This is a genomic window from Cupriavidus plantarum (assembly GCF_905397285.1).
Lineage (GTDB): Bacteria > Pseudomonadota > Gammaproteobacteria > Burkholderiales > Burkholderiaceae > Cupriavidus > Cupriavidus plantarum.
In genome coordinates this window covers 1,144,778-1,260,120 of the sequence record NZ_CAJPUX010000002.1, presented here as the reverse complement: position 1 = coordinate 1,260,120, position 115,343 = coordinate 1,144,778, and the positions used below count along the sequence as shown (strand labels likewise).

Here is a 115,343-nt window from a genome sequence, read left to right as displayed (position 1 = left end):
CTGCTTGCGGCTGAACTCGGTGCGGTGCTCCAGCGCGACCAGGCGCGGGTATACCGTCACGCCCCCGGTGCGGATCGTGAAATCGTGGTAGCCGCCGCGGAACGACTGGCCGCGATACTTCGCGATCTTCAGCCGGCGACGCTCCGCGCCGTAGTTGGGCGACAGTTCTTCCAGCTTCACCACGCCATGCGCCACGCTATGCACCGTCTTGTCCTCGACCTCCGCGGTGCGGTCATCGAGCATCAGCACGGTGGCATTGTGTCGGGCGAAGTAATGCTTGAAGGCCAGGATCTGACGCCGGTACCGCAGCGAACTCTGGGCAAGCAGGCGAATCTCCGAAAGACTGTCGATCACGACCCGCTTAGGCTGGACCCGCGCGAATTCGCCGAGGATAGCGGTGGTCGTCTCACCGAGCTCCAGATCCGAAGAGTAGAGCAGGCTCTGCTGCTGATCGGCCTCCAGCAGCGCTTCGGGTGGCGTTACCTCGAAAATCGAGATCAGGTCGTGCATCTCCCACCCATGGGAGGCCATCCCGTCCCGCAACTCCTCTGCTGTTTCGGAGAGCGTGATATACAGCCCCCGCTCACCGTTCTCGGCCCCAGCCATCAGGAAGCTGATGGCAATCGTCGTCTTGCCGGTGCCAGGGGTACCCTCCAGCAGAAAAAGATTTCCCTCCTTGAACCCGCCGTTGAGGATATCGTCAAGCCCGGTAACGCCTGTGCTCGCGAAGGACGGTGTCCGTGGTGCCTCGCCCATATGTGTTCCTCCATTCCCGAGCACTAAGCGTAACACCGTCAGGTGCTACGGTCATGTGGTGGCTGCTGCGCCCGTACCCGCGGACATCGCGTGTTGGTAGACTCGCCACTCCCGCCTTGTCGATCGAGAAGCATTGGATGCCAGCCCAACCGTCGTCATACGCCGCAGTGACCCGCAGCGCCTCACAAGCGTTCTGGCGCGATTCCGCGCTGCCTTTTGTCGAGAGTCGGCGGGCGTGCCATAGCCGGGCTTGCTATAAGCCGCATCACCATCCGACGTATTCCATCGCGGCCGTCGATGCTGGGAGGAGTGTGTTCATCGGCACGGCAGATGGCCCGGTAGCGTTGGCGCCCGGCACGCTCGTGTTCGTGCCCGCCATGCGTGTGCACGCCTGCAATCCCGCGCCCGACACCGAATGGAGTTACCAGATGCTGCATCTGGATGCCGCGTGGCTGCAGGCTGTCCGAGGCGAATACGCGGACGCGGGGTCGATGGATGCGGAGCCGATTCACGTGGTGACGGATCCAACCCTCTATGCGCGTTTCTGCGCGCTCAATGCATTGCTGTTTTCCGGAACGGACCCGTACGACAGGGAAGCCATCGACAAAGAAGCGAACGAAAAGGCAGGGGCGTTGATCGAGTTCGTAGGCGACTGCGACACGCGTCACGGTTTGCGCATCGAAGCGCCTGACGTTCCGTCGGACCTCGCCCGGCAGATTCAGCCGGCAGTGGATTGCCTGGTCGCGTCGCCCGGTGCCAGCGTCTTGCTCGACGAACTGGCGCATCTCACGCGCATGAGCCGCTATCAGGTCATTCGTGCGTTCCGTGCCGTCACGGGCATGACGCCGCATGCGTGGCACCTGAATCAGCGGATCAACATCGCGCGCGAGCGGATCCGGGAGGGTGATCGCATCGCGGAGCTGGCGCTACATCTTGGCTTTGCCGATCAGGCGCATTTTCAGCGCGTGTTCAAGGCGCATGCGGGCGTCACGCCGGGACGCTTCCGCGCGTCATAGCGGGCACGCGCGTCTGCAATTTCCTTCAATACAGTCGGGGCCGCGGTCGGCACACTGCGCAAAACATCGCATGTGTGAATCCAATGCAGCAGTTCCTGATGATCGCCGCGGCGCATTTCCTGGCGTTGCTGTCTCCCGGCCCCGATTTCTTCCTCATCGCCAGAACCTCCCTGTCCGCCGGCCCGCGTATCGCGAGCGGTGCCTGCCTGGGCATCGCCCTGGCCAACGGTGTGTTCATCGTGGCCGCGTTCGCGGGGACGACGGCGCTGCGGCCCGACACGACGCCGTTCGTTATCCTGCAGCTGGCCGGCTGCGCGTACCTGCTGTATATCGGCGCGCTGTTCATCCGCCATGCCGGCAGTCAGGACCTCAACGCGGGGGCCGTGTCAGCGTCCCGCGGCGGGAGCGCGCACGCCACGGCGCCACCCGTCGCGTGGCGCCGCGCGGCCGCCATGGGCTTTCTGTCCGGCATTCTCAACCCGAAGAACGCGCTGTTCTACGCCAGCCTCGCGGCGATGCTGACGGGCCCGCATTCCAGCGCGGGATGGAAGACGCTCTATGGCACGTGGATGTTCGGCGCCGTACTGCTCTGGGACCTGGCGATCGCCGCCACGATCGGGCACAAGACCGTGCTGCACCGTTTCGCGCGTGCGCTGCCCTGGGTGGAACGCTTGTCGGGCCTCGCACTGATCCTGCTCGCGGCAGGCGTGATCGTCATGCTGGCGCTGTAAGTTCAATCGCCGTCGGGGCGTCGGCCAGGGGCATGGCGGCCGAATGGTCCCGCGCATAACGCCCCGGCGGCACGCCGACGTGGCGCGTGAAGGCCACGCCAAACGCGGAAACGGAGCCATAGCCCACACGCGCCGCGATCTCCGCGATGGCCAAGGCGCGCTCGCGCAGTAGTTGACTGGCAATGGCCATGCGCCAGGTCAGCAGGTATTCCATCGGCGCCACGCCGATGGCATCGCTGAACCGGTTGAAGAACGACGAGCGAGACATCGATGCTTCCCGCGCGAGTTGCGCAACGGTCCATGAGTCGGCAGGGCGCTCATGCATGCCGCGCAGCGCCCGCGCCAACTGCGGGTCGGCCAGCCCGCGCACGAGACCGGGCGACGCGGCCATGCTCGCCGTCGACCGCAGCGCTTCGATCAGCAGCACTTCCAGCAGACGCTCGAGGACGATGTCGCGTGCCGGGCGGTCCGCGCGGGCTTCGTCGCTGACGAGCTGGACCAGCGTCGACAACCGGCGCTCCCCGCGGACGTGCACCCACTGGGGCAACAACGAAACCAGCAAGGCCGAGTCGGCCGAGCCGAACACGCAATTGCCGACCAGCATGCGTGCGTCCACGGCGCCATCCGGATCGCCGACTCGCGCGCCACCGGGCATCGGCGTAATGACCGTCGTGACGGCTTCATCGGCGGTCGGCGGCTGCCGATCGAGGCTCGACGTGGCGAAATTGCGCGCGGTGGGAATGAGCACGAAATCGCCTTCCCGCAGCGTCAGCATATGGCTCGACGTCGGGCCATCGATCGCCAGATGGCAGCCGCCCTCGAGCACGACAAAGTAGAACGGTCGTCCCGTCTCGGTGCGCCGCACCGCCCACGGCGCGCTCGCGACGACGAGCTTCGAGAACGGCGTACTCGGCCGCAGTAACGCGACGATCTCCGCAAGCGGGTCCGCCATGGTGGACGATCTCTACAAAAGAAAGGACTCCCGAGTATAGCCAGTCCAGCGCGGGGATTCTATCTTTGGCGACACGTTCCCTCACATGCAAAGCAAAGGAGTTCACACCATGTCGTCGCAGACCGTCCTGATCACCGGTTGTTCATCGGGCTTCGGCCTCGAGACCGCCCAGTACTTCGTGAACCAGGGCTGGCATGTCATTGCGACCATGCGTACGCCCAGGCCCGATCTGCTGCCACGTTCCGAGCGCCGCCGCGTGCTGCCGCTCGACGTCACCGACCCCGCGAGCATTCAACGATGCCTCGACGAAGCTGGCCCGATCGATGCCCTCGTCAACAATGCGGGCGTCGGCCTGCTGGCCCCGGTGGAGGGCATCGCACCGGACAATCTCCGCACGCTGTTCGATACCAATACGCTGGGCACCATCGCCATGACGCAGGCCTTCCTGCCGCAATTCCGTGAACGGCGGGCAGGGGTCATCGTCAACGTGACCTCGTCCGTCACGCTGCGGCCGTTACCGTTGCTCGCGGTCTACACCGCAAGCAAGGCCGCGGTCAACGCCTTCACCGAGTGCCTCGCGCTGGAGCTTGCCCCGTTCGATGTCCGCGCGCGCATCGTCCTGCCGGGACGGTCGCCGGAAACCCGTTTCGGCGACAACGCGCGCGTGCTCATGGGCGACACGGTGCCCGAGCCCTATGTGGCATTCCGCGACCAGGTCTTCGCGGCGGTGCGCGATACGACCACGCCCGTCACGCATGCATCGGACGTCGCCGAAGCCGTATGGCGAGCAGTGACCGATCCGGGGGCGCCGATGCGGATCCCGGCCGGGGCCGACGCGGTGGCGATTGCCGGGGGCTGAAGCAGGCGCGCCACCCACCTTCGCACGCCGAGGCATCATGCGAGCGAGCCGACCGCCCGGAACTGCGCGCAAAGCCGGAACACGTCCTCGGACAAGGCCATCTGCTTTGCCCTGGCATAGCGCGTGGCAAGCTTCATGAGTTCCTTGATGTCGCGGCCGCTCGCCTTCGGATAAGCCGCCGTCAAGGCGTCGAGGAGCCGGTCGTCAAGCTCGGCGCCGCACTGTTCGGCCTGCAGGCGCCACAACCGCGCCGCATCTTCCCTGCGCGGCGTCTCGTAATGGATGGTGGCAATGCAGCGCGACAGGATGGCGTCATCGACGTCGCCGGTACGGTTCGTGGTCATGAACAGCAGACCGCTGAAATACTCGAGCGTGCGAAGGAACTCGGCGACGATCGCGTTGTGCTCCAGGTCGTTGCCGCGCCGGCGAATGTAGACGTCGGCCTCGTCGAGCAGCAGCACCGCGTTCCATCGCATGGCCCGCCGCAGTATCTCCATCAGGTTTGCGCCCACGGACGCGGCGGTCGTGCCCAGCTGCCCCGAATGCACACGATACAGAGGTTTGCCGACGACCTCCGCATACACCTCGGCGGTCAGCGTCTTGCCGAGCCCCGGCGCCCCCTGGCAGAGGATCGTCGTCCCGCCCGATTTGCCAGCCACGAAATCCTGCACGAGCACATCCATGTGCGACGTCAGAATGTCGATGAGATCGCGATGCTGATCCGGCAGCACGAGCTTCTCCCGGAGCTCCGGTCGATATCGGTATTCGGTCAGGTGCTGCACGTGTACCCAGATGTTCCGATGCCATTCGAGGTGGAACAGATGCACGTAGCCATGCAGCGGCATCTTCTCGAACGCGGTGGGAACGCCGGCCCTGCGCCAGAACTCGGCATCGCATGTCACTTCGAAACGGCGCTCGAGCCGCTCTTCGTCGTTGATGCAGCGGGCGGCCACCCCGTCGCCGAGACGCGCGAGCGCGACGGCGCCTTTCGCTTCGACGGTAAACGCGGAGCCGGTGGCGATGTACTGCGCGCCGAAGCCGCGTTGATACCGAACGAAGAGTTTCGCGTGCCGTTCGTACTCCTGCCTGAATTCCGCGCATTCCTTGAAGAAGCCGAACTCCGCGAGCAGCTGCGGGATGGTTTTGTCGACGATCTCGTCACGCGTGACGACGATCGACGTCGTCATGCCCGACCGGCGGCGCGTGGGATCGGTCAGCGACGAATTGGCTGACAGCATGGTGTTCGCCAGCAGATCGATGGCCACGTAGGGCATGCCCTGTTCGGGCTCGACGTGGCGGATGCGCTGGACCAGCCATGGCAGAAGGACGCCATCGCGGCTGCGCTGATAAAGCCAGCCGTCGATGACGTCGCGCGACAGATAGGCTACCAATCCGGCCACGAGCAGTTCCAGTCCGGGAATGGTCCGTGCCTGCGGGGCGTTGTAGATATTGTCGAGCGCGAGCATCTGGAACAGCAGCTCCCGTTCGTTTTGCGCCTTGCTCAGCGCGTACAGAGAATTGAGCGATTGCGCGTCGAACAGGCGCGCCGACACGGACATGCTGCCATGACAGATGCCATGTTCCTTGAGTTGCCGGGCCAGCGGCGACTCGGCATCGACCATGGCGAGCAGCGGGTGGATCAGGGACTGCGGGATCTCGAAATTCATGGGTTGCACTCCGTTGGCGGCAAGTCCGAGGGCCCACACGAGGGCGCGCTATGCGAGGAAAAAGCGGATGGCTTCGGTGACGATCGGCGGCTGGATCGCATGCCTGCCGTTGAACTCGACATACTCGACATCGTACCCGGCGGCCCGCAGCTTGGTGGCATTGGCGCGGCCGCTCGTCTGCACGGGCAACTGCTCGTCCACGAGCCCATGCGCGATGAAAACTTTCGGCGTGCCTTCCTGCATGAAGACGGACATGAACCCGCCCGAGAACGCGATGACGTGGCTGGCGATATCGCCGTTGGTGATCCCGATCGACAGCGCGTAGCTCGCGCCATCGGAAAAGCCCGCGAACGCGAGCCGATCGGGCCGTATCCGGTAACGCGCGGAGACGGCCGCCAGCGCCTGCTGCAAGCGCTGGAGGTCGGGGCCGTTGCCCCCGATGACGATGTCCCAGGTCGGAAACGTCGAATGCGGCGCGAGCACGAGAACGCCGTGCGCGTCGGCATGCGGCTCGATGAAGGGCAGTACCTTCTCCGGGAATCCCCCCGCGCCGTGGAACATGACCAGCAAGGGGACCGCTCCTTCCGCCAGCCCGTCGGGCACATAGAGGACAGCGTCGCGTTCATCGGCGATGCCAAGCCGGTGGCGACCCGGCGGGAGGCGGGGCAGCGACGGTTCGACAGGGGAGTAGGTCATCCGGCCAAGCAGAGAGGGATCAAGCATGGGGGAAACGATGCCTCGGCGACGTGGTGATATGTAATATATCACCAATATTGTGCAACGGGGGCGACGCGGGGACCGCGCGAAGGGCGCGAATTAGCTGACTCAAGGGTTAACAAGTGGTGCCGATACAAAAAAGCAGAGCAATCGGCTCTTCAACCTGACTCTTGCGCATGCAAACCCAGACTCGTATTACCGTATCACTCAGGTTACGGCCGCATCGTTGTTGCTGATCGGCCTGACAATCGGCGGCTGCGGCGGCGACAACAACGGCGGCCAGTCCGCTAGCGCGCCCGCGGCCAATACACCCACCGACACACCGGTTACGGTGCCTTCCGTGCCGGCAGCCAAGACCTACACGATCGGGCACGGTCACCGGCCTCGGGTCCAGCCAGTCCGTCGTGCTGCAGAACAACGGCGTCGACGCGCTGTCCATCGGCGTCAGCGGCAGCTTTACCTTCGCCACGGCGGTCGAGGGCGCGTACGCGGTCACCGTTTCGACGCAGCCGACGGGGCAGACCTGTACCGTGACGCATGGCTCGGGTACGGCAACGGCCAACGTGACCGATGTCGCGGTGTCGTGCGTGAACAATCCCGCGCCCGAAGCGCAGGTCACCGCCTTTGCCGGTTCGGCAACGGGCGGCTTTACCGACGGCCCGATCGCGACCGCGACGTTCCTGTCGCCGCAGGGCATCGTGTTCGACGCGAGCGGCAACATGTACGTTACCGACACGGGGAACAGCGCGATCCGCAGGATCACGCCCGGCGGCCTCGTGAGCACCGTGGCGGGCACCAATACGGTGGGCTTCGTGAATGGTCCGGCGGCATCGGCACGCTTCCGTTATCCGAGCGAGACGCTCTTCAATGCGAGCGGCGACATGTACATCCTCGACCAGGGCAACAACGCCATTCGCCTGTTCGACGGCACCACGGTGTCGACCCTGGCCGGATCGGCAGCCGGCACCGCGGGCTATACGGAGGGCACAGGTGCCGCCGCCAGGTTCAGTAGTCCCGTGAGCGCCGCAATGGATGCGGGCGGCAACCTGTATGTGACCGATTTCAGCAACCACGTCATTCGCCGCGTCACGCCGGCGGGCGTGGTCACGACGCTGGCCGGCAGCGGGGCGACGGGCTCGGTGGACGGTACAGGCACCGCAGCGACCTTTATTTCGCCGATCGCCATCAAGATGGACTCGCATGGGGACTTCTTCGTCGTGGACATTTCCGCCAACAAGATCCGCAAGGTCACGGCGGCGGGCGTCGTCACGACGTTCGCGGGCTCCGGTGTGGCGGCGGTCGTCGACGGCACAGGCACGGCGGCGCAGTTCAATGGCCCGAACGGTCTCGCCATCGACGCGGACGACAACCTCTACGTGGCGGACCGCAACGGCAACACCATCCGCAAGATCACGCCGGCCGGCGTCGTCACGACCATCGCCGGTTCGGGCACGGCGGGGTCCGCGAATGGCAACGGTTCGACGGCGCAGTTCGACGCGCCGCTGTCGGTCTCGATCGACAGCGCGCGTAACCTCTACGTGACCGAGCTGAACCGCAACACCATCCGCAAGATCACGCTGCCTTGATGCGGTAGGGGAAGGGGGAGGTATCGACGGGGCGCGATGCCGCCGCGGAGGTCCAACAGAGACGGTCCGATAGAGACGGTCCGATAGAGACCTCTTGCGGGTGAGCCACGAGGCACTGTATATTTATACAGTAGTCGCGGCGCCCCGCGCATCGCGTCAATCCTCCCTCCCGCAAGCTCGAAAGGCAATCATGTTCGTGGACCGCATCGAAATCATCAACGCCGCCAAGGCCCTGCGCGCCAGCCAGGAAGAATCGAAGTACAACAAGCTCGTCGCCCTCGCGAACAAGCAGCTCAAGGCGATGCAGGCGGCCATCCAGAAGGGCAAGGAGGAATTCGAGACCACGCTGGTCCTCGATATCAACGAAGAGCATCCACAGGCCGCGCTGGGACCCCGCGTGCAACGACTGGCGGACGACCTTCGGTCGCAGGGCTATACCGCGACGGTCAGCACGTTTGCCGACGTCAGCGCCGATCGCAAGAACTGGACGCCGAATATCACCGTGACGATCGGTCTGGGGGATCTGGTGGCGGATGCATCGCCATCGCCATCGCCGGCGTCGGGCGAAGCGAGCCGGCCCCCCGAAACCGCGCAACAAGACCGCGAAGCGCTGCGCTCCGCGGCCTGATGGGTCGATGGCTACGAAGGAAGCGGGCCGGGACCGTTTATTAATGCGCCCACATGCGCCACCGTACTCGAGGCGAGCGCTTCGAGGCTATAGCCCCCTTCCAGAATCGACACGATGCGGCCCTCGCACGTCCGGTCGGCAATCCGCATCAATTCCCGCGTGATCCAGTCGAAATCGCTGTCCTCGAGGTTCATGCCCGCGAGGGGATCGAGGCGGTGGGCGTCGAATCCGGCGGAGACGATGATGAGCTGCGGCGCGAAGGCCTCCACCGCGGGCAGCATCAGCGTGGAAATGGCGGCGCGGAACTGCGCGGAGTCGCACCCACGCGGCAGTGGCACGTTGACGATGTTGTGGTCTACGCCCGTCTCCGAACGCGCGCCCGTACCGGGATAGAAGGGCGACTGGTGGCTGGAGGCATAGAACAACTCGGGGCGGTTGTAGAACGCGTCCTGCGTGCCGTTGCCGTGGTGCACATCGAAGTCCACGACCGCGACGCGTTCTAGCTTGTGGACCGCGTTGGCGTACGCCGCGGCGATTGCCGCCTGGTTGAAGATGCAGAATCCCATGGCCTTGGCAGGTTCCGCATGATGGCCGCATGGGCGCGTCGCGCAGAACACGTTGCGCGCCTGCCCCGAGACGACCGCATCGACGCCCGCGCAGGCCGCTCCGACGCAGCGCATGACCGCTTCCCACGAACCCGGCGACATGATCGTATCGCCGGCGTCCAGCGGCACGTAACCCCGGCTGGGCGCATGCTCGGCAATGTCGTCGATGTAGTCCGCCTCGTGAATCAGCTGCACCTGCTCGACGGTCCCCATCGGGGCATCGCGCCACTCCAGGTCAGCGAACGCGGGCGTGCGCAGCGCATCGACAACTGCCTTGAGGCGCTCGGGCGACTCCGGATGATGCGGGCCGGGCCGGTGCTCGAGACAAGCGGCGTGGGTATAAACGATCGTCGTGGTCATGGCTGGCGGGCTCACGGTCCGGGGATGCGACCAAGATATGTGATATATCTGGAATTGTCCACCGTTCCCAGTGGTGACGGCTGTAGGACATGGGCCGATGGCGCCCGCCTGCCGCGTGCGTCCACACTGAGACATCGAATCTCGGGAGACGCGGCATGTCACAGCGCTCAACCTCACTGTCAGGCATGACGATCGCGGCCACAGCGGCCCTCACCGTCGTGGCCTCTATGGTGCCGAACCTGGTTCCCACGGCCATGGCCCAGACTCCCGGCAACCGCGCCGACCACGGCTCGCGCGACAGCCGCATCGTCGGACCCATGGCACCGGGCAGCGCACCCGCCGCCAAGGGCGCGAACAACCCCGGCGGCCTGGGCAAAGGACCCGCGGACATGCCGGAAGAACCGAGGAGCGGTGCCGGCCTGCCGGGCGCCGCGGGCGCCAACAAGCCTCCCTCCGAATCCGCCGGCAAGGGCCCGACCTCGGGTCTGAGCGGCAGCCCCCGCAAGGGCACGGGCGGCGCGTCCATCGATCAGGTGACGCCGCCCGACACCAAGGCGCGTTGATCGTCGCGGCCGTTGAAGCGGTAAAGCACGGCAGGGTTTGTGACGAGGATGGCGTCCCGCACCGGCGGCGGGAACCAGCGCGCGAGCAGGTCCGCGAGCGCCGCGTCGTCGGGCTTGACCGACTCCGTCGCGTGGGGCCAGTCCGTGCCCCACACGAGCCGTGAGGAAAATCTGTCGGCGAGGCTGGTCACGAAGTCATCGAGCTGTTGCAGCGCGGGGCCTCGCAGGTCGCCGCTGCCGTGCGGCACCGCCATATATGCGCCGGACAATTTCAGCCAGCCGTGGCCGCTGTCCAGCAGCTTGTTGACCGCTCGCGTCATCAGTGGCGCGAGGGCGGGCTCCGTGCACGCGCGGGCGAAATGATCGACAACGATATCGACGCCCAGTCCGACCAGCTGATCGACCGCCTGCAAGAAGTCAACCGGCAGCATATGGACCTCCAGATGCCAGCCAAGGTGGCGGAGCCGGGCGGCAAGCGGTTTCGCCATCGCGATATCGGTCGCGCCCCGTTGCACGAGGTTAAGGCGGGCACCCACCACGCCCGCCGCCGCAAGCTGGTCCAGTTCCTCATCGGCGGTTTCCGGCGTTATCACGGCGACGCCGCGCGCCGATGCACCGAAATGCTTCAATGCGGCCAGCAGCGCCCGATGGTCGCCGCCATACGACGAGGGCTGCACGATCACGTTGCGGCGCAGGCCGAGGCGCGCGCGAAGCTGGTCATACTGCGCGGGCGTCGCGGCACCATGCGTCAGCACCGCGTTGCGCGCGAAGGGCAGTGCCGGATCGAATATATGCATGTGGCAGTCACATGCGTCGCTGGGCAGGGGGAACGCCGGCGCGTCCGTGCCCGAGGAGTGAGGAACGCGGTCCGTCATGGCGCGACGCCTCCTGAGTCGTTGGGTGTTCAGCGTTTGGCCGCCACCGAGCGGTTCCAGAACCGATAGGTGCGTTCGAGTTCCGACTTCGCCTCGGGCATCGATGAGGACTCCACCAGGTCCAGCGACATATCGCTGACCTGCCGGCGAACATCCGCATCGGCAAGCGTCTTCCGGAGCGCCGCGTTGAACTTGTCCGCGATCGCCGGTGGCAGATTTTTTGGCGCGAAGAAGGCGTTGAAGCTATTGAGGTTCAGGTCCGGCACGCCGCTCTCCGCGAAGGTCGGCACATCAGGCAACAGGGGCGAGCGCCTGTCGCCCGTCACCGCGAGCAGGCGCACCTTCTTCGCGCGCGACATGGTCACGGCTTCCGGAGAACCGGTAACCCCGGAGGCGAGCTGGCCTCCGATGAGTTGCGGCATCATTAGCGCGGAACCGTTAAAGGGAATGGCTTCGATCGCGACGCCCGCCTTCTTACCCACGCTGCTGCCGATCAGGTCGGGCATTCCGCCCATCAGCGGGACACCGTAGTTGCGTTTGCCCGGGTCGGTTCTGGCAATCTCCATAAACTGTTGCAGGGTCGTGGCAGGGCTTGTGACAGGCACGGACAGCACCCACTGGAAGCGGGCCACGGTGCCAACGGGCGTGAAGTCGCGCAAGGCGTCATACCCCGCCGTTGGGGTGATCAACGGCACGATCACGACGGAATGATCGAGGGCGAGCAGGTATACCGAGCCGTCGGCCGGTGCGTTCTTCACGTAGGCGGTACCGATCTGGCCACTGGCGCCGGGGCGGTTTTCCACGACCACGGTGTGGCCCAGTTCCTTGGCCAGGCCGGGGGCGAGCAGGCGAGCCAGCGCGTCCGTGGCGCCTCCCGCCGCGAACGGTACGACGATGCGGACGGGGCCGTTGTACTCCGCGGCATGCGCGGCGGTCGATACGGTAGTGCTCAGGGCGAGCGCTACCAGCATGCGCGTGAGAATGTGCATGAATGTCTCCGGGTTTGGGAAAGGCGCTTCTGTGAGCGCTCCAGACATCAACGAGACGCGCGCCCTTTGGGGCGCAGCGACATCAACGCAGGCCGAAGCGCTCCAGCGTTTCGCCAAGCTTGAGCAGTTCCACCATCGTCTTGCCTTCCTTGAGCGCCATGCGCATCGCTTCTTCTTTCTCCTCGCGTTCGATGCTCTTGTCGATCACGCTCTCGACCTCGCTGGGGGATACCACGACCAGACCGTCACGGTCGCCGACGACGATGTCGCCCGCGTGAATCTGCACGCCGCCGAACTGCAACGGTACATTGACCTTGCCGGGCTGATTCTTGCCGGTGCCCTTGATGGACAGGCCGCGGCAAAACACCGGGAAACCCATCTCGATGATGGCATTCCCATCGCGCACCGAGCCGTTCACGACGAGTCCCGCCAGGCCGAGTTCCAGCGCGGCGAGCGTCAGGATGTCACCCCACGGGCCCGCTTCGAGGAAGCCCTTCGCATCGACGACGAGTACATCGCCGGGCTTCGTCTTGGTCAACGCGTAGTGGATCATCAGGTTATCGCCGGGACGGATATCCACGGTGACCGCTGGACCCGCCATGCGGAGCGTGGGGTCCAGAGGCTTGAGCCCCGCGTCGAGCGCGCCTTTCTGCCCCTGGGCTTCATGGATGGTGGCGGTGCCCAAGGCTTTGAGGCGTTCGAGGTGCTGTGCGGACATGTGGTCTCCGTGTTGAGTGATTGCCGTGCGGCCGATGAGCGAATAGTACAAAATAAAAACAATAGTGCTCAAGGGTAATGTGCGCGGATGCGGGTAAACGTCAATCTTCGACCGATGCATGGTCCAGAGTCGTACATTAAAAATACACACGACAGCTCTGCCTCAGCGGCTCCCCGCATTTGGTAGCATTGCGGCGGGAACCGCCCCATGCGGCCCGGTTGGGGAAGCGACCCCGCAACGCGCGTCAGGAAAACCAGAAAAGCGATGAAAAAGGGCAGCGAACAGACCTACGAAGTGCTGAAGAAGCGAATCGTGGCAGGGCACTACACGGCGGGCACCCAGCTCAAGGAGGAGCACATCGCCGAGGACATCGGCGTGAGCCGCACGCCCGTGCGCGCTGCCCTCAAGCGTTTGATCGACGATGGCCTCGCGGTGCAGGAGAGCGGACGCGGTGTGTTCGTCGCCGGTTTCACGCGCTGGGACATCGAAGACATGTTCCGTCTGCGCATTCGCCTGGAGCCGTTTGCCGCCCGGCTTGCGGCGGAGCGGGCCGACGCGGCCGTCATTGCGCGGCTCAAGCAATGCAATCAGGAAATGGCTGGCGCCATCGAAGGCGCGCGCGATTCGGAGAGCGGCATCGAGGCCGTGCAGGCCGCCAACAGCCGCTTTCATCGTCTGTTGCTGGATGCCGCGGGATCCCAACGCCTGAAGACGATCCTCGAGACCATGATCGACATGCCGATCATCACGCGTTCGTTCTTCCTTTACGAGTACGCCGATCTGCTGCGTAGCCTCCAACACCACCGCGACATCGCCATGGCGGTCGAACTGCATGACGGCGATCTTGCCGAGCAGCTCATGTCCGTCCATCTGCTGGTGTCCAATCAACGGTTTATGAGCCGGCGGCTGGACAACTTCGACACGCCTTCTAGCGTACAAAAATAGAACAAATCTCCGCGTCACCCACCGGCTGGCGCGGGAGACATTGGGTAAATCCCCCACGTTTACCCTGCAACTCTCGCTTTTTCGTTGTTCCGACTGTATTTATTTTGTACTCTTTGGCTTCATTAGCAAGGAGGCAGTCTTGAACATCGCAATCATCGGCCTGGGCGAAGTGGGCCGCTGCTACGTCAGCGCGCTCGCCACCATTCCGGGCACCACCTTTCAGTTCTGCGACACGCATTTGTCGCAGGCTGGCCGTGACCTCGCCGCGCAGTTCGACCTCACCGTTCACGATCGAATCGGACCCTGGCTCGCCGATGCAGACTGGGTGCTGTCCTGCGTATTCGGCGCCGTGGCGCTCGACGTGGCTGGGCAGTGCTTCGACCAGATGAAACTCGGCGCGCGCTATGCCGACCTGACGACAGCGAGCCCAGCCGACAAGCGTGTGGCGGGCGTGCGCGCGAAGGCGAGGGGCATCGGTTACGCGGACGTCGCCGTCATGGGGGCGATTTCGCTGGCGCGGGCGAAGACACCGCTTCTGTGCGCGGGCGATGGCGCTGACGATTTCGCGGCGCTGATCGCGCGTGCCGGCGGCAATGCGCGCGTGGTCGAAGGCGGTACCGCGGGCGATGCCATCTCGCTCAAGGTGCTGCGCAGCGTGTTCACCAAGGGCATGGAGGCGCTCGCGGTAGAACTGCTCATGGCGGCGGAGAAGCAGGGCGTGCGCGCGAAGCTGTATGGCGTCTTGAAGGACATCGACGACAGTCCGCTCGAGGACTTCATCAACATGCTCGTGCGCACCCACACGATCCACGCGCGACGCCGGACGCACGAGGTGGCGGAAGCCCAGAAGGAACTGCGCGGGGCGGGACTGACATCGCTCGTGCTGCCCGGTGTGGAAGCCCGCTTCGCCAGGACATCGGCGGCGATCGAAGCCAGTCCGGTCGGAGAGAACCCCTCGCTCGAGGACGCGCTGCAGTGGTTGCTCAGGCAGACGTCATAACGACACAAGACACACGCAAGCGACACGCGTGAGACGAGTGACACGAGCGAAACAAGGCTTACCTAGACAAAAAAATTCCGGAGACAGGACATGCGTACCCTCTATCTCGCTGCGGCAGCAGCGATCTTTGCCACGACGTTCGCGGTGCCGCCGGTGTCCGCCGCGGACAAGTACCCCAGCAAGCCCGTGCGCATGCTGGTGGGCTTTCCGCCCGGCGGTTCCGCGGACATCAACGCGCGGATCGTCGCGCAGGGACTGGCATCGCAGCTGTCCACATCGATCGTGCCGGACAACAAGCCCGGCGCCGGCGGCAACATCGCAGCCACCGAGGCCAAGCGCGCGGCGCCGGATGGCTACACCATTTTCTATAGCACGTCGGCCATCGTGCTGGCGCCGTCGCTGTACCAGAACGTCCAGTTCGATGCGTTCACGGATTTCGTGCCGATCAGCCTGACCGCCAACATTCCGCTGGTCCTGGTCACGACGCCGAACCTGCCCGTGAACAATGTCAGGGAACTGGTTGCTCACGCGAAGGCCAACCCCGGCAAGCTCAACTACGCTTCGTCGGGCTCCGGCGCGCTGCTGCACCTGGGCGGGGCGCTGTTCGCCAAGGAAATGGGCATTCAGGTCACGCACGTCGCCTACAAGGGCAGCGCCCCCGCCATCACGGACCTGATCGCCGGCGCCACCCAGTTCATGTTCCTGCCGCTCAACGAGGCGACGCCGCATATCAAGGCCGGCAAGCTGAAAGCACTTGCGCTCACGGGCAACAAGCGCACATCGATCCTTCCGGACGTTCCCACGATCAAGGAAGCAACCGGTCTGGACTCGCTCGTCATGGGCGCATGGCAGGGCATCCTGGTCCCGAAGGGCACCCCCGACGCGATCGTCGCGCAACTACGCGACGCCACGGCCCAGGCATTGCAAGACAAGGCGGTCCGCGCGAAGCTGCAGGACCAGGGCTCCGAAATCCTCGGCGGAACCCCGCAGCAATACACCGAATACATGAAAAGCGAGTCTACCCGCTGGGCCCGCGTCATTCGGGAGTCCGGGGCGAAGATCGAGTGAGTGCTACGTTTCCCGCCGCACCTCAGCCCTCCGCCGCCATCCGCAACAGCGCCCGCGTTGCCGCCGAATGGTCGTAGGTGCGGGTGGCGATGACAACTTCGCTGTAGGCGTTGGCCATCTCGAGCGGCTTGAATACCGCGCCTGCGACGGCATAGCGGGACAGGGTGCGCGGGACCACGCCGATACCGAGGCCCGCGGCGGCGAAGCTTGTGACGCCGACGGAGTCGGATGTGCGGATCGTGCGGGTCGGCTCGAAGCCGGCCTCGAGACATAACTCCTGGATGCGATGACCGAGGCCGACGCCGGGTGGGTCATCGACCACGATAAAGACGTCGTCGCCGATATCGCGCAAGGTCATGTGCTTTTTTTTAGCGCTGCGATGATCGCTCGCCAGCACGACGTCCAGTTGGGTTCGGGAGAATGGCGTCAAGCGTATCGCGCTGTCGAGCGGACCGGGAGGCGACCGGAGGAACGCCACGTCGATGCGTTCATCGGCGAGCGCGTGCATCTGGTCCTGGACAGGAATGCCGCGTAATTCCAGCTCGACGTCGGGGCGTGCCTGCGCGAACCGTCTCAGCAGGGCAGGCAGTTCGGGCTCGAGCGCCACGGAGCTGGCGTACGCGATGCTCAGCTTGCCGAGTTCGCCCCGGCTGGCCCGCCGGCCCGCGAGGACGGCGGTCTCGGCGTGCGCGAGGGCCTGGCGCGCATGCGTCAGGAACACCGCGCCGGCATCCGTCAGTTCGATACCGCGGCGCACGCGCTTGAACACCTTGAATTCGAGCCGCGCCTCCAGCGCCTTGATCTGCTGCGTGACGGCGGGCTGCGCGATGCCGAGTATCTCGGCCGTACGGCCGAAATGCAATTGCTCGGCCGCGATGACGAAGGTGCGGAAGTAACGCAGTTCCATGGCGGTTCCAATGAATCAATAAGTTTATCTTATCAAAATCGCGGTGGTTGATTGATTGATTGCATCGTTGCGCGGGCGTCCAATAGAGGCTTCCCTGACCCGAGGCAAGCCATGCAACGAAGCGAACGAAGCGACAACCATCACAACAACCACAGCGACAGCGACAGCGATGTGCGTCCCGCGCGTGCAGCCGACATCCCCGTGAACGATCTCCGCTCCGCGCTCGCCCGCCTTGCCACAGTGCCCGGACAACTGCTCGAAACGGATCGCGAGGTGGACCCCCATGCGGAACTCGCTGGCGTGTACAAGCGGATCGGCGCGGGCGGCACGGTGCAACGTCCTACCCGGCTGGGCCCGGCGATGATCTTCAATACGATCAAGGGCTACCCGGAGAGCCGCGTGCTAGTGGGGCTGATGGCGAGCCGCGAACGTGTGGCGCGGCTGCTCGATACCACGCCGACGGCGCTCACGCAGCGTATGGGCGACGCCGTGCGACACGCCATTGCCCCCGTGACCGTCGAGCGCGATCGCGCGCCTTGCCAGGAAGTCGTTTATCGCGCCACCGATGCGGATTTCGACCTGCGCAAGCTGATCCCCGCGCCGACGAATACCGAAAGCGATGCCGGCCCGTTCCTCTGTCTTGGCCTGGTGCTCGGCAGCGACACGGAGACCGGCCACGCGGACGTCACGATCCACCGGCTGTGCGTACAGGGCCGCGATGAGCTCTCGATCTTCTTTGCGCCGGGCCGCCATATCGACGCCTTCCGCCAGAAGGCCGAGGCGCGCGGGGAGGCCCTTCCTGTCTCGATCAACATGGGACTCGATCCCGCCATCCATATCGGCGCCTGCTTCGAAGCCCCGACCACACCGCTTGGTTTCGACGAGCTGTCGATTGCCGGCGGTCTGCGGGGAAAACCCGTCGAACTCGTCGACTGCGTGAGCATCGGCCAGAAGTCCATCGCGCGGGCCGAGATCGTGATCGAGGGGGAGATCCTGCCGAACGTACGCGTCGTCGAAGACCAGAACACGGGGACCGGCCACGCCATGCCGGAATTCCCCGGCTACAACGGTCCCGCCAATCCATCGTTGCCCGTCATCAAGGTGAAAGCGGTGACGATGCGCCGCGGCGCCATCATGCAGACGCTCGTCGGCCCCGGCGAGGAGCACACGAGCCTGGCCGGTATTCCGACCGAAGCCAGCATTTATAACGCGGTGGAAGCCGCGATGCCGGGATTTCTCAGGCAGGTGTACGCGCATACGGCGGGTGGCGGCAAGCTGCTCGCGGTGCTTCAGGTCAACAAGCGGTCCGCCTACGACGACGGCCGCGCGCGCCAGGCCGCGATCATCGCGCTGGGCGTGTATTCGGAGCTGAAGCACATTATCCTGGTCGACACCGATGTCGACCCCTTCGACACCGACGACGTCATGTGGGCCATGACCACGCGCTATCAGGGCGACACGTCGACGATGTTCCTCCCGAAGATCAACGGTCACGTGCTGGACCCTTCGCAGACGCCCGCCTTCAACCCGGCGCTGCCCGCCCGCGGTGTCACCTGCAAGACCGTCTTCGATTGCACGGCGCCTTTCCACATGCGCGAAGAGTTCGAACGCGCCCAGTTCAAGGAAGTCGATCCGCGCCCGTTCGCCCCGCACTTGTTCCCGGAGGAGGACGATCATGTCTAAGCGCGCACGTCATGGGCGTCGTCGCCTGATCGTCGGTGTCACCGGGGCGACGGGGTTCATCTACGCGGAACGCGCGCTGCGTTTGCTGCGGGAGATGGAGGTCGAGACCCATTTGGTGATGTCGCGCGCCGCGGAACTGACGCGGGAATACGAGTCGTCCCTGTCGCGCGACGCGGTGCATGCGCTCGCGGACCATGTGTATCCGATCGCCGACGTCGGCGCTTCGATTGCATCGGGGTCGTTTCGGACGCTCGGCATGCTCGTGGCGCCTTGCTCGATGCGCACGGTCGGCGAGATCGCATCGGGTGTCACCAGCACGCTCCTGACGCGCGCGGCAGATGTCGTTCTCAAGGAGCGCCTCCCGCTCGTGCTCATGGTGCGAGAGACGCCGCTGAACCTCATCCATCTGCGCAACCTGACGACGCTGACGGAGGCCGGCGCCACGGTGTTTCCGCCGGTCCCCGCGTTCTACGCGAAGCCGGCAAGCCTCGAAGAGATGGTCGACCACTCGGTAAGCCGCGCGCTGGACCAGTTCGGGCTCGATACGGGCCGGATAGAAGGGTGGCGCGAAGGGTGAAGCGAAAAAGCCAGCGCCTTCACCCGTCTACTGGACGCGGATATTGGCCGCCACGGAAGCTCTCAGCGCGCGTTCGACGGCCTGACGGAAAACCGTGGCCGGCCGGGGCAGACGGCGGGATGGGTTGCTGACGATCCCGATCGATCTCGACAGCGCGAAATCGGACAGCCTGACCGTAGCGATGGTCGAGGAACTGCGCGCGACCGCAAGGCTGGGGAGCAGCGCGAGGCCGAGTCCAGCGTCCACCATCGCCAGCAGCGACGAGATGTGCGCCGCCTCGTGCGCATGCGTCAGCTGGATGCCCCGGTCCGCCAACGCCCGGTTCAACAGCAGACGATTACCGCTGGTCCGGCTGAGCGCCAGCCATGTTTCCTCGACGAGCGACGCCAGCTTGACACGTCGTCGCGCGGCAAGCCGATGAGACTTCGGGGCGACCAGCACGAACGGGTCCTCGACGACAGGATCGAACACGAGACCCTGCGCCGGCTCGGCGAGAAACGCAATCCCGAAGTCGGCTTCCCCATCCCGTACCTTGGCAACCGTCACCGCGGCCGATTCGTCGAGGACATGAATCCTGACGTTGGGCAATTCCGGCGCGATGGCCTTCATGGCGGCCGGGACGATGCCCAGAGCGACCGACGGTATGCATGACACGGTAACGCGACCGGCGAATCGCGCGTTGAGGCGCGCGACATCGAACGCCGCCGCATCGAGATCGTCGAGCGCGGCCTGCGCGCGCTCGCGGAAGGATGCGCCAATGCTGGTCAGGCGCACGGTGCGCGACGTGCGTTCGAGCAGGCGGGCGCCAAGCCGCTCCTCCAGCAGTTCGACCCTTCGACTCAGCGCGGGCGCGGAGAGAAACAACGCTTCCGCCGCGCGACGAAAGCTCGCCTTGTCGGCGACCGCCAGAAAAGCCCGCAGCTGATCCAGATCGAGACCATTCTGTTTCATGAAACGATCCTTCCGAACATTGCAATTGTCAAACCATGTGGGTCGGGCGAGTATAGGGCGTTTTTTTGACTGCAAGTCCACGATGACATCCAACTCGATCCTCGCATTCTCCACTTTCCGCACCATGCCGAAGTGCCTCGGCGTCGCCGCGATCGCGCTTGGCCTGCTCGCGTCGAGCGCCGTGCACGCGCAAACCATCACGGCGGTATCGTCCGGCGGCTTCGCCGAAGCCTTCAAGACCCTCTCGGCGCGGTACAACGCGGGCAACACCGGCACGAAGGTGGAAACGTCGTTCGGACCCTCGATGGGGAAGACCGCCAACGCGATCCCCGCGCGCCTCGCACGAGGGGAGACCGTCGACGTCGTGATCATGGTGGGCGGCGCGCTCGACAAGCTGATGGAAAGCGGACAGCTGGAGCCGGGAAGCAAGGTGGTGCTGGCCAACTCCCGCATCGCCTGCGCGGTGCCTCAGGGCAAACCGAAGCCCGACTTGCGCACCGTTGCCTCGGTCCGGCAGGCCTTCCTCGATGCGCCTTCCATCGCATGGTCGGACAGCGCCAGCGGCGAATACATCCAGCACGAGATGCTCGCCCGGCTTGGCATCGAAGCGGAGGTCAAGAAGAAGGGCCGGCAGATTCCTGCCACGCCCGTCGGCGAGATCCTGGCCCGGGGTGAAGCCGCATTCGGCTGCCAGCAGCACAGCGAACTCCAGCCCGTCCATGGCATCGACATCGTGGGCGAGCTGCCGGACGAGCTGCAACGTGTCACGCCTTATGCGGCGGCCGTGGTCAAGCACAGCAAACATCCGGCAGCCTCGAAGGCCTTTATCAACTTCCTGGCGGCGCCCGCCAACGCGGCGACCATCGCGGAAACGGGCCTCGTGCCGGTGGCGAAAAAGTAAGGGGGCGGCGATACCTGCCGACGGCTAACTTTCGGCCCGCGAGCGAACGTTTCGTATCTGGCTGCGATGGCAGCCGATTCGACCCGCATCATTTTCCCGTCATAGAGACTTTTCTCTTTTAGCGGGGATGCCATGGGCAGGAATTCTGTCGATTCGACGACTCACGTACCGATGCAGGACCTGAATCGACCCGGTCCGTCTTCTGGCACGGCGCCGGCGATCGGTACGCATGAACGGCCGCGCACTAGCCGGACGCCAGCCAATGGCGCGCTCGCGGTCCTGCAGCCGCGGCCGGGTCCGGCCACGGCGCTCAGCGTGTACAGCCGGACGTCGGTCAGGCCGACCGAGGCGCATGCATGGGTGGACCCCACCGGCCGGCAACACGACGACACCGCGAGCGCCCCGCCCCTCACCGTGGGGCACCGCCGCAAAACGCTGGCAACGATCCCGGCGGGTCTCACCGAGAATCATCCCGCCGCGCACGCGGATGGACCGGGCACGGTGTTCGACGTCACCCCATTTTTCCCCGATGCGCCTGTCACGGCAAAGCCGGGGCGCCGCGCATCGCGAAGAGCGGCGAATGTGCCGACACCGACGCCATCCGCCATGTCCAATGCCGAGGCGCGAGGTCGTTTGCAAAGAGAACTCCAGACGCATCTGCATGGCCATGCCGGTGCGATTGCCGGCATGGCGCTGGCGGCCGCCTGCGAAGGCGACGCCAATCGCGCGCGGCAAGCCTTTACGGTGCTTCGCAGCGGCAGCGCCGCGAGCACAGACGAGCGTGCCCAGGCCGATGCTTTCGCCGCCGCCTGCCGCCTCAGCGCGACGGGCGTTGGCCTCGATATCCTGCAGAGCCTGCGCGCGAGTCAGCCATCGTCGTCGAAGGCGCCGGCGCTGTCCGAGGAACATGCGGCCATTCAGATGCAGGCCGACATGACCGCGCATCAGGCCGCCGAGCGCCTGCTTGCCGTCTGGCCGCATAACGTCTCGCGACCGAACTCGCTCGATGAGCTTGCGCATGTCTGCAACGCGCTGACCGGGCGGCTGTACACGGACGATCTCCACGGCGATTTGCGCGACGATTTCCAGCGCAGGGCGGAGATGGAAGAGACGTCCAGCCTCGTCGACAATACCGACGAAATCCGACTGGTCCGGGAACTCGTCAACAGCGGGCTGGCGGACGAACCGCTGGCCATGAAGGCCCTGCTGGCCGGCGTGATGCTACGCAAGAATCCGGGCATGGCGCTTCAGGGCGCCCATGCGGAGCTGGCCCTGCCGTATCTTGCCGCGCGCAACCAGATCTATGACGAACACACGCTCCAAGAAATCGGCGACCGGCTGTTCAAGATGCTCGAATACGCCGATCGCGCCGCCGCCGGTCCAACGGCGCAGGCCCGCGACGCCATCACGGGCAAGGGCAAGAACCCGCTGGCCGCGTTGAGCGGCGGGACGGGTGGGCAGCTTCTGCGCGAACCCGAGCCCGACTTCGACGGCGTCGCCGCCGCTGTCGGCAGGGTAACCGACGCCCTCGCGGCATCCATGGCGGGGCATCCGGCCGGCACGGACACCTCGCTAGCCGATTTCCGGAAGACCGTGCGCGTCGCCATCCTCGATCAATGGGTCAAGCAGATCGGCGAGAGTCACTGGCGCGACCGCACCAAGGTCTCGCTGAAAGCGGACTCTCCCGTCATGGCCCGGGTCGGCGAAATCCTGCACCTCGATGCGGATAGCGTGGCCGCGATGCGCCGGCGCGCCACGGCGGAGCTCGGTGCGAACATCGTGATGACGCCCGAACTGCTGCGCAATTGGGCGGCCGAGGCATTGCCGGAGGGGAGTGAGGAAGAGGCCAGGCTGATGGAAGCCGGGCTGGCTCACGTCGAACACATGCAAAACCGCGGCGACATTTTCCCTGCCCACGCCAGCGCCAACGATTACCTCATGGCCGTCCGCCGGTCTATCGCCCTGTCGCGCATGACGTACGGCGTGCGGAGCAACGAGCGGCGGGACCTCGGCATCAACTTCGCCATGAACTGGGTCGCCAACCGGAGCAAGACACCGGTGATACTCGCGGGACCCGCATTCCGCGCCACGCGCCGTGTCGGCGCCGACGTCTACGCCGGTTCCACCGCGTTGGCCGGCGCGCTGGAGATGACCACGCAACGGGGATTGACCGGCGCCTTAGGGGGTTCCGCTGTCTTCTCATGGTCCCCGACGAAGTGGTTTGGCGGGTCCGCCTCCGCGACGTTACTAGGGGTGACGGGCGAGCGCGCAAGCATCGAGGGGGCAGCCATACGCACCCGCTTACGGCCGCCGCCAGATACCGAGTCGTGGCGCACCACGCTGCTGGAAGCCTTCGATTCGATGTACGGCGTGAGGGTGCCGGCCGAGCCGGGTGGCGCGCCGGAGATCCGGCGGCCAGCAGACGCCCGGGCGTTGCTCGACAATCTGGCCTCGACGCACGCCAAGGCCCCCGATCTGTCGCTTGGGCGGGTGTCCGGCAGCAGCGTCAACATCGGCTCAGCGCTCACGGTCAGCGCCGCGGGACGCTTCAAGAGTCCGAAGACCAGTAACACGACACGGGGCGGCCCTGGTCTGAGCGTGACGCAGACCGTGAACTGGCTCACGCGGCGCACGGTGAATGACGACAACGGTGCGCTGCAAACGCGCGTGGTCAACCAGACGTCGAATACGAACACCAATGCGTCCGTCAACTTGAGCCTGAGTTTTCCTGGCGGCAGCAAACGGGGCAGCGCCGCGTTCACGCCTGTCAACCTGCTCAGCGCTTCCGCCATCACGTTCCCGATGTCGCGCGGCGGCACGCTGCGCTTCTCGATGGACAACGGCAAGGTGGCGTCGACCACGGCCTACGATACCGAGTTCGCGCGGCCAGACGACTTCAAGCGGTACGCAGACAGCCGGCGCGGCGAATGGTTGCGCTGGACACGTACCGAAGCCGACGACGCCGGCAAGGAGGCACTCACGCCCGAGGAACGCCTCGACGCGTACCTGCAGCGCGCAATGGACAACGCCGCGACCGGTCAACTGGTACTCGCCGAGCGGATCGTGATGCAGCCCGACGCCCGCGCGCGGATAGACGAGCTGCTGGCAGCGTTCGCCTATGCCGACGCCCTCCCACCGGATCAGCGCGACACACGCCGCGCCGAACTGCGCGGTGAGCTCGACACACTGGTCGGGAACGAGGAAAGCTGGGGTCCCCGGTTTCTCTACGTCAACGAGATCAACGGCGAGCGCACCGAGGCGGGTGTCAACTATCTGCTCAACGCGGCGGTGGCTCAGGAGGTCACCACGGCTCACCAGCTGAGCGCCTACCGGGCCGAACTCACCCTGCGCGAGAGGCCTGAGTGAGGACCGCGGTTGAGCGCCCACGCGCGCAGCCGCTCGGATACCCGTTTCTCGAGGATGGACGTCGATAGCGAAGCCACGACCAGCGCGATCGTCACGTAGATCGCCAGCAGGACGCCGCCTGGTAGTGCGCGCAGCATCTCGAAGCGCGGGGCGAATCGCGCGCAGAGGAAAAAGACGATCTTGTGGGACAGGTATAGCGAGAACGAAATCTCGCCAAGCCACAGCAGCCAACGCGCAATCCGCGGGCGCAGAGCCTTTTCGAACAGGGCCGCCGCGACGAACAGCGGCGCCAGTGTCATGCCCCAGCCCGTGAAGCCGTGGCCGAATTTAACGTGGCTGGCGAGTTGCCAGACCACGACCGCCGAGACGATCCCCATGACCATGGCGCTCAGTCTCCATGGCGGCGCAGGGTGCTCCCGGAGGTAGAGCCATCCGACCACGACGCCGAAGCCGAACTCCAGGATGATGGGGTTCGTGGCCATGTCGGCGAGGGCGCTGCCGAATATCGCGGCTCGGTAGGGGTTCAGGGCCGGTGCTACCCCGTTGGCCATGGGCACCAGAACCAGCAACACGGCGAAGGCGCCAGCCAGCATCCACCAGCGGGCCCTCCCAAACAGCATCGAGGCGGCGAACAGCAGATAGAACTGGATTTCGTAGTTCAGCGTCCATCCGACATTCAACGCCGCGTATCCATAAAAGGGCGGGGAAATAATCGAAAGCGGCAGGAAGAATATACTTTTTACAATATCGACCGCTGGTCCACCCGATATTCCACCATCCCGAATCATTAACCACACCAGCGTCCAAACCAGATATGCCGGCCAAATCCGACAAAACCGTTTGATCAGAAAATCGAGAACATCCCGGCCAGACCCCGCTCCCCATGTGGAGTAGATCATGATGAAACCGCTGATCATGAAAAAGAGGTCTACCCCAATCGCCCCGGATTCGAGGAAATTCCGTAGATAAAGGTGGGAATCCAGCGGTCCCAGGACGAAAGCGCCGTGGCTTGCCACAACGAGCAGAGCCGCGATACCCCGCAGCGCCTGAATGGTGCCGAGGGGCGTTTTGAGTGTGGCCGGGGGCGCCATATCACGCAGTTTCAATCAATCGAAACGACGATTATAACGACGCCGCCCGCAGCACGACCCTCCACGAACGGCATGCTCTGGTTTTAAATCCAATGCGATGGCCCGTATATGCTGACGGCGCCATCCGGACGATGTGCGGAATGCCCCCTATCAGGACCAGTGTCTGCCCGCACAGGTATCGGCCTCGGTGCATAGACTTCAGCAACATCAGGGTTCGCCATGCCAATCCCGGCTGGCGCAGGGGAGCCATCGTCTGTTGCGCTCCTCGCAACGGGAGACGTAATGCTAGCGTTGAACTACCGAGGACCGTATCGCGTTCGTGTGGCCCACAAGCAGGAGCCGCCGATCGAACATCCCCATGACGCGATCGTGCGTGTCACACGGGCGTGCATCTGCGGGTCCGACCTTCACCTTTACCATGGCCTCGTCCCCGACACCCGCGTGGGCACGACCTTCGGGCACGAGTTCACGGGGGTGGTGGAGGAGGTGGGCTCCGCGATCACCACGCTCAAGCCTGGCGACCATGTGCTCGTGCCGTTCAACATCTTCTGCGGCAGCTGCTACTTCTGCCAGAAGGAGTTGTACAGCAACTGCCACAACACGAACCCATGCGCCACCGCGGTGGGCGGCATCTACGGCTATTCCCATACCACCGGCGGATACGATGGCGGACAGGCCGAGTATGTCCGCGTCCCCATGGCGGATGTGGGCCCGATGGTCATCCCGCCCGACATCGATCCCGACGATGCCGTCCTGCTGACGGACGCTTGTCCCACGGGATATCAGGCCGCCGAGATGGGCGACATCCAGCAAGGCGAGACCGTCGTGGTGTTTGGCGCGGGGCCCGTCGGCATCTTCGCGGCCAAGTCGGCATGGCTGCTCGGTGCCGGCCGGGTCATCGTGGTCGACCATGTCGATTACCGCCTGGACTTCGTCCGCAAGTTCGCGCAATGCGAGGTCGTCAACTTCAGGTATGTGCGCGACATGGCCGTGCATATCAAGCGCATGACGGACTGGGTGGGTGCCGATGTCTGTATCGATGCCGTCGGCTGCGAGGCGGCCGGCAGCGCGGTGCAGCGGCTCACAGGCAGATTTCTGAAACTGCAGGCGGGGACTGCCACCGCGCTTCACTGGGCCATCAATTCGGTGCGCAAGGGCGGCAAGATATCGATCGTCGGTGTCTACGGCCCCACGTTCAATGCCGTGCCCATTGGCAATGCGCTGAACAAGGGCCTGACGCTCCGCATGAACCAGGCGAGCGTCAGGCGCTACGTGCCGCGATTGATCGAACACATCCGCGCGGGCCGGCTCAACCCGAAGGCGATCATCACGCATCGCATACCGCTGGAGGATGCATCCGACGCTTATCACATGTTTTCGTCGAAGCTTGACGAATGCATCAAGACGGTCCTCATTCCACCGCGCGCCCGGGCATGATCGCTCACCGCAACCCGCTACGGAGACAAGACAATGGCTGACGATCTGGTACCCACGGGCGCTGATGCGCGAGAGTCGACACCGCCGCAAGATGCCGGCAAGGTCTTTGTGTTACCGGCCAATCCCGTGCACAACGCGCGAGACCTGTCCGATGTGCTCGGATGGGGCGCGGATCTCGATCCGAAAGACCGCCCTGGCTATCCGCGCGAGCGCACGCCGCCTCGGGTGGAGGGCCCACCGCTCGACGAACTGGTGCCGCAGCCGCGACGCATCGTCGTGCACCATTCCGCCGAGCGCCCGGGAATCACCCCGATCTTCGGGACCTCGGCGCCGCCGACGGGCATCAGCGGCGCGCTACGCCATGCCGCCTTCCAGCTCAGCGAGAACGACGTCCGGCACTGGCTGCTCCTGATGTTCGCCGATCGCATCAACGTCGTGGAGGGAATCGCTGGCGATCTGAGCACCGGGCACATCCCGAACATCTTCGCGGAGATGGGATGGGCCGCGGAATGGAAATATAATCGCCCGCGTTTCCTGATGAAGATCGCGGTCGCGGGCGCCGTCGTGGGCGTGGCCTATCTGTTCCGCCGCAGAAGCCGGCACCGCTAGGGTGGCCCGGTCTGCTTTCTTGCCCCGTCGGCTTCATCTTTGTCGTTCGCCGCCGTTAACTTGAAGGTTGGCTATCCTCCCGCATGGCGAGTGCATGCGCCGGAGGTGTTTTTCCCGTGGGAGGATGGCTGTTTGGCGGGCATGTTACGAGCTGTCCTGACTCTTCATCGTGTTATCTCGCATTCACGCTAAGGCAGTTGCCCCTTGGGTCGGTCGCCATCCGGTGATCGTCGGTGTCCTCGGTACCTTGCTGACGCTCGTCGCGTTCGGCATCTCGGTGCTCACGCTCTGGTCCGCCCGCGACACCGCGCTGGTACATGCCCACGAGACGTCGAGAAACGTTGCGGCGGTGCTGGTCAACGACATTGCCCGGACCATGGACTCGTCGAATCAGTCGCTGCAGATGCTGATCGCGGCATTGGCCCGGGCGGGCATCCGGGCCATGGACCCGACGACCCGTCATGAAGTGCTGTTCAATGGGACGGCGGCGGCGAGGTACGTCACCGGCATGGGGGTGACGGACGATCGGGGGCAACTGATCGATGGCTGCTGCTCCAGCACGCACAAGTGGGACTTCAGCGATCGGGACTATTTCCGGATCCATCGAGCCGCGCGCGATGTGGGCCTATACGTGTCCGCCGCCTACCGCGCACGTTCGCGCGGCGGTGTCGAAGCGATCGCCCTGAGCCGGCGAATCGACCGCGACGACGGCGCCTTTGCAGGCGTGGCCGTCCTGGCGATCGACGTCGATTACTTCCGCCAGCTCCTTGCCCAGCTCGATGTCGGGCGCAGCGGCGTGACGGCGATCGTGCGTACCGACGGGAGCGTGATCGCCCGGAACCCTTCCTCGGCCGTCGTGCCGGCGTCCAACCTCAGGCAGTCGCCGACATTCCCGCGAATGGTCAACGAGCCATCCGGCTTCTACGAGGCCCGTTCGCCGATCGACGGCGTGGTGCGGCTCTACACGTATCGACGCGTGCCAGGGACGCCCTTCATCGCGGTGGTGGCGCCCGCCAAGGAGGAGGCACTGGCGTCCTGGGCGCGGCTTTGCTGGGGCGTCGGCAGCGCGTCATTCGCCATCAGCGTGGCCTTCTGCACCGTGGTCTGGTTGCTCTCGTTCGCGCTCAGAGACCGTGTTCGGGCGCAGGACCACCTGATGGAACTCACGCAGACGGATTCCCTCACGGGCCTCAGGAATCGCCGGGCACTGTCGACCGCGCTGGAAAGCGAATGGGCGCGACTGCAGCGTGACGACGGGTATCTGTCGGTGATTTTTGTCGATGCGGACAACTTCAAAGACTACAACGACCGGTTCGGCCACGCGACCGGGGACGACGCTCTCAGGCTGCTCGCGTCCCACCTCCTGCGCCATGCCAGACAACACAATGGCCTGGCCGCCCGCTATGGGGGAGAGGAGTTCGTGGTGGTCCTCCCGGACACCGGCGCATCCGACGGGTTGCGCATCGCGGAAGCCATCCGCCATGACGTGGAGCATCATCGCGCTTCGGCGCTCCCGCCGTTCACCGTCAGCATAGGGGGCGCCACCACGCGCGGGTCCTCGTCCGGCTCCATCGACAACCTGACCCGATCCGCGGACGACGCCCTCTATCAGGCCAAGAGAGAAGGCCGAAACCGCGTCATCTGGCGCAGCGTGCGCTGCGAAGACGCCTGCATCGCGGACATGAAATCGGCCGCCTAACGTGTATGGAGCAAGAAGTGAACGTAGAGAGCATCATGTCCCGGCGCCTCGCCACGGTCGGATTCGACGACACGCTGACGACCGTCAAGGAAATTTTCGATCAGGCGAACTTCCACCACCTGCTGGTGGTGGAGGACGGCAAGCTCCGCGGGGTGGTGTCGGACCGGGACCTGTTGCGCGCCATGAGCCCATTCATCGGCAGCAATGTCGAGAATGCCCGGGATCTCGCCACGCTGAACAAGCGCGTGCATCAGATCATGTCGCGTCAGCCATTGACGCTGCCGCCGGAAGCCACGATCTCGGATGCCATTGCGCTATTCCTCGCCAACAACATCTCGTGCATTCCCATCGTCGTGCCCACGTTCGAGCCCGTGGGGATCGTAAGCTGGCGCGATATCCTGCGCGCCATCGCCGATGACAAGACTGCCGATCCTGAACCGGCGGCGCTGGGAGGGCCCGTGGAACCGGAGGAGCCGGTCCAGCGATAAAGCGCGCGCTGGGAGAGTAGGGAGGCAATGCGCCCGGTGCCGCCCTCCCAGCGGAAGGGCGGGCCCAACCCTCGGCGGCTCAACCCTCCGTGGCTCAACCGTCGATACGGATCTGCACGCCGTTAGCAGAGTAGATCGGCGTCGCCTGGTAGCCATCCACCGCGACCGTGGTGAACTGGCCCTTGATGCTGCTGCCGGTCATCACGGCGATGGTGTCGCCGGCCCGAGGCTTGTAGCCGTCGGCAAACGCGATATGCAGCGTGCCGCCAACAATCGTGGTCAGGCCCGCGACCGTCATGCGCCCCTGACCGTTCGGCCCAATCCGCAGATCGAGCGTGGTGTTGGCCAGCATCGTGTACTTGCCCGCGATCGCGACGCTCTCCGGCGCGTTGATCACGACCGAGCCCGCACCGAGGTACACGTCGCCGGTACCGAAGGCCTTCGACGATGCGGCCTCGAGCACGCCGCCCGCCACCTTCGTGCCGCCCGAATAGGTGTTCGCGCCGCCGAGCTTCAGGGTACCCGTGCCGCTCAGCGTGAGATTGCCCGCGCCACCGATATCGTTGCGCCACGCGTCGCTGGCATGGAAGCCGCCCTTGCTGGCGTCCATCGCGACCACCACGTTGCCGTTAAAGGCGCCATAGCCATCGCCAGCGGCGAAAAGATTCAGGCGCCCCCAGCCTTCGGCGTCGTCCATGACCGGGTAGCCCGAAGCGATTTCCGTGGTCTTCAATACCACGCGGCGCTGGTCGGCGCTCAGGTACGGGAAGCGTGTCTCCAGCATGACCTCGGCCCCCTTGGGCACGACTGGCTCCGCCGTGGCCGAGGCGATCTTCGGCAGGCCGAACGTCATGCGGCGCAGGAAGTTGGCCTTGTTCGCCGCGTAGTCGGCAAACCGGTCGTTGGAGGCGTTGCCCGACTGCGCGAAGGCGCGGAACGTTGCCGCCGTCGTGCCTGTCGCCGCCATCAGCGCCGTATGCGCCTGGTTATAGGCCGATAGCTTGAGCGCCGCATTGGCGGGCGCGTTAAGGTTGGCGGCAGCGGAGGCAATGCCGAGCATCCGGCCGCCGATGACGTCCATCGGCGAATGCATGCCCGCCAGAATGCGGTTCTCGCCCAGCTCCATGCCGCGGCTCAGCATTTCCTGGAACCGCTCGGGCACGAGGTAGGCCATGACCACGGCATTGCGCAGCGCTTCGGCCGTATGGCCGCTGATAAAGCCGCCATCGGTCGTCGGATCCGGGCTGATGGCGGGCACGAGGGTCGGCGCCAGGATCACGCTGGTGCTCCAGCGATACGGCCGCGCGTATTTGTAGAACCGTTTGGCCGGCTCGGTCGAGGCATTGTCGCCGACCTTGTTCACCATCGTGATGACGTCACCGAACGTCGGGTTGCTGGCACCCGCCACACCGGTATTGTTGCCGCCGTCGTCGTACTTGACCGTGGTGGCATCGGCCGGAATGCTCGTGATCGTCGTGGTCTGCAGGGCCGCGGCTCGCCATGCGGCCGTCAGCGGACCCATGCCGTCCGTCACGCTGTAGTTCTTGCCTCGGCGGTCATCGTAGTAGGCGGCCTCCGCCTGCGCGGCCGTACGCCGGGTGGTGGCGTCGATGACGTACTGGATGTTCGCATTGTGCGCCACCGCGTTGGTCACCGAGCCGCCGGCGGTGCCGTCATTCGGCAGGCCGGTCCACGTGGATGCCACGACGGCAGGGAACGAGCCGTTCGCCGGCGCGGGCGCGCCGGCATCGACCAGACGCGTCAGCGGCTCCCAGACATCGAGGAAGCCCCGCACGACTCGCACGCCCGCGTTGGTATCCACGGTCGCATAACGCGCATCGCCACGCTGGTTGGTCGCGGCCGTGTCCACGAAGGGCACCGCGGACGCCCGCACGGGCGCGCTATCCACGAACCCGGCATCCGCCGGGGGTGCCGGCACGGCCAACGGCGTCGTCGCGGGCGCGCTCGCATTGCCATTGTCATCGCCGCCACCGCAGGCGCTCACCAGAAACATCGCGCAAGCGCCCGCGATGGCTCGTCTTTGGAAAGACATATCCGTTCCCCAGTCTCACAAGAACGCGGCACAAGGATCCGCGTATGGAAAAAGGGACGAATGTAGCGACGGAGTGTTTCGCGTTCGTGAATGTTCGCGGATGTGTGGAACGGTTGTGATGCCCCGTCCGTGGGAATGGCCCGGATTTGCTGCCTGCCATTGGTGACCCGGGCACGACGATGGTGCGTGCGACAGCTCGATTTGCCCGCATCGGGCTCGCGATAACCAAAGGTTTTCGCGATGAGAATTATCGATTTTGCACGGGTGTGGAATCCACGAATACTGTGCCCAAGGACGCAGCGGTACGCGCCTTGCTAGATGAAGTGGCCCGTCCGCTGGACGCGCGATGCGTTTCAGCGGTTCGCATCGGTGGATCGTATCAGTGGTTCATTTACCTGCTCTCGACAATTCTCATGAATGACGCAACCCTTGGCGCCCCGGCTACCCTCGCACGCGCACCGTCCCTCACGTCCAACCAGTCGCGCGTGATCGCCGCGTGTTCGGTCGGTAATGCGCTGGAAATGTACGACTTCACCGTCTACAGCTTCTTTGCCGTCATGATCGGCAAGTTGTTCTTTCCCGCCACCAGCCCCTATGCGTCGCTGCTGCTGGCCGTCGCGACGTTCGGCATCGGGTTCGTGATGCGCCCGCTCGGAAGTTTCGTGATCGGCAGCTACGCCGACCGCAGCGGCCGCAAGGCCGCCATGACCCTGACCATCGGCCTGATGGTCGTGGGAACGCTGTGCATCGCGTGTGCGCCGACCTATGCGATGGCGGGCGCCTGGGGGCCCGCCATCATCGTGGCGGGGCGGCTGCTGCAGGGCTTCTCGCTGGGTGGCGAAATCGGCGCGTCCACATCGATGCTGATGGAAGCAGGCGGCGTGCAGCGTCGCGGCTATCGCATCAGTTGGCAGGCCGCGAGCCAGGGCGCCGCGGCGCTGCTCGGGGCCGCCACCGGCACGGCGCTCTATGCCCTGATGCCCGCCGAATCGCTGGAGGCGTGGGGCTGGCGCCTGCCGTTCCTGCTCGGCCTGCTGATCGCGCCCGTGGGGCTGTATATCCGGGCCAACCTCGACGAGACGTTGCCCGAGCACGCCTATGAGGCGAGCCCGCTGCGGACGCTGTTCCGCGAGCACGGCCTGAGCGTGCTCCAGGGGGTGCTTTCCATCACGGCGGGTACCGTCGCCATGTACCTGGTGGTGTTCTACATGCCGACGTACATGATTCGCGTGCTGGGCATGCCGTCGTCGCTGTCGCTGTTGTCTGGTTGCGTGGCCGGCGCGACGATGATCGTCTCCTCGCTGCTGGCCGGGCGCATCGCCGACCGTCTGGTGCGCCGCAAGCCCATCGCGCTGGCGGCGCTGCTCGCCACGACGACGCTGATCTATCCGGCATTCTGGCTGATCAATACCTATCCGAGCGTACCGCTGGTGCTTGCGGTGACGGCCACCTTGACCGCGCTCGGCAATATCGGTTCGGCGCCCATGCTGCTGCTGATCATGGAAATGCTGCCCGCCGGGGTCCGTGCCAGCGGTCTGTCCGTGATCTACAGCATCGGCGTCACGATCTTCGGCGGCTCGTCGCAGGCTGTGGTGACCTGGCTGATCGGCGTCACGGGCAACCCGATGGCCCCTGCGCTCTACATGATGGCGTGCGGCGTGGTGACGTTGTTCGCGCTGTCGAGCATCCGGGAAACGGGGCGCTGAGATGAAATTGAACCAGTTGCGCGCGTTGATCACCATCGCCGAATGCCAGAGTATCCACGAAGCGGCCCGTCAGCTCCACGTGACGCAGCCCGCCCTGAGCAAGACCGTGCAGGAGCTGGAGTCGAGTGTCGGCGCCACGCTGCTGGAACGGTCGAGCACAGGAACGCGGCTCACGCCGGCGGGACACCGGCTACTCGCGCACGCACGACTGATCATGGAGAGCGTGCAGCACGCGAAGACGGACCTTGACGACATGCAGGACGGGGCGGGTGGCACGGTCACGATTGGCACCACGCCGCTGACCGCCATGCTGCAGCCGATGATCGACACGCTGGATGGCTTCCGCGCGGCCTATCCGGATGTTCGGCTGCGCGTCCTGGAAATGCGCCCCAACCAGTTGGTGGAGCAGTTGCGTCAGGGCGCTATCGACATGGCCGTCTCGTCGCACCTGCAATCGCCGGATCGATTCTTCCAATCGATCGAGGTGAGTCGGCTGTCGAGCGTCATCGTCGCCAGGCCCGAGCACCCGCTGCGCAATGCCCGTTCCTTGCGTGTCCTGCGCCAGGCCGACTGGATATCGCTCGATCCTCTGCCCGACCGGCAGTCGTCCTTCAGCCGGTTGTTCTCCGAAAACGGTCTGGAGCCGCCGCTGCGCGTGACGGAATGCGCGTCGATCCACCTCGCCATGGAACTCTGCTGGCGCGCCAATCTGCTGCTGGTCCTGTCGAGCGAGTCGATGCGCAGTGAATTCCTCAGCCAACGCGTGGCGTTCCTCGACATCGCCGAACCTCAGCCTGCCCAGCCAATCTGCCTGCTGCGGCACAACCACCATGTTCTGACGGGCCCCGCGGAACGGCTACACAACGCCTTGCTACAGGGCTTCGCCGCACAGTCGCGCCGCGCCGCCTGACGCGTATTTCCCCGGATGTTTGCATCAGGCACGCCGCCGGCGTGCCCGGGGGACCCGTTTTGCCTTTCGACATGCCCATTCACGCATCACGCATTCTTCAGAGCGCATCAATGTTCAGGAAATCTCTTGCAGGTGTCGCGGTACTCGTCAGCGCTATGGGGTCCGCCAACGCGGCGCCGACCCAGTACGAACAGCTGGTTTCCTATCTGGCAGTGGGCCTGGGCCCGCGATCCATCGGCGTGGCGCCGCAGCAATCGCTGCTGTCCCTGTACGGCACCCTGGATATCGGCTTCAACTACACACGCTCCGGCAGCAAGGGCGTGGCCCGCCTGGAGAGCGGAGGGGCGTACACGTCCAAGTTCGGCATCTACGGGCAAGAGGCGCTTGGCGCGGGGTGGACGGCGTTCTTCCGCATCGAGAACGGCTTCCTGTCGGACTCGGGGTCGTTGCAGGACAGCAGCACGCTGTTCAACCGTGCCTCGTATATCGGCCTGCATCACCGGCAATTCGGGCAGCTGATGCTGGGCCGCCAGTACACGTCACTGGGCGCGGCGGCGCTCTATGCCGATCCGTTCCTCGCGACCGCGCACGAATCGGTCTATTCATACCTCGGCGGCGTCGCCGACCTCGGCATGGGTGCAAGCGGCGATGCCCTCGCACGGTTGAACAAGACCATCCGCTACGCGTCACCGCGGTTCGGTCCGTTTGCAGGCGACGTCAGTTACTCGTTCAAGTCGGATCAAACCGTCGGCCCCGCGGTGTTGGCGCGGACCGCCATGGGGTCCTACTACGGCGACCGCTTTGCGGCAACGATGGCATTCGGCCAGAGCTGGTGCGATCCGAGTGTCAAGGGAAGCTGCAACGGTAACGCCATCGAAGCGGCGTCCCAGCGTACCGATACCTATCTGGCCAGCGCGATGTATGACTTCGGCCCGCTGATCGGCCAGGCGGCCTACATCCGCATTGTCCCGAAGCACGACGGCAGCGATATCTCGAACCTCTATCTGCTGGGACTGCAAAAGATCTGGCGCAACAACCTGCTGCGCATGTCGCTCGGCTATCGGCGCACGTCGCGTGACGGCAACTACAGCTACGGCAGCACCGTGGGCATCGACCATTTCCTGTCGAAGCGGACCGCCTTTTACGGTCGCGCCGGCCTGATGCGCAATGGGCCCGAAGCGAGCCTTACCTACAACTACGACAGCGGCGCGTTCATCGGCGCGCCGGGCCGCACGGTGACCAGCGTGACGGTCGGCATCACCCACCACTTCTGAAAGCATTCCCGCCTTTTCCCCTGCAACGACACAAGGAATTCACCCAATGCACGCAGCGAACATCGGCCCAAACATCGGCTCAAACATCGGCTCAAACATCGGCCCAAAAATCGGCAGCTTCGTCGACGAACACGGACAGCGTTACGCGAAACTGTCCGACGAGATCTGGCGGTATGCGGAACTCGGCTATCAGGAGCGCGATTCGGCGCGTCTGCATATCGATTACCTGAAAGAGGCAGGCTTCGCCGTGCGCGAGGGCGTGGCCGGCATCCCCACAGCGTTTGTCGCGGAAGCGGGCGAGGGCGGCCCTGTGATCGGGATTCTGGGCGAGTTCGACGCGCTGTCCGGCCTCAGTCAGGAAAGCCTGGCGCTGAGCTGCCAGCCGTCTTCGGAAATCGCCAATGGCAATGGACATGGCTGTGGCCACCATCTGCTGGGCACGAGCGCACACCTCGCGGCCGTCGCCGTCAAGCAGATGCTGGACGACGCCGGGCTGCAGGGGCGGGTGCGATTCTATGGGTGCCCAGCCGAGGAAGGCGGCTGGGGCAAGACGTATATGGCGCGGGCAGGCCTGTTCGACGATCTGGGCGCCGCGCTGACGTGGCACCCGGGCGTGTTCAACGGCATCATGAACCTCGAATCGCTCGCCGTCGTGCAGGCGTACTTCCGCTTCACGGGGATATCGGCGCATGCCGGCGCCTCACCGCACCTCGGGCGGAGCGCGCTCGATGCGCTAGAGCTGATGAACGTGGGCACCAATTTCCTGCGTGAACACATGATTCCGGACGCGCGCGTCCATTACGCGATCACGGACGCTGGCGGCGTCGCGCCGAATGTCGTGCAGCCCCGGGCGGAAGCGCTCTACATGATCCGCGCGCCGCGCAACGCCGACGCATCGGAGGTCTACGCCCGCGTGTGCGACATCGCGCGCGGCGCCGCGCTGATGACGGGATGCGAGTTGCAGATCCAGATGCATTCCGCGTGCTCCAACATCATGCTGAACGATGTGCTCAACCGCGCCATGCACGCGCAACTCGCGCATTTCGGGGCGCCGTCCTATGAGCAGGCCGAGCTCGGCTTCGCCGCATCGATGCACGGCACCACGCGTCCCGAAGAAATCGAGATGGCCGGCCGCATGCTGCAGAACGCGTGGAAGGACCCGAAGCCCTTGTACGACGGCGTGGAAGCCCTGGACAGCGCGCGGCCGATGCGCATGCACGCGTCCACGGACGTCGGCGACGTCAGCTGGGTCACACCGACCGCCCAGTGCATGACCGCGTGTTTCGCGTTCGGAACGTCGCCACACTCATGGCAGTGGGTGGCACAAGGCAAAAGCTCCATCGCGCACAAGGGCATGCTGCTCGCGGCCAAGACGATGGCGGGCACAGCCATGGAACTCTTCCAGAAGCCCGCCTTGCTCGCCGCCGCACGGCAGGAACTGGACCAGCGTCTGGGCGGCAAGCCTTACGTGTGTCCCATCCCGGCAGACGTCATGCCCCCGCTGGGGCAGGCCGCGGCCTGAGATCGCGCTGGACTGACTCCGCAGATTCCTTGCCCTTCGCTACTCCGTCGTATAGATTGCTACCAATCAGTAGCGAAGCACCCTCGAGGCGGGCTGGCTTCGCTGGTGAGTGACCGGTAATGCCGATACGGATACGGAGGTGACTATGCGAATCCTGTTGAGTCTTGTCCTGGCGATGGTTTCCGCGGTGGTGCTGAGCGCGTGCGGCGGTGACGACGATGGCCCGTCGAACGCGCGGCTGCGGGTGCTTCATGCATCCCCCGATGCGCCGAATGTCGATGTATTTGTCGATGGCAGCAAAGTGCTCGCCGATGTGCCGTATCCAGCCGTTTCCAATTACCTGAATGTCCCGGCCGGGTCTCACCGCATCACGGTGAATGCGGCCGGCACGAGCAAGACGGTCATCGATGTATCGCCGACGTTGAATGGCGGCGCAACCTACACGGCGATTGCGGCCAACTTCGTGGCCAGCATTCAACTGCTGCTGGCGACGGACCGGACGACCCCGCCACCGGCGGGTCAGGCGAGTGTTCGGGTGGTACATGCCGCGCCCGATGCCGGCGCCGTGGATGTTCTCGTCAACGGTCAGAAGGTGCTCGCGAACGTGCCGTTCGCCGCCATCAGCGACTACCTGAACCTGAGCGCGGGGAGCTATCTCGTTCAAGTGAATCTGGCTGGCACGTCCACCACCGCGATTCAAGCCAATCTGACGATCAATGCCGGCACCAATTACAGCGTCGTCGCCATCGGTTCGGTGAAGACGGCCGCCACGAATCCGCTTGCGTTGAAGGTGCTTTCGGACGGCTGAAGGCACCCTCACTTGAGTGGTCGAAAGGACCGCATTACGTACATACCGCTAGCTGCCCGCGCGCGCGTGCATGCTCATAAAATTGAGGTCCCTCATGTGCGCCAGCTTGGGGGAACAGCAGTACTCACTCGACGCTCGTCCCCCAGGGGCCGAGCGTCTTCTTTTGTGCCGTAGCGCCGTCGTCCTTACCGATGCAGGAGCGGATAGGCGATCAGGCCGATCAGTGCCGCGCCAGCCACGATCGTGGGCTCGGTCAGCTTCCTGAACTTCAGCAGCAACGCAACGGTGACGAGCGCGATCAACGCGGTTGGCAGGTCAACGATCGAACGCTTGGCCAACACGATCACCGCACCGCTGATGGCGCCGATGGCGGCCGCCGTGACGCCATCCACGAACGCCAGGATCGCTGGCAATCTGCCGTATTTCTTGAAGTACGGCGCCGGCACAATGGTGAACAAGTAGCACGGCAGGAAGGTGGCACCCGCCGCGACGCATGCGCCCGGCAGTCCCGCCACGAGGTAGCCGATAAAACCGACGGTAATGACAACGGGGCCCGGGGTGATCATCGCGACCGCCACGGCGTCCACGAACTGCTTGTCGTTCAGCCAGTGGTGCTCCGTCACCACCCCGCCATACAGGAACGGCACGATCGCCAGCCCCGATCCGAACACGAATGCGCCGGCCTTGGCGAAGAACACGCCCAACTGCGACAGAAGCGGCCAGTCGAGCGTACTCATCCAGCCGCCCGCCGCGGGCAGCGGGGCGCCGGCCAACGCATTCAGCTTGCCCTGTTGCAGCCATTTCGGCGGGGCGCGCCGAAACCAGACGAGCACGCCCGCCGCCAGAAACAGCCATGCCTCCTCCGATTCGGTGACGACTGTCACGGCCAGGAGCACCAGATAGATGAACCACAGCAGCTTGTCCTTGCCCACGCTCTTTTTGGTCAGCTTGTGGGCGCTGATGGCGATGATGCCGATCACCGCGGCGCCTACGCCGTAGAAGACCGACTGCATCCACGTCAGGCCACCAAATCGGACGTATGCCCAGCCGAGCGCCAGCACCATCAGGAAGGAAGGCAATACGAAAGCGATGCCAACAAGGGTCGCGCCGGCGATGCGGTAATGGACATATCCCAGATAAATCGCGAGCTGCGCGGCCAGCGGCCCCGGCGCGAGCTGCGCGAGGGCGAGGCCCTCCTTGTAGTCCGCATCGGTGATCCACTGTCGTGATTCGACCAGGTCCCGATGCATATAGCCGGCGAGGGCCACGGGGCCGCCGAAGCCGAACGTGCCGAGTCGCAGGAAATAGACGACCAGCTGGCGGAGTGTATAGGTGGGCTTCATACGGGTGGCTGGGTTGCGCGCTTGCGTGCGCCGGAGAAGTGCGTATAGAGCGAATCGAGGACGCGACTGGCTTCCTCGAGCAAGGCGTCATCGCTCGGTAGCCGCTCCCGCGCGCCCGCAAGCACCGCCTCGAAGCCGCTCGCTTCCGCGACGGGCGTCCCGCCGATATCCAGCACGTGGACCATCTGGCCGATACGCGCGAGCCCTTTGTCCTCTTCCAGCCCGAAGCTGGCGAGCAACACCTCGAACGACACGCGGTCGCCGACATGCGTGAACGTCGCGCCATCGAAGTCGAACCCGAGTGCGAAGTCGGGGCACTGACGGACATCGTCGAGCCACAGGAACGCGGCGTGAGGGTCGATGAAGCGGCGGATCAGCCAGGCGCAGGCCACCCGGTCCACCCATAAATGGCGGCGCGTTGCCCATTGACGCGCCTGATACTGGGTCGGATCCCGCCGTGGAATGTTGCCCGCCGCGGCGCGCGGCTCGCCCGGCGAAAGCAGGATGTCCACCGCCGCGTTGAAGTCGCGCCACTGCGTTTCGGCACGGGCGGACGCCTCGTCAGGAAAGAAATCGATCTTTCGAACCGCCTCGAAGGCGCGGCCGTGCCGGCGTGCGGCGCGCAGCAACGCAGCCTCGTCCAGCGTCGAGAGCGTCGCGCGGGTGGCGGAGACCTCGGCCATCCACGCCGCGTATTCGCTGCTCCGGGCAAACAACGCCCGATATTCCGCGTGTTGTAGCGCGCCGGTCGCGTGAACCGATAGCACCCACACGTTCCCGTACTTGCCGTCATTGTCGGTCGCGCCAGCCGCGTCGGCGGCCAATGCCTCCAGCGCGGCCCGCTGTCCGGGCAGATCGGGCAGGAGGTACGCCCCGTCCCGAAGCGCCGCCGCGCCAAGCGCCTTGATCCCGCGCCATAAGCGCATGCGGGCCGCGGAGGCCGAAGTCGGTAGGCTCACGACAAGCAGGAGCCAGGCGGTTTCGGGTGAGGGCGGGGACAGGTTCATCCCGCCAGATTAGCGGGGTGCATAGGCTTCTTCAATGGTGTAGAGATCTCTACATGCTCCCTATTGCCGCGGCTTCATCCTTGACACTACGTGCATATGCTCCTATTCTGCGTCCGAAGAGAGCATATGCTCTTATACGAAACCCAGGAGCTTGTCATGGACGTGAAAAACGCAACTGTCTTCATCACCGGCGCCAGCCGCGGCCTAGGCCTGGCGTTCGCACGCGAGGCTGTTCGTCGCGGTGCGGCGAAGGTGTACGCGGGCATGCGCAATACCGATGGATTCAAGGAACCGGGCATCGTGCCGGTGAAGATCGACGTCACCGATAAAGCCTCGATCGCGGCTGCCGCGAAAATTGCCGCGGACACGACGCTGCTGATCAACAACGCTGGTATCGCCGCCCTGATCGAAGGGCCGCTCGCGGGCGATGCCGAAGCCCAGTCGAAGCAGATGTTCGAGACCAACTACTACGGCGTGGTGCGCGTCTCGCAGGCCTTCGAAGCGGTACTGACAGACAAGCCGCAGGCGGCGATCATCAACGTCCTGTCGGACATCGTCTGGCTGCCGCGCCCCATTCTGACGCCCTATGCCGCGTCGAAGGCTGCGGCGTGGAGCTTCACGAATCAGCTTCGCTTCCATCTGAAAGCGCGTAACATCCACGTCCTCGGCCTGCACGTCGGCTTCGTCGACACCGACTTGACGAAGGGCATCGATGTACCGAAATCCAGTCCGGACGATGTCGTACGGCAGACCTATGACGCGCTCGCCGCTGGCAAGAACGAAGTCATGGCCGACAAGGGAACGGCCGTGCTGAAGAGCACCCTCGCGGCCGAAGTGCCGGGCTATATCGAGCCGCCAGAGGGCGTGTAGCAACCGAAAGAGGAGGGAAATCGAGATGTCGCCGTTGAACGAGCCGCTTGGCATCGACGCGTGCAATTGCTTTGCCGCGAGGAAGGCTAGCCGACAGATCTCGCGCCTCTACGACAGCCACCTCGAACCGGCGGGACTGCGCATTACCCAGTTCATGACGCTCGCGGTACTGAACGAGGTAGGCAGTGCGCCGATCAACGCGCTGGCCGAGCGGCTCGACATCGAACGCACGGCGATGGGAAAGATGGTCGGCTTCCTCGAACGCGATGGCTACGTGACGATCACGCCGTCGCCAACGGACGGCCGAAGCCGGCTGATCGCGCTCACGAAAGAAGGGCAGCGGCTGCATGACAAGGCCGCTCCGCTCTGGCGGAATGCGCAACGGGAGTTCGAGCAATTGAACGGCGCGGCCCAGGCGACGGCATTGCGTGACGGGCTGAAGGCTGTTGTCGTAGGCAATGTCGGGGAACAGGGGGCGGAGGACTGATCCGTCGCGCGTTCGCCTTCGTGTCGGACAAACCCGCAGCAATGGATTACGCTCTACGTTTTTCCGACAGCGTGCGTGAAGGTGCCGATGACAAGCGACCAGACAAGCGACGAGACAAGCGACCAGACAAGAGACCAGAAGCTGCAACGTATCGCGGCGGAGTTTGGATTCGATCCGAATGAAGAGATCAAGATCGGTGGAAAGTACACGCCGGTCCTGATCGATGGGAACCTCGCCTATATCGCCGGACAGATCCCGCGCGTCGGAGATGAAGTACGTTTCATCGGTGTCGTGGGCGAATCCATCTCGCTCGAAGAGGCGCGGCGCGCGGCAGGCATCTCGACGCTCCGGGCGCTTGCGCTCATCAAAAAAGCCCGCGGCACGCTAGATGCGATTCAGGCGGTGCCGCGCATCAACGTGTTCATTCGTAGCGCGCCAGACTTCACGATGCAAAGCGAAGTCGCGGACGGGGCATCCGACGTCTTGTATTCGGTGCTCGGCGACGTCGGCATCCACACGCGTTCGTCCATCGGCGTGCTGCAGTTGCCGAAGGGCGCTTCGGTAGAGGTGGACTTTATCTTCAAGGTGGCGTCGTAGGTGACTGGCACCGGTCGCCTCGGCGCGAGCGCAGCCACCATCTCGGAAGGCATTGCGATCCTGCATGTGAAGTAACGAGCCCAGGTCACCGCCGCGACGCATCACTGTTGCAGAATACAACTCTAAGGTTGTAGGATACAACTTTGGTGACGCTACGCCATGGAGGACGATGATGAGCCCGGACCCCGCATCGGTTGAACAATCCCGCGTCGAGCCAACGCTCGTTGAGCAATTACGCGACGTCTCGCGGCAAATGGTGCGTGAGCTCGGGTTCATGGGCGGCGATTTTGCCGGCACGGATCTTTCTCCCTCGGCCGTGCATGCACTCATCGAGATCGAGAAGGGCGGTGTCACGGCCCGAGATCTCGGTCCGCTGCTACGGCTCGAGAAATCGAGCGTCAGCCGGATGCTGCGGCGGCTGATCGAAGCCGGCGATGTGGCGGAGGAGAGCGATGGCCGGGTGAAGCGTCTTTCTCTCACCGATGCAGGCAGGCATCGTGTGGAGGGGATCCATGCCTTTGCACGATCGCAGGTCGCCGAAGCCCTCAAGCGCCTCGCGCCCGGCGAGACGCGTGCCGCCTTGCATGGGATGCGACTTTACGCGCGTGCGCTTGCTGGTGCTGAGACATCCCACGGCGGTTCGCCGATCCATGTCGTCCGAGGTTACTGCCCCGGCATCATGGGGCGCATCGCCGAAATGCACGCGCGCTACTACGCGCGCGAATCGGGCTTCGGTCAGCGTTTCGAGTCCGTCGTCGCGGGCGGTCTCGCGGAGTTCTGCAACCGCCTGGAGAATCCGCGCAACGCCATCTGGACCGCGAGACAGGACGGGCAGGTCGTCGGCTCGATAGCGATCGATGGCGAGGACATGGGAGACGACGTGGCGCACCTGCGCTGGTTCATCATCGATGACGGTGTGCGTGGCGCGGGCATCGGGAAGACGCTTCTGGATGCCGCGTTAGCGTTCGTTGACGAAAGAGGGTTCCAGGAAACGCATCTCTGGACATTCGCCGGATTGCGTGCGGCACGTCATCTCTACGAGACACGAGGCTTCGCTCTTGCGGAGGAGAAGCCAGGCACGCAGTGGGGCAAGGAGGTATGGGAGCAGCGCTTCGTCAGGCGTCGTCCTTGATAGCGCTTTTCACGCCCCCTTGCGCGGACAGCGCTTATGCCACGTGGTGCTCCAGACCCACGCACAGGGCATCGAATGGAACCTTGCAACGCGCGCTGTGACGCAGGTCTTCATGCATCGCGACCCACATCTCGAGCGGAAACATAAAATCGTCGCCCATGACCCGCACGAGGTCCGGATAGCGCCGGGCCAGTGCCACCTGGCAAACGCCGATGCCCGCCCCCGCGCGGATCAGTGCGAATTGCGCAAGGTCGCTGTCCGTGCGCATCGCAAAGGCGTCGCGACGCCAGCCGGGCAGCGACTTGCTCCCGGCTCGCAGGAAGGGCGTCTCCTCGTCGAAGCCGATCAATGCATGCTTTGCCAGGTCGGCGGTTTTTTCCGGTGTTCCGCGTTTGCGCAAATACTCCCGGTGGGCATACAGGCCCAGTTCGACGACGCCAATGCGCCGGGCCAGCAAGGCGTCCTGACTCGGTCGCACCATGCGAACGGCAATGTCGGCTTCGCGCAGCAACAGATCCTCGACGCGGTTCGTCAACGCAAGTTCGACCTTGAGGCCCCGGTGCGCAGCCTGCAGTTCCGCCACGATCGGTGGCAACACCTCCGCGCCGATCATCTCGCTCGCGCTGATGCGCACGGTCCCCCTGACGTCGCCCTGACTTTCGGCGGCGCGCATCAGGGCGGCTGCAGAACTGTGCATGGCCTCGGCGTAGGGCTTGAGTTCCAGAGCGGCCGGCGTGGGCAGCAGTCCTGTCTGGGAGCGCGTGAAAAGATTGAGCCCGAGGGACGTTTCCAGTGCTTCGACATGGCGGCCCACCGTCGGTTGCGCGAGCCCCAGCGCGCGCGCGGCACCCGAAAGCGAACCCTCCTGCAGCACGCTCAGATATGAGCGATAGAGTTCCCAGCTAGGTTCGGTAGCCATACAAAAATCTATAACGGATATACGAGATTAGCCAATTTTATTCGAACGCCGGCGCATTGAAAATGCTCGCATGTTCAAGGGAGTTCAGGGGAGATTCGACATGCAGACCAGCAAGGCAGCCTTGGTTCTTGGCGCGACAGGCGGTATCGGCGGCGAAGTCGCTCGACAGCTTCGGGACGCGGGATGGAGCGTGCGCGGGCTCGCGCGCGGCCAGCATCCCGCCGCCATGGAGGATGGCATCACGTGGATCGCGGGCGATGCCATGCGCCGGAACCATGTCATGGCGGCTGCCGAGGGTTGCTCGGTCATCGTGCATGCGGTAAATCCACCGGGCTATCGCCGCTGGGACGAACTGGTGCTGCCCATGCTCGATAACACGATCGCCGCGGCGACAGCGCAACGCGCCACCATCGTGCTGCCGGGCACCGTGTATAACTTCGGACCGGACGCCTTCCCGGAACTGCGGGAAGACTCGCCCCAGCATCCGCGAACACGCAAGGGAGGCATCCGGGTCGAGCTGGAAAGCCGTCTGCGCGCGGCCACTGCCAGCGGCGTGCGCGCGATCGTGGTCCGCGCGGGGGACTTCTTCGGCCCGAAGGCTGGCAATAACTGGTTCTCGCAAGGGTTGGTCAAGCCCGGCCGCCCTGTCGACGTCGTCAATCTTCCGGGCCGTATGGGCGTCGGCCATCAGTGGGCCTATCTGCCGGACGTGGCCCGCACGATGGTGGCATTGCTCGCGCGGCGAGCAACACTGGCGCCGTTTGCGGTGTTCCACATGGCGGGCCATTGGGACGCGGACGGCGGGCAGATGGCCGAAGCCATCCGCCGCGTCGTGGTGCGTCGCGGCGGCCGTGCGCCCAAACTGCGGTCCTTCCCATGGCGATGGCTCATGCTGGCCTCGCCCTTCGTCGCCACACTCCGCGAGATGCGGGAGATGCGTTATCTGTGGCAAGTGCCGGTTCGCCTCAGGAACGACAAGCTCAAATCTGTCCTCGGGGAGGAACCGCACACGCCGCTGGATGAGGCCATCGAAGCGACGCTGCGCGGCATCGGGTGCATCCACGCAGCGAGCGAGATACCACGGACGGAGGATGAAAGCAGGCGCTATCCGGGCAGGTTCGGGAAGCGGACGTTCTGAGGCTGGCGCCGACCGGCCCGCGCGGTCGCCTCAATTTTCTCCCAGGCGCCCGATCGTCTCCGGCACGATCGCCGCAGCGGCGAGGTAGATGGCAGTGACGACACCGGCAAAGATTCCCAGCACGCTCGGCAGGTCGGCGGGCGTGCTCGCGCACAGCGATGCAAACGTTGGCATCATGCCGCCGATCGCAAAGCCGATGTTCCACGAGAGGCCAGTTCCCGTGGCGCGAATGCTGGTGGGGAAGCGCTCGTTCAGGAAGATGAGGATCGGGGAAAAACCCATGCAGCCCAGCATCGCCAGCGCTGTGGCATACATGCCCAGCGTGAAGACATCCTGCGCGGCGGGCATCCGTTGGTAGATCAACGGCAGCAGCACGAGGTTCAGGGTGCCGATCAGCAGGAAGCATCGCTTGCGGCCAATGAGCGTGCTGAGGTGACCGGCAAAGATCGATGCCACGATCACGCCGGCACTGCTGGCCATCAGGATCGCGGCGGATGCGCCCGCCGGTGCTTTCACCACGATCTTGAGGAAGGATGGCAGATAGCCCGAGGTCAGGTAGTAAGCGCTGCCGCCGCCGAGCGTGAGCAGGATGTTGACGACCAGGACGCCGCGGTATTTGCCGGAGAACAGGACCCGGACCGGGTTCTCGACCGGCGTGGCATGTCCCTTGGCCGCCTGCAACTGTTTCCACAGCGGCGACTCCTCGAGCGAGTTGAAGATGATCAGGCCGAGCACCGCACTGATGATGCCGGCGAAGAACATACAGCGCCAACCCCAGACGTCGAACGCATCGCCGGGGAACAGCGCGGTCATTGCCATATAGGTGATGGAAGCCAGCAGCGCCCCGATACCCGCTCCACCGCCGCCGACCAGCCCCGAGACGGCGCCGCGCCAGGACGGCGGCACCGATTCCGTGCCGATGGTGTGGGTGGATGCCACCACGCCCCCGACAAAGATGCCCTGTATCAGCCGCAGCAGGATGAACAAGAGGGGCGCAAGCAGGCCCACCTGCGCCACCGTGGGTAGCAGCCCAAACGCCGCCGTCGACAAACCGACGCCGGTCACCGCCACCACCATCGCGCCCTTGCGACCGCGGCGATCGGCATACGATCCGAAAATCGCGGAGCCGAGCGGACGCATCAGCAGCGTGACCGCAAACGACGCATACACTGCCGCCAGCGACAGCATGGCGTGCTCGGACGGGAAAAACAGCCTGCCGATCACCGGCGCCACGAACAGCAGAATGAACAGGTCGAACAGGTCCAGCGCCCATCCCATGCATGACGCCGTGACGGCACCGAGCACCTGGCGATTGCTCGCCGCTGGCAGCGTATCGCCGATCGTGTCTGTATGTGTTTTCGCTACGGCTTCCATGATTGTCTGTCTCCTTGGATTTGGAACGCTGCGTGGATCGCCACGGCAGCGGGTGGCGCATGGCGGTTCGTTGCCGCCAGGCGCCCGCCAATTGCGTCAGCTGCCGACGAACGCCGGCTTGCGCTTGCCGTGGAACGCTTCCACGCCTTCGCGGAAATCGTCCGAGCTGCGGAGGCGGCTATAGCAATGTCCTTCGAGCTCGATGGCGATGGACAGCGGTGCGTCTTCGGTGTCGTTGAGCAGCTTCTTGGCGGTGCGCTGCGCCAGCGGGGAGAAGCCGCGCAGTTCTTCGACCAGCGCGTCGGTGGCGGCTTCCAGTTCTGCGTCGGCCACGCAGTCGACCGCGATGCCCCACTCATAGGCCTGCTTGCCGGAGATACGGCGCGAGCGCATCACAATGTCCTTGGTGCGGCCGATGCCCACCATCTTCTGCAGGCGCGCGGAGCCGCCCGAACCCGGAATCTGACCGAGCTTCTGCTCCGGCAGCGCGTACTGCGTGGTCTCGGTGGCGATGCGGAAATCGCAGGCCAGCGACAGTTCGAACCCCACGCCAAAGCAATAGCCACGGTTGGCCGCAATCACCGGCTTGCTGCAGCGCGCGGGCGCGGCGACGTTCCACGCCAGCTGCGCGACGTGCTCGGGCGATGCCTCCAGAAAACCCTTGATGTCGCCGCCGCTGGAGAAATGCTCGCCCTGCGAGCGCAGCACGATGACGCGCACGCGCTCGTCGGCATCGAGTGCTTCGATGACGGCACGCAACTGGTCGCGCGCCGCCATGGCAATCACGTTGTAGGGCGGACGGTGCAGGATGATGTCCGCGCGCTCACGCGCGGCATCGACTTCCACGAAGAAGCCGTCGAGCTGTTGCAGACGTTGCTGGTCGGGATGGATCAGCTCGGTTACCTGGGTCATGTCTTACTCCTTGATTGTGTCGACAGGCGTTGCGACCGCTGCCTGATTGAGGGTGGGGTTGAGGGTAGGGTTGCCAGAAGAGGGAGCGGGGGAGGCGGGCTCGTACTCGCCTGCGGAGAGCTTGCGGCGCAGAATCTTGCCGACCGGCGACTTGGGAATCTCCTTCACGAAGACGTAGTCGCGCGGACGCTTGAAGTTCACGAGGTCCGAGCCGCGGCAGTAGGTATCGAGGGCTTGCGCGTCGATGCTGGCGCGCGGCTTGACGAAGGCGACCACCTTCTGCCCCCAGCGCGGGTCCGGCACGCCGGCCACCGCCACCTCGTCCACCGCCGGATGCAGCGACAGCACCGATTCGATATCGACCGGTGACACATTCTCGCCGCCGCTGATGATCATGTCGTCCACCCGGCCGCTGACGAAGAGGTCGCCCTCGGCATCGAAGTAGCCGGTGTCGCCGGTGAAGTACCACCCGTCGCGCAGCGATCTGGCGTTGGCGTCGTCGCGGTTCCAGTAGCCTTCGAATGCCTCGTCGCCCCGCAGATCGGCGATGATCTGGCCTTCCTCGCCACGCGCGACGAGATCGTCGGGCGAACGGGCATCCAGGCGCACCACGCGCAGGCGCGTGTTGAGGCCGGCACGTCCGGCGCTACCCGGCTTGCGGGTCGCGCGCTGGTCCACGCTGAAGGTGTACACCTCCGACGAGCCGTAGTGGTTCACGAACAGTTCCGGCTCGAAGGCCATCGCGAGGCGGCGCAGCAGGTCGTCGCTCATCGAGGCGCCCGCAAAGCCGAGCTTGGTGGCGCTTCGCACAAGCGTGGCATCGAAGCCGGGATCGGCCAGCAGGTCGTGGTACAGCGTCGGCACCAGATACAAGCAGGTGATCCGGTGGGTGGCGATCTCCCTGAGCGCCAGCCCGGCGTTCCAGCGCCGCACGCAGACGAACAGGCCGTCCACCAGCGCCATGGCCAGCAGCGAACGCACGCCCATGGTGTGGTACAGCGGCATGACGCCGAGGGTGCGCTCCCCGCGCCGATACAGGTTCTGCGCGACGTGCGCCAGCGCCGCGGCGCGCTCCTGACGGTGGCGGCGGGGCACGCCTTTTGGCTTGCCGGTGGTGCCGGAGGTGTAGAGCATGAGCGAGAGGTCGCCCGCCTCGGCCACCGGTCCGCCATGCGACGCTGCGCTGTCCAGCAGCGCAGCGAAGGACATCGAGCCGCCCGCCGCGTCATCCAGCGCAACGCGGGGCACGGCCTGTGCGGCGGGGCTGCCCAGCACCGCATCGGCGCTGACCGGCTCGAATACCAGCGCCTTGACGCCGGCATCCTGCACGCAGTATTCGAGTTCCTCCGGCTTGGCGCGCCAGTTCAGGGGCACCATTACGATCGAGGCAAACTGGCAGGCCCAGTGCAGCGTGGCCATTTCCCAGCGGTTCTGCAGCACAGCCAGCAAGCGGTCGCCCGGCGCCAGGCCGATCTTGCGCAATCCGGACGCGACGCACCGGATGCGCTCGTACCATTGCGCATACGTCAGCATCAGATCGCCGTCGACGATGGCGGGCGTGTGCGGGCTGCGCTCCACGCTTTGCAGGAAGGTGCGGCCCAGATCAAGCATCGCGGGCCTCCTGGCGCGTAGCGCCGCCGATGGCATCCTCGCGCGCGCGCGTATCGGACCCCGCCCCCGACGCCGCCCTGGACGCCGCCACGTCGAGCACCGCCGCCACGATCGGCGTATAGCCGGTACAACGGCACAGGTGGCCGGACAGCATGTCCCGCACCTGCGCCTCGTTGGGTTCCGGCACGCGCGCCAGATAGTCCGCGCACGACATCAGGATGCCGGCAGTGCAGAAGCCGCATTGCAACGCGTGGTGGCGGCGGAAGGCTTCCTGCAGGTCGCCCAGTTCCCCGGCGGGCGCCAGTCCCTCGACGGTATCGATGTCCCGGTCCTCGGCCTGCACCGCCAGCATCAGGCACGAGCGCGCGGCAACGCCGTCGACGCGTACCGTGCATGCGCCGCAGACGCCGTGTTCGCAGCCTACATGCGTGCCCGTAGCACCGAGCTCGTGACGCAGGAAGTCCGACAGCAACTCGCGCGGCTCGCAATGGCCGCTGCGCTTGCGGCCGTTCAGGGTCAGGGTGATGCGGCGCTGCGCGTTGCGCTGCATCACCTCAACGGGCTTGCCGGATGCGGCGCCCTGGATGGTCTTGCTCATTTTGCCTCCTCGATCACACGCTTGCCCAGTTGCCGCACCAGATGCCTGCGGTACTGCGCGCTGATATGGGCGTCGTCTTGCGCGCCCAGTTTCCAACTGAAATCGTTGATGGCCGCCTCCAGATCCTTGCCCCGCAGACGTGGCCAGATCTCCAGCACCGGCCGGTCCGCCACGCCGCCAACGGCCAGCGCGATGGCGTCATCGGTCACGGTGGCCGCGCACGCCACGAGCGCAAAATCGCCGTGGCGCGCGGAGAATTCGGCAAAGCCGTAGCGGGCCCCGGGGCGCCGTAGCGGAAAGCGCACCGCCTCCACCAGCTCGTCGGGCTCGCGTGCCGTCATCAACATGCCCTGGAAGAAACTGGCCGCCGGCAATACGCGGCGCCGCCGCGCGGCGCGCAGCACCACCTCGCCGCCCAGTGCCGTCAGCACCAGCGGCAACTCCGCGCTCGGATCGGCATGCGCCACGGAGCCGCACACCGTGCCCCGGTTGCGAATCTGGAAATGCGAGATGTAAGGGAAGGCCATCGCCAGCAGAGGCACCTCGTCGGTTAGCGTGGCGCGCCATTCGACGCTGGCCTGGGTTGCCGCGGCACCTACCGTCAGGTGACCGCCTTCCACCCGCACCGTGTTCAGCTCGGCGGTGCGCGAGATATCGATGAGCAGTTCGGGCTGCGCGAGGCGCATGTTGAGAACCGCCATCAGCGACTGGCCACCGGCCAGCACGCGCGCGCCCTCGCCACCGCGGGCGAGCGCATCGAGCGCGTGCTGCGTGGATTCCGCGCGCAGGTAATCGAATGCGGATGGTTTCATCGGCGACCTCTCGAGCGGGCAAAAAAGCGGGCAAAAAGGCGGGCAAAAACGTGGGGAAAAAAGCGGGCAACCCCGGCTTGCGGGCGTGCAGGCTTGCCGGCGGCTTGCCGGCCGAGCGACTCGAATAACTGGCGAAGCACCACGTTGGCGGCGCCTTCCAGCATGCGGCCGCCCACGGCCGCGACCTTGCCGGTGACCTCGGCCTCGTAGTCGTAAATGAGGCGCGTGCCGCCGCCATGCGGCACCAGTTCCACGAGGCCCGCGCCGCGCGCGCTGCCCAGCGAAGACATGCCGGCGCCCGCCAGCCGTAATCGGCGCGGGGGATCGAGGTCCGAGAGGGCAATCTCCGCCTCGAAGCGCGCCTTGATCATCCCGACCCCGACGGTGACGTCGGCGCGATAATGGTTCTCGGCCGTACGCTCGAGCGCGTGGCAGCCGGGCACGACCTTGGCCAGTGCTTCCGGGTCCAGCAGCACGGCGAACACGGCTTCGGGCGTTGCGTCGAGCTCCACCGTACGGCGCGCGGTGAGCGCCTTGCCGCCGCCCTTGCCACCGTCCCTGCCACGGTCTTTATGGGAGGCGGGCACGGTGGCGTCGCGCATGGCATCGAGCAATTCGGGGCGCGACGGTGGCGGATCGTCGAAGCCCACCATGGCCATCACTCTGGCCGGGGTCAGCGGCAGCCGGATGTCCTGGACGCCGAGCGCATCCGCTACCGCATTGGCGATGCAGGGTGGCGTGCTCATGTTGTTGCCCTCGCCAAGGCCCTTGGCGCCGAGTGGCGTGAACGGGCTCGGCGTTTCCAGATGAACGATCACCGGATCGGGGACCTCGCAGGTGGTGGGCATCAGGTAGTCGGCCAGCGTGCCGGACTGAAAGCTGCCGTCGGCGCCGTAGCGGAACTCCTCCATCAACGCCGCGCCCAGCCCCTGCGCGAAGGCGCCGCGTATCTGGCCATCGGCCAGCGCCGGATTGAGCAGCGTGCCGGCGTCGTGCGCGGTGACGTAGCGATCGATGCGAACGCGACCCGTGGCGCGGTCGATCTCCACGCCGCACATGTCGAACGCAAAGCCATAGGCGGCCGAGGTGTTGATGCGGTCGTTCTCATCCGGCGCTTCCAGATTTGGCGGCGACCAGAACACCGTTTCTCGCAGGCCCGGCTCTTCTCCCGCCGGCAATTGCTGTGGCGACCAGTGAGGCGCGTTGCTGGCGACACGCGCAAAGGGCAGGGCGACTTCCGGTGCGCCGTGGCGGGCGATGCGGCCGTCGGCGAATTCGACCTCGGTCGGCGTGCAGCCGAACTGCGACGCCGCGATGCGCGCCAGCTTGTCGCGCACGCGCAGCGCGGCCAGATGCACGGTGCCGGCCACCGCGCCGGCGAAGCGGCTCGAGTAATTGCCGGCGGCCACCGACCACGCATCCTTGTGCGTATCGAACTCGACGTTCACCACCACGTCGGCGGGGTTCACGCCAAGCACATCGGCCACGACCTGCGCGCACACGGTCATGTGGCCCTGTCCGGCCGGCGTCGAGGCAATGGTGACCACCACGCCGCCGAGCAGATCGACACTCACCGTGGCGCTGGCGATGGCGCCATTCTTCGGCCCCGCCTTCTTCCGCGCCTCGGCCGGCATGGCGGTGGTGATGTAGCCCATGTTGGAGACGGATGGCTCGACGATGGCGGCAAAGCCGATGCCATACAGCCGCCCCTCGGCGCGCGCGGCGTCGCGGCGGCGTTTCAGCTCATCGTAGCCGCCGTCTGCGAGCGCGCGCGTGAGCGCGAGCTGGTAGTTGCCGGAATCCAGTAACGCCCCCGCCGCCGCGCGATAGGGGAAGGCATCGGCAGCAACGAAGTTGCGGCGATAGACGTCGAGCGGATCGAGGCCGAGCTGCGTTGCGATGCGCTGGACCAGCCGCTCCAGTGCGAAATACACCTGCGGACCGCCAAAGCCCCGCACCAGGCCGGTGGGGGTCTTGTTGGTCATCACCACCCGATTGCGCACCAGCAGGTTGGGGATGTCGTAGGCGCCGGTCAGGCAGCCGTGCATGCGATAGAAGGTCGCGGGCTCCGGCGCGCGCAGGTAGCCACCGCAGTCTTCGATCTGGTCATAGGAGAGCGCGAGGATGCGGCCCTCGGCGTTCACGGCGGCTTCCAGCGTGGACAGCCGCGCGGTGGCGGACGTCGCGGCGCTGAGATGTTCGAGCCGGTCTTCCACCCACTTCACCGGCGCGCCGGCCTTGCGGGACGCCAGGCACATCAGCACCGCGTAGGGAAACACCGCCTGCTTCACGCCGAAGCTCCCGCCGGAATCGCGCGGCGCTTTGTGGCGCAGCCGGTTGGCGGGCACCTTCAGCGCCATCGCCATCACCGCATGCAGCGAGAACGGCCCCATGAAATTGGAGGTGACGTCGTAGCCTTCGTCGCCGGGCAGGAACTCCGCAATGACCACGCCGCATTCGATCGGCGTGCAGGTGTTGCGTGGATAGTGGGCGGTCAGCGTGACCCGGTGGGGGGCCGCTGCGAAGGCGGCTTCGGGCTCGCCGTAGCGGAAGCGGCGATCGCTGACGACATTGGCGCCGACGCCGGGATGCAGGATGGCGGCATCCTCGTCGAGGGCCGATTCGATCGACACCACCGGTGGCAGCACGCGGTATGTCACGCGCACGAGGTCGAGCGCGTCTTCGGCCAGGGCGCGGCTTTCGGCTACGACCACGGCCACTGGCTCGCCCACATAGCGCACGCGGTCCATGGCCAGCGCCCATTGCTCCATGGGGGCTTTCACCGCGACCACGAAGGGACGCGACCACGCTACGAGATCCGCGCCGGTCAGCACGGCGTGGACGCCCGGCGCGTCGAGCGCGGCGGTGGCATCGATGCGGCCGAGTTCGGCGTGCGCATGCGGGGAACGCACGATGGCGGCGTGCAGGGTGCCGGGCTTCACGCCCAGATCGTCCCCGTATCGGCCACGGCCTGTGAGGATCGCGGCGTCCTCGAGCCGCTTCATCGGTTGGCCCACATACGGTTGGCCCCGATGCCGCTGGCGCGAGACCGCCGCCGTTGTCTCCTGTGCCTTGCTGGTCATGTCGCCAGCATCTTTGATTCTCATGCCTGTCTCCGGTCTGTCCGCAGGATCCGGCAGACGAATCCGCCGTTCCTGCAGCCGTGAACAGGAGCTTAGTGAGAATCTGATATTAGTTATAATATTGTTTTTTGATCAGGTCCATCATTGGAACTGATGGGATGGCCGGCATGGACCTCAAGCAGATTCAGTACTTCATCGCGCTGTTCGAAGACGGCTCGGTCACCCGCGCGGCCAAGCGGCTCAATATCGTGCAGCCGGCCCTGAGCATGCAGATCGCCAAGCTGGAGGAAGAGTTCGGCCAGAAACTGTTCGATCGCATTCCGCACGGGATGGTCCCCACCGCGGCCGGCCGCATGATGTACCGGCTGTTCCTGCCGATCACGCGGGACGTCGCCAATGCGCGGCAGCAACTGATGCAACGGGAAGAGCAGGCCGCCGGCACCATCTCCATTGGCATGGTGGCCTCGGAAACCGAAAGCGTGCTGGTGGGATCGCTGGCGCGCTTCAACGCGCGCTATCCAAACATGGAGGTATCCGTCGCGGACGGTTTCAGCGCCACGCTGATCGACCTGGTCTCCGCCGGCCAGCTCGATGCGGCGGTGGTACATAAACCCCGTGGCAAGCTCTCCCTCCACGTGCAAACGTTGCACGACGAGGAGATGGTGCTGGTCACCAGCGCCGAGCATGGCGTGGACCTGCCGCCTGCGGTCGAGCTCGCCAGGCTGCCTGGACTGGAACTCGTGTTGCCCACCAAACGGCATGGCCTGCGCGGCGTGCTGGACGCCGCAACGCAGATCGAAGATGTCACGCTGCAGCCAAAATTCGAGATCGACATCCTCGGCACCATCGTCCAGTTCGTCGAGGCCACGCGCTTCGCCACAGTGTTGCCGCGCATCGTCGTGCAGCGGGCGGTGGCTGAGGGCAGGTTGCGCATGTACCCGATTCTGGCACCGCGCATCGTGCGCCATCTGGTGTGCGTCAGCCATCCGCTGCGCCCGCTGAGCACGGCGGCAGAGGCGCTGATCGACATCGTGGCGGAGGAGATCCGGAGGGTGTCGGGGACGTCAGGATTTGCCGACAACTCCGGCACGTGAGATGCCGGTGGCCATGCGCACGGCTGCGGGGCGCGCGGCGGTCGATCGCCGGCAACAGGCAATCGACCGCGCCGGACCTGGCGGGCCGGCTTTCGGTAAGATCCGAATCAGGTCGTGGCCGGCCAAACGTTCGGCGTACGTCCGTTGTTCACTGCCGCGGCCTGCAGTGCCTTCAGATCCTCCTTCATCATGCCGTTTTCATAGGCGCTGCTCTTTACCTTGGCGTCGTTCAGCAACGCATCAAAGTTTTCCGACAGCACGTTGGGCAGGGCGGTGTCAAGGTGGTCGAACAGGCCCGTCTTCCGCTCGAAGTTGCCCTCGGCGTTCCTCTTCGCGCCCGAATACAGTTCGTGGGTGGCGCTAATCGAGTTCTCGTTGCGCGAGATTAGCGCATCGCTGCCCATGATGAAGCGCTTGGGGAACTCCCGGATCAGCGCCGCCATTTGCTGGATGCGCGCACTACGTGCTGCTTCATCGGCCGCCTTGAGCGTGGGGTCGGTCTCCGCCGAGTGCGGTGAGTAATTTTCCGCGACCACATCCCACGACATGTCGATGTTGTAATTCGGATACCGGGTCAGCAGTTCGCGCAGCTTTGCAACGTGATTTTCCCCAGGGCGAGCAAACTTGCCGATGCCGCCCATATGAGCATGCACGATCGTGGTATCTGGATGTCGCGCCACCAGATCCTCGATGCCTCGGAAGTATTCGCCCTGGCCCGCGGCCCCGCTCCGGATGGCCGCTTCGGCGTCGCTCGAGTCGCAGTGCAGGACCACCGGCATGCCTGAGCGCGCCGCAAACTTGAGGATGTCGTTGATCGGCGCGTTTTCGGAGAAGTCCGGCTGATAGTCGAGGTTCTGCTTATCCACGAACTCCTTATGCATGGTGATCTCCCCGATGATGTGGAACGTATCGGGATACTCTTTCTTGAGCCGCAACATTGAAGTCACGGCGTTGGCATCGCCAAGGTTGATGCCGGTGATCGCGGGGAAGATTCGGGGTGCGATCTGTTCATGCGCAGGCTTCCCCAGGTCCGAAAGACGAATCTCCTGGTACGCCTTGCCGACCTGCCAGTCCACGCTGGTGTTGTAGTGCTGGCGGCCGATCGCGGTAATCTGATCGAACGCTTCGCCGGTCATCGGTGCGCCGTTACGGTAGGCTTCAGGCATGTAGTAGGTCTGCCGCTCGGCGCTCGGCGCATTCGCGGGCAGGCTCGTGTGCCCGGGCGTGATCGGGTGTTCATCGTTGCCGCAGCAACCCGCCGCTACCGCGTTGCCTTGAATGATCACGGACGGGATCGGCGCCCATACGAATTTGTCGACGCCAGCCTTGTCGAACAACGCGATCTGCTCGCGTGCGTTCTCAGCGAGCGTCAGTGTCATGTCCACGATTTGCGTGGCGGCATAGCCGGGGCCGATCGAGTGGTTGTGGATGTCATGCATCATCGTCTGGGTGCCACGGTTCGGCAGGACGATCCCCTCCGGTCCGGGAGGCACGCTGGGAATGCGGTTGCGAATGCGACGCAGCGGGCGCTGTTCGCGCGGCGCGGGCTGGTTGGCGCTAGGTACGCCATCGAGAAATGCGTTGCTGGCACGCTGCGACGCGCGGCCGCCATTGGCGGTACCACCGGCATTCGGCGCGCCGTTCCCCTGGCTCGCGAAAGACAATTCAGTCTGGGCACTACGGTCGATTCTCATCATCGTGTTCTCATCAGGTGCGGCATGGTTGAGGCGGGAGTTTCATTGCGCGTGGCAGGCGACCCTCGAAAGCGGGTGTGGCACCGCGCTGGCTAAAAGCGTATGGCAGCGGGACATCGCGCGCGGACCGATACCGAACGCAATGCGCCAATACCGAATCTCGCAGCCATGGCTGCAAGCTTTCCCCGACCATGAGAGCATATCGGTCTCCATCATCAGACGAAGGACCACGAAATGACCACCCATCCGGAAAAAGCGATCCTCGCCGGCGGCTGCTTTTGGGGTATGCAGGACCTGATCCGCCGTTACCCGGGCGTGATCTCGACGCGCGTGGGCTATAGCGGTGGCGACGTTCCGAATGCCACCTACCGTAATCACGGCACGCATGCCGAGGCGATCGAGATTCTGTTCGACCCGGACAAGATCAGCTTCCGTCAGATCCTGGAGTTCTTTTTCCAGATCCACGATCCGAGCACGCTGAATCGCCAGGGCAACGATCGCGGCCTGAGCTATCGGTCGGCAATCTTCTATACGAGCGACGAGCAGAAGACGATCGCCGAACAGACCATCCGGGACGTCGATGCGTCAGGTCTGTGGCCGGGCAAGGTGGTGACCGAACTTGCGCCCGCTGGCCCGTTCTGGGAAGCCGAGCCGGAGCACCAGGATTATCTGGAACGGATTCCCAACGGCTACACCTGCCACTTTGTGCGCAAGGAATGGCGTTTGCCCACGGCCGTGAAGCCGGCAGCGTGACGCGGTTCCCGCGCTTCCGTCAGAGCAGGTCGACAGCGGCGAGCACCGACGCGGCCACGGCGAACATCAGGCCGGGCAATCCAAAGCGCTCATAGACGATGCCAAACTTCTCCTTGCGTTTGGCACCTGGGAACCTCGCGCTGAGACCGCTTTCCTCGATGATCGACAATGGCTCGGCCACATGGCGGAATGCCTTGGCCTTGAAACGCTTGTAGTACTGCAGCACGAAGTCGAGGTCACTATAGATGCGCCATTTTTCGTTGTAGCGCACGTCGCAGACGCGAAATGCCATGGCCTGGTGGCAAGCGTGGATCACCCCCGCGCGAAGACGGTGCAGCGGTGCAGCGGGTTCCAGTCCGCGTGGGCTGATGTTGTCGCCGTAGATGACCCAGGTGCCGCCCTGTTCGCCGGCGGTACGCGCAATGGTCGAGAGGGCTTCCGGGCCGGCGAAGCAGTCGCCGGAGTTCATGAAGACGACCCATTCGCCGGTCACGCGGTTCAGCCCCTTGTTCATCGCCGCATAGATGCCATCGTCGGGCTCGCTGACAAAGACGTCGATCTCTTTGGCGCGACCCAGGGCAAGCTCGACGGATCCGTCCGTCGATCCGCCATCGATCACGACATATTGCAGCGCGCACACGTCGGTGTGCTGCTGCACCACGCTGTCCATGGTCCGTTGCAGACCATCGCGATTGTTGTAGTTGATGGTGACAACTGAAATCATCAGGGTCATTACCGGCTCCCATGTCGGTGATGTAATCGACCCGGATGACGGCAATGATCGATGCAAAGCCGCTGCGTGTTGTTGTTGCCTTCGTGCACTGATCACGCGCATGTCAGCTTGACATCAATCACAGGCGGCTTATGTGGGGAACCGCACGTATCCAGCCCTCCCACACATCGCCGAGCCGCCTGCCGCGACCGCTCCGCATGGATCGCCGATAGCCCTCACATACGATAGCGCACTGTCCCCATCACGCTGCGCGGTGCACCGGGCAGGTTCAGGTTGGGACTCGACCCATGCCCGGAGACGATGTAGCCTTGGTTGAACAGGTTATACACGTTTAGCTGGGCCTCGAACTTGCCGCGCCGGTACCAGGCGACCATGTCGGCGGTGACATAGCCCGGCAGCGTCACGGTATTGGCCGGATCGGCCTGCCGAGCGCCCACCAGGTTCAGGCCCCCGCCCAGGCCGAACCCGTGGCCCAGGTCCTTCGTGATCCAGACATTGCCGGAATGGCGCGGCGTCAGCGTGGCCTGCTTGCCTTGCAGCGCGGGTGTCGACTGAGTGACCAAGGCATCCAGATAGGCATAGCCCGCCAGCATGCGCCAGCCGCCCCCGAGCTGCGCGGCGCCGCTCAGCTCAAGCCCGTCGGTGCGCTGCTCGCCGATGGGGATCAGCGCGGTGCCGGTGGCGTTGGCAACCTTGATGTTGGTGCGTTCGATACGGAACAGCGACACCGTGGTGCTGGCCTTGCCGTCGAGGAAGTCATACTTGGCGCCCACCTCGGTATTGCGGGTGGTCTCCGGCGCCAGCTGGGCGTTGTTCGCGGCCAGCGAGAAGGCTTCGCCAGATGGCTGAAACGATCGGCTCCACGACAGGTAATACGACTGTTGCTTCGACGGCTGCCAGACCAGGCCGGCGCGCGGGCTCCAGGCGTTGTCCGTGCGGGCCAGGTTTGGCTGGCCCGGCAGGCGCTGGATGGTCTCCTGCTCGAAGCGATCGTAGCGCACGCCCACCAGCGCCTTCCATTGCTCAGAGAACTGGATCATGTCCTGCGTGTAGAGCCCCAGCGTCTTGAAGACGCCCAGGTTGCTTGTGGCGGGGGTGCCGCCGACGAGGCGCGGCAGCGTGGGAAGTACAGGATTGAACAGGTCAACCGACGCCACGTTGGCGCGCGAATAATTGACCAGATCCTTATTCTGCTGGCCCACTTCCACGCCGTACAGCAGTTCATGCTTCATGCCGAGGAATTGCGCCTTCTGGGTCAGGTCGGTCTGGTTGAACCAGCCGCGTTCCTCGCGGTAGACGTTGCCGTGCGTCAGCGATGCCCGCAGCGTGGACTCGTTGACCGAGCCCACCAGCGTGTTGTTCCGCTCCAGCGAGTAGTGGTAGTAGCGGGTGGCATTGCGGATCGACCAGTTTTCGTCGAAGCGATGGTTCACGGTTGCCGTACCCGAGTACACGCGACTCTGGCTGTAATCCGAATCGCGGGCGTTGGCGGCGCCGTAGTACGTGGACGGGTCCACCGCCACCGGCCGACCCTTGTAAGCCGGAATGCCGAAGTCCGTCACACGCCGGTCTTGCAGATAGTCGGCCTGCAGCAATACCGTCGTCTGCGGCGCCAGGCGCAGCTCCAGCGACGGCGCCACGGCCGTGCGGTTCAAGAACTGCTGCGAGCGATAGCTGTTGGCTTCCTCGTGTGCAGCGGTAATGCGGAAGGCCGCGGCGCCGTCGGCAAACACGCGTCCGACATCGCCTTCGACGCGGCGGTCGGCCCACATGCCATAGCTCAGCGCGAAGTCCGTCACGTCGAGTCCGGGCTTCTTGGTCACGCGGTTGATCAGTCCTCCCGAGGAACCCCGGCCATACAGCACGGCGGCCGGACCCTTAATGACCTCGACGCGATCGACGTTGGACAAATCGCGGAAGTACAGCGCGTCGTCGCGGATGCCATCGACGAATTGATCGGCAATCGCCGAAAAGCCACGAATCGATACCTGGTCGCGCTGGCCGTCGCCCGAGGAGAAGCTCACGCCCGGCACATTCTTCAGCACGTCCTGCATCGAGGTGGCGTGCTGGTCCTGCATCACCTCGGCTGTCACAACGTTGACGGTCTGCGGAATATCGCGCAGCGGGGCCTCGGTTTTGGTGGCGCTGATCGCGTTGGGCGGGTTATACCCCGCGCCCAGTTCCTTGCTGACATCTGCCTTGACGGTGACCGGTGGCAGGCTTTGGGGCGCCGGCGGCTCCTGGGCTTGCACCAGGCCGACAAGAAGGACAGGACAAGCTGCCAGCGACCGGGCAACATGGTGAGTGTGAAGATAACGGCTCATTTCCCTGGTGTAATGCGTTGTAATAATTGAAATTGAGAGCGATTATCATTTGCAACGATCCTAACGGTCAATGTGATTAGTCCGCAGTAATGCCACGCGTCGCGCCTGCGCAACTTGCGTCGGGATGGGAAAGCTAAGGAGTGGGTAGTGATGGGCGGGACGGTGAACGCGATTCACGGCTTAGCGCGACGCCCCCCAGGGGGTACGTCGCGCCGGCCAAAGCCGGTAGCTTGATCGCGTCGTCAATCCGACGACGCGCACTACGCACGCCTGGCCTTGGACGTCCCGAGCAGGTGCTGCTGGATGGCGGCGGACTGGGACTCGGGCGCCGCCATCGAATCCAGTAGCGGACTGAACTGCGACTGTCCGCCGGCGCGGCGCAGATAAACGATCAGGTACTTCGCGACCTCCAGCGCACGCGTGCGGCCGTGACGCCAATAGGCTCGTGCGGCTCAAAGCAGTGAGAGGGACGCGCCGAATACGATGAGGACGACTCCCGCAGCAAGGTGAGATTGCAGAATGCTGCGCCGTCCTGGGTAACCATAAGGGACTGGTGGGGAGAATCGCGAGCTGACCGGTAGGCGCAACAGCCAAGTGCGCCATGTGTCTGTGACCGAGAAAAGTCCGATGGTAAGGGAGCCAAGCTGGAACAGCCGAATCGGACTGATGTTGATCGAGATCTCGAACACGTGAGCCAGGACGAGGACAAATACGCCAAGTATCAAGAGTGCACACAGGATACGGTGGAGTAGGGTTAGGCCCTTCTTGAGCCACGATGGCGCACCGCTGTCGCCTTTGGGAGGAGTGTCCATTTCATTCTTGCAAGGCTGTTCGGCAGCTCCGGAACTCTGCCAGGCCCCTGTGGCGTGCGTTGACAACAAGGTCAAATATCGCAGCGACATTTCTAGGCCCGCGCTTCGACTCCTAGCTTCCGGTCAGAAACGCGCCTAGTGCGCGCGCTGCGGAGAGAGGCTAACAGAAGGGTTTTCTGAAAAGAAGCGCTATGAAGAGGGGTGTTGGTCGCCGCATACGGATTCGTTGGGCACCCTTCAACGCTCTGCTGGGCGTAGTGCAATCCCCCCAACGTCGGGAACCCAACCGCCCCCAAGCAATGCTAAGTTGAATCCCTTCACCGGAGCCCCAATGCGGAAGCTATTCCTTCTCGCCGCCATGCTGCTGGCAGCTGGATCTGTTCATGCCGCGACGAAGTGCCGCAACAGCAAGCTGATCCTGTACACGCAGGAAGCGGTTTGCCCAGCGGGCTATACGCTCGTCAGTGGGGATGTGTTGGGTAACGTTTCTATTATCGGAAAGAGCCCGGAGATTCTGGTGCAGGAGAGTGCCGCGCGAGACAGGCGACGGGCTGAGCAGGAGCAAAAGCGGTTTGAAGAGTCGAACGTCGTGACGACCGAGACCGTTACGGTGTGGAACCGCCCCGCGAGCGATGGCAAGAGCGCACTGTGTAGCGGGCTAGCGGATGAAGCGACTCGGTTGGAGGCGCAGATGCGACAAAACTCGACTGACTGGCTGAGAGAGCGGCATCGCGAAGTCCGCAACCAGCAATACCGAAATCGCTGCTAGTTTCGTGGCGGAACAAGTTCCGGCGGCACAAAGGTTGATTACATCGCCAGCACCGGCTGTTGGCTGTGTCGCTTGTTGAACTCTGACAACCAGACCGTTCGTTCAACGCGTACGCAGCCAGCTGAGGTTCGCAAACGCTGTTACTTCGCGCTTGCTACGCAAGCACGCTTTCGCACCGGAGAACCTGTTGAAGATGTCTTCGTGCGCCGAGTATGAACTCGAACCACTACGCGTTCTATAGGTTCCTGCCCAGCTCAATAGCGCGTCGAACGACTGCTGGCTTCCACCGCGCCGCACTCCGCGGCTCTTGATATTGGCAACGCATTCGGCTTCATCGATGCATAGCCAGACGAGCGCCGTTGCGTTCGACACAACCTCACCCACAAGCCATCCGTAGATGCCCTCGATAACCCAGCTATCTGAGGCCGCCGCGCGTCTGGCGAGTGCGATGGCATCGTCTCGGTTACGCGCGACGTCGTACCCGCCTGGCTCCCAGTGAATCGCGTCGAGATCGACCCATTGGGCGTTGAGTTGACTGGCAAGGCGCTCGGCCAGCCAGCTCTTTCCCGAGCCCGAATTTCCGATGACGATCGTCTTTGTCAGATTCATGTCCTGGGTATGGGAACTTCATAAATATCTGAGGCGCGTGCGCAGGCTGCGTCGGTCTTGGTGCCGGTCACCGGGTAGCTCTGCGGACTATGAAAACGCAAAGTCGCCGGTAGCGCTCATGCACGTCCTTGACGATCAGATTGCCGAAGTCGTTTTCAGCTATCAGTTCCACCGGTTGGATGCCGGTCCATCCCCAAGCACTCTGGATCTCGGTAAGGAATTACATGACCATATCCCTTGCTGAAGGGCAGCTCTATTCCTGTCAGTTTTTTATCAGAGCCCTAAGAGCCGGCTCCACTTTCGCAAATCGAAACTCGAAGCCCTCTTGCAGCAGCCGAGCCGGGAATACTCGCTGGCCCGCGAGCAGCAGTTCGCTCATTTCACCAAGAGCCCAGCGCAAGGGTTCCGCAGGCAGGTGAAGCCAGACGGGACGGTGCAGCACTCTTCCCAATATGTGGGCGAACTCAGCTTGCGTCAGAGAGGCGGGGGCGGTCGCGTTGTAGACACCTTGCATGTCCGATCTGAATATCGCGCGCGCAATGATGCGTAATACATCTTCGCGATGAATCCAGCTCATCACCTGTTTGCCATTTCCCAGGCGGCCACCCATGCCTAGATGGTAGGGGAGCAGCATAGGGGGAAGGGCGCCGCCAGGACCGAACACCACGCCTAGGCGCAGCACCACGGTTCGGACGCCTAGGCCGTCCAGCGGCCGGACGGAAGCCTCCCACTTCTGGCACAGTTCGGACATGAAGCCGCCGCCCTCGGCACTGCTCTCGGTCAGTTGTTCGTCAGCGGGCCGGCTGCCGTAATAGCCGATGGCCGATGCCTGAATCCATGTTGTGGGCCGGTCTGCGGTGGACTCTGCCCATCGCAGCAGTGCTTCGCTCACGCCGACGCGGCTCGCCAGAAGCTGCGCCTGTCGTCGTGCGCTCCAGCGTGGGCCCAGAACAGGCGCACCAGCGAGATTGATCACGGTGTCGAAGCGTTCCTCGCGATGTAGTTGATCGACCGCGGTCACGCAGCGCACGCGTGCGTTGAACTGATAGGCCGCGCGCAGCGGCTCACGCGTCAGGATGGTGACTGCATGGCCGGCGTCAAGCAGATGCGTGACAAGCGCCTCACCAATGAATCCGGTGCCGCCGGTTACCAGGACGTTGAGATGGGGCTGTCTCGCAAACGGGTTCTCGGCGTGTGTGCGCCGGCCTATCTGGTACGCTGCCAGTCCATCGCGAATCCCGGAGGCTGTCACGCCGACGGCAAACAGGCTCAGCAGCCAGCCGCGCCACCCCAGATCAGTCGCGGCGAGTGCGGTGGGTGCCTGGGACCAGGCCGCGAGTTGCAGCGCATACAGCCCGAATAGCGCTCCGCCGTTGATCGCCAGCAGGGTGTGCAGAACACGCTCGGTGGCCGGCAGCTTTCGGCTCCGATCCTCCTCAACGAAATCCCATAAGGTCAGTGCCACCTCCACGAGTACCAGCGCGGCGATGGCAAGCGTCCATGCGCCGAGGAATTTGAGATTGGCCATTGCGGCAAAAACGAGACCGTACAGCACGGCACGAATCGCGTGAATGGACAACTCTCGCCGGGCTCGCGGACTGCAGGGCAGCTTTTGAGTCAGCTCGTGGTGGTAGAGGGTGTCGAACGCTCCCATCATTCCCTGTATGACCAGCAGGTTGATCGCCCAGTCGAAGGCGGGCAGGGAGGTCATGCGTCTTCCCTCCACAACCAGAGCAGTGGGGGAATCATCATCAGTAGGGCCGCGCCGTCGATTATCGCGTGCAGCCACACACCGGCCTGCAATGAAACCAGCACGTCCTGCGGCGCCCATACCAGCAGGCCGACCAGCAGCCCACCCCAGGCCGCGCGATGACGGGTCTGGTTGCCCAGATGGACGAGCGCCAGCATCCAGATCGCCGAACATTGCAGGGTGGCGCCGAACAGGGCCATCCACCATGTCTGCTGGGCTCTGGCTGCGACCGGCGCCAGTCCAGCCCAGAAATGCCGCTCGATGCCCCGGTGGTAACCGTCCAGGACCGAAGTGTCCGTCACCCAGAGCAGTGCTGCGCCGGCAAGCAGATGTGCAATGGCTGCTGCGTACATCCATCCAACGACCCATCGGCGCTGGCTGAAACTCGAAGATTGGTTCATGGTGAGGAGGTATCAGTGCGAATCGTGAGGGCGTTCGTCCGTGAGGAAGGGGTTGCCCACGTGGCAGGTGCCGCCGCCACACGCCGGCGGGGCGCGATAGCCGAGCCAGCGCGAGAACGCATAGCGGTTGCGTGCGAAAGCACGGTACATCGCAGCCAGCACCCGACGGAGGCCCGGTACCCGCAGGGGCCAGACCAGCCCGCCTCGACCGACCAGAGTGTACGCAGCGAGCATGCAATCGATGCCCACCAACATGCGGCCATCCGATGCGCGACCATGCAACGCGCGATTCAACGCTGCCATGTCAACGCCAAGGGGCGCGCAGTCAAATCCCGGTTGGGCAATGTCCACGAAGGACAGTCGGCGCTCGGTGTCCCATTCGCTCAGGCGACGCATTTCCGTCGCGCAAAACCCGCACTTGCCGTCAAAGTAGAGCTCCAGTAATGCGGAATTCATGACCTGGCATCCTTTTTCTTGTCAGGACCGAGAAACTGGGCGATGCGTCCTCCGGTCTTTAGAAGCTTCTTGATGGTCGGCGTTGGCAGATGCTGGAAGTCGTCGTAGGCGCGCATGAAGATCTCCATGAATTCCAGCATGTCGTTCATCTTGGCCTTGGTGGAACCATCCAGCACCGGGTCGTCCTCGGCCTCGGCTACGCATTCGCGCAGCACCGAGAGGGTCGGGTCCAGTTCGCGCTTCTTGCGTTCGTCCATGACCACGCGAAAGATCTCCCAGATATCCTGGTGCGCGGCGAAGTGATCGCGCCGGTCACCGGCGATGTGCGTCACCCGAACAAGGTTCCAGGACTGAAGTTCTTTGAGGCTGTTGCTGACATTGGATCGGGCTACGCCCAGCGTGGCGGCGATGTATTCCGCATGGATCGGATGGGGGCTGCAGAAGATCAATGCATGGATCTGTGCCACCGTACGATTGACGCCCCAGCGGCTACCCATTTCTCCCCAGTGCAGGATTAGCTTTTGCGTGCTTGGGCTCAGTGACATAGTTCTCTTATTTCTGTCGTTACAGAAATTAAAGAATTTAACTGAGACTTTGTCAAGTCGGCGAGCGGATGTCTCTCGGGAGGATGGGAGAAGAGGGAAGCAGACCTGAGGCGGAAAATCTGCGCGCCGGCTAGATCGTTCTAGGTAACCGAGCATCTGCAGTTTTCCGAACTGAGACAGCGTCCATCGGCTGCCGGGGAGCTGGCGGGGCCCTTGCCCGACAGACAGTTGTCGGCCAACTACCGTCATTCCTGATGTGCTGATCCAATGACCGAACATGCTGCAGCAAGAGCCGTTGGCCGGCTTGCTGGCCTACCACCTCCTTACAAAAGTAAAACAGCAGTGGACCCTACCAAAGACCCCGTCATTGTCAAACTCTTTTACAGCAGTCACACCCGGTATGGCTGTTTCTCCCACAACTGGGGGGCCAGCAAGGGGATTGACCACTTTCGTGACGTCTGCGGGAGCGGGAAATTCTAAAAAACGCAACCAACCGACGAAAAAGCGCCGCGAACTTCATGCATGAAAGGAGCGATCCACCGGAGCGCCGCCGCGTTATGTGGTCCATGCCTGCCATGGTGCTTGCTGGCGCGGCAAGAGGCCTCCAGAGCGTCAGAAAGCTCAATTTCGCTGGAGGCTTCAGTTTGCTCAGTAGCTACCGCTCAATATGAACGGAGGCAAGCCGCGCCGATTAAAGGTTCTGCTGTGGGCGGCGATGCAACACGGAGCCCGATCGTGGCATTCCGGCGGTATTCGTTTCCGAGCGCTATCGCACAGAAGCCCCTCATTCCAATGTCTATTCTTCGTCGCAAGCGGAATCCCAGCAAGGCTGGATGCTGCAGACACCTGGTGCCGTGTTTTCGGCGATTAACCAGTTCCATGCGCGAGGATACGGATGTTGCATTCTCACTTTTTCGAAACCGCTGCAAGCTGCATCGACAGTCCAGCGCTGTGGGTCAAAGATCGTCTATACAGCTACGGCGATATTCAAACACGCGCACGTCGCATTTCTGCGGGTCTGACAGCAATCGGGCAGCGTAACGACATTAGACGATGTTTGCTATTTGCATATCGTAGCGTCGAGGCCTATGCCGGCGTGCTGGGCATTCTCGATGCGGGCATGGCCTATGTGCCTCTGAGCCCGAAGGCCCCGCCTTCACGTATGGCGACGATCATCGCGCAGTCCGGTGCGCCATTGATGCTGGTCGATCGTCGTTGCGCGAGTGGGCTCGAGGATGTACTGGCATTGCTCGACGCTCCCCCGCAGATTTTTCTCATCGACGACGACGCGTCCGGTACGCCTCTGCCTTCCTTTGCGTCCACCCTGACCACGCTGCCTTCCGTGCCCTATGTGCGACGGCCAGGCACTGAGCACGACGTAGCTTACATACTCTTCACCTCTGGATCGACGGGTACGCCGAAGGGCGTCCCGATTACACATGCTAATGCCAACGCATATGTGAAAGGGCAACTGCAACTGCATGAGCGGACGGACGATGCACGTCATATCCAGCTCTGTGAATTGAGCTTTGATCCATCCGTGCACGACATGTTCGTATGTTGGGCCACTGGCGGGTGCCTGTACGTGCCCGAGACTGTCGATCCTGTGTACAACGCCGATTTCATTAGGCGTTATGGCATTACGCATTGGAGTAGCGTACCGTCCGTGGTCGGCTTCATGCAGCAAATGAGAAAGCTGACACCCGGTGCCTTCCCGAGTCTTAGGGTCTCGATGTTTGGCGGTGAGCAGTTGCCTCGCTCACTGGCGCTGGCGTGGATGCGCGCCGCACCGCATAGCAAGCTGTTCAACATGTACGGGCCGACGGAAGCGACCATCGCTTCGACTTGCTTCGAAGTGAGCGCCGATTTCATCGATACTCCGCAGCACACGGTCATCCCACTCGGGAGGGCGCTTCCGGGGGTAGAGCTCATGATCGTTGACGCTGACCTCCGACCTGTCGCAGCCGAGCAGACGGGCGAGTTGCTAATCGCGGGTCCACAGATCACGGAGGGCTATTTGTCGGCGGACTCCCGACTTGGCAATGACAGGTTTGTCTCGAAGAGTTTTCCAGGCCGACTTGCGCAGCGCTGGTATCGGACCGGCGATATCGTTCGTACGACTGGAGAATTTGGCATTGTGTTTCACGGGCGCGTGGATACGCAGGTCAAAGTTCGCGGCAACCGTGTCGAACTGGAGGAAGTCGAGCATATCGTCCACGCGAGCAGCGGTGCCGCGCTCTGCGCGGTGATTGCATGGCCCCTCGATGAGGTGGGACGGGCGGCTGGGCTCGTAGCCTTCGTGACAAATCCTCGAGTAGACACCGAGGCGGTCTTACATGCGTGTCGGCAGCGCTTGCCCGACTACGCGGCACCCCAGCGGATTGTGTCACTCGACGCGATGCCGCTTAACGCGAATGGAAAAATTGACAGGAAAGCTCTGGTTGAGCAGTGCGCACGCACGATGATTCCTGCATGACGTAGACACCATCCCCAAGCAATATAAATGAGCCACGCCACGGGCGCGTGGATGGCTATTCTAGACGGGAGAGAGTGATTGAAAGCCGCTCTGCGCAGTATTCTTTCGGAGAATGGATGCCTTCATGTCCCGGTCGAAACATTGACCGATAGCGATAGCTTGTATGACGCTGGCCTGTCCTCGCTCGGTACGGTCCGCGTGATGCTAGCAGTCGAAGACGCCTTCGGTATAGAAATACCTGGAGACCTTATTTCATTCGATTTGTTTCTCTGTATCGATTCGCTGGCAAGCTCTCTCGCCCCTCTCATGCCAAGCGATTGATAGCGACTCGCCGTATTTCACAGTAAGGGGCCCACCATGAATACCAACCCTACAACGAGGCCGGTCACCTTCAATGGCTGTTTCGGGTGGCTGCATTTGCCTGCGGTAGACCGAGCCGCTACCGGCGTGGTGCTGTGCAACCCGTTCGGCAATGAGGCGCTATGTGTGCACCGCGGCTGGCGCGACTTCGCGGAATCGGTGACGGTGGCCTGTGGCATGGCCGTCCTGCGCTTCGATTATCCGGGGACTGGCGACTCCGAGGGCGTCGAGGAAGACCCCGCGCGCTTTTGCGCATGGGTCGACAGCATCAAAGCTGCCACGGAGTACCTGCGGACCGTCACTGGTGTGACACGGATTGTGCTCTGCGGCTTGCGCTTGGGCGCGACGTTAGCCGTCTTGGCCGCCGAAGAGCTTGCCGACGTGGAGGGCGTGGTCTTGATGGCGCCGGTCATCGTTGGCAAGCGCTATATCCGGGAACTGCGCATGCAGCATCAGAGCTGCATCAAGGCCTTGGCAGACCAAGAAGCAGCGCAGTCGCGCGAGGCGGTGCAAGGAGTAGGCGCGCTAGGGTTCGATCTGTATGCCGACGCGCTCGAGAAACTTGCGTCAATCGACCTCACAAAGCGACTGAGGTCTCCGGCGCCACGCGTGCTACTGCACGATATCTCGGTCAGCGAGTCTCTGAACAAGCTTGTTGAGTGCTTCCGTGGTCACGGTGCGAGTGCAGACGTACGGATTTTCCCAGAGTACGACAGTTTTTTGCTCCCCGATCCGACGTTCTGCGTGCCGCCGCGAGGTGCCTTCGATAGCGTGCTTGAGTGGCTCGGCTCTAGGGGCGGCACTTCGGAACTGGCTGCCGCTGAGATTCTGCAACCGTCCGCGCATGCGCGGATAGACTTCGCAGGTGGTCATGAAACCCCCGTAGTGTTTGGGAGCGGGCGCTATGTTGGCGTAATGTGCAAGCCTCGCAACGCAAACGAACACGCCCCGGCTGTATTGATCATGAACACCGCAGGGGTTCATCGCGTTGGCTGCGCAAGGCACTCCGTGTTGATGGCTCGACGGCTTGCGGCACAGGGAATTACATCGTTACGCATGGATTTGGGCGGCGTTGGAGATAGTTCATATCACGACGATAAGCCAAACATCGAGGGCGTGTACGCGCGACACTCGATTGCAGATGCGACAGCAGGGGTGGAGCGACTGATCGCGGCTGGACATTCCGGGGTTGTGATGTTCGGCGTGTGCGCGGGTGCATACGTCAGCGTCCACACAACGCTAAAGCATCCTGCTGTGGTTGGCTGCATATCCGTCAACCTGCCCTTTTTCTTCTGGGGTGCGCCGAGGAGGAACTCACGCGCTCCCAGTCAGGTGTACATGCGCTCCGTCCGTGATCCCCGTAAATGGCTTTTACTGCTGACTGGCCGGTCGGATCTGCGCAGAATCGCAGTGAGTTTGGTGCGTCGCTGGTGCGAGCGTTCCTCCGTCCGCCGACTGCTCATGGCGCTAGAGAAAAGGCACGTGCCAACATCATTGGTGTACGGACCGCTTGATGCTGGGCTCGATGAAGTCCCGAAGGCGAGTTACTTTGAAGAGCTCGAGTACGTTACGGCGACAGTTCTGGAGCAGTTGGACCACTCGTTATATTCGAGGACTGCACGCAACGTTGTATCGAGCTATGTCGAGGCCTTTTTGCTCGAGAGAGCTTTTGAGGCCGGACGACCCAACGTCGTAGATTGCCAAAGCCGGCATGCGTCCGCCGGACATACCCGTCCCCGGGGCATATTGTCACCTGATACGTAATGCTGCCGAGCGTGCCAGGCTAGCGGCTCTCATTGATTCCGGACCGGGTGCAACGAGAAAGCACCCACTGCGGTGCCATGACACGCAGCGGTCACGGTTCGACTGGGCCCAAATGAAAACTCTGGCGGCCAGTGGCCAAGGTTCAGGAGCGGCAGACCGTGGCCGATTGCAGACGTCGATCTTCGAGCGCAGCCATTTTTAGAAAACCTAGGCGACCACGTAGTGTCCGTGGAGTATAGGCAGCACGCTCTTTTGTTCTGATGCGGATTATCCGGCTCGCTTCGGCAACCTCTTTGCAATCCCCATGATGGCCGCGACGCCGTCGTCACCGATGAGCGCGGTAGCCATCGCCTGTGCTTCCGCCCACGCCGGGCCAGCGTCGTTCAGCACCTTTTTCCCGGCGCGGGTCACTGAGAGCGGGCGCGACCGGCCATCCGCGGCGTCTGCCACGCCCTCGGCAATCCATCCTTCCGTCAGCAGGGGCTGCAGGTTGCGCGTCAGTGTGGATCGATCGTGATGATTTCGCCGTCCCAGATCGGCGCGGCTGATCGGACCCAGTTCATGAACGAGCACCAGCAGCGTGAACTGCGTGGCGTTGATGCCGAATGGCCGCAACGCCTGTTCATAGGGGGCGGTCAGCACGCGCGAGATTTGCCGGGCGCGTGTCATCACGCAGTGCTGGAAGATATCGGAGCCTGTGGTGCCAGACAGTGAACGTTTTCCGGGAGTCATGCCATGTGTGACGCAGGGATGTACCGCCAGCGTACAGTATTCAGTGCCGATGTGCTGGCTGTGCCGCGCTAGTGTTCGGCGACCGTGTATTGGGAACGGTCACGGCAACCGTTTCCGTTGCCAGAATCTTGTGTGTCGGGTCGGCCAGCTCCAGGCGCACTTGATGCGGTCCCGGTGGCAATCCCACCACGATGATGGGGTCCTCGCTGGTGTGCGCCCATGTGGCCGGACCATCGTCAACGGTCACATGCAGATGGCCAACGCGCGGCGAGACCTGCGTAGCCCCCTTGCCGAACACCGGCATCACACGAAAATTCTCGGTCCGGAACTGCAAGATCACGACACCCCTTGCGAGTGGTTCCGGCAACGCTGAGTACGCCACGATCCGTGGCGCCGGCTCGGCATCCAGTGGCAAGACCGCCGGTGGACGAAGCGCGTCGTCAGCAGCATTTTGCGCGATGGTATGGATTGGCACGGCCGCGAGGAAAACGGCAGCAAATAAGGGGGCGAGCGCTCTCATGGCTGACTCCTGAAACGGTTAAAACTCCAACAGGCGAACTCCAACGGGCGCCGATGATGCCTGAAGCCACAGTAGACGCGCGGGCTTTTTGTACAGGTATGTATCCACCTGAGTCGTGCACACATAACGATACGTTTGGCGGGTTCACCCTCACAAGAGAGATACATCGCCTCGCTCTAATGCTGCATATGCAACACATACTGCGCCAGCTCACTGGTGCCAAGGGGAATGGAAATGGATACGAGATCAGCAATGGGTCGGTCAGCCTGCGTGATTGCGACTATTGCCAGCGTGTCGGGAGGGCTGATGAGCAGCACCTCCACCGCCATGACTGCGTCACATGACGTTGCCGACGTGGTATTCGAAGTCGGCAATGTGGAAGTTGGCGCCGATCTGCATTTGCGACACATGGTGGTCAGGCCGTCAGCACCCAAGGGCACCGTGCTTTTCCTGCACGGCTTTCCCGAGACCATGTTCGCCTGGAAAGAGATTGCCAGGACGCTCGGCCGGGATTTCGAAGTTCATGCTTTCGACTGGCCCGGATTCGGCGAATCCTCGCGTCCGCCTGTGGAGAGTTTCGGCTACTCGCCTCGCGACTACGCCACGGTCCTCACGCGTTATATCGACACGACAGGCATCGGAGGTGGCCGACTGTTGATCTACGCGACCGATATCGGCGCCTTGCCAGCGCTGCTCGCTGCAATCGATCAGCCGGATATCGCCCGCACGGTCGTTGTCGGAGATTTCGCACCTTTCGACCGGCCGCAATACATGCAAGAGCGCCTGCAGGCGCTGAAGGAGCCTGCGTCTGCTGAAGCAGTGCGAAAGGCCTTCAATGCCTCGCGCGACGAGATACTGAAGAACGCATTCACGCGCGGATTGCCGGAAGCGCAACGCTATGCGCTCGATGCTGAGTATCAGGCTGACATGGCACGCGGCTGGGAGAACGGACACCTTTCGTCCGCCGATGCGTTTGCGTACTACTACGCGCAGTTCACGCGAGACCAGCATGTACTGGAGGCGCTGCTGCCGAAGCTGAGCACGCCTGTGCGGGTTGTCTGGGGTGAACAGGACATCTATATCAACAAGGAGATGGGTGTCGAGTTCTCGCGCAGGACCGCCGCGCCATTGCGGCTGTTGCCTGCCACGGGCCATTACCCGCACCTCCAGCGTCCAAGCGAAACCATCGACGAAGTCCGCGGCGCCTTCGGTTCTTGAGGTACCTCGCGCGGCCCGTGTCGCCACCATGGCCCGTCGCATTCCACACGTGGCGAACACTTCTGAAATCCCGGAAACTCATGACGCAAGCTATTGATACCGTGATCTACACCGGCAAGACCCGCACCACGGGAGGTCGGAACGGCCATTCCCGCAGTTCTGATGACCGCCTGGCGGTCGAGCTCTCCGGACCGGGCAGCAACGGTCCCGGCACGAATCCAGAGCAACTGCTGGGTGCCGGCTGGTCTGCCTGTTTCCTCGGCGCGATCGGCAAGGCCGCGCAGGCTGCCGATATCGCCCTGCCTGCGGATGCGGCGGTCGAAGCGGAAATCGATCTGTGCCGTGCCGGCGACGCGTTCCTGCTGGCGGCTCGCCTCAACGTGTCCCTGCCCGGTATCGATGCCGGTCTTGCACGCTCCCTAGCGGCGCGCGCGCATCAGATCTGCCCGTACTCGAAAGCCTTGCGCGGCAACATCAATGTGGAGATACGGGTCATCTGACCAGTGGTGCCGCATCGCATATCCCCTCCACTGAAGAAGATCATGGACAAGACTCTTTCACTTGCAGCGCTTGCTGTCACTGGAGCGATGGCGTTCTCGACCGCTCAGGCGCAGGCGCCTGGGATCCATCGCACGGATCTGATCAAGAACGATTTGAGCACGCCCCATCTCGAAGGGGTACAGGTCCGCGTGGACTTTGAACCTGGCGCATTTGCACCCAAACACGCCCATCCGGGCGAAGAAATCGCCTACGTGCTGGAGGGCACGCTGGAGTACCAGCTTGGCGATAGTCCGCCCGTGACGCTCAAGACCGGTCAGGCGCTGTTCATTCCGGCAGGCATGGCACATTCCGCTCGCAACGTGGGGAGCGGCAAATCATCGGAGCTGGCGACGTACATCGTGAAGAAGGGCGCGCCGCTGGCAGCGCCGTCAAAGTAAGGCTTCGCGCCGTTGCTCCGACGCCCGTCGCAATGCGGCGGGCGTCGGCATTTCGTCGTTACGCGGCATGCGCTGGCGCACGCCGTAAGCTGATGGCGAGTCGATTGAACGCGTTCATCAGGCCGATCGCGATTGTCAGGTCTGCCAGCTCTTTCTCTTCGAAGATCGCGGCTGCCGCTGCAAATGTTTCGTCGGGCACGTGGGTATCGGCGACGCGTGTCACGGTTTCGGCCCAAGCCAGAGCGGTTTTCTCGCGCTCGGTGAATAGACCCGGCTTCATGCCAGACCTGCACCCTCGGCAGGCTCTGAATTTGCGTCGCGGTGCTGCCTGTCGAAATTCTGCCTCGCTTGTCGGAAGCGGTCCGCATTCTCGACGATCCAGGTCCACAGCGGGACCATGTCCACGTTTCCTGCCGCAGAACGCGTTGGCCGCGCAGATCGAAGCCTAACCGTTGGGTGCGTTCGCGCACCGCTGGGTTCCCGGCCGCCGAAAGCATGAGCAAAGAGCGCGGTTCTTTCTCCGTGAACGCCTACCGCGCGGAAGATCGCACTCACGTACACCGTATCGTGATTGACGCCGACGCGGCTTCTCCTCAAGTCCCGCAACGTTGATGCCGTTAGTTCAAGCAACGTAGGCCCAGCTGCCGTTCAATGGAGCGAAAATGATGGCACGCGACAAGAAGTTCGTCTGCAATTCAGCCCTCGTCGGCTACTCCAGAGCCTTTTCCGCGGCCTTCTTCCGTCGCTCGGTCCTCTCAGCCGCCGCGATGACCCTCGTCTGGACCATTGTCTGTTCAAGGCCGGCCAGTGCGCAACTGGTGACAGGCACCGGCGAATTGATTCCGGCACCGGTCCAGACCCCGAACTGGAATGTCGGTAGCGAGCTGATTGTCGGAGACTCGGCGAGCGGCGCACTATCCATTACAGGAGGCGCCACGGTCGGCAATACCGACAGTTATGTGGGCGTGGCGAGCACAGGGCAGGGCAGCATCACGGTTTCTGGGCGTGACAGCGGCGGGCAGGCCTCCACGTGGACAAGTTCGGGCCAAGTGAATATCGGGTATGACGGCCTTGGGACGGTGCTGGTGGACGGCGGCGGTGTCGTCAACAGCGGAATCACTGTCATCGGGCTCAACAGCGGAGCGATAGGCGCCGTCGCTACCGGAGCGGTCACCATAACGGGCCATGATGGCAATGGTCATGCCTCCACCTGGAACAGCGCCGCCCAAATTTATGTCGGCTTTGGCGGCACCGGCTCGTTGCAGATCCGGGATGGCGGAGTCATGCATAGTGGGCAAGGCATCATAGCTTCTGAAAGCGGAAGCGTTGGGCATGTCACGGTCTCGGATCCTAATTCGCTGTGGGATCCGGTGGGTAACATCTATGTAGGTTTCGCGGGGACCGGCGAGCTGAACGTCCAGAATGGCGCGACGGTAAGCACTGCAGGACCTGCGGGACCGACGTCGGCGGCGAGTATTTATATCGGCTATGGGGCGGGAAGCGATGGCACGGTAACCATTTCGGGTACTGGCGCCGCCGCGTCAAGACTGTCGGCTACGGATCGGATCAGCGTAGGGGTCGATGGAGCCGGTACGTTAAACGTCGCGAAGGGTGGGGTGGTCAGTGCCGGCTCCGACGTTCATATCGCTGGCAGCAGCACGTCGAGCGGCACGCTGAACCTCACGGGCGACGCTAGCGGGCGTGGCATCGTGGAAACCGGTTCAGTCATCCGAGACGCCGGACTGGCCACGCTGAATCTTGACGGCGGCATTCTCCGCGCCAACCGTAACGAGCCGAATTTCCTCAACGGCTTTACGACGCTGACTGTAGGGGGCGAGGGCGCATGGTTCGATACGAATGCACACGACGTTGGCGTCAGTACGGCTTTCTCTGGCACGTCGACTCTCAACAAGTTGGGCCTCGGCACGCTGTCACTGACTGGCAATAGCGCTGGCTTCACCGGAAATACGGAAGTCTTGGCGGGGACGTTGCGGGTAGACGGTGTCCTGGGCGGTCCGACCAACGTCTCTTTAAGCGGGAGATTGACAGGTACCGGTGTGGTGGGCACAACCACTAACCGCGGCGTCATCGCGCCTGGCGGCGCGGCCCCTTTTGGAACGCTCACGGTAGCGGGCAACTACGCTTCTTCAGGTGGCAGCCTCGAGGTCAGGACACAGCTTGGAGACGACAGTTCTCCGACGGACCGCCTTGTCATCAAGGGCGACACTTCCGGCCAGACGCCGATAAAGATCATTAATGTGGGAGGCGTCGGCGCCCAGACCCAGAAGGGCATCCAGGTAGTACAGGTAAATGGTGCGTCCGCGGGAGCGTTCACGCTGGCGAATGGGGATTACGTGATAGCTGGTCAGCCTGCGATTGTTGCGGGGGCTTACGGATATGTACTGCGCAAGGGGCAGACCGATGGCAACTGGTACCTGAGCTCCTCCTTGCGAGACGCCGTTGCCGCGCCACCGGCTGAACCGCCGGGAGACAGCCCGCCGGTCGCCGGAGACGACGGCGGTCGCTTGTATCAGCCGGGTGCACCGGTCTACGAGGCCTACGCAAATACGCTGCAGTCACTGAGTCAGGTGCCAACCCTGCGCCAACGGGTCGGCAATCGTCAGTACGACACGGCAGATGTCCGAGCCGATGGCATATGGGCGCGCGTCGAAGGTGCCCGCCGACGTCTTGAACCATCGACTTCGACTACCGGCGTGCAGCAGAGCATCAATAGCTGGAAAGCACAGTTCGGCGTTGATCGCATCTTGTCCGGGGACGAGCGAGCGTCGCGGCTCGTTGGCGGACTGACTGCCCAATACGGCACGGCCAATACCCATCTGCAGTCAGTGTTTGGCGGCGGCAATATCGACACCACGGCCCTTGGTCTCGGGCCCACTCTGACGTGGTACAGCGCTGACGGCGCGTACCTCGATGTGCAAGGGTACGCTACATGGTTCGACAGCGACCTGAACTCAAGCCTGGCCGGGCGTCTGGCAAAAGGCCAGAACGCGCATAGCTATTCTGTGAGCGTCGAAGCCGGCAAGTCGGTGCCTGTGAGCGCAGGGTTGGCCGTCGTCCCACAGGTCCAGTTCAGCTACGTTGCCGCGAGCTTCAATGCCATCCATGACAGGTTCGGCGCGGAAATCGACAGTGATAGAGATAAAAGCATCCTCGGACGCATCGGTGTAGCACTTGACTACAAGCAGAAGTGGACCAGCGCCGCGGGCAAGACGCAGCAGGCCAGCTTCTACGGAGTGCTCAACGTCAAGCATGAATTCCTCGACGGAACACAAGTCCGGATATCGGGCGTGCCGGTGGGCAGCCGCCTCGGTAGCACCTGGGGTGGCGCGGGCATTGGCTGGAACTACGCCTGGAGTGAGCGCTATGCCGTGTATGGGGAGGTCGGAGCGGACACTGATTTCTCTGGCAGCTACGCTGCGAGCGGCACGGCGGGATTCCGGATGGTATTTTAGGTATCGGGATATCTGACCAGGCCCTACCCGTCGTCGAATTAATGCATCAGCTCGCGCCGACGTGCGGCTCGCACTGATGATGGGCTTAGCCCTTAACGTGGCGTGAGGTCGTGGCCGAACGTGCGCTCCCGAATCTGACCATTCAGTGTGGTGGTCCTCTTCTTTGCTGTGCTTCTGGGGCTTTTGCGTCGGGCGGTGGTGCTGGCCGGTAGCGGCTGGCTTTCCGTGCAGGGTAGCGCGCGCGCCGATTGCCCCCGCGGCGGCGTGTTAGAGGGGAAGCTGCCCACTATCGAGTCTTGGCGGAGCAACAGGTGCCGGTCTTGCCCCGCAGTCGCGACGGTCGCAAAACGACCCTACTCGGCCCCTCAGATTCTCCGCCAGCGGTCATTCCGCCGCAGGCGCCGAGATATAGCTGAGCGCGTCGGCACGAGGACAGGCATCCGATCCATACAAGACCATTGGCATCACCATGAGCAGCGGTTCAGGCATGCCAATCATTACTCCACTTTGGTTTCTTTGGTAGCGATCCTTTCCGTCTCGTCAAAAGCTAGGTCTGATGCAGACAATCTCGCTGGCGGACTTATCAACAACTTCAAGTTGAGCGACATCGGTGATGTCGGTACGAGCAATTCCGTCCTTGCTCTGCGCTAGCTGAAAAATCCTGGTGGTGCAAGATCCTGGGTTGACGGCATACGTAATCTCATACTGTTCGCCAGCTTTAGGAACCAATACTGGAGCACGGCACTTCCCCGGCTGTTTGTCGAGGATTTGATTGCCCATCGCAGGATTCAAGGCAAACAATACTTCCGCGAAGTTCAGTTTCGCGACATGGATGATCTGGCGTGCCGCCATTGGCTTACCAGCCGGTATTACAAACTCAACTGCGCCCTCCTGCCCAAGCGGGAGCGGGGCCAGCATCTCAACACGTTTCTCGTAAAAATCTTCCCTGCCGCCAGCGATCCAGGCAAGGATGGCCGCTTGCTGGCACCTCTCCACGTCCACAGACGCTACAAGAAGATTTGAAACCACCGGGGGCTCCAGCTTGATGCGAAGCTTCGCGGTATCCGAACCTGATGCGTCCTGATACAAGCCCGACGCACACCCGGTCATCGCTAGCGCCGAAGCCAGCACCCCCGTTCGCTTGAGGATGCGCGCTTCAGTCTTTCTGATTTTCATTCGTCGCCCGTATGAGAAACTCGAAGTAATAATCTGGCAGCGGATTTTGCGACAGAGCTTCTGCAGGGTGGCACCCCTCACCAGAAGGGGTGGACATTCGCATTCGGTCATCGATCGGCCGACACGTTGGCCGTCATCGACGAGAGTCAACCGATAGGAGCGCTGATGCGCAGCTCCAAAGCGAACACTCCCGGCTCCGATCGAAATGATCGGGCACGGACGAGTAGCCGCTCTGGAGCCTAACTTTCGCGGTTATTGCACACAATCGAGGTCCGGGTTCTCAAAGGCAGCTTCTGGCCGATTGCTGCCGGCGGGTTAGCGGCGGCGTACCGTGAGCATACCCCGTCCGTGGATGTCCCAGATCGGCCAAGAGGAGTCATTTCATTGTGGCACCCAAGCAGCCGGTGTGTGCTTAGGATCGGCCATCAGGTAGCCGATCGGAGCCTTTGAGCGGCAGCTAGACGTCGCCGCTTACGGACGCGCCGGCAAGGCCCCAGCCCACGGGTCGTGAGTTATTGCGGCAGTTGGAGCAGCCGACTATCTGAGCTCACGTGTATCGTTTAATCGGACTAGGCGGTCCAGCTACGCGGCGGGCTGCAGGGCACGCATTAACGCGGTGACCTGCGCCTCGGCCTGTTCGGCGGAGGTGATATTGGTGTATCCAAGCAGCAGCGCGCGCCGGCCGGCCTTTCCTTTGCGCCAGGCCGTGAGCGAGAATACCTCAATGCCTGCTTTCCGAGCCCGATGGGCGAGTTCTACGTCGTCCTCGCCTTCCGGGACATCCAGCAGCAGATTCATGCCGCCGCTTTCCAGCGTGACCGAGTAGCCCTTGTCCGAATGGCGCCGCAGCGCCTGGACCAGCAGCGTGCGCCGCCGTGCGTATAGCGCCCGCATGCGCTTGATGTGGCGCGAGAAGTGACCCTGTTCGATAAACTCAGCAAGCGCGGCTTGCATCAGTTCGGGGCAACCGCCGTATACCGCGCGCTGGCTGGCCTGCGCGAACGCCGTGACGAGCGCCTTGGGTGCCACGATATAGGCAATACGCATCCCCGGAAACATGACTTTCGACATGGTCCCGGCGTAGATCACGCGATCCGCATTGTCCAGCGCCTTGAGCGCGGGAAGCGGGTGTCCGCGGAAGCGATACTCGCCATCGTAATCGTCTTCGAAAATCCACGCCCTGTTGGTCCTTGCCCAATTGAGCAATGCCACCCTGCGCGGCAGCGCCAGCGACACGCCGGTGGGACTCTGATGCGAGGGGGTCACGATCGCGACCCTTGCACTTCGGAACGACTGGGCGGCCATGCCGACGTTGATGCCTTGCTGATCGACCGGCACATGGCAGGGCCGAGCGTTCAGGCGCTCCACCATTACTGCGGTGGTAGGGAACCCGGGGCACTCGACCCACACGTCCGAAGGGCTCTCACGGCCTATTTCCCCGGCCAGTTTCAGCGCCGTGAACGCCAGCTCGAGTCCAGACGCATAGCAAGGCACCACGAACACCTGTGATGGCTCGACATCGAGGCCGCGCGCACGATTCAGGTGTCCAGCCAGGGCGTCTCGCAGTGGCGCATAGCCGTGCAATGCTGGCTTGAGCAGCGTGGTGATACGTCGGGCCTGACGCCCTATCAGTCTGGCCCAAACCTTATGCGGGAACTCATCCAGGGCGGGGTATCCCGGCTGCAGGATGGTCGGCGGTACGCCGGTGGCGCCGAGCGCCAGACTCTCGTCGTGCTCCATCGCTCGGAAGCATGCCATGGTCGCGGTGTTGCCGGCCGCGCCATCCGCGCCATCGCGGCTAGGCCGCTGGCGGAGGAGCGGCGTAGAGTCGGACACGAACGTGCCGGCGGGCCCTCGGGCCACCAAATATCCCTCACCCACAAGCCGGTCGTAGGCGACCTGAACGGTGCCACGCGCGACGCCGAGCTCCATGGCCATCGCCCTCAGTGAGGCAACGCGCTGACCGGGCCGGAGACGGCCCTGCTCGATTTGCGATCGAAACCGTTCATAGATTTGATCGTGAAGCGTTGTGACCGGATAAGACAGTTCGTAATCCTTGCGATCCAAATCAAATTGCTTGTTTAACAGCATATCAATTACTAAAAGCACCGAACAGAAGAAAAACAAACAATTTTAATATTTCATCCGCAATCCACCATTCTTCTGGCAGATTCTTATGTGTGATTGTTTTCGTTCTTTCGCCAGTAAGCTGAGCACGACGCCCTGGTTTGTTCCTCGTGCAGCAACGATGGTATCCATCCGCAGTGCCGCCGTTCGCAGTGTCGTATAGGTTGACCAACGTTTGCTAGGCGCACTGACAGCATAACTGAGTGGACCATCTGTGCCATAACTACGCTGGATTCCGTTGGTCCCGGTAGTGGATTCTTGTCGCGGTCGGCCAACATGGTGACGCAACGCGGTTACCGGCAACGCACCAAAATGGAACGAATCTTCATCGACCATGGACCAGTCCAAGCTGCTGAATATGGCAAGATTTGGTCTTATTAAACAGACCATCCGCTGATAGGCTCGCTTGAACTGCGTCATCGAAGTCACATAACATCGATGGGTCGAGAATGAAATCAATCGCCTCAACGGAATCTGCGCACCTATCGGCAGTCGCAGGAAGGATTACCCATGCACAGCTCACTCGAGCCGATAGAAACGGTCTTGATCGTCGACGATGATGTGGGCGCCCGTCTGGCTCTCTCGAACCTGCTCCGCTCGGTCGATTTGCGTGTGCTTCTGTTCGCGTCAGCAGAGGAACTGCTCGCGATAACGCCGCCCGAGGGGCCAACGTGCCTCGTGCTGGACGTTCGGCTCAAGGGGCTCAGTGGCCTGGCATTGCAGTCGATTCTTGTGCAGGGACGGCGCGCGCTGCCGATCATTTTCATCTCCGGATATGCGGATGTTCCGATGGCCGTCGGGGCAATGAAGGCGGGTGCCGTGGACTTTATCGAGAAGCCTTTTCGCGATCAAGAGATGCTGGAGGCAGTCCGTGAAGCTCTGAAGATCGACATCGCGCGTTACAAGCGCCTGCGGGCGGCGGACGACCTGCGGCAGAAGTACGTGTCATTGACGCCCCGCGAAAGGGACGTCATGGCGCTGGTCACCTGCGGACTGCTGAACAAGCAGGTGGCGGATCGCCTAGGACTGAGCGTCGTCACGGTGAAGATTCACCGTCGTCAGGTCATGCGAAAGATGACCGCCGGTTCGTTCGCGGAACTGGTGAGAATGAAGGAACTCGTGGAAATCGCCGTCTTGCCGCGCCACATGCCGGACGGCATCCCGGCCGTGACATATGTCGACAATGCTTCGCCACGGCTGGAGCTGCAATCCGAAAATGAAGTGTGTGGCGTTCACTTCAAGATGCCATCGTCTGGTGGGGGCGTGAACCTCGAATAACGTCCCTATGGCTGAGCATCTCAATATTGTCGTCACGCTGGAGCGAGGTGTGTCAGACTCGGAACGAGTGAGTATCGTATCGGATCTATCGAGACTTTACGCATCGTACTTCGGGAACATTCAAGACGTTTGTCGCATCAGTTGCCGGACGGGAGAAGCCCGTTGCAAGTCCTGGCCTACGGCAAGAGGCATGCTGGAATTCCCTCTGACTGTCGACGAACTTTTGTTCATTTATGGTGAAAAACTGGATCCATCCGGTATTAGAGGTAGCGTCCACTGGAGCGGCCCCACGTATCTGAGGACACGAGGACTCCCTTAAAATAAGGGATAGTCTTGTGCCTATCAGTAAGCCTAGTCATTACGTGGAACCCATCGAAATTCTGACCGAGCCGGAACGTCGTCGTCGGCGCACGGCCCCGGAAAAAATCGCCATCGTGCAGGAAACGCTGGCACCAGGCGCATCGGTGTCGGCCGTAGCGCGGCGGCACGGCGTGAACCCGAACCAGGTGTTCGGCTGGCGCAAGCAATACCAGGAAGGCAGTCTGGCAGCGGTGCAAGCTGGCGAAACTGTAGTCCCGGCATCGGAGCTGGCCGCCGCCATCAAGGAAATCAAGGAACTGCAGCGCCTGCTTGGGAAAAAGACGATGGAAGTCGAAATCCTGAAGGAGGCTGTCGAGTGGGGCCGCTCAAAAAACCTGATTGCGCGCTCGCCCTTGCTGCCGGGGGACGACCGTTGAAAACGGTCTGCGAAGTTCTCGGTGTGGCGCGCTCCGGTGTGGCGGTGAAGCGGACTCGCTCGTCAGATTGGCAAGACGGCCGCGGCGCTAGAGCGACTGACGACACGGAACTGGTCAAGGAAATCCAGGCCCACGTAGCGCACCTACCAACCTACGGTTATCGGCGCATCTGGGCGCTGCTGCGTCGCAGTAGCGAGATGGTCGGCGCGCCGTGCATCAACCACAAACGCGTGCATCGCGTCTTGCGCGAGCACCAGTTGCTACTGCGCCGTCCCGGCGTGCGGCGAGACAAGCGGCGGCACGATGGCCGTGTGGCCGTGGACCGAAGTAATACGCGCTGGTGCTCCGATGGCTTCGAATTCCGATGCGATGACGGCACGCCGCTGCGTGTGACATTTGCGCTGGACTGCTGCGACCGGGAAGCAATTAGCTGGGCAGCAACGACCGGCGGGCATAGCGGCGAAGTGGTGCGCGACGTGATGTTGGCCGCCGTCGAGCAGCGCTTCGGTACCACGCAAACGGCACAGCCCATCGAATGGCTGACGGATAACGGCTCGACCTATATCGACCATCGCACGCGCGCGCGAGCTGGGCCTGGAGCCGCTGACCACGCCTGTGCGTTCGCCGCAGAGCAATGGCATGGCCGAGTCGTTCGTGAAGACCATGAAACACAATTACGTCGCATATATGGACAAGCCCGACGCGCCCACGGCGCTCTCGCGTCTGGCTGTTGCATTTGAGCATTACAACGAGCGTCACCCGCACAAAGCCCTGAAATACCGCTCGCCCCGCGAGTTCAGGCGGGCTGCGGCATCATCAACCTAACGGTGTCCGCGTGTCCTGAGTTACAGGGGCAACTCCATCCACATTGTCGCAATCGCAGGAGCACAGGATCAATTAATACTACTGGCACGTGCCCCGCTACGGCCATCGGCCTGATTCAAAGGTATGCATCACCATACCAAGTTGCAATTCCGGTTGCGCCTGATAATCAAGAATTGGATCTAAAATGCAATAGGCATACGCCATTGTTGCCGTGCATTCGGCACGTATCAAACATTAACGAGGATCTATCTTTGATGACCGATATCGATAACGCCATGCAGGTTAATTCCGCACGGCGGGACCTGCTCGCACTCGGCTTAGGGACGTTGTCCTTCGCGATGCTTCCGGCCATGCCGGCAATTGCCCAATCCACAACTCGAGTTCCAACCTCTCAGGGAAGTACGACGATGAGCTCTGTTACTACGCGCGACGGCGTTGAGATTTTCTATAAGGACTGGGGGCCCAAGACAGCTCAGCCCATCGTGTTCCACCACGGTTGGCCGCTGTCGGCCGATGACTGGGATAACCAGATGCTGTTCTTTCTGCAAAACGGCTATCGCGTGGTGGCACACGATCGGCGCGGGCATGGTCGTTCCACTCAGGTCAGCGAAGGGCATGACATGGACCATTATGCAGCGGACGTCGCCGCTGTGGTCGAGCATCTCAACCTCAAGAATGCCGTGCACATTGGTCATTCGACGGGTGGAGGGGAGGCGCTGCACTATGTGGTTCGTCACGGCCAACCGCAGAAGCGGGTGGCAAAGCTGGTGTTGATCGGGGCGGTTCCGCCGTTGATGGTCAAGACCGCGAGCAATCCTGGCGGCCTGCCCATCGAGGCGTTCGACGGACTGCGCAAGTCTTTGGCGGACAATCGCTCGAAGTTCTACGTCGATCTGCCGACGGGACCCTTCTACGGCTTCAACCGGCCGGGCGTGACACCGATACAGCCGGTGATTCAAAACTGGTGGCGACAGGGCATGATGGGCGGTGCCAAGGCTCATTATGACGGTATCAAGGCCTTCTCCGAAACCGACTTCACCGAAGATCTCAAAGCGGTGGAAGTACCGACACTGGTCATGCACGGTGACGACGATCAGATCGTACCGATTGCGGACTCGGCGCTGCTGTCGGTCAAGCTGCTGAGGAACGGCATGCTCAAGGTGTATGAGAAATTCCCGCACGGCATGTGCACCACGCATGCGGGCGTCATCAATCCGGATCTGCTGGCCTTTGTGAAGAAGTAGTATCGGGGATAAAGCGTGGAGGGATGGTCGATGCCAACGTCGATAGCTCCCGCCACGCCCGAGCACATGATTGCTTCAATGACTTTTCTCGGGCTCCCATCTGGAGATGCGCTGAGACCTTCGTACCGGTGCAGCCCAGATGGTTGACAAGCACCCCATACTGAGACTTTTCGGCGTACGCGTGATGTCCATACGACGGCGCGCGCACGTGGGCAATGCCGGAGAGTGTCCGTCGGAAGCACCGGCCTCGATCCATACCTTGAACCCTCAAGTAGCAATAGAAATGATTAGCCCGATCTACCTCCAAAGATCCGGCTCTCATTCGGATGATCGGCTGATTGGGAACGGAAAATGGCGGCCTGCTCTTCGAGCACTCCTCGGTCGACAAAGGAGTGTTGAAGGATCAGTGTTCAATTGTCTGGGCTAACCGGCTGAATGCATGCGGGTGGATTGCGTGCCTGGATTACGCCTTTGCCGCAACTGGAAGCCGAAACGGGGCGCCGAGACGATTGAATGCGTTCATGGCGGCAATCGTTATCGTGAGATCAACGAGGTCCTTGGGCGAAAATGCTGCCGATGCGGCCGCATAGGCTTCGTCTGAGGCATGCGTCTCACTGACGCGCGTCACTTCCTCCGCCCAGGCCAATGCGGCCCGCTCTTGCTCGGCGAATAGGTGCGGAACTTCATCCCACACCGGAACCAGCGTGATCTTGTCGACCGACATGGTCTTTCTGAGATCGCGACTATGCATGTCAATGCAATGCGCGCATCCGTTGATCTGGGAGACGCGGAGGAACACGAGGTGGACAAGCTCCTCGGGGAGATCCGTCTTCTTCGTGACGTAGTGGTGGATACCAAAAAGCGCCTTCGCGCCGTCAGGCGCTATCTCTTGCCAGTTCAAGCGGGTCATCTCGGTCCTTTCCTGTTGGTGATTCGGTCCAGCGTCGCGGTCAGCGCGCCCGAGCCGCCTATCGACTTGGGCCGCGATTCGTGTCATAACGCAAAGTTACTCCGCCAGGCATTGAAGATACAGGCCCAAAAAGTGGAGAAACGACTGGCCCAAAATGACTCACCCGAACTCGCCCGCTGCGCTGTCCATCCTGGTGGACCGTGCCACTGCCATGCCGATCGGCGATCAGATCCATGCGAGCTTGCGACAGGCAATCGTCGAGGGTCGGCTTGCACCTGGACAGCGTCTTCCTTCCGGTCGAGACCTCGCTGCGCAGCTTGGTGTCGCCCGCGGCACCATTCGCGTGGTCTACGACCGTCTGGTCGCCGAGAATCTGGTGTTCGGCGCAGGCTCTTCGGGCACACACGTATGCTCGCGGCTGGACGTCGGGAGAGCAGGCCGCGAAGCTTCGCTCGACGGGCCTCTGGCGGATTTCAACCGCCCATTTTCGAGCGCGCCGCTTCCGTTTCAAATGGGCGTACCTGCCCAGGACGCGTTTCCCGCCAAGCTCTGGGCTCGCATGCGGACGCGCGCCGTACGTGCCGATGCTATCGCTTACACGGCCTATGGCGATCCACGCGGCGAACCTGCCCTGCGGGCTCAGATAGCGAGCCACCTAGCCGTAAGCCGACAGATGCAGTGTCATCCCGACCAGATCCTCGTCACCAGCGGATACCGGCAGGGCCTGATGCTTGCACTCACCGCACTGCGCGCGCATGGACGCAAGGCGTGGCTCGAGGAGCCAGGGTATCCGCTGGGAAGACGCGCGCTGGAGGTGATTGGAGCCGAGGTCGTACCCGTACCCGTTGATGCCGAGGGCTTGCGCGTGGAAGCTGGCGTCGCCAGCGCGCCAGACGCCTTGCTGGCGCTGGTCACGCCGGGCCAGCATGCACCGCTGGGCGTGACCATGTCGCCTGAACGAAGGCGCGCGCTGCTTGACTGGGCGGCGGCACGGGGTGCCTGGATCATCGAGGACGACTATCTCGGAGAAATACAGCTCGACGGACGAGCCGCACCGGCCCTTGCGGCTGGCGAAGGTGCCGAACACGTAGTTCACATCGGAGCGTTCAGCAAGACGATCAGCCCGGCGCTGGGCCTCGGGTTCGTCGTCGCCCCACGTTCAGCGACGGAGCGCCTGGTGGAGGTCTCCGCCGTGCTGGCCCCAGCTCCGAACCGGACAACCCAATTGGCGGTGACAGAGTTTCTGCGGGATGGGCACTACCTGCGGCACCTGCGCCAGATGAAGGCTCTCTACGCCGAGCGCCGCCGCCTCACATTAACGCATGTAAGGGAATTTTTGCCAGGCACGCTGATGGCGGGCCTTGGAGTAATCGCACCGCTCCCACAATCCGCCGACGACCGCGTCATCGTCGGCATCGCCCGCGCACACGGCCTCGCGCCTTCGGCCCTCTCTGCCTGGTACCTTCGCCGCAGTCACGCGCAAGGTGGCTTGATACTCAGCGCGACGAACGTGCACCCCGACAACATCGGTGCCGTTTGCGCGAAGCTTGCGAGTATCGTTGCTTCATCGAGTTCTGGCACACATTAGTCCAACGATCACGAACGCGGCCTCGGAACGTGGTCCCGGAAGCGGCCCTGACTGTCCGAATCAAGAAGACTTTCGATACTCTCGTCCTTCTTGGACTCTCGAAGCGATGCCAGCGGACCCCAATTGACATCACCGGATCGACACTGGCGCCGCGCGTTGCGCTATGGCCGATCTGCCCCCAAGAACGGACAGAATAAGGGGAACGCTGACAGGCCGGAAAGGGTCGGAAGCCGCCGGTCATTCGACATGCGGTACGACCTGATTCGGGTCATCGTCCGACACCGTGGCCAAAGGACTTTGCCGGATCGCGCGCTCCAGATCGAGGCGGTTGATTTGTCGCTGGCGTCGCGCGCCCGGTGTGACAGGCTGAGGGCCTGGCGGCACGCCTGACATGGTGCGCGACGGCCCCGCGTAGTGCCGATTGTCGCGTAGCACCTGCACCTTCTGCGCAATTCCCAGTACATGGCCCAGCCGCTTGTTCTCGACGATCGCGGCCTGGTCGACGTCTGGATAGCGATAGTGAGTGGTGTAGGGCAGGGAGGTGTCGTCGGCCCATAGCTCGATTGCGCCGTCGGGATATTCGGCCACCTCGATGTAGCGATGGATCAGTTGCCGGTGCTCCGGAAGGTCCTCGAGCAGATACAACGTCTTGTCGTACTGGAGGCTCAGACTGTGGGTGACCTTGCGCCATTCGCGCCAGCAAAAGATGCGCCGTAAGTCCTCATGGTCGTGTATCGGCAGATGAGCGTTGAAATCGCTGCGTGGAACCTTAGCGAACCGGGCGTTGAAGTCGGCGATGAAGGCGGGCGCATACGCGTTGGCGTCGGCCATCGAAGCTGATGCCGCGCAGGCGCAGCTCCTTCACCAGCCGATCCTGCAGCGTGCCATTCATCCGTTCGACACGGCCCTTGGCCTGGCTTGAATTGGCGCACAGGATGTCGATGTTGAGCTCGAAGAGAGCACGGCCGAACTGCGTATAGCCGCGGCCCTCGGGCGTCTGCTGGCGGTTTGCGCGGAAGATGCCAGCCTTGTCGCTGTAGAACGCCAGCGGCTTGCCGTGTCGCTCGATATGGGCACGCGTGGCGGTGAAATATGCGAGCGTCGATTCGGTTGGCGCAAATAGCAGCTGCATCAGCTGGCCAGTTGCGTCATCGACATAGACCAGCAGCGTGCACGCCGGCGCACGCTCCTCGAACCAGGCATGGTCGCTGCCGTCGATCTGCACGAGCTCGCCGAGGCAGGCGCGGCGGTTGCGCGGGCTGATGGACCGTGGGTGGACAACTTAACGCCAATACCCACTGTCTAGGGCGATCTCAGATGTCGCGGTGCCCGCTAGATTCAAATGTCGGCACGGGCGTGCGGTTTGTGCGCGGTTGGATGCTTCGTTGGGCCTTTGATCGGGCGGTGTCGCTGGCCGGCAGTGGCTGAGTCCACGAGCAGGGTGGGGCGCCGGCCAAGCGCTCAACGGCTGCGCGAATCGCAAGCCACTACAGAGCTGATGTACTCGCGGCGATCTCGCGGCCGCGGTCGCCTTTTGTCGCTAGAAGTCGGGGCGATTCCCAGCCTTCGAATCCAAGCTCATGGAGATGAACGTCGGTCTGTAGGGCTCCAGTGCGCTCGGCAGACCGGAACCAGGGTTTCGATGCACGCCCCGCAGTCGCAAGGCGCAAGACAGACCTCAGCCGCGACGAAGCGCTTTCAATGCCTCAGCAGCGAGCGCGGCCCTCCGGGACTTAAGCACGTAGACAGCTTGACGCAGTCGGATTGCTTCCGCCATTGCAGCGGCATCATGGGGCAAAGCCGCCTCCTCCTCTGCCTGTATCCGCGACTCAATTGCATGCAAAACGGCCTCCTGTCTTAGGATAGCCATTTCAAGAGCAGCAAGGTCCTCACCACAGTTCCGCGACGCCATAGTTTTCGCTCCGATCCCGTGGGCGATGCGAATATGACAGTTCCGCTTTCCCATCTTCGTCTCGGAATATAGCAAGACTGTATGACTGGCCGGCAGACAAAGCCCGGTAGCGTTTGTAACAAGATCAACTTCCTTCGCCGGAGACCACGTATGACTTTCAACATCCATGTAATAGCGCATGGCGACGGCTGGGCTGTCGTTGCAACGGGAACAGGCAACCGCACGTATTTCCGGACGGAGGAACAGGCGGTCGCCGCCGGTACCGATCGCGCCAAGAACGAAGGTGTCCCACTGTGGATTCATGGCCCTGACGGTCAGGTTCAAGAACGCAAGTCGTTCGGCCATGAACCGCGGGATGTTAGCGGTAAGGGAGTCCGGTCGCAAGAATAGAGACCTTGTAGCGGGGCAACGGTAGCATCGGTAACGTTGACGCCCCACGTGAGGATGGGGTGTACCTGCACCTGCTGTGTTATGACGTCACCAACGAACAGCACTGTCTCGTCGCGCGAGCGGATCTCGATCGCCATGTCCCCGGGCAGGTGTCCCGCAAAATTCCAGCTCGAGGGGCCTCATACGGGAATTGGCGGACGTCAGAGACCGGCCATTTGCTGACATTAGGCATCCGTTGCGGCTATGTCGCCTTTCGAGTTGCCTTCTGCCCTACACGGATCCCGTCCTGGGCGAAGCGATTCATTGGCCATGGCATCGGGTCGCATGCAAATCGTCCGCCCCATTGGGAGCCGGGATAGCCGCAGTCCCCAACACCCGCTGACGGGGGTCCGCAAAACCTAATTCGCAGAATGTTGGCACCCCGAATCCCCACCGAGGTGGGAACTGTATCCTATACGTTGCGGCACAGAGTGGTTCACAACACGCCGCTAACCGGCACGGCAAAGTGAAGCACGGACTAGGCCTCCAAGGTGATTTGCAACCGCTCCGCCCGCACCATAAGGTAGGTCCCTTCGGCGCTCTCCGTTGGCATTCCGCGGGACAACAAACTCGCCAACTGTTCGATATACGACTGCTCACGCGAATCTTCGCCGTAGATCCGCCAGATAAAGGAACTATGACGGAACAGTCTGAGCAAGTTCTCCACGTCGGACCTTTCGTAGAAGTGCCGCCAAAGTCCGTCATGGCATCGGTGAAACAGTGTGCCAATGCGCTCGTTGTAAAGATAGTGATACGCTTCGATAAGGCCAGAAAGCTCGTCCGGAGTCAGGCCTTCAGCGCCGTTCTTGACCAGCCCAGCGATCTCCACAATGGCTTGTGCTGCACTATATGGATCGTTATTCCGCTTAGCGCTTGCGGCAATGGTAAGTAACTTGGCGCGTCGTTCGCCGACGGGGCCGTTGCTGTTGTTCGCGAGAAAGAAAGCGATCGTGTTCGCTGTTGTAACAGCCTTTTTGCCTCGAGCACGCGCTTCAAGATCTCTGAGCTTCTGGAAACGGTTTGGGTCCTCCGAACTCAATTGAAGTATCAGAGATTCGGCCTGCATGGCCGAAAACGTTGCTTTGCCCAGAGAGACGACTTTCCCCGCAATCTCCTTCGCCTTGGCTTGGTTGGTATGCTGCAATGCCAAGGCCCAGTTCAGGAGCAGCCGTTGCTTGGTTCGTCGCTCGAGTTTGACATTTTCAAGTTCTTCATACAGATTGATGGCCAAGTCCCTCTGGCCAAGCATGCGCTGACAACGCGAGAGATTGTATTTAAGCCAATTGCGATCGTCCGCATAAGTGCCCGTATCGGGAATGAGCTTCAGGAAATCCAGGCAAGCGGTCACGCTACTCCGATAGTTGTCGCCGCTGCTAAGATTGGCAATGAACAATCTAGCAAGTAGGACCGCGCGGCTCAAGCGCGTCGAATCATCCACTTCCACCGCCCGCTGCAGAAGGGCGTTGATGACCGCGTGCGGATTGCCGAGTCCGCCATCGCCGCCTAACGCCTTCTTTAGATCTTCCGATCGGATGCTCCGCGGTTCGCCCACATTCCATTTGTCGCCAAAATAAATGGCAGCAGCGCGGCCATTGCGCAGATCAATTTCCACCGGCGACAGGATAGACTCGACCGTCTGTCTGACGACCTGCTTCGCCACCAGCTTCCGACCGACGTTCGCGCCAGGATACTTACCCTCCAGCGCCAGCGCGCTGACAACGGGTTCTATCAAGCCCCGATCCGCCAATATGGCGGCCTGCAATGGATAGAACGGGAACTGCGGATCAAAGCGTTTGACTCTGGCAAGCGTCTCTCCGTATGGAAAAGCGGAGAGGGCCACCAGTAGGCCGAATGCTCGCGCGACGTCGGGGTTCGGCGAATTTCTCAGGCTCTCAATGACAGGTAACAGCCCGTCATGGCCGACGATTGCACCTGCAGCGGGCCGAGGGCTGGTCAGCCTCAGCTCCACTAGTTCAGGTAACGAAATAAACTCCAACTCCCGAAGGATCGAATCAATCTCGACCGGCAGACCGCCCGTCAAGCGCAGAATTTCGCTGACTTCGTTCGGGCCAGCTAAACTGGCTCCGCCCTGTGGGTGATTGAGCAGATAGGCCTGGACATCGGCCTCGTCCAACGGCTTTATCTCAACGGTAGCGAAGCCTACAGAATTCGGAAGTTGTCGCGAGACAAGGATGACCACGCTGTTGGTACAGTACTCCAGCGTCGCATTTACAATGCCGCTGATTTCTTCTTCCCAAGCGGCGCTTTCGGGCGCCGTCGAACGTGAAACAGGGACGTCCTCCAACAGCAGCAAGACTCGATCGACGCCAGAGATAGACTTGCAGAACTCTTGGAAACTGTACCCTGTTTGCAGTGCGAACTTGGCAAAGAACGATTCCCGATCCGTGTAGTCCTGCAGGTCGAGACGGTAGGTCGCGGTCATCGGCGAGGGCAGCGTCGCAAGGACCGACGAGATGAAATCATCGGCAGCATACCCCCAGTCTGCCGAGAGCCAAGCCACGCGACGCGCCTCAATGGCGGCTTTGAGCTTGCGTTGTTCGATTCTGCGAACGGCCGCATGCTGGATGGCGGATCTAAGCGGATGGCTCCTCATTTCCGGCGCCGCTCCTTGGGCTGCCATCGCGGCTTCCTGCTGTGGATTGCCAAAGCTCCTTGTCGGCGGTACGACCCCCAGCCCTGCACTCCCCTGCAGACCGGCAAGGTTGCCAAGGCCCAGTTCGAAGTTGTTCTGTTCGCTGAGGTCAAAACTGATGTCGGGCGCGAAGCGACGGGCTCCGGAACCGACCACGGTATCGATGCGCGGCCAGACCCGGATCCGCCCCGCATCGAGTTCTAGCCTTGCGCCAGTGTAGCCATGAACTCTATCGATTTTCCCGGCGCCGTACTTGCGCAGGCCGTACAACGAAGCAGCCTGGAATGAATTTCGTTCCGCACTCCCCCCGTCTCTTCTACTTTGAATTGACGGCTCATGCATGTGCCCGTAGAGATGGGCGGTGAATCGACCGGGCGGATAAATCTCACCATGAAGGTGTCGCAAGGCAGGCTCCGCAAGCCAGCTCTCCGGGTGATGCGTGATCAAGAGATTGATATGGTTTGCACGACACCAAGCGTCTGGATCCCCTCCCGTTACCGCAAGGAGCTGCCGAACGTCAAGATCCAGCTTGGGCCCGTCAGCATCGAACAGTTGCAAATACGTGGAATTCAGTCCGACCAGCCCAAGGCGCAACTCGTCCTTAACGAGGACACACGAAGTGTCCCCGGGAAGGGCACCTTCGGTCCCAGTGCATAGCGGAAATCCGCTGTCGATGAGACGGCGGCGAAAACACGTGTAGTTCGAAAAGGCGTTATTGATGAAGGTGCGATAGGAATTTTCCTGCGACTTCCAGAAGGCCTCCTTGACGTTCCCGTTCTCCCACCATGAGCGCAGCGCAGCCGTAATTGGATCGTATGGATCGGGCCGGACTAGGTCATGGTTTCCGGGGACCATGAACAGCGAAGGTTTGCAGCCATATTTGTCGAACTGCTCCCACAGGCGACCAAGCAATCGCTCTAACGTGTCAAAGTTGACGGATGTCCCACGCTGAGTAAGATCACCCGAGAAAATGACTAGATCCACGCCGCCCATCGACGGAATGATACGATCCAGATCATCGAAAAAATTGGTCTGCAACGTCGGCCACAGCCAGTCCTGCGTATCCTGACCCGCATGCAAATCGCTAATATGTAGCCACCGAAGGTGCTTGTTACTGTTATCCATCTGTGCTCTTATTGAATTGTTGTTTGCTCACAGCAAAAATCAGCAGTTGCGAGCTCAATTCGCACCGGGCGGTCCTGTTGCCAGTCTTATTGTCTCAAGGCGCAGATGTTCGGACTTAGCGATCCGGCATCGTGCGAGGGCTTGCTTAGCTAGGCGACTTCGACCGATATGATCATTTTGAAGTCGTACCTTACAAGCCTCTGATTTTAAGCTTGCGGCGCGACGCTCTATCTTACACGTTGCATACGTCGCATTTCGAGGGGAATGACGGCTCATCGGTGTAATAGGGCCGTCCACCTCGCAACAGTTGGATGTCTCAGAGGGGTCGGAAGCCGCCGGTCATTCGACATGCGGTACGCCCTGAGTCGGGTCATCGTCCGACACTGCGGCCAGCGGACTTTGCCGCATCGCGCGCTCCAGATCGAGGCGGTTGATTTGTCGCTGGCGTCGCGCGCCCGGTGTGACAGGCTGAGGGCCTGGCGGCACGCCTGACATGGTGCGCGACGGCCCCTCGTAGTGCCGATTGTCGCGTAGCGCCTGCACCTTCTGCGCAATCCCCAGTACATGGCCCAGCCGCTTGTTCTCGACGATCGCGGCCTGGTCGACCTCTGGATAGCGATAGTGGGTGGTGTAGGGCAGGGAGGTGTCGTCGGCCCATAGCTCGATTGCGCCGTAGGGATATTCGGCCACCTCGATGTAGCGATGGATCAGCTGCCGGTGCCCCGAAAGGTCCTCGAGCAGGTACAACGTCTTGTCGTACTGGAGGCTCAGGCTATGGGTGACCTTGCGCCATTCGCGCCAACAGATGCGCCGTAAGTCCTCATGGTTGTGTAGCGGCCGATGGGCGTTGAAATCGCTGCGTGGCACCTTAGCGAACCGGGCGTTGAAGTCGGCGATGAAGGCGGGCGCATACGCGTTGGCGTTGGCCATCGAGCTGATGCCGCGCAGGCGCAGCTCCTTCACCAACCGGTTGTCCAGCGTGCCATTCATCCGTTCGACTCGGCCCTTGGCCTGGCTCGTATTGGCGCACAGGATGTCGATATCGAGTTCGAACAGCGCTCGGCCGAGCTGCGTATAGCCGCGGCCCTCGGGCGTTTGCTGGCGGTTTGCGCGGAAGATGCCAGCTTTGTCGCTGTAGAACGCCAGCGGCTTGCCGTGTCGCTCGATATAGGCACGCGTGGCGGTGAAATACGCGAGCGTCGATTCGGTCGGCGCGAACAGCAGCTGCATCAGCTGGCCAGTCGCATCATCGACGAAAACCAGCAGCGTGCACGCCGGCGAACGGTCCTCGAACCATGCATGGTCGCTGCCGTCGATCTGAACGAGCTCGCCGAGGCAGGCGCGCGGTTGCGCGGCTAACGGACCGTGGGTGGACAACTTAACGCCAACACCCACCACTCGTATAATCCATCTTATGTTAAATACGTGAAGCACCACGTAAGGCCCCATCCTTCCGCCCGTCACGCCCGTTTCACATCGCTCATATAACGTCCCCACCCGACACCGGGAAGAACGAGAACGATATGAGCCTACAAAAGAAGAACGCTTTCATCTGGCTTGCAGGTACAGCGGCCATCGCCGCAATGGTTGCGCTGCATGGCTGTGGGAGTGATGACAATAACAGTGGCGGCGGCAATGTGCCGCCTGCTTCGGCGCCGGCGGCTCCCGCGCCGGATGCGGCTACAGCCAGTGCGAATATTCAGGCCGCGTGGGTGGAGATTGGGGATGGGAACCGGGCGATCGCGCGGGTGGTGACGCGTTATGTGGCCGAGGCTGGCGCGGGGGCCAATGCGGCGTGTCCGTTGTTGACGGTCGATGGCGCCGCGGCGCGTATGACGTTGCGCGTGGGGCCCGCGACGGTGCCGCTGCGTACCACCGCCAGCGCGGCGGCCGATTCGAAGGCTTCGGAGTTTCCGGTTTCGGTTTGCGAAGCCACGCTGCCGGCCACTGCCTCCAGCGCCGCGGTCGGCGCGCAGCCTTTGCCGCTGCCCAAAGCCACGCCGCAGCGCATCGTCGTGCTCGCCGATACCGGTTGCCGGCTGAAGAAGGCTGACAATGCATGGCAGGCCTGCTCCGATACCGAGGCCTGGCCGCTGGCTGCGCTGGCTACGACGGCAGCCGGCTTCAATCCCGATCTCGTGCTCCATATCGGTGACTACCACTATCGCGAGAACGCCTGTCCTCCCGATATCGCCGGTTGCCAGGGCAGCCCGTGGGGCTATGGCTGGGATACCTGGCAGGCCGATCTGTTCAAGCCGGCCGCACCGCTGCTCGCCAAGGCGCCGTGGATCGTCGTGCGGGGCAATCACGAGGAGTGCGCGCGTGCCGGTCAGGGTTGGGCGCGGTTCCTCGATACGCGTCCGTATGACGCCACGCGTTCGTGCGACGACCCCGCCAACGATGCCGTCGCCAACTATGCGGATCCCTATGCGGTGTCGCTCGGCGGCGGTTCGCAGGTGATCGTGTTCGACTCCGCCAAGGCCGGCAAGACCGCCCTCGCCACCAACGATCCGCAGTTTATCGCCTATCAGAAGCAGTTCCAGACCGTTGCAACGCTGGCGGCGAAGACCGGCATGACCACGACGATCTTCACGAATCACCATCCGATTCTCGGCTTCGCGCCGGTCGCCGGCGCCAACCCCGCGCCCGGTAACCTCGCGCTGCAATCGGTGATGTCCAGCCTCAACGCGCAGGCCTACTATCCGACCGGCATCCAGCTCGCGCTGCATGGCCACGTGCACGACTTCCAGGCCATCAACTTTGCCTCGGCGCATCCCGCCACGATCGTTTCCGGCAACGGTGGCGACAACCTCGATGTCGCCCTGCCCGATCCGCTGCCCGCCGGCAGCGTTCCGGCAACCGGCACGACCATCGATCGCATCACGCATCATGCGAGCTTCGGCTTCCTCGTGATGGACCGTCATGCATCGCCGGCCACCGGCTGGCAGTTCAAGGCCTACACCAAGGCCGGCGAGCTGCTGGCCACCTGCGACCAGACCGGCAGCACGCTCACCTGCGACAAGACCGGTTTCCTGACGCCTTGATGCGGTTGGCTTCTCCCTGGCTTGCTTTCGGCGCCGCCCTGCTCTCCTGGGCGGCCGCCCTGCCCGCTGTCGCTGCAACGGCCAAGCAAGCGGTGCTGCTCCCCGGCGCGCCGCCGGCTACGGTGATCGCGACGATCGGCAACGGCACACCGAAGGTCACCGCCAAGGTGGACGCCACCGCCGCGGTGTTCCGCCCGGACCCAACGCTGGTGGCCCTTGGCAGGCGCGCGTTCTTCGATGTCCGCCTGTCGATGCCACGCGGGCAATCGTGCGCCAGCTGCCACGATCCCGCCCGGGCGTTCTCGGCCACGCTGCCTCACGATACGCCGGGCGTGACGCAGGGCAGCCGCCCCGGGCACTTCAGCCTGCGAAATCCTCCATCGCTGCTATACGTGCGCTATGTCCCGCGCAGGCATTTCTATCAGGACGACGATGCCCCGGCTGCCTCGCCTTTCGGCGGGCTCTTCGCCGATGGCCGTGCCGACACGCTGGCCGAGCAGGTTCGCGGCCCGCTGCTCGACCCGAACGAGATGAACAACGGCTCGCCTGACCGGCTGCTACGCAATGTCAACGCCACCGAGCTTGCCCCTGCCCTCGCCGCGCAGTTCGGCCCCGCGGTACGCAAGGATCCCGAAGCGATGCTGCGCGCGCTGGGTGCCGCCCTGCAGGCGTACATGCAGAGCGACGAGATGGCGCCGTTCACCTCTCGGTTCGACGACTACCTCCGCCATCGCACGCCGCTGACGCCACAGGAAACCCGCGGTCTTGCGCTGTTCAAGAACCCGGACAAGGGCAACTGCATGAGTTGCCATACGTTGTCCGATACGGCGAGCCGACCGGAGCGCTCCCTGTTCACCGACTTCGGCTACGATGCCATCGCCGTGCCGCGTAACCGTGCGCTGCCCGCGAACCGCGACCCCCAACACTTCGATAACGGCCTGTGCGATACCGCGCGGCGGTTGCGATGGCCGGAACCCGAGCAATGGTGTGGGTACCTTCGCACGCCCGGTCTCCGCAATGTCGCGGTACGCCAGCGATTCATGCATAACGGCGTGTTCACCACGCTGCGTGACGCCGTCGCGTTCTACAACACGCGGACGATCGATCCCGGCAAGTGGTACGCGGGTGGAAAGGTTTTCGACGACGTCCCGGCCGCGTATCGCGACAACATCAACGTCAACTCTCCGCCGATGAACCGCAAGCCCGGTATGCCGGCCGCGCTCACGGAAGATGAAATCGATGACATCGTGGCGTTCCTGCGCACGTTGACCGATGCGGCATATGTCGGCGCAATGGTCGATGCTGTGCCGAAGCCTCAGGGAAAGCGATGAAAGCGGCAATGCTCAACGACGCACCAGCCGGTCCAGCCGCAGCCGATGCCGGTCGTCGGTCAACCGCCGCATCGCCAGCAGCGCCGCCACCGTGACGCCGATCATGCTGCCGCCGGCCAGCAGGAACATCAGCAGGATCTGATACTGGGCCGCGGCGATGGGGTCCATGCCCGCCAGGATCTGGCCTGTCATGATGCCCGGCATCGTGATGATGCCGGCCGCCGCCATCGTGTTGAGCGTCGGCATCAATCCCGTCCTGACGCCCTGCTTCACCACACCGCGCAGCGCCGTGAACCGATCGTCGCCGAGTGCCAGTCGCGCTTCGATGGCCGCGCGCTGATGCCATACCGCGTTGAAGGTGGCGCCGAGCGTCAGGCTCGCGGCGTTCATGACGTTGCCGAGCACGATGCCCGCGAGCGGTATCGCGTGGCGCGGGTCGTACCAGGGGGTCGGCTGCAAGGCAGTAGTCAGCGCGAGAACGGTGACGAGCACCGTGGGGATGAAGACGGACGCCGCGCCAATCGCCACGTGCACAGGCCCGGCGAGCCGTCGCTCCTGCCGGGCGCCGACTTCGCGCGCGGCGGCCGCGATCATCACGGCCACCGTGAGCGCGGTGATCCATGGGGATGCCAGCCCAAACACGATTCTCAGCAGGAAGCCCACGACGAGCAGCTGCGCGACCATGCGCACCGCCGCCCATAACAAGGCGCGATGCACGCCAAGCGACAGCATGAACGACGCCGCGGCGCTGGCCACAACGAAGCCGCTGGCGAGAACCAGGTCCGTGACGGAAAGCGGATCGGGCGCGATGGTGCTGGTCATCGAACCGTCTCCAGTCCATGAGGGCTCATTCGATAGTGCGCGTTGCCCATCCGGGCCGCCTGCTCGTCGTGATGCGACACCATCAGGACGCCGGCGCCGGCTTCCAGCCGCTGCCGCAATACCGCCTCGACCGCGCGCGTGGAAGCCTGATCGAGCCCCGAGGTCGGCTCATCGAGCAGCAGCATGTCGGGCTTGCGGACCAGGGCGCGGATCAGCGCGAGCCGCTGCTTCTCCCCGGTCGAGACGCGGCTCACCGGAGAAGACAAGATCGCTGGAGGCAGGCACATCGGCCCGAGCAAGGCGCGCGCCGCCTCGACGTCCGCCATATGCGCCCCGACTTCGTCTTCCCACCAGCCGGATTCGGCGGGGACATAGACGACCCGCCGCCGCCATTCCGGGGCGCTGACGTCCTGTCGAGACAAACCGTCGAGCAAGACATCGCCTTCATTGGGATCGAGATCGGCAATCATTCTCAGCAGCAGACTCTTGCCCGACCCGGACGGCCCGCTGAGCAGCACGCACTGCCCGCGCGGCACGCTGAGCGAAAACGGACCGCGCCCGACGCCCACGACTCCCGACACCTGCAACCCCATATCTCCTCCAACATTCACCAACGCCCTCATCACCATGCGGCGCGCATGCCGCTGGCGATGGCATCATCCACTGGCCCGACTCCTGCTTACATGCAGGGAGCCCTGATCAGTCATCTGTCCCCTATGTCCGCCATTTCCTCCCGCCTGCCTCCCATCCACTGCCTTCTGGCGTTCGAAGCCCGCGCAAGGCTCGAGAGCGGCGTGCTCGTCGCGAAGGAGCTCAACATTACGCCGAGCGCCGTCAGCCATCGCATCCGGCAACTGGAAGACTTCACGAACCTGACCCTGTTCACCAAGGTCAACGGGAACATCGTGCTGACGCCCGACGGGCAATCGTATCTGGAAACCGTTCGCGGCGCCCTCTACGCGCTCAGCTATTTTCCCTCGCGCGGCCGCGCCGCCCGGCCCAAGCAGAAGCTGCGCCTCAGCTCGCCGCCCACGTTCGCGGCCCGAATCCTGGTTCCCAGACTTGCGGATATCCGGGAGCAGTTCCCCGCCATCGAGGTGGATATACAGCTGTCTGTGCCGCTGATCGGAGCGAAGGCCGAGCCCGCGGATATCGATTTCCGGTTTGGGGATGGCAACTACCCAGGACGCACGGTCGTGAAGGTGCTGGACGAGAAAGTCGTCGCGGTATGCCATCCCGAGTTCACGCGGCGGCACGGCCCGTTCAAGAAGGTGGCCGACCTGCGTCCGGACCATCTGCTCCGCTGCTCCATCGACCCCTGGCGGCCATGGTTTCAGGCAGCGGGCCTCGATTGGTCCGAGCCCGAAAGCCATTTCTCGTTTTCAGACGTGGGGTTGTTCGCGGACGCCGCCGCGCATGAGGCTGGCATTGCGCTGGTGCGGCCCAGCATGGTGGAGGAGCACATCGAAAGCGGAAGGCTGGCCGTGCTGTTTCCCAGCATCATGGCCGCGCCCTACTACGCCTACTACGCCACGTGCACGCCGGAGTCGTACCAGCGCCCTGAAGTGGAAGCGTTCATTCGCTGGCTCGAGGACCACCTGTACGATCCGGCCAGCCGTTACAAGCTGCCCCGGAAGCCGGTCCGGCGTGCCTCGGTCGCATGATGCGCGCCGGAACTCAGCGGAGGCGGCGCGCATAGCGCCGCGCGAGCACGGCGCAGACCATGAGCTGGATCTGATGGAACAGCATTACCGGAAGCAGGATCACACCCACCGTACTGCCCGCGAAGAGAATGCTGGCCATCGGCGCGCCACTGGCCAGGCTCTTCTTCGACCCACAGAACATGATCGTGATCTCGTCCTCCTTGCTGAAGCCGAGACGGCGTGCGGTCCACACGGTGAGGGATAGCGCCACGGCCAGCAACCCGGCGTCGATCGCCATCAAACCGCCCAGTTCGCTCCAGCTGACCTGCCGCCAGAGTCCTTCGGCAACGGCGGCGCTGAACGCGGCATAGACGACGAGCAACACGGAACCCTGATCCACGGCTTTGAGCAGGCGCGCGTTGCCGGTAACGAAGGACCCGATCCATGGGCGCAGCAAGTGTCCGGCGGCGAAGGGAACGAACAACTGCAGCGTGATGCGGCCGATTGCGTCGAAGCTGCCGGTGGCCGTGGTCGCGTCCGGCCGCGCCATCAACAGGCCGACCAGCAGGGGCGTGACCACGATGCCCAGCAGCGTCGACGCCGATGCGCTGCACACGGCGGCGGGAATGTTGCCTCGCGCCATCGACACCATCGCGATGGAAGACTGTACCGTCGATGGCAGCATGCACATGTAGAGCACGCCAAGATAGAGCGCGGGGCCGATCCATCTGGCGAGCAGGGGCTCGAACAGGACGCCCAGTAACGGGAACAACAGGAACGTGCTGCCCAGCACCATGCCGTGCAGACGCCAGTGACCGATGCCGGCCAGAATGGCTTCACGCGAGAGGCGTGCGCCATGGAGGAAGAACATCGCGGCCACGCCAGCCGCGGTGAGCTGCCGGACGACGGTTTCCGCCGCGCCGGTGGCGGGAAACAGACGGGCAAGGACAAGCGCCCCGACCAGCATGAGCGTGAAGCGATCGGGGAGATAGAGCGAACCAGGAGTGGACTTGGCGGACATGGAAGACAGATTGCGGGAAGTCAGGAAAAAGACGCGGTCAGCGGAGGTACTGTTGCAACCGGTCCTCCCGCCACGCCACGCCACTGCCCGGCAGATCGCGGACGCGGGCGCGACCATCGCGCACCTCCAACGGATGCTCGAGAATCGGGTCCGCCATGCGAAAGACCTCGAGCAAATGGGCGCCCGGTGTCACCAGCATCAGATGCGCGCTTGTCTCCTGATAGAAGTGATTCGACACCGCAACATGCCGCGCGGCGCAGATGGCGCTGGCCTGCTGCCAGCCCGTCACGCCACCGACCTTCCCGAGGTCGGGCATCATCAGGTCGGACGCGCCCGCCTCGAGACTGGCGGCGACCTGTGTGGGTCCCCACAGGTTCTCGCCCGCCTGAATGGGCGTGGTGACATGGCGCGCGATCTCCGCGTGCCCCGCAAAGTCGTCGAAGCGCGTCGGTTCCTCGATCCACGTCAGCCCGTAAGCATCGAGGGCCTTGCAGCGGACCAGCGCCTCCGCCACTGTCAGACTCTGGTTGTAATCGATCAGCAGCGACGCCCGATCCTCCATCGCCGCGAGCGCCGCCTCGACGACCGTGAGGTCCGCGCCCAGCGTCGGATGCCCGATCTTGATCTTGATGTGCCGATGTCCCTCGCCAAGCGCCTGTTCGACGTTGCGGCGCGTCTGGTCAGCATCCTCCATGCCGAAGCTCGCGTACACGGGGATGTCCCGGGGCCGCGACAGGTCGGCACCGAGCAATGCGGCGAGCGGCTGCCCGAGGAACTGGCTCCAGGCATCCCAGAGGGCCATGTCGATGGCCGACAGCACCATGTCGAGCAGCCCCGCCGTGCCCAGCAGCCTGAACTGGCTGCGGAGCTGCTGCATGGCCCCATACGGTGCCAGCGGTTGCCCCTCCAGCGCCCTGGCCACATCTTGCGTCAGGCGCGCGGCGGCCTCCAGCACCGTCGGCGTGTAGCAGAACAGATAGGCATGCCCGGTGATCCCGGCGCTGGTGCGGATGTCGAGAATCACAAGCGGCGCGGCGTGCATCATGCCGCTCGCCGTGCGCAGCGGCTGCTCGAACGGGACGATGGCCCGGCGCACCTGCGAGGTGCCGATCGACGGCACGCTGGCATGGGCCGTCATGGCTGGTCTCCCAATGCCGCGCGGATGTAGCGGCGCGATACGATGGCGTCGTACGCCGGCATGGTCTTGAGATTGCCGAGCTCGACCTGCGTGGCCATCGAGTTCCTGAACGCCTCCGGCGAGACATCGACGGATGTGGAATAGATGCGCTCGCCGATCATCCGCTTGACGGCGGCGTCGACCACGGCCGGATCCAGCGTCGGGAACTGGCGCCGCGCAATCGCCGCGGTACCGGCGACATCCCGCTGCATATAGACCAGCGCGGCCTGAAGGCCTTTGACGAAGCGTGCGGCGGTATCGGGGTCGACGTCGCGGCGCGCGCTGATCGCCGCGACGGTATAGGCATCGGCCATGCTCGTGAAACTGTAGACGACCTTCATGCCCTGCGCGACGGCCTGGTCGAGCCCCGGCTGGTACAGCACCGCGAACTTGGTCTGCCCCGCCAGCAAAGGCCCCGGCTCGGAGCCGATCTGCACCTGCGTCACCTTGACGTCTCCACCCGCCTTCAGCCCATTCTGCTTCAGCAGCTTCATGAACATCGAGGTGCTGGTGGTAGGCATCATCCCCGTGGCCACCGTCTGGCCCCGGAGGTCGCCGACCGACTCGAACTTTGCATCGGGCGCGGCGGCGATCCAGAACGATGGGCGGCTGACCACGCTCGCGATGACCTGGACCGATGCGCCCTTCTCCACCGCGATCGCACTCCACTCGGGCCCGTGCAGCGAGAAATCGGCAGTCCCGGACAGGAGCGCGGACAGCGCCGCATTGGCCGATCCGGCGGTCTGCTTGGTCACGGCGAGCCCTTCCTTGTCGAAGAAGCCGCCGTCGATGGCGACGTAGACCGGTAGCAGCTGGATCGACTGGAACAGCTGCGCGAGCACCACTTTCCTGCTTTCCGCCATGGCGGGGGGCGCCATCGTCAGGATCAGCAGCGCGGTGGCGGCGCATTGCAGCAGGGCGCGCAGGGAGATTCGGGAGATTCGCGGCGAGCGGGATCGCGGGAAGGGAATCGTTTGGATCGGCATGGGTGGGATACGCGTTGACGTGGCGGAAGCGCCCGCCCGATGGCGGGCGGAGCGGGATTGCGATGCGCTGGCTACGCTCAGCCAGCGATCTCGAGCTCGGGGACGCCCTTCCACTGCGGCTCACCGTACTCGGGCTCGGCCGGGCCGTTGCTGAACGTGGCCGGGCTGTGCGCGTTGCGGTTCACGCCGAAAGAGAAGACGTCGAACCGGTTGTAGTACCCCACCACATCCTGGAACTGCTTGGGCACGACGCACTTCGCCACGTCGATCTCGGCGTACGCGATGCCCTCCCCGTCGCGAATCACCTCGCTGATCGGCGCGCCATCCGGTCCGAGGATCATCGACACGCTACGCGACGCCTCATCGATATTGCGATGCACGGCCGTATTCCCGCGGGACAGCATGTCGATGACGTCGGGCTGCAGGAAGCTCGACGAAACGATGTTGAACAGCTTGCCCTCGAACGCGTGCGCGCCGGCGCGCAGCCGGATCGAAGCTTCCAGGTCGTACGCGGGCTGGCCCGCCGGATGGGTCGGGAAGCGCGGCGAAAAGCTCGAGATGTGCACGTTCTCGCCCTGGGACATGAGCGCGAAGCGCGCGAGCGCGTTGGTGTTCTCGCCGCAGATCAGCGCGCCGAGACGGCCCAGGCGCGTATCGACGACGCGCAACCCGCTGCCGTCGCCCATCGTCCACACGAGTTTCTCGAAATGCGTGGGCATGAGCTTGCGGTGACGGTTGAGGATGCTGCCGTCGTCCCCGATCAGCACGTTGGTGTCCCAGACGCAGCCGACGCTGTTTGGGGTGGCCTCATTGATGCCGATCGATACGAATACGCCGTGCTCGCGCGCGGTCCGGCGAATGCGAGCCATCTCGGGCCCGTCGATCGTGATGGCGGATGCCGCGAACTTCGCGAAGAACTCGTGCGTATCGACCGGTGCCCACACACCGGCCCAGACGGGGAACGCGGAGATGAATGCCTCGGGGAACACCACGAGCTCCGCGCCGTTGCGCGCCGCCTCTGCGATCCAGTCGCACGCCTTGTCGGTGCAGGCGTCCTGATCGAAGAATACGGAGGAAATATGGCAGGCGGCGGCCTTGAATTTCGGATAGGTCTTCATGAGAATTGGCTGTGTCTTCTGGTGCGGAGGTTGAGCGGGAGCTTCAGCGAGCGCCGGCGCGGACGAGCGCGCGGTCGATGACCGAGCGCGCGATCAACGTGTCGTAGGCAGGCTGGCTCTTGAGGTTGCCCAGCGCGATCTGCGTGGCCATGGCCACCCGTAGCGCGTCGGGCGAAATCGCGACCGTGGTCGCATAAACCTGTTCGTCGAGCATGCGCTTGACCGCGGCTTCGACGACCTGAGGTTCGACTGACGGAAACTCCTTCTTCGCGATCGCGACGGCTTCCGCCGGATGGCTGGCCATGAAGCGCATCGCCAGCTCCAGCGCGGCGACGAAACGCTCGGCGGTATCCGGATCTACCGACTTGCGCGCCGTAATGCCGGAGAGCAGATAAGGTCCGTACTGTTTCGGGAAACTGTGCACGACCTTGAAGCCCCTGGCGACGGCCTGCTCCAGCGCGGGCTGATAGAACACGCCAACGGTCGCCTGGCCCGCCAGCAGAGGCCCCAGCTCGGCGCCGGCCTGCACCTGCTTGATGGTGATCTTTGCCGCGGCGGGATCGACCTCGCTGTCGTTGAGCAGCTTGTTGAACAGCGACGTGCTGGCGATGGGCATCATCCCTGTCGACACGGTTTGCCCCGCGAAGTCCTTCGGGCCGCTGTAGCTCAGCTTTGGCGACGCGGCGATCCAGACCGCGGCGCGGTTGACGATGCCGGCGACCACCTGCACATCCGCGCCCTTCGACGCGGCGATCGCGGTCCATTCCGGACCATGCAGGGAAAAGTCGGCGCTGCCCGAGATCACCGCCGATAGCGCGGCATTAGGCGAGCCCGCGGTCTGCTTGGTCACCGCGAGGCCTTGCTTGTCGAAGAAGCCCTGATCGAGCGCGACGTACAGCGGCAGGAACATCACCGACTGGAACAGCTGCGAGACGACGACCTTCTTCTGCGTCTGTGCCGTGGCGGGCACGCTGGCGATGAGTGCCGACGCGCAACCCAGGGCGATGGCGAATCGCTTGAACGATAGTTTCACGATGAGATCCCGATGATTGATGTCAGACGTTGAGCGTGGCGTGGTGCGTGTCTTCCTTCCACGGCAACAGCTTTCGCTCGACGTAGTCCACGACGAAGTAGAGGCCGAAGCCGATCACCATCAGCATGAACAGGCCGGCCCACACGGTATTGAGGTCATACAGTCCGGACGCCGTGAAGATCATGTGTCCGAGGCCATGTTCCGAGGAGATGAACTCCCCCACCACCGCGCCGACGAGGCCGAAGCCGATGTTGATGTGGAAGGTCGAGATGATGGCGGGCAGCGACGAAGGCACGATGACCTTGAAGAAGATCGCCCTCTTGTCCGCGCCCAGCGTGACGAGCAGCGTCTGGAAATCCAGATCGGCGTTCTTCGCCGCCTGATACGCCGCGATCAGCGCGACGATGGACGTGAGCGAGACAGCCAGCGCGACCTTGGAGATGAGCCCGGTGCCAAACCAGAGAATCACGATCGGGCCGAAGGCGATCTTGGGGATGCTGTTGATGGCGATGATGAACGGCTCGGTCAGCCGCGCGACGAACGGCGAGTACCAGAGCGCGAGCCCCAGCGCCGACCCCGCGATGGTGCCGATGGCGAAGCCCAGAATGGCCTCGAACAGCGTGTAATAGCTGTCTTGCCACAGCTGGCCGTCGGCGGCGCCGCGTACGAGGGATTTCCAGATCTCCGCGGGGGAACCGACCATGAAGGCGGAGATCCATCCCGCATCGACGCCGAACTGCCACGCGCGCAGCACGAGGGCCGCGATGAGAAGCTGCAACAGCGATCGGCCCCACACGCTGTCGAAGCGGCTGCGGGTCTTGGTGTTCTTGCTTGGGGCGGGCGCGGCGGCGGCCGGTACCGTACTGGTCATGGCGCGACTCATGATGATTTCCTGGAGGGTGTGGGGATCAGTGCTTGCGCGTCTGGATATCCAGCTCCGCGCATAGCTGATGGAAGTAGCCGGAGAAGTTCGCGTGGCTGCGCGCGCCGATCGGCGATTTCTCGTTGATGTCGATGTCGTACACGTGCTTGACGTGCGACGGCTTTCCCGCCAGTACGACCACGCGCTTCGACAGCGCCACGGCCTCATCGATATCGTGCGTGACAAGGATCACCGTCTTCTTGAACGTGTCCACCGCGTCCAGCAGCACGCTTTCCAGATACAGGCGCGTCTGGTAGTCGAGCGCCGAGAACGGTTCGTCGAGCAGCAACACATCGGGGTCGGAGATCAGCGTTCGGATGAGCGCGACACGCTGGCGCATGCCGCCCGACAGCGTCTTGGGGTACGCCTTCTCGAAGCCCGCGAGGCCGAACGTATTGAGGTACTCCATCGCGTTCTCGCGCGCCTCACGCAGCGGCAGGTTCTGCAGTTCGGGCGCGAGCATCACGTTCTCCAGCACCGTGCGCCAGGGAAACAGCAGGTCGCGCTGCATCATGTACCCGACCTTTCCGCGGAGTCCGGTCACCTGCTGGCCACGGTAACTGATCTCGCCCGTGTCCGGATCGATCAGGCCCGCGATGATATTGAAGACGGTGGTCTTCCCGCATCCGCTCGGACCGATGATGCTGACGAAGTCCTGCTCGTTGACGTCGAACGTCAGGCCACCGAGTACGTCGACGGAACGTCCTTTCGACTGGAAAGATTTCTTGATGCCCTTGAGGCTGAGGAGCGTGTTCATGTGGCCGCCTTGGTGAGTTGCGTATGCCCTCATCATTACGGAGAGATGCCAATGCGCAAATTGAAAGACATGAACACGACGATGCAAATTTTCTCAACGCGCGAGCGGGCGCGTTGAAATGCATCGTTATGGTGAGCAACGCCGAATGAGGATGTGTCGGCGCGCGGCCCTGTCTCGTCTCGTCGACGGTCGCGTACGACGATCCGCACAGCCGCCGGATGCGCCGAAGTTGGGCAAGCGAAGCCCGCCGCAGGCACAAACACAGGGCACTTTCCGCGCGACCGCAAATTGCTGCGGCTAGCGCTTGTTGCTAAGCTGCGCGAACAGATCCCGATAAGACCCGCAAGAACACCAGCATACGCAGCGCATGCTTCGACTTGCCCGTGCGATCAATGTCCGATCAACCTGCTCGCGGAGGCACGCTTGCGAACGTTCGAAGCCTCGCTACGGCTCTATAGCCAACATGTCGACCTGAACGCGCTCTGCCGCGATGCCAATCTCCTGCCGTGCGGTGTGCCGATGGACCCTCCGCACGGCAACGGATTCTGTGTCGTGCCCCTCGACTTTCGTGACATGGATCTGCAGGACGCGGTGGCCGCAGTGTGCAGCGATCTCGCGCCGCATCGGCAATCGCTCCGCCAGCTCCGGAAGCGCGGCGGCGAAATCGAGCTGTCGGTCATCTGGTACGCCGCGGGCGCCGCATCGGGGTCGGTGGACGCGAAGCGGCTCAAGCAGCTTGGCGAACTAGGCATCGATCTCGCCATTTCGGTTTATTCGAGCCGCCGCGTCTGAGGTGCACCGCGCTGAACTGACGGCGCCGCACGCGCGCTGCGGTCCGGCGTGTCGCAAAGCCGCCCACCGTTTCCAAAATGCACAAGTCTGGCGCCCATGCGCCGGGGGTTGGCCGAATCCGACCATGACTTCGGCACAACGAGACCATCCGGCATGCCGCATCGCACTTATGATGGCCCGGCGTTTGCAATTCATACCTTGCCATGACACACAGTTCGACTGCCGAGAGCGCGTTGCCGATCGTCTACATCATCGACGACGACCCGCTGATGCTTGCATCGCTCGATCTGCTTCTCCGCTCCGTAGGGCTTCGCATTCGTGCATTCGAGAGCACCGAGGACTTCCACCCGGAAGTCATCGAAGATGCGCCGGGCTGTGTGCTGCTGGACGTGAGGCTCAGAGGCGAGAGCGGCCTGATGTTCCAGCACCGTGAGCGTCACGCCCTCCAGATGCCGATCATTTTCATGAGCGGCCACACGGACGTGCATGCCTGCGTCACCGCGATGAAGGCGGGCGCCGTCGATTTCCTGACGAAACCCATGGCCGAGCAGCAGGTCATCGATGCGGTCATGGGCGCGCTCAGTCTCGATGTCAAACGGCGCGAGGACGCCCGTGCGCGCGAGACGGCCATGAGCACGTTCAACACGCTCACCACGCGCGAGCGCGAAGTGCTCGTGCGCGTGGTGGCGGGCGCGCTCAACAAACGGATCGCGGCCGACCTAGGCATCAGCGAGGTCACGGTGAAGATTCATCGTGCCTCGGTCATGCGGAAAATGCACACCCCTTCCCTGCCCGATCTGGTGCGGGCATCGCAGGCCATCGGCATCGTGCCGGTGAAATGCTGACGGCATCGCTGCATGTCCGAATTCCGCATCATAAATGTCGTTTCGAACCCGCACCGATTGCTGCACTATATCCAATGTCGGCCAGCGCGCCCGTGTTCGTAGCGAACGCGAGGGCGTGGGCTGGTCTCGTCCCAACCCATCAGGAAGAAGCATGAAGGCCATTGTCTACGCCAAGGCGGGATTACCCATTGTCGATCCGACCGCGCTATACGAAGCGGAGCTCCCCGTCCCCACGCCCGGAGCGCGAGATCTTCTCGTGAGGATCCAGGCCATCGCGGTCAATCCGGTCGATAGCAAGCTTCGCCTCGGCGTTTAGCCCGAAGTGCCTCGCGTGCTGGGATGGGATGCCGTGGGTGTCGTGGAAGCCGTCGGCGCGGAAGTGAACATGTTCGCGGTCGGCGATGAGGTCTGGTACGCGGGCGACATTACAAGACCAGGCTCTTATGCCGAGTACGGCCTTGTGGACGAGCGGCTGGCCGCCCGACGCCCCCGGTCCCTGACGGCATCCCAGGCCGCCGCACTGCCGCTGACGACGATCACCGCGTGGGAGCTACTGTTCGACCGGCTCGGCATCGCGGAAGGTGGCGGCAGTGGGCAGACCCTGCTGGTGATCGGCGCCGGTGGCGGCGTCGGTTCGATTCTCGTACAGCTTGCGCGCAAGCTGACGGACCTCAAGATCGTGGGGACCGCCTCGCGGGCAGAGAGCCAGGCATGGGTGCGCGAGCTCGGCGCACACCATGTCATCGACCATGGCGCGCCGCTGCTTCCGCAACTGGCATCGGTGGGCATTGCCGCCGCGGACCACGTCATCAGCCTTACGCACACGGATACGTACTACCGGCAGATCGTCGAGCTGCTCAAGCCGGAAGGACAACTGGCGCTGATCGACGACCCCGCGACGCTGGACGCGATGCCGCTCAAGCGGAAGTCGATATCCTTGCATTGGGAGTTCATGTTCACCCGCTCGATGTATCGCACGCCGGACATGATTCGCCAGCACGCACTGCTGGACCGTGTGGCAACGATGATCGATGAAGGCGTATTGAGGACGACGGTGGGCGAACACCTCGGCAGCATCAATGCAGAGAACCTGCGTCGCGCGCACGCGGTCATCGAGAGCAACAAGGCGTTGGGAAAGCTGGTGCTTGAAGGCTTCTGACGGCGTTCGAGAGCGGAAACGAAGATGGTCGAGCTGAACACATCGATCCAGCGATGGTCCACGGATGATGTCGAACCTCACCTGAGGAGCGCATACTGGATCGATGCGATCGGCCACTCGCTCGCAAGGTGCGAGATAGAGATTGCGCAATCGGAGGGATTTCGCGCGACGCTGATGTCGGGCGGACTTGGTCCGCTGGCCATCAGCAGGACGCAGGCCAGTGCCGACCGAACGGTTCGGAGAAGCCGCCACGTTATCGCGGCGGATCTGCGCGAGCGCTTTTACCTCGTCACCTCGACATGCGGTCCCTGGACGGTACGGACCCGGACAGGCAGTGTGAATCTGCTCGCCGATGATGCCGTGCTGCTAAGTTCCGCGCGCGAACACGTCATGCATCTCCCCGCGGATACCTGCGGGTTCTTCGTGGAGTTGCCGGCTTCCTGGGCACACCGATGGCTCCTCTCGGTGGACGATCACGTCGGGGTGCCGATGGACGCTTCGAGGGGATGGTCGCGGGTATTATGCGCATTCGTGGCCCAGATGCTGGTGGATTTCCCGTATGCCTCGCCAGTCGATGGCGCCATGCTTGCGGACGAACTTGGCGCGCTGGTCGCGCGTGCGCTTAATCCGCCAGGCGAGATGCCGGTGCGACGCCCGCCCGAGCCCATGCAGAAGATCCTTCACTGCATTCGCGACAGGCATCGAGAGGGCGGACTTGCCGCCGCCGATATCGCCACGGACCTTGGCATGTCGATCCGCACCCTTCACCGCCATCTGGCAACGCTGGGCACGTCGATGTCGCAATGCCTGATGCAAACACGCATCGAGTCGGCCAGAGCCATGCTGGCGAGTCCCGCGCTCCGCACGCTGAGCATCGCGGAGATCGGACATCGCTGCGGCTTCAGCGATGCCTCGCATTTCATCAAACAGTTCCGGCGGATCACGGCGATCACGCCCGGCCGTTTTCGCCGCGAAGCCCTCCCCGAATGAGGATCGGAAGACAATGATACGGAAACGGTTGGTGTTGTTGGCGCTGACGATGGCATGCGCCATGACGACGGCGAGCTGGGCCGCCCCCGTCCTCGAGGTCGTCGCCGAGAGCGACAGCATGATCTGGAACGCGGTGGCCGTCGATGACGACGACCGCATCTACGTCGCGGGCCCTCGCTGGACCGGCTCCAGGGGGCCATCCGTGGCGAGCGTGGCGAGCGATGGGACGCTCATGCCGTTCCCCGATGCCGCATGGAATGCCGACGGCCCATCCGATCCCACCGAGACCCGGTTCGTCAATGTCAATGCCCTGCGTCGCGACGGCAAGGGACAATTGTGGATCGTCGATACAGGCGTGAGCGGCTTCGGCGGCACGGTGTTGCCGCGCGCGGCCAAGCTGGTCGTCGTCGATCTCGGGTCCGGGCGGGTCGTCCGCGTGATTCCACTCGGCCCGGACGTGGCGCGGACCCACAGCTATATCGACGATATCCGGTTCCACGGCGAGCATGCCTATCTGACCGATGCTGGCGACCCGGGGCTCATCGTGCTTGATATCCGCACCGGTTCCACGCGACGCGTGCTGGACGGCGCGCGGGCCACGACCGCGCCGGCGGATCGGCCCATCATCATCGATGGACGCGTCCTGCTGGGTGCGGATGGCGGCCCGCTGCGGGTTCACGCCGATCCGCTCGAAGTCAGCGCGGATGGCCGGTGGCTTTACTTCGGGCCGCTCGAGGGTCCATGGTCCAGGATCGAAACGCGCTGGCTCGACGATCCGGCGATGAGCGCGGACCAACTGGCAGGCAAGGTGCTCCCCTGGCGCGATCTGCCGCCAATGGGCGGCTCGGTCATGGACCCTTCCGGAAACATCGTCTACTCCGATCTTGCCTCGAATGCGCTGATCCGAATATCTCCGGAGGGTGATACGCAAACCGTCATCGTCGATTCGCGGTTGCATTGGGTCGACGCACCGGCGTTCGATAGCCGCGGACGCCTGTACCTTCCCGTTCCTCAGCTGGACCGCATTGGGTTGTTCAACGGCGGGGAGGATCGTGTCAGGCGCCCTGTCCGCCTCTATCGGCTGGATGCCCTGCCTTGGAAGACCATGCGCTGATCGGACCGCAACGTCTCTCAGGGCAGGACCATCGGGTCGCGAACCTGCTTGCGGATCGGATCGCGCATCGCATCGCCGATGGGGAGCATCTGGGCCGCGTTCACGCGGAAGCACGGCTCGCCATCGAGGCCGCCCGGCGGACGCGGGATCGGGCGACCGAGATCATCGTTGCGTCGCAGTTGCGGCTGGTGCGCGGGCTTCGGCACGAGACGCCCCCGCGCGAAGCGATTCCTGTCTGGCAATCCACGGACGTCGAGGCCGAAGGCCGTCTGCCGCTGCGATTCAGGCAAGCGCAGTTCTTCCAGCATCTTTACGCGGGATTGGCGGCATTCTTCGATGACGACGCACCGGCTGCCGCGCGGCGACTCCGCGCGGCAGAGGCGTTGGCTGCGGCCGCGCCGGAACATACCCGGCCAAGCGTCACGTTTTTCGGGGCGATTGCCGCGCTGAGATCGGCGCCGTCGGGAGGCCACCCGTCGGATGTGGCGCCAGCGGTCTTCGCCGACATCGAAGCGCGGCGGGACAATCTCGAACGCTGGGGCCGTGCTTTTCCCGGCGCCGGCGGCAAGGCGATGCTGATCGGCGCCGAGCTGGCGCGGCTCCGGGGGAACGACGAGGCGGCGGCGCGTCTCTATTTCGATGCCGCCTCCGCCGCGCATGCCAGCGGACAACTCATGGTACAGGCGATCGCATGGGAGTTCGCGGCGACGCATCGACGATCGCAACGCGGGGCCGATGCGGCGAGGGATTACATGAGCCGGGCGCGCTATTGCTATGGCGCATGGGGCGCGCATGCCAAGGTGCAGCGCTTGACCATGCACGGCGGGCAGATGCGTCGAGACGATGATGAGTGGGCGGCTGGCGTGTTGCACCGGAGACATGGCATGGGGATCGATTTGCAGGCGGGTATGCGGGCAGTTCAGGCGTTATCGGAGGAGATATCGCTCGATAAACTCGTCGAAAGAGTCGTGGAGACGATGCTCGTGCAAGCCGGCGCGCAATACGGCGTACTGCTGCTGATGAAGGGCGGAGAGCCGATCGTCGAAGCCATCGGCACGGTGGTGCTTGGGAAAGTCCTCGTCGAGGCATCGCGCGCCGCCCCGACCGAGGCACGGCTTCCGCTCGACATGCTCGGGAAAGCGATTCGTGGCCGCAGGCTCGTCGCATTGGCGGACGCTGCCGCGTTGGTTGACCCCATCGTCGAGGACACACGCAACCGCCGAGGGACGCGTTCGGCCATCTGCGTGCCGCTGCTGCGGCAAGGCGAGATCGTCGGGGCGCTGTACCTGGAGAACCATCTCGCCGCGGGTGCCTTTACCAAGGACCGCGCGGCTTTCGTCGAGATGCTCGGCCAGCAGGCGGCCAATTCGCTTGCTGCCGCGCGCCTGTACCGGGAACTGGTCGATGAGAACGAACGGCGCGCGGAAACCGAGGCGGCATTGGTGAAGGCCAGGGAGGACCTCGCGCGGACCGCCCATCTGACGGTCATGGGCGGTATGGCGGCTTCCATCGCGCACGAAATCAACCAGCCCCTCGCCGCCATCGTCAATTGCAGCGGCGCGGGACGTCGATGGCTGGCGCGGGAGCATCCTGACATCCCCGAGGCCATGGCCGCCTTCGACCAGATCGCGAATGCCGCGGGACGTACCGCCGAAATCGTCCACGCGCTTCGATCCCTCGCCAAGCAGGCGCCCGCCTCCCTTGCCCCGCTCGGGATCAACGAGGTCGTGGTCAGTGTGCTGGAACTCATGCGGCGGGAGATCGAAGAGCGGCAAGTCAGGCTGACCCTCGCCCTGTCGACGTCGGGCAAGACGGTGGTCGGCGATGGCATCCAGTTGCAGCAGGTCGTACTCAACCTCATCACAAATGCCCTCGAAGCCATGGCCGACACGCCGCTCGCCTCGCGTGAGCTCACGGTCTCATCGGGAGTCGAAGGGGGCTACGTCAACGTGGAAGTCACCGACCGCGGAGGCGGCATCGACGCGGCCACCCTAGGCTGCATGTTCGATCCCTTCTTCACGACGAAAGGCACCGGCATGGGGATGGGGCTCGCCATCTGCCGCTCCATCATGGAAGCCCACGGCGGGACGCTCGACGCGTCGTCGCGGATCGGACACGGGAGCACGTTGCGCTTCCGTGTACCGATGGCGGCGCGCATTTAGGGGACAGTGCAGGGACGCGACCAATTCGGATCCAGATGCCGTTGGTGATCACGCTTCGTCGACTCCAATTGCTGCGCCGACGAGGAAGTCCTTCAGATAACCTTGCATGCGCAGTCGCTCACCAGCGTCGTCTGGTCCGACTGGTTCTACTCACCCTCCCGCCCCCTCCAGGAACCCCGCCGACGGCACGAAAAACAGCCCGCCGGTTACCGCCTGACTGAAATCCAGCAGGCGGTCGTAGTTTCCCGGTGGTTTGCCGACGAACATGTTTTCGAGCATCTCTTCGATGGATGTGGGCGAACGGGCGTAGCCGATGAAGAACGTGCCGAACTCGCCCTTGCCCGGCTGGCCGAAGGGCATGTTGTCGCGGAGGATCTTGATCTCCTTGCCGTCTTTCTCGATCGTCGTCAGCGCGCTGTGCGAGTTGGACGGTTTGACGGCGTCGTCGAGTTCGATGTCGTCCAGCTTCGTGCGGCCGATGACGCGTTCCTGGGCCTCCACGGTCAGGTCGTTCCACGCCGCCATGTCGTGCAGGTATTTCTGCGCGATGACATAGCTGCCCCCGGCGAACTCCGGGTCCTCGTCGCCGATGATCGTGAACCCGGCCATCTCGTGGTCCTCCGGGTTCTCGGTGCCGTCGACGAAACCGACCATGCTGCGCATGTCGAAATATCGAAACCCATGGACCTCGTCCACCACCGTGACGGCGGCGCCCAGGCGCTTCATGACCTGCGTCGCGAACTCGAAGCAGACGTCCATCTGGTCCGCGCGGATGTGGAGGAGCATATCGCCCGGCGTGGCGATCGCATGGCGCTTGCCTTCGCCGAACTCGCGGAACGGATGCAGCTCGGCCGGACGTGGCGCGCCGAACAGCCTGTCCCACGCGTCCGAACCGAAGCCGCAGACACATGACAGGTAGGCCTGCGGCACGCGCTTGCCCACCGATCGCACCAGCGCGGCCAGATCGCCGCACAGCGCCTTTACCGTGTCGACATGCTCACTCCCCTCGTTGATCGTCGCGACGAGAAAGATGGCGGAACGGGTAATGGGGTTGCAGACGGGTTGGGGGATGGGCGTGGTGGGCATTTTTTGGCAGGTGAAG

General features: G+C 63.6%; 97 protein-coding genes and 4 pseudogenes (1 of these 101 cut by a window edge). 51 read left to right on the top strand and 50 right to left on the bottom strand.

What is annotated here, in order from left to right:
• A protein-coding gene (locus tag KHP16_RS14375; protein WP_211960493.1) for an ATPase domain-containing protein crosses the window boundary here: on the bottom strand, positions 1-756 show its 5' portion. It extends 753 nt beyond the left edge of the window; the window shows 756 of its 1,509 coding nt (coding positions 1-756); it begins with the start codon at positions 754-756; its stop codon lies beyond the left edge, outside the window.
• 137 nt (positions 757-893) lie between these two features.
• Between KHP16_RS14375 and KHP16_RS14370 the strand changes: the two genes are divergently transcribed.
• Positions 894-1,772, top strand: coding sequence for an AraC family transcriptional regulator (locus tag KHP16_RS14370; protein WP_211960492.1), 879 nt, complete (start codon positions 894-896; stop codon positions 1,770-1,772).
• 83 nt (positions 1,773-1,855) lie between these two features.
• Entirely contained in the window at positions 1,856-2,503 is a 648-nt protein-coding gene (locus KHP16_RS14365; protein ID WP_211960491.1) for a LysE family translocator, read from the top strand.
• On the opposite strand, the gene KHP16_RS14360 is transcribed toward KHP16_RS14365, so the two are convergent.
• Positions 2,487-3,455 (bottom strand): AraC family transcriptional regulator, encoded by a 969-nt coding sequence (locus KHP16_RS14360; protein ID WP_211960490.1) that lies wholly within the window; start codon positions 3,453-3,455, stop codon positions 2,487-2,489. The two genes, KHP16_RS14365 and KHP16_RS14360, sit on opposite strands and share 17 nt — an antisense overlap.
• A 109-nt stretch (positions 3,456-3,564) precedes the next feature.
• On the opposite strand from KHP16_RS14360, the gene KHP16_RS14355 reads away from it, so the two are divergent.
• Positions 3,565-4,314 carry an SDR family oxidoreductase gene (locus KHP16_RS14355; RefSeq protein ID WP_211960489.1) on the top strand — a complete coding sequence of 250 codons (750 nt, stop codon included), beginning with the start codon at positions 3,565-3,567 and terminating at the stop codon, positions 4,312-4,314.
• A 35-nt stretch (positions 4,315-4,349) separates the two neighbouring features.
• Here the strand turns inward: KHP16_RS14355 and KHP16_RS14350 are convergent, their stop codons facing one another.
• Together KHP16_RS14350 and KHP16_RS14345 are read right to left on the bottom strand one after the other, a co-directional pair.
• Positions 4,350-5,981, bottom strand: a complete 1,632-nt coding sequence (locus tag KHP16_RS14350; RefSeq protein WP_211960488.1) for an AAA family ATPase — start codon at positions 5,979-5,981, stop codon at positions 4,350-4,352.
• Between the two features lie 48 nt (positions 5,982-6,029).
• Positions 6,030-6,704, bottom strand: coding sequence for an alpha/beta hydrolase (locus tag KHP16_RS14345; protein WP_115954746.1), 675 nt, complete (start codon positions 6,702-6,704; stop codon positions 6,030-6,032).
• Positions 6,705-7,102: 398 nt separating this feature from the next.
• Between KHP16_RS14345 and KHP16_RS14340 the strand changes: the two genes are divergently transcribed.
• The gene (locus tag KHP16_RS14340; RefSeq protein ID WP_211960487.1) at positions 7,103-8,284 is read left to right on the top strand and encodes an NHL repeat-containing protein; all 1,182 of its coding nucleotides are present in this window, start codon (positions 7,103-7,105) and stop codon (positions 8,282-8,284) included.
• Between the two features lie 190 nt (positions 8,285-8,474).
• Positions 8,475-8,912 carry a hypothetical protein gene (locus KHP16_RS14335; RefSeq protein WP_244835804.1) on the top strand — a complete coding sequence of 146 codons (438 nt, stop codon included), beginning with the start codon at positions 8,475-8,477 and terminating at the stop codon, positions 8,910-8,912.
• A gap of 11 nt (positions 8,913-8,923) precedes the next feature.
• Here the strand turns inward: KHP16_RS14335 and KHP16_RS14330 are convergent, their stop codons facing one another.
• Positions 8,924-9,877 carry a histone deacetylase family protein gene (locus KHP16_RS14330; protein WP_211960486.1) on the bottom strand — a complete coding sequence of 318 codons (954 nt, stop codon included), beginning with the start codon at positions 9,875-9,877 and terminating at the stop codon, positions 8,924-8,926.
• Between the two features lie 155 nt (positions 9,878-10,032).
• Between KHP16_RS14330 and KHP16_RS14325 the strand changes: the two genes are divergently transcribed.
• Positions 10,033-10,440, top strand: a complete 408-nt coding sequence (locus tag KHP16_RS14325; RefSeq protein ID WP_211960485.1) for a hypothetical protein — start codon at positions 10,033-10,035, stop codon at positions 10,438-10,440.
• On the opposite strand, the gene KHP16_RS14320 is transcribed toward KHP16_RS14325, so the two are convergent.
• The 3 genes from KHP16_RS14320 to KHP16_RS14310 form a co-directional block, all read right to left on the bottom strand.
• Positions 10,407-11,237, bottom strand: coding sequence for an amidohydrolase family protein (locus tag KHP16_RS14320; RefSeq protein WP_179594349.1), 831 nt, complete (start codon positions 11,235-11,237; stop codon positions 10,407-10,409). The two genes, KHP16_RS14325 and KHP16_RS14320, sit on opposite strands and share 34 nt — an antisense overlap.
• A gap of 107 nt (positions 11,238-11,344) precedes the next feature.
• Positions 11,345-12,304 (bottom strand): Bug family tripartite tricarboxylate transporter substrate binding protein, encoded by a 960-nt coding sequence (locus tag KHP16_RS14315; RefSeq protein WP_244835803.1) that lies wholly within the window; start codon positions 12,302-12,304, stop codon positions 11,345-11,347.
• 82 nt (positions 12,305-12,386) lie between these two features.
• Entirely contained in the window at positions 12,387-13,142 is a 756-nt protein-coding gene (locus KHP16_RS14310) for a 4-carboxy-4-hydroxy-2-oxoadipate aldolase/oxaloacetate decarboxylase (protein ID WP_211960484.1), read from the bottom strand.
• A 144-nt stretch (positions 13,143-13,286) separates the two neighbouring features.
• On the opposite strand from KHP16_RS14310, the gene KHP16_RS14305 reads away from it, so the two are divergent.
• The 3 genes from KHP16_RS14305 to KHP16_RS14295 all read left to right on the top strand — a co-directional run bounded on the left by KHP16_RS14305 (position 13,287) and on the right by KHP16_RS14295 (position 16,035).
• Positions 13,287-13,967 (top strand): GntR family transcriptional regulator, encoded by a 681-nt coding sequence (locus KHP16_RS14305; protein ID WP_109584239.1) that lies wholly within the window; start codon positions 13,287-13,289, stop codon positions 13,965-13,967.
• A 139-nt stretch (positions 13,968-14,106) separates the two neighbouring features.
• The gene (locus tag KHP16_RS14300; protein ID WP_211960483.1) at positions 14,107-14,967 is read left to right on the top strand and encodes a DUF1932 domain-containing protein; all 861 of its coding nucleotides are present in this window, start codon (positions 14,107-14,109) and stop codon (positions 14,965-14,967) included.
• Between the two features lie 90 nt (positions 14,968-15,057).
• Positions 15,058-16,035, top strand: a complete 978-nt coding sequence (locus KHP16_RS14295; RefSeq protein ID WP_211960482.1) for a Bug family tripartite tricarboxylate transporter substrate binding protein — start codon at positions 15,058-15,060, stop codon at positions 16,033-16,035.
• A gap of 22 nt (positions 16,036-16,057) precedes the next feature.
• Here the strand turns inward: KHP16_RS14295 and KHP16_RS14290 are convergent, their stop codons facing one another.
• Positions 16,058-16,942, bottom strand: a complete 885-nt coding sequence (locus KHP16_RS14290; protein WP_211960481.1) for a LysR family transcriptional regulator — start codon at positions 16,940-16,942, stop codon at positions 16,058-16,060.
• A gap of 111 nt (positions 16,943-17,053) precedes the next feature.
• On the opposite strand from KHP16_RS14290, the gene KHP16_RS14285 reads away from it, so the two are divergent.
• Entirely contained in the window at positions 17,054-18,625 is a 1,572-nt protein-coding gene (locus tag KHP16_RS14285; protein WP_109584243.1) for a UbiD family decarboxylase, read from the top strand.
• The gene (locus KHP16_RS14280; protein WP_115954729.1) at positions 18,618-19,202 is read left to right on the top strand and encodes a UbiX family flavin prenyltransferase; all 585 of its coding nucleotides are present in this window, start codon (positions 18,618-18,620) and stop codon (positions 19,200-19,202) included. Before KHP16_RS14285 ends, KHP16_RS14280 begins: the two co-directional genes overlap by 8 nt.
• Positions 19,203-19,229: 27 nt before the next feature.
• Here the strand turns inward: KHP16_RS14280 and KHP16_RS14275 are convergent, their stop codons facing one another.
• Positions 19,230-20,153 carry a LysR family transcriptional regulator gene (locus KHP16_RS14275; protein ID WP_179594353.1) on the bottom strand — a complete coding sequence of 308 codons (924 nt, stop codon included), beginning with the start codon at positions 20,151-20,153 and terminating at the stop codon, positions 19,230-19,232.
• An 82-nt stretch (positions 20,154-20,235) separates the two neighbouring features.
• Here KHP16_RS14275 and KHP16_RS14270 point away from each other — a divergent pair, with 82 nt between their 5' ends.
• Positions 20,236-21,054 (top strand): molybdate ABC transporter substrate-binding protein, encoded by an 819-nt coding sequence (locus tag KHP16_RS14270; protein WP_211960480.1) that lies wholly within the window; start codon positions 20,236-20,238, stop codon positions 21,052-21,054.
• A gap of 132 nt (positions 21,055-21,186) precedes the next feature.
• The gene (locus KHP16_RS14265) at positions 21,187-24,420 is read left to right on the top strand and encodes a hypothetical protein (protein WP_211960479.1); all 3,234 of its coding nucleotides are present in this window, start codon (positions 21,187-21,189) and stop codon (positions 24,418-24,420) included.
• Here the strand turns inward: KHP16_RS14265 and KHP16_RS14260 are convergent.
• Entirely contained in the window at positions 24,381-25,526 is a 1,146-nt protein-coding gene (locus tag KHP16_RS14260) for an acyltransferase family protein (protein WP_211960478.1), read from the bottom strand. The genes KHP16_RS14265 and KHP16_RS14260 overlap by 40 nt on opposite strands.
• 267 nt (positions 25,527-25,793) lie before the next feature.
• Here KHP16_RS14260 and KHP16_RS14255 point away from each other — a divergent pair, with 267 nt between their 5' ends.
• The 4 genes from KHP16_RS14255 to KHP16_RS14240 all read left to right on the top strand — a co-directional run bounded on the left by KHP16_RS14255 (position 25,794) and on the right by KHP16_RS14240 (position 29,744).
• Entirely contained in the window at positions 25,794-26,948 is a 1,155-nt protein-coding gene (locus tag KHP16_RS14255) for a zinc-dependent alcohol dehydrogenase (protein ID WP_115954721.1), read from the top strand.
• A 33-nt stretch (positions 26,949-26,981) separates the two neighbouring features.
• The gene (locus KHP16_RS14250) at positions 26,982-27,557 is read left to right on the top strand and encodes a hypothetical protein (RefSeq protein ID WP_244835802.1); all 576 of its coding nucleotides are present in this window, start codon (positions 26,982-26,984) and stop codon (positions 27,555-27,557) included.
• 247 nt (positions 27,558-27,804) lie between these two features.
• Positions 27,805-29,256 (top strand): GGDEF domain-containing protein, encoded by a 1,452-nt coding sequence (locus KHP16_RS14245; RefSeq protein WP_244835801.1) that lies wholly within the window; start codon positions 27,805-27,807, stop codon positions 29,254-29,256.
• A gap of 17 nt (positions 29,257-29,273) precedes the next feature.
• Positions 29,274-29,744, top strand: a complete 471-nt coding sequence (locus tag KHP16_RS14240; protein WP_211960476.1) for a CBS domain-containing protein — start codon at positions 29,274-29,276, stop codon at positions 29,742-29,744.
• Positions 29,745-29,838: 94 nt separating this feature from the next.
• On the opposite strand, the gene KHP16_RS14235 is transcribed toward KHP16_RS14240, so the two are convergent.
• Positions 29,839-31,797 (bottom strand): phosphatase PAP2 family protein, encoded by a 1,959-nt coding sequence (locus tag KHP16_RS14235; RefSeq protein ID WP_244835800.1) that lies wholly within the window; start codon positions 31,795-31,797, stop codon positions 29,839-29,841.
• A 413-nt stretch (positions 31,798-32,210) separates the two neighbouring features.
• On the opposite strand from KHP16_RS14235, the gene KHP16_RS14230 reads away from it, so the two are divergent.
• From KHP16_RS14230 to KHP16_RS14210, 5 genes are all read left to right on the top strand, one after another.
• Positions 32,211-33,503: an MFS transporter gene (locus KHP16_RS14230; RefSeq protein WP_211960475.1), complete on the top strand. Its 1,293-nt coding sequence runs from the start codon at positions 32,211-32,213 to the stop codon at positions 33,501-33,503.
• Between the two features lies 1 nt (position 33,504).
• A complete protein-coding gene (locus KHP16_RS14225; RefSeq protein WP_109584252.1) occupies positions 33,505-34,413 on the top strand; it encodes a LysR family transcriptional regulator in 909 nt (302 codons plus the stop codon).
• 110 nt (positions 34,414-34,523) lie between these two features.
• Positions 34,524-35,687 (top strand): porin, encoded by a 1,164-nt coding sequence (locus KHP16_RS14220; RefSeq protein ID WP_211960474.1) that lies wholly within the window; start codon positions 34,524-34,526, stop codon positions 35,685-35,687.
• 46 nt (positions 35,688-35,733) lie between these two features.
• Positions 35,734-37,209 carry a M20 family metallopeptidase gene (locus KHP16_RS14215; protein ID WP_211960473.1) on the top strand — a complete coding sequence of 492 codons (1,476 nt, stop codon included), beginning with the start codon at positions 35,734-35,736 and terminating at the stop codon, positions 37,207-37,209.
• A 109-nt stretch (positions 37,210-37,318) separates the two neighbouring features.
• Positions 37,319-38,017, top strand: coding sequence for a DUF4397 domain-containing protein (locus KHP16_RS14210; RefSeq protein ID WP_211960472.1), 699 nt, complete (start codon positions 37,319-37,321; stop codon positions 38,015-38,017).
• Between the two features lie 185 nt (positions 38,018-38,202).
• Here KHP16_RS14210 and KHP16_RS14205 read toward each other — a convergent pair whose 3' ends face one another.
• Both KHP16_RS14205 and KHP16_RS14200 read right to left on the bottom strand, forming a co-directional pair.
• Positions 38,203-39,360: a chromate transporter gene (locus tag KHP16_RS14205; protein ID WP_211960470.1), complete on the bottom strand. Its 1,158-nt coding sequence runs from the start codon at positions 39,358-39,360 to the stop codon at positions 38,203-38,205.
• Positions 39,357-40,367, bottom strand: a complete 1,011-nt coding sequence (locus tag KHP16_RS14200; protein WP_211960469.1) for a chromate resistance protein ChrB domain-containing protein — start codon at positions 40,365-40,367, stop codon at positions 39,357-39,359. Before KHP16_RS14200 ends, KHP16_RS14205 begins: the two co-directional genes overlap by 4 nt.
• Positions 40,368-40,523: 156 nt before the next feature.
• Between KHP16_RS14200 and KHP16_RS14195 the strand changes: the two genes are divergently transcribed.
• From KHP16_RS14195 to KHP16_RS14180, 4 genes are all read left to right on the top strand, one after another.
• Entirely contained in the window at positions 40,524-41,237 is a 714-nt protein-coding gene (locus KHP16_RS14195) for an SDR family oxidoreductase (protein WP_121492600.1), read from the top strand.
• A gap of 25 nt (positions 41,238-41,262) precedes the next feature.
• Complete coding sequence (locus KHP16_RS14190) at positions 41,263-41,724, top strand: MarR family winged helix-turn-helix transcriptional regulator (RefSeq protein WP_211960467.1); 462 nt, start codon at positions 41,263-41,265, stop codon at positions 41,722-41,724.
• Positions 41,725-41,811: 87 nt separating this feature from the next.
• Positions 41,812-42,321, top strand: coding sequence for a RidA family protein (locus KHP16_RS14185; RefSeq protein ID WP_211960466.1), 510 nt, complete (start codon positions 41,812-41,814; stop codon positions 42,319-42,321).
• A gap of 169 nt (positions 42,322-42,490) precedes the next feature.
• Positions 42,491-43,453, top strand: coding sequence for a bifunctional helix-turn-helix transcriptional regulator/GNAT family N-acetyltransferase (locus KHP16_RS14180; RefSeq protein ID WP_244835799.1), 963 nt, complete (start codon positions 42,491-42,493; stop codon positions 43,451-43,453).
• A 34-nt stretch (positions 43,454-43,487) separates the two neighbouring features.
• Here KHP16_RS14180 and KHP16_RS14175 read toward each other — a convergent pair whose 3' ends face one another.
• Positions 43,488-44,372 (bottom strand): LysR family transcriptional regulator, encoded by an 885-nt coding sequence (locus tag KHP16_RS14175; protein WP_211960464.1) that lies wholly within the window; start codon positions 44,370-44,372, stop codon positions 43,488-43,490.
• Positions 44,373-44,472: 100 nt separating this feature from the next.
• Between KHP16_RS14175 and KHP16_RS14170 the strand changes: the two genes are divergently transcribed.
• Positions 44,473-45,510 carry an NAD-dependent epimerase/dehydratase family protein gene (locus KHP16_RS14170; protein ID WP_211960462.1) on the top strand — a complete coding sequence of 346 codons (1,038 nt, stop codon included), beginning with the start codon at positions 44,473-44,475 and terminating at the stop codon, positions 45,508-45,510.
• 30 nt (positions 45,511-45,540) lie between these two features.
• Here KHP16_RS14170 and KHP16_RS14165 read toward each other — a convergent pair whose 3' ends face one another.
• From KHP16_RS14165 to KHP16_RS14140, 6 genes are all read right to left on the bottom strand, one after another.
• Positions 45,541-46,884, bottom strand: coding sequence for an MFS transporter (locus KHP16_RS14165; RefSeq protein ID WP_121492604.1), 1,344 nt, complete (start codon positions 46,882-46,884; stop codon positions 45,541-45,543).
• A gap of 96 nt (positions 46,885-46,980) precedes the next feature.
• Positions 46,981-47,796 (bottom strand): enoyl-CoA hydratase/isomerase family protein, encoded by an 816-nt coding sequence (locus tag KHP16_RS14160; RefSeq protein WP_115954682.1) that lies wholly within the window; start codon positions 47,794-47,796, stop codon positions 46,981-46,983.
• 3 nt (positions 47,797-47,799) lie between these two features.
• A complete protein-coding gene (locus KHP16_RS14155; RefSeq protein ID WP_115954680.1) occupies positions 47,800-49,407 on the bottom strand; it encodes an AMP-binding protein in 1,608 nt (535 codons plus the stop codon).
• Positions 49,400-50,005: a (2Fe-2S)-binding protein gene (locus KHP16_RS14150; RefSeq protein ID WP_211960460.1), complete on the bottom strand. Its 606-nt coding sequence runs from the start codon at positions 50,003-50,005 to the stop codon at positions 49,400-49,402. The genes KHP16_RS14155 and KHP16_RS14150 overlap by 8 nt, the downstream gene beginning before the upstream one ends.
• Positions 50,002-50,817: an FAD binding domain-containing protein gene (locus KHP16_RS14145; protein ID WP_211960459.1), complete on the bottom strand. Its 816-nt coding sequence runs from the start codon at positions 50,815-50,817 to the stop codon at positions 50,002-50,004. Before KHP16_RS14145 ends, KHP16_RS14150 begins: the two co-directional genes overlap by 4 nt.
• Entirely contained in the window at positions 50,814-53,924 is a 3,111-nt protein-coding gene (locus tag KHP16_RS14140) for a xanthine dehydrogenase family protein molybdopterin-binding subunit (protein ID WP_211960458.1), read from the bottom strand. Before KHP16_RS14140 ends, KHP16_RS14145 begins: the two co-directional genes overlap by 4 nt.
• Positions 53,925-54,067: 143 nt before the next feature.
• On the opposite strand from KHP16_RS14140, the gene KHP16_RS14135 reads away from it, so the two are divergent.
• The gene (locus KHP16_RS14135; protein ID WP_121492692.1) at positions 54,068-54,994 is read left to right on the top strand and encodes a LysR family transcriptional regulator; all 927 of its coding nucleotides are present in this window, start codon (positions 54,068-54,070) and stop codon (positions 54,992-54,994) included.
• Positions 54,995-55,101: 107 nt separating this feature from the next.
• On the opposite strand, the gene KHP16_RS14130 is transcribed toward KHP16_RS14135, so the two are convergent.
• Complete coding sequence (locus KHP16_RS14130; RefSeq protein ID WP_115954672.1) at positions 55,102-56,691, bottom strand: amidohydrolase family protein; 1,590 nt, start codon at positions 56,689-56,691, stop codon at positions 55,102-55,104.
• A gap of 231 nt (positions 56,692-56,922) precedes the next feature.
• On the opposite strand from KHP16_RS14130, the gene msrA reads away from it, so the two are divergent.
• The gene (msrA, locus tag KHP16_RS14125; protein ID WP_109584271.1) at positions 56,923-57,441 is read left to right on the top strand and encodes a peptide-methionine (S)-S-oxide reductase MsrA; all 519 of its coding nucleotides are present in this window, start codon (positions 56,923-56,925) and stop codon (positions 57,439-57,441) included.
• Positions 57,442-57,460: 19 nt separating this feature from the next.
• Here the strand turns inward: msrA and KHP16_RS14120 are convergent, their stop codons facing one another.
• Positions 57,461-58,174 carry a glycosyltransferase gene (locus KHP16_RS14120; protein ID WP_211960456.1) on the bottom strand — a complete coding sequence of 238 codons (714 nt, stop codon included), beginning with the start codon at positions 58,172-58,174 and terminating at the stop codon, positions 57,461-57,463.
• Between the two features lie 215 nt (positions 58,175-58,389).
• On the bottom strand, positions 58,390-60,498 hold the full coding sequence (locus KHP16_RS14115; protein ID WP_179594371.1) for a TonB-dependent receptor: 2,109 nt from the start codon (positions 60,496-60,498) through the stop codon (positions 58,390-58,392).
• Between the two features lie 1,143 nt (positions 60,499-61,641).
• Here KHP16_RS14115 and KHP16_RS14110 point away from each other — a divergent pair.
• Complete coding sequence (locus tag KHP16_RS14110; protein ID WP_115954657.1) at positions 61,642-62,079, top strand: hypothetical protein; 438 nt, start codon at positions 61,642-61,644, stop codon at positions 62,077-62,079.
• A gap of 102 nt (positions 62,080-62,181) precedes the next feature.
• Here KHP16_RS14110 and KHP16_RS14105 read toward each other — a convergent pair whose 3' ends face one another.
• From KHP16_RS14105 to KHP16_RS14090, 4 genes and pseudogenes are all read right to left on the bottom strand, one after another.
• A complete protein-coding gene (locus KHP16_RS14105) occupies positions 62,182-62,688 on the bottom strand; it encodes a P-loop NTPase family protein (protein WP_211960455.1) in 507 nt (168 codons plus the stop codon).
• A 262-nt stretch (positions 62,689-62,950) separates the two neighbouring features.
• On the bottom strand, positions 62,951-64,399 hold the full coding sequence (locus tag KHP16_RS14100; protein ID WP_211960453.1) for a TIGR01777 family oxidoreductase: 1,449 nt from the start codon (positions 64,397-64,399) through the stop codon (positions 62,951-62,953).
• Positions 64,396-65,295: pseudogene (locus KHP16_RS28690) on the bottom strand (thiol-disulfide oxidoreductase DCC family protein). Before KHP16_RS28690 ends, KHP16_RS14100 begins: the two are co-directional and overlap by 4 nt.
• Positions 65,292-65,840, bottom strand: coding sequence for a GbsR/MarR family transcriptional regulator (locus KHP16_RS14090; RefSeq protein WP_109584290.1), 549 nt, complete (start codon positions 65,838-65,840; stop codon positions 65,292-65,294). The pseudogene KHP16_RS28690 and the gene KHP16_RS14090 overlap by 4 nt, the downstream one beginning before the upstream one ends.
• An 895-nt stretch (positions 65,841-66,735) precedes the next feature.
• On the opposite strand from KHP16_RS14090, the gene KHP16_RS14085 reads away from it, so the two are divergent.
• From KHP16_RS14085 to KHP16_RS14075, 3 genes are all read left to right on the top strand, one after another.
• The gene (locus KHP16_RS14085) at positions 66,736-68,316 is read left to right on the top strand and encodes an amino acid adenylation domain-containing protein (RefSeq protein WP_211960451.1); all 1,581 of its coding nucleotides are present in this window, start codon (positions 66,736-66,738) and stop codon (positions 68,314-68,316) included.
• 78 nt (positions 68,317-68,394) lie between these two features.
• The gene (locus KHP16_RS14080) at positions 68,395-68,637 is read left to right on the top strand and encodes an acyl carrier protein (protein ID WP_109584292.1); all 243 of its coding nucleotides are present in this window, start codon (positions 68,395-68,397) and stop codon (positions 68,635-68,637) included.
• 36 nt (positions 68,638-68,673) lie between these two features.
• Complete coding sequence (locus KHP16_RS14075) at positions 68,674-70,440, top strand: alpha/beta fold hydrolase (RefSeq protein WP_211960450.1); 1,767 nt, start codon at positions 68,674-68,676, stop codon at positions 70,438-70,440.
• Positions 70,441-70,707: 267 nt separating this feature from the next.
• Here KHP16_RS14075 and KHP16_RS14070 read toward each other — a convergent pair whose 3' ends face one another.
• A complete protein-coding gene (locus KHP16_RS14070; protein WP_244835798.1) occupies positions 70,708-71,109 on the bottom strand; it encodes a MarR family winged helix-turn-helix transcriptional regulator in 402 nt (133 codons plus the stop codon).
• A 103-nt stretch (positions 71,110-71,212) separates the two neighbouring features.
• Positions 71,213-71,692 (bottom strand): DUF6130 family protein, encoded by a 480-nt coding sequence (locus KHP16_RS14065; RefSeq protein ID WP_179594378.1) that lies wholly within the window; start codon positions 71,690-71,692, stop codon positions 71,213-71,215.
• A 306-nt stretch (positions 71,693-71,998) separates the two neighbouring features.
• Between KHP16_RS14065 and KHP16_RS14060 the strand changes: the two genes are divergently transcribed.
• The 3 genes from KHP16_RS14060 (at position 71,999) to KHP16_RS14050 (ending at position 73,848) form a co-directional block, all read left to right on the top strand.
• Positions 71,999-72,910, top strand: a complete 912-nt coding sequence (locus KHP16_RS14060) for an alpha/beta fold hydrolase (protein WP_179594379.1) — start codon at positions 71,999-72,001, stop codon at positions 72,908-72,910.
• A gap of 80 nt (positions 72,911-72,990) precedes the next feature.
• Positions 72,991-73,410 carry an organic hydroperoxide resistance protein gene (locus KHP16_RS14055; protein ID WP_179594380.1) on the top strand — a complete coding sequence of 140 codons (420 nt, stop codon included), beginning with the start codon at positions 72,991-72,993 and terminating at the stop codon, positions 73,408-73,410.
• Positions 73,411-73,452: 42 nt separating this feature from the next.
• Positions 73,453-73,848, top strand: a complete 396-nt coding sequence (locus tag KHP16_RS14050) for a cupin domain-containing protein (protein ID WP_115954641.1) — start codon at positions 73,453-73,455, stop codon at positions 73,846-73,848.
• A 58-nt stretch (positions 73,849-73,906) separates the two neighbouring features.
• Here the strand turns inward: KHP16_RS14050 and KHP16_RS14045 are convergent.
• Positions 73,907-74,150: pseudogene (locus KHP16_RS14045) on the bottom strand (carboxymuconolactone decarboxylase family protein); the annotation flags it as partial.
• A gap of 360 nt (positions 74,151-74,510) precedes the next feature.
• On the opposite strand from KHP16_RS14045, the gene KHP16_RS14040 reads away from it, so the two are divergent.
• Complete coding sequence (locus tag KHP16_RS14040; RefSeq protein WP_244835797.1) at positions 74,511-77,321, top strand: autotransporter family protein; 2,811 nt, start codon at positions 74,511-74,513, stop codon at positions 77,319-77,321.
• Between the two features lie 540 nt (positions 77,322-77,861).
• Here the strand turns inward: KHP16_RS14040 and KHP16_RS14035 are convergent.
• From KHP16_RS14035 to KHP16_RS14025, 3 genes are all read right to left on the bottom strand, one after another.
• Positions 77,862-78,497, bottom strand: coding sequence for a hypothetical protein (locus tag KHP16_RS14035; protein WP_211960447.1), 636 nt, complete (start codon positions 78,495-78,497; stop codon positions 77,862-77,864).
• A gap of 582 nt (positions 78,498-79,079) precedes the next feature.
• Positions 79,080-80,624 carry a MocR-like pyridoxine biosynthesis transcription factor PdxR gene (gene pdxR / locus KHP16_RS14030; RefSeq protein ID WP_244214801.1) on the bottom strand — a complete coding sequence of 515 codons (1,545 nt, stop codon included), beginning with the start codon at positions 80,622-80,624 and terminating at the stop codon, positions 79,080-79,082.
• Positions 80,625-80,630: 6 nt separating this feature from the next.
• A complete protein-coding gene (locus KHP16_RS14025; RefSeq protein ID WP_146208465.1) occupies positions 80,631-81,044 on the bottom strand; it encodes a hypothetical protein in 414 nt (137 codons plus the stop codon).
• A 90-nt stretch (positions 81,045-81,134) separates the two neighbouring features.
• Here KHP16_RS14025 and KHP16_RS14020 point away from each other — a divergent pair, with 90 nt between their 5' ends.
• The 3 genes and pseudogenes from KHP16_RS14020 to KHP16_RS14010 all read left to right on the top strand — a co-directional run bounded on the left by KHP16_RS14020 (position 81,135) and on the right by KHP16_RS14010 (position 84,708).
• Positions 81,135-81,902 (top strand): response regulator transcription factor, encoded by a 768-nt coding sequence (locus tag KHP16_RS14020; RefSeq protein WP_109584286.1) that lies wholly within the window; start codon positions 81,135-81,137, stop codon positions 81,900-81,902.
• Between the two features lie 371 nt (positions 81,903-82,273).
• Positions 82,274-83,464: pseudogene (locus KHP16_RS14015) on the top strand (IS3 family transposase).
• A gap of 407 nt (positions 83,465-83,871) precedes the next feature.
• Positions 83,872-84,708, top strand: coding sequence for an alpha/beta fold hydrolase (locus tag KHP16_RS14010; protein WP_109584287.1), 837 nt, complete (start codon positions 83,872-83,874; stop codon positions 84,706-84,708).
• Between the two features lie 463 nt (positions 84,709-85,171).
• Here KHP16_RS14010 and KHP16_RS14005 read toward each other — a convergent pair whose 3' ends face one another.
• Positions 85,172-85,618 (bottom strand): carboxymuconolactone decarboxylase family protein, encoded by a 447-nt coding sequence (locus KHP16_RS14005; protein WP_109584440.1) that lies wholly within the window; start codon positions 85,616-85,618, stop codon positions 85,172-85,174.
• A 154-nt stretch (positions 85,619-85,772) separates the two neighbouring features.
• Here KHP16_RS14005 and pdxR (KHP16_RS14000) point away from each other — a divergent pair, with 154 nt between their 5' ends.
• Positions 85,773-87,206: a MocR-like pyridoxine biosynthesis transcription factor PdxR gene (gene pdxR / locus KHP16_RS14000; RefSeq protein WP_109584288.1), complete on the top strand. Its 1,434-nt coding sequence runs from the start codon at positions 85,773-85,775 to the stop codon at positions 87,204-87,206.
• A gap of 237 nt (positions 87,207-87,443) precedes the next feature.
• Here the strand turns inward: pdxR (KHP16_RS14000) and KHP16_RS28735 are convergent, their stop codons facing one another.
• Positions 87,444-88,037 (bottom strand): hypothetical protein, encoded by a 594-nt coding sequence (locus tag KHP16_RS28735; RefSeq protein ID WP_415831076.1) that lies wholly within the window; start codon positions 88,035-88,037, stop codon positions 87,444-87,446.
• Positions 87,976-88,431 (bottom strand): hypothetical protein, encoded by a 456-nt coding sequence (locus KHP16_RS28730; RefSeq protein ID WP_415831077.1) that lies wholly within the window; start codon positions 88,429-88,431, stop codon positions 87,976-87,978. The genes KHP16_RS28735 and KHP16_RS28730 overlap by 62 nt, the downstream gene beginning before the upstream one ends.
• Positions 88,432-89,199: 768 nt before the next feature.
• On the opposite strand from KHP16_RS28730, the gene KHP16_RS13990 reads away from it, so the two are divergent.
• Positions 89,200-89,508, top strand: a complete 309-nt coding sequence (locus KHP16_RS13990) for a DUF2188 domain-containing protein (RefSeq protein WP_342344359.1) — start codon at positions 89,200-89,202, stop codon at positions 89,506-89,508.
• Between the two features lie 517 nt (positions 89,509-90,025).
• On the opposite strand, the gene KHP16_RS13985 is transcribed toward KHP16_RS13990, so the two are convergent.
• The gene (locus KHP16_RS13985) at positions 90,026-93,325 is read right to left on the bottom strand and encodes a metallophosphoesterase family protein (RefSeq protein WP_211960443.1); all 3,300 of its coding nucleotides are present in this window, start codon (positions 93,323-93,325) and stop codon (positions 90,026-90,028) included.
• Positions 93,326-93,664: 339 nt separating this feature from the next.
• Positions 93,665-94,723 (bottom strand): ISNCY family transposase, encoded by a 1,059-nt coding sequence (locus tag KHP16_RS13980; protein WP_415831078.1) that lies wholly within the window; start codon positions 94,721-94,723, stop codon positions 93,665-93,667.
• Between the two features lie 125 nt (positions 94,724-94,848).
• Here KHP16_RS13980 and KHP16_RS13975 point away from each other — a divergent pair, with 125 nt between their 5' ends.
• Both KHP16_RS13975 and KHP16_RS13970 read left to right on the top strand, forming a co-directional pair.
• Complete coding sequence (locus tag KHP16_RS13975; protein ID WP_244835796.1) at positions 94,849-96,369, top strand: metallophosphoesterase family protein; 1,521 nt, start codon at positions 94,849-94,851, stop codon at positions 96,367-96,369.
• Positions 96,369-97,700, top strand: coding sequence for a cytochrome-c peroxidase (locus KHP16_RS13970; protein ID WP_211960442.1), 1,332 nt, complete (start codon positions 96,369-96,371; stop codon positions 97,698-97,700). Before KHP16_RS13975 ends, KHP16_RS13970 begins: the two co-directional genes overlap by 1 nt.
• Before the next feature lie 12 nt (positions 97,701-97,712).
• Here KHP16_RS13970 and KHP16_RS13965 read toward each other — a convergent pair whose 3' ends face one another.
• Together KHP16_RS13965 and KHP16_RS13960 are read right to left on the bottom strand one after the other, a co-directional pair.
• On the bottom strand, positions 97,713-98,522 hold the full coding sequence (locus KHP16_RS13965) for an ABC transporter permease (protein ID WP_244835795.1): 810 nt from the start codon (positions 98,520-98,522) through the stop codon (positions 97,713-97,715).
• Complete coding sequence (locus tag KHP16_RS13960) at positions 98,519-99,115, bottom strand: ABC transporter ATP-binding protein (protein ID WP_179593615.1); 597 nt, start codon at positions 99,113-99,115, stop codon at positions 98,519-98,521. The genes KHP16_RS13965 and KHP16_RS13960 overlap by 4 nt, the downstream gene beginning before the upstream one ends.
• A gap of 123 nt (positions 99,116-99,238) precedes the next feature.
• Between KHP16_RS13960 and KHP16_RS13955 the strand changes: the two genes are divergently transcribed.
• Positions 99,239-100,186, top strand: coding sequence for a LysR substrate-binding domain-containing protein (locus KHP16_RS13955; protein WP_121492630.1), 948 nt, complete (start codon positions 99,239-99,241; stop codon positions 100,184-100,186).
• A 13-nt stretch (positions 100,187-100,199) separates the two neighbouring features.
• On the opposite strand, the gene KHP16_RS13950 is transcribed toward KHP16_RS13955, so the two are convergent.
• The 7 genes from KHP16_RS13950 to KHP16_RS13920 form a co-directional block, all read right to left on the bottom strand.
• Entirely contained in the window at positions 100,200-101,186 is a 987-nt protein-coding gene (locus KHP16_RS13950) for a bile acid:sodium symporter family protein (RefSeq protein WP_109584305.1), read from the bottom strand.
• A gap of 37 nt (positions 101,187-101,223) precedes the next feature.
• A complete protein-coding gene (locus KHP16_RS13945) occupies positions 101,224-102,324 on the bottom strand; it encodes an enolase C-terminal domain-like protein (protein ID WP_211960439.1) in 1,101 nt (366 codons plus the stop codon).
• Positions 102,321-103,349, bottom strand: coding sequence for an ABC transporter substrate-binding protein (locus KHP16_RS13940; protein ID WP_211960437.1), 1,029 nt, complete (start codon positions 103,347-103,349; stop codon positions 102,321-102,323). Before KHP16_RS13940 ends, KHP16_RS13945 begins: the two co-directional genes overlap by 4 nt.
• Positions 103,350-103,426: 77 nt before the next feature.
• Complete coding sequence (locus tag KHP16_RS13935) at positions 103,427-104,467, bottom strand: carbon-nitrogen hydrolase family protein (RefSeq protein WP_211960436.1); 1,041 nt, start codon at positions 104,465-104,467, stop codon at positions 103,427-103,429.
• A gap of 43 nt (positions 104,468-104,510) precedes the next feature.
• Positions 104,511-105,500 carry an ABC transporter substrate-binding protein gene (locus tag KHP16_RS13930; protein WP_109584308.1) on the bottom strand — a complete coding sequence of 330 codons (990 nt, stop codon included), beginning with the start codon at positions 105,498-105,500 and terminating at the stop codon, positions 104,511-104,513.
• Between the two features lie 22 nt (positions 105,501-105,522).
• Positions 105,523-106,383, bottom strand: a complete 861-nt coding sequence (locus KHP16_RS13925) for an ABC transporter permease (RefSeq protein ID WP_211960435.1) — start codon at positions 106,381-106,383, stop codon at positions 105,523-105,525.
• Positions 106,384-106,408: 25 nt separating this feature from the next.
• Positions 106,409-107,179 (bottom strand): ABC transporter ATP-binding protein, encoded by a 771-nt coding sequence (locus tag KHP16_RS13920; protein WP_109584309.1) that lies wholly within the window; start codon positions 107,177-107,179, stop codon positions 106,409-106,411.
• A gap of 423 nt (positions 107,180-107,602) precedes the next feature.
• On the opposite strand from KHP16_RS13920, the gene KHP16_RS13915 reads away from it, so the two are divergent.
• From KHP16_RS13915 to KHP16_RS13895, 5 genes and pseudogenes are all read left to right on the top strand, one after another.
• On the top strand, positions 107,603-107,971 hold the full coding sequence (locus tag KHP16_RS13915) for a hypothetical protein (protein WP_211960434.1): 369 nt from the start codon (positions 107,603-107,605) through the stop codon (positions 107,969-107,971).
• Positions 107,972-108,174: 203 nt separating this feature from the next.
• Positions 108,175-108,816 carry a response regulator transcription factor gene (locus KHP16_RS13910; protein ID WP_211960432.1) on the top strand — a complete coding sequence of 214 codons (642 nt, stop codon included), beginning with the start codon at positions 108,175-108,177 and terminating at the stop codon, positions 108,814-108,816.
• Positions 108,817-108,967: 151 nt separating this feature from the next.
• A pseudogene (locus tag KHP16_RS13905) lies at positions 108,968-109,975 on the top strand (zinc-binding alcohol dehydrogenase family protein).
• Positions 109,976-109,999: 24 nt separating this feature from the next.
• Positions 110,000-110,965 (top strand): helix-turn-helix transcriptional regulator, encoded by a 966-nt coding sequence (locus KHP16_RS13900; RefSeq protein WP_211960431.1) that lies wholly within the window; start codon positions 110,000-110,002, stop codon positions 110,963-110,965.
• 61 nt (positions 110,966-111,026) lie between these two features.
• Entirely contained in the window at positions 111,027-112,079 is a 1,053-nt protein-coding gene (locus tag KHP16_RS13895) for an L-dopachrome tautomerase-related protein (RefSeq protein WP_211960430.1), read from the top strand.
• A 17-nt stretch (positions 112,080-112,096) separates the two neighbouring features.
• Here the strand turns inward: KHP16_RS13895 and KHP16_RS13890 are convergent, their stop codons facing one another.
• Positions 112,097-112,387, bottom strand: coding sequence for a hypothetical protein (locus KHP16_RS13890; protein WP_211960429.1), 291 nt, complete (start codon positions 112,385-112,387; stop codon positions 112,097-112,099).
• A gap of 12 nt (positions 112,388-112,399) precedes the next feature.
• Between KHP16_RS13890 and KHP16_RS13885 the strand changes: the two genes are divergently transcribed.
• On the top strand, positions 112,400-114,241 hold the full coding sequence (locus tag KHP16_RS13885; protein WP_211960427.1) for an ATP-binding protein: 1,842 nt from the start codon (positions 112,400-112,402) through the stop codon (positions 114,239-114,241).
• A gap of 150 nt (positions 114,242-114,391) precedes the next feature.
• Here the strand turns inward: KHP16_RS13885 and KHP16_RS13880 are convergent, their stop codons facing one another.
• Positions 114,392-115,327: a Dyp-type peroxidase gene (locus tag KHP16_RS13880; RefSeq protein WP_211960426.1), complete on the bottom strand. Its 936-nt coding sequence runs from the start codon at positions 115,325-115,327 to the stop codon at positions 114,392-114,394.
• Positions 115,328-115,343 lie beyond the last annotated feature (16 nt).

Excerpts from the sequence above, each read along its gene's own strand:
- KHP16_RS14370 (WP_211960492.1), top strand. The coding sequence starts at position 894 with ATGCCAGCCCAACCGTCGTCATACGCCGCAGTGACCCGCAGCGCCTCA.
- KHP16_RS14365 (WP_211960491.1), top strand. The coding sequence starts at position 1,856 with ATGCAGCAGTTCCTGATGATCGCCGCGGCGCATTTCCTGGCGTTGCTG.
- KHP16_RS14360 (WP_211960490.1), bottom strand. The coding sequence starts at position 3,455 with ATGGCGGACCCGCTTGCGGAGATCGTCGCGTTACTGCGGCCGAGTACG.
- KHP16_RS14355 (WP_211960489.1), top strand. The coding sequence starts at position 3,565 with ATGTCGTCGCAGACCGTCCTGATCACCGGTTGTTCATCGGGCTTCGGC.
- KHP16_RS14350 (WP_211960488.1), bottom strand. The coding sequence starts at position 5,981 with ATGAATTTCGAGATCCCGCAGTCCCTGATCCACCCGCTGCTCGCCATG.
- KHP16_RS14345 (WP_115954746.1), bottom strand. The coding sequence starts at position 6,704 with ATGCTTGATCCCTCTCTGCTTGGCCGGATGACCTACTCCCCTGTCGAA.
- KHP16_RS14335 (WP_244835804.1), top strand. The coding sequence starts at position 8,475 with ATGTTCGTGGACCGCATCGAAATCATCAACGCCGCCAAGGCCCTGCGC.
- KHP16_RS14330 (WP_211960486.1), bottom strand. The coding sequence starts at position 9,877 with ATGACCACGACGATCGTTTATACCCACGCCGCTTGTCTCGAGCACCGG.
- KHP16_RS14325 (WP_211960485.1), top strand. The coding sequence starts at position 10,033 with ATGTCACAGCGCTCAACCTCACTGTCAGGCATGACGATCGCGGCCACA.
- KHP16_RS14320 (WP_179594349.1), bottom strand. The coding sequence starts at position 11,237 with ATGCATATATTCGATCCGGCACTGCCCTTCGCGCGCAACGCGGTGCTG.
- KHP16_RS14315 (WP_244835803.1), bottom strand. The coding sequence starts at position 12,304 with ATGCACATTCTCACGCGCATGCTGGTAGCGCTCGCCCTGAGCACTACC.
- KHP16_RS14310 (WP_211960484.1), bottom strand. The coding sequence starts at position 13,142 with ATGCATCGGTCGAAGATTGACGTTTACCCGCATCCGCGCACATTACCC.
- KHP16_RS14305 (WP_109584239.1), top strand. The coding sequence starts at position 13,287 with ATGAAAAAGGGCAGCGAACAGACCTACGAAGTGCTGAAGAAGCGAATC.
- KHP16_RS14295 (WP_211960482.1), top strand. The coding sequence starts at position 15,058 with ATGCGTACCCTCTATCTCGCTGCGGCAGCAGCGATCTTTGCCACGACG.
- KHP16_RS14290 (WP_211960481.1), bottom strand. The coding sequence starts at position 16,942 with ATGGAACTGCGTTACTTCCGCACCTTCGTCATCGCGGCCGAGCAATTG.
- KHP16_RS14285 (WP_109584243.1), top strand. The coding sequence starts at position 17,054 with ATGCAACGAAGCGAACGAAGCGACAACCATCACAACAACCACAGCGAC.
- KHP16_RS14280 (WP_115954729.1), top strand. The coding sequence starts at position 18,618 with ATGTCTAAGCGCGCACGTCATGGGCGTCGTCGCCTGATCGTCGGTGTC.
- KHP16_RS14275 (WP_179594353.1), bottom strand. The coding sequence starts at position 20,153 with ATGAAACAGAATGGTCTCGATCTGGATCAGCTGCGGGCTTTTCTGGCG.
- KHP16_RS14270 (WP_211960480.1), top strand. The coding sequence starts at position 20,236 with ATGACATCCAACTCGATCCTCGCATTCTCCACTTTCCGCACCATGCCG.
- KHP16_RS14265 (WP_211960479.1), top strand. The coding sequence starts at position 21,187 with ATGGGCAGGAATTCTGTCGATTCGACGACTCACGTACCGATGCAGGAC.
- KHP16_RS14255 (WP_115954721.1), top strand. The coding sequence starts at position 25,794 with ATGCTAGCGTTGAACTACCGAGGACCGTATCGCGTTCGTGTGGCCCAC.
- KHP16_RS14250 (WP_244835802.1), top strand. The coding sequence starts at position 26,982 with ATGGCTGACGATCTGGTACCCACGGGCGCTGATGCGCGAGAGTCGACA.
- KHP16_RS14235 (WP_244835800.1), bottom strand. The coding sequence starts at position 31,797 with ATGTCTTTCCAAAGACGAGCCATCGCGGGCGCTTGCGCGATGTTTCTG.
- KHP16_RS14230 (WP_211960475.1), top strand. The coding sequence starts at position 32,211 with ATGAATGACGCAACCCTTGGCGCCCCGGCTACCCTCGCACGCGCACCG.
- KHP16_RS14225 (WP_109584252.1), top strand. The coding sequence starts at position 33,505 with ATGAAATTGAACCAGTTGCGCGCGTTGATCACCATCGCCGAATGCCAG.
- KHP16_RS14220 (WP_211960474.1), top strand. The coding sequence starts at position 34,524 with ATGTTCAGGAAATCTCTTGCAGGTGTCGCGGTACTCGTCAGCGCTATG.
- KHP16_RS14215 (WP_211960473.1), top strand. The coding sequence starts at position 35,734 with ATGCACGCAGCGAACATCGGCCCAAACATCGGCTCAAACATCGGCTCA.
- KHP16_RS14205 (WP_211960470.1), bottom strand. The coding sequence starts at position 39,360 with ATGAAGCCCACCTATACACTCCGCCAGCTGGTCGTCTATTTCCTGCGA.
- KHP16_RS14200 (WP_211960469.1), bottom strand. The coding sequence starts at position 40,367 with ATGAACCTGTCCCCGCCCTCACCCGAAACCGCCTGGCTCCTGCTTGTC.
- KHP16_RS14195 (WP_121492600.1), top strand. The coding sequence starts at position 40,524 with ATGGACGTGAAAAACGCAACTGTCTTCATCACCGGCGCCAGCCGCGGC.
- KHP16_RS14190 (WP_211960467.1), top strand. The coding sequence starts at position 41,263 with ATGTCGCCGTTGAACGAGCCGCTTGGCATCGACGCGTGCAATTGCTTT.
- KHP16_RS14185 (WP_211960466.1), top strand. The coding sequence starts at position 41,812 with ATGACAAGCGACCAGACAAGCGACGAGACAAGCGACCAGACAAGAGAC.
- KHP16_RS14180 (WP_244835799.1), top strand. The coding sequence starts at position 42,491 with ATGATGAGCCCGGACCCCGCATCGGTTGAACAATCCCGCGTCGAGCCA.
- KHP16_RS14175 (WP_211960464.1), bottom strand. The coding sequence starts at position 44,372 with ATGGCTACCGAACCTAGCTGGGAACTCTATCGCTCATATCTGAGCGTG.
- KHP16_RS14170 (WP_211960462.1), top strand. The coding sequence starts at position 44,473 with ATGCAGACCAGCAAGGCAGCCTTGGTTCTTGGCGCGACAGGCGGTATC.
- KHP16_RS14165 (WP_121492604.1), bottom strand. The coding sequence starts at position 46,884 with ATGGAAGCCGTAGCGAAAACACATACAGACACGATCGGCGATACGCTG.
- KHP16_RS14160 (WP_115954682.1), bottom strand. The coding sequence starts at position 47,796 with ATGACCCAGGTAACCGAGCTGATCCATCCCGACCAGCAACGTCTGCAA.
- KHP16_RS14155 (WP_115954680.1), bottom strand. The coding sequence starts at position 49,407 with ATGCTTGATCTGGGCCGCACCTTCCTGCAAAGCGTGGAGCGCAGCCCG.
- KHP16_RS14150 (WP_211960460.1), bottom strand. The coding sequence starts at position 50,005 with ATGAGCAAGACCATCCAGGGCGCCGCATCCGGCAAGCCCGTTGAGGTG.
- KHP16_RS14145 (WP_211960459.1), bottom strand. The coding sequence starts at position 50,817 with ATGAAACCATCCGCATTCGATTACCTGCGCGCGGAATCCACGCAGCAC.
- KHP16_RS14140 (WP_211960458.1), bottom strand. The coding sequence starts at position 53,924 with ATGAGAATCAAAGATGCTGGCGACATGACCAGCAAGGCACAGGAGACA.
- KHP16_RS14135 (WP_121492692.1), top strand. The coding sequence starts at position 54,068 with ATGGACCTCAAGCAGATTCAGTACTTCATCGCGCTGTTCGAAGACGGC.
- KHP16_RS14130 (WP_115954672.1), bottom strand. The coding sequence starts at position 56,691 with ATGATGAGAATCGACCGTAGTGCCCAGACTGAATTGTCTTTCGCGAGC.
- msrA (WP_109584271.1), top strand. The coding sequence starts at position 56,923 with ATGACCACCCATCCGGAAAAAGCGATCCTCGCCGGCGGCTGCTTTTGG.
- KHP16_RS14120 (WP_211960456.1), bottom strand. The coding sequence starts at position 58,174 with ATGACCCTGATGATTTCAGTTGTCACCATCAACTACAACAATCGCGAT.
- KHP16_RS14115 (WP_179594371.1), bottom strand. The coding sequence starts at position 60,498 with ATGAGCCGTTATCTTCACACTCACCATGTTGCCCGGTCGCTGGCAGCT.
- KHP16_RS14110 (WP_115954657.1), top strand. The coding sequence starts at position 61,642 with ATGCGGAAGCTATTCCTTCTCGCCGCCATGCTGCTGGCAGCTGGATCT.
- KHP16_RS14105 (WP_211960455.1), bottom strand. The coding sequence starts at position 62,688 with ATGAATCTGACAAAGACGATCGTCATCGGAAATTCGGGCTCGGGAAAG.
- KHP16_RS14100 (WP_211960453.1), bottom strand. The coding sequence starts at position 64,399 with ATGACCTCCCTGCCCGCCTTCGACTGGGCGATCAACCTGCTGGTCATA.
- KHP16_RS14090 (WP_109584290.1), bottom strand. The coding sequence starts at position 65,840 with ATGTCACTGAGCCCAAGCACGCAAAAGCTAATCCTGCACTGGGGAGAA.
- KHP16_RS14085 (WP_211960451.1), top strand. The coding sequence starts at position 66,736 with ATGTTGCATTCTCACTTTTTCGAAACCGCTGCAAGCTGCATCGACAGT.
- KHP16_RS14075 (WP_211960450.1), top strand. The coding sequence starts at position 68,674 with ATGAATACCAACCCTACAACGAGGCCGGTCACCTTCAATGGCTGTTTC.
- KHP16_RS14070 (WP_244835798.1), bottom strand. The coding sequence starts at position 71,109 with ATGACACGCGCCCGGCAAATCTCGCGCGTGCTGACCGCCCCCTATGAA.
- KHP16_RS14065 (WP_179594378.1), bottom strand. The coding sequence starts at position 71,692 with ATGAGAGCGCTCGCCCCCTTATTTGCTGCCGTTTTCCTCGCGGCCGTG.
- KHP16_RS14060 (WP_179594379.1), top strand. The coding sequence starts at position 71,999 with ATGAGCAGCACCTCCACCGCCATGACTGCGTCACATGACGTTGCCGAC.
- KHP16_RS14055 (WP_179594380.1), top strand. The coding sequence starts at position 72,991 with ATGACGCAAGCTATTGATACCGTGATCTACACCGGCAAGACCCGCACC.
- KHP16_RS14050 (WP_115954641.1), top strand. The coding sequence starts at position 73,453 with ATGGACAAGACTCTTTCACTTGCAGCGCTTGCTGTCACTGGAGCGATG.
- KHP16_RS14040 (WP_244835797.1), top strand. The coding sequence starts at position 74,511 with ATGATGGCACGCGACAAGAAGTTCGTCTGCAATTCAGCCCTCGTCGGC.
- KHP16_RS14035 (WP_211960447.1), bottom strand. The coding sequence starts at position 78,497 with ATGAAAATCAGAAAGACTGAAGCGCGCATCCTCAAGCGAACGGGGGTG.
- KHP16_RS14025 (WP_146208465.1), bottom strand. The coding sequence starts at position 81,044 with ATGACGCAGTTCAAGCGAGCCTATCAGCGGATGGTCTGTTTAATAAGA.
- KHP16_RS14020 (WP_109584286.1), top strand. The coding sequence starts at position 81,135 with ATGCACAGCTCACTCGAGCCGATAGAAACGGTCTTGATCGTCGACGAT.
- KHP16_RS14010 (WP_109584287.1), top strand. The coding sequence starts at position 83,872 with ATGAGCTCTGTTACTACGCGCGACGGCGTTGAGATTTTCTATAAGGAC.
- KHP16_RS14005 (WP_109584440.1), bottom strand. The coding sequence starts at position 85,618 with ATGACCCGCTTGAACTGGCAAGAGATAGCGCCTGACGGCGCGAAGGCG.
- pdxR (WP_109584288.1), top strand. The coding sequence starts at position 85,773 with ATGACTCACCCGAACTCGCCCGCTGCGCTGTCCATCCTGGTGGACCGT.
- KHP16_RS28735 (WP_415831076.1), bottom strand. The coding sequence starts at position 88,037 with ATGGCCGACGCCAACGCGTATGCGCCCGCCTTCATCGCCGACTTCAAC.
- KHP16_RS13990 (WP_342344359.1), top strand. The coding sequence starts at position 89,200 with ATGACTGGCCGGCAGACAAAGCCCGGTAGCGTTTGTAACAAGATCAAC.
- KHP16_RS13985 (WP_211960443.1), bottom strand. The coding sequence starts at position 93,325 with ATGGATAACAGTAACAAGCACCTTCGGTGGCTACATATTAGCGATTTG.
- KHP16_RS13975 (WP_244835796.1), top strand. The coding sequence starts at position 94,849 with ATGAGCCTACAAAAGAAGAACGCTTTCATCTGGCTTGCAGGTACAGCG.
- KHP16_RS13970 (WP_211960442.1), top strand. The coding sequence starts at position 96,369 with ATGCGGTTGGCTTCTCCCTGGCTTGCTTTCGGCGCCGCCCTGCTCTCC.
- KHP16_RS13965 (WP_244835795.1), bottom strand. The coding sequence starts at position 98,522 with ATGACCAGCACCATCGCGCCCGATCCGCTTTCCGTCACGGACCTGGTT.
- KHP16_RS13960 (WP_179593615.1), bottom strand. The coding sequence starts at position 99,115 with ATGGGGTTGCAGGTGTCGGGAGTCGTGGGCGTCGGGCGCGGTCCGTTT.
- KHP16_RS13955 (WP_121492630.1), top strand. The coding sequence starts at position 99,239 with ATGTCCGCCATTTCCTCCCGCCTGCCTCCCATCCACTGCCTTCTGGCG.
- KHP16_RS13950 (WP_109584305.1), bottom strand. The coding sequence starts at position 101,186 with ATGTCCGCCAAGTCCACTCCTGGTTCGCTCTATCTCCCCGATCGCTTC.
- KHP16_RS13945 (WP_211960439.1), bottom strand. The coding sequence starts at position 102,324 with ATGACGGCCCATGCCAGCGTGCCGTCGATCGGCACCTCGCAGGTGCGC.
- KHP16_RS13940 (WP_211960437.1), bottom strand. The coding sequence starts at position 103,349 with ATGCCGATCCAAACGATTCCCTTCCCGCGATCCCGCTCGCCGCGAATC.
- KHP16_RS13935 (WP_211960436.1), bottom strand. The coding sequence starts at position 104,467 with ATGAAGACCTATCCGAAATTCAAGGCCGCCGCCTGCCATATTTCCTCC.
- KHP16_RS13925 (WP_211960435.1), bottom strand. The coding sequence starts at position 106,383 with ATGAGTCGCGCCATGACCAGTACGGTACCGGCCGCCGCCGCGCCCGCC.
- KHP16_RS13920 (WP_109584309.1), bottom strand. The coding sequence starts at position 107,179 with ATGAACACGCTCCTCAGCCTCAAGGGCATCAAGAAATCTTTCCAGTCG.
- KHP16_RS13910 (WP_211960432.1), top strand. The coding sequence starts at position 108,175 with ATGACACACAGTTCGACTGCCGAGAGCGCGTTGCCGATCGTCTACATC.
- KHP16_RS13900 (WP_211960431.1), top strand. The coding sequence starts at position 110,000 with ATGGTCGAGCTGAACACATCGATCCAGCGATGGTCCACGGATGATGTC.
- KHP16_RS13895 (WP_211960430.1), top strand. The coding sequence starts at position 111,027 with ATGACGACGGCGAGCTGGGCCGCCCCCGTCCTCGAGGTCGTCGCCGAG.
- KHP16_RS13890 (WP_211960429.1), bottom strand. The coding sequence starts at position 112,387 with ATGCTGGAAGAACTGCGCTTGCCTGAATCGCAGCGGCAGACGGCCTTC.
- KHP16_RS13880 (WP_211960426.1), bottom strand. The coding sequence starts at position 115,327 with ATGCCCACCACGCCCATCCCCCAACCCGTCTGCAACCCCATTACCCGT.